This is a genomic window from Lacticaseibacillus suihuaensis, assembly GCF_054785075.1.
In genome coordinates this window covers 1-114,256 of the sequence record NZ_BAAGBJ010000008.1, presented here as the reverse complement: position 1 = coordinate 114,256, position 114,256 = coordinate 1, and the positions used below count along the sequence as shown (strand labels likewise).

Sequence of the window (114,256 nt, the reverse complement as noted above, 5' to 3'; positions counted from 1 at the left end):
ACAGCGTCACGCCGCGCATCAGCTCGTGAACCGTGCCGTACGTGATGGCGCCGGCCGCACCGTCGCGGGTCAGGGTCAACCCGGGCTCACCCGCCTGGACGACGACCTTGGCGTCAACGGCATTGTCGTGGTGCTGGCCGGCGATCAGCGCGACCGCGTCTTGGTACTTGCTTGGAACTCCTTGCCATTCAGTCATGATTTCCTCCTCGTAGACACTACGAAAACCCCAGGCGACAACGCCTGCGGTTCTCGTGGCAATCGGTTACTTGAACAGGTAGGTCCGAATTTCGGCCGGGCGCAGCGCCGCGTCAGCGGCACCGGCCAGCGGCTTGTCGACCAAATCCAGCAGCCCGGCTGCGGTCTGCCCGTTGTGGGTGACCGTCAGCGGCTTGGCCGCCTGGGTCATGTTGAAGCCGCGAACGATCAGGCCGGCCGCGCCTTGCTTGGTGGCGGTGACGGCAAAGGCCGGATCGCTGACGCTCAGGTAGGTGGCCGCCGCCGGCTTGCTGCCAGCGTGAGCGGCGGTTTGCTTGGTGATCACCGGAATCTGATCGGCCCGTGCCGCCTGGTAGGCGGCCAGTTGCGCCGACTCGCTGCCATCGGTGAAGGCCAGTGAGAACTGGGCGGTGAAGTCGCCCTGGCACTGAGCCGCCGGGGTGGCGAAGTAGCCCCAGTCGCCCATTTCACCGATGCAGCGTAGCAGCGTCACGGCGATTTGGTCGCCGGTCGGGCTGACCTCGTACTCGTTGAGGCCGAAGTTGCCGACCACGACCCCGCGCTTGCCGTCATGCACCGTGGCGAAGGCCTGCTGGTGCTGCGGGTTGGTTGGGTTTTGCCAGTTCGGCCCCACCTGGTTGTTGCGGGTGACCACTTCAAAAATCGACTCCGCCTGGTGGGTCGTGGTGGTCAGCCCGGTGGCTACAACGGCCCGAAGCCGGTGGTCCTTGACGGTGTTGTTGCCCGTCACCGTCACGCTGACGCGGTTGTCTTGATCCAGCCGCAGCGTGATGGCCAGCGGCAAGTCGACGTAGTGGTCACCGCGCTTGCTGGTGCGGTTGGTGATGTCGATCACCGCCTGGCGCTCGTAGTCGAGGCTGGCCGCCGCCTGATCCGGCACGGTCAAGGTCAGCGTGAAGTCAAGCTCCTGACCCACGGCCGTCGCCTTGGTGACCACGTCGGACACCTTACCGTCCTTGGACGTGAAGGTCAGCTTATCAGCCGACTGCCGGTAGATGTACTCGTTGCCCATGTCGCCGGTGTCTTCGATCAACAAGGCGTCTTGGTAGCGGTGGCCGGTGGCCAAGTCATCGATGGTGATGCTGTTGTCGGCCTCCAAGACCACGCGCAGCTTGCCGTTTTCAATCGCGTTGGCCGCTTTTGGCTTGGCGATTGCGGCCGCCTCACCTGGCACCACGGCCAGCGTCTGCCAGCCAAAGGCCGGCAGGTCGGCTGCGACCTGGACGTCGACGTACAGGGCCATGAATGGCACCCGGAACGTGCGGTCCGGCAGCTCGTAGTTGAAGCGAACGTGTGGGTTTTGGATCAGGGCCGGCACCGCATCGCCGTTTTGGTCGACCACGGTCAAGGCCGGCAGGTTCTGAGCCAAGGCGTTCAGCTTGTCGTACTGCGCCTTTGGGGCCCCGTCCTTGAACAAGGCGCGTTCCAGCTCGACTTCCACCGTCACCGGCTGGCGCTTGGCGGCGCCGGCGGTGTTCAGCAAAACGAACGGGTGAGCGTCGGCGGCAAAGCTTGCGGTGTCCAGCTGCTGGGCAAAGCGGGTCAGGGCCTGCTCGCTGAGGCTTTCACCGACCTGCTGCGCGGCGTGGAAGCGGGTCATCATGCGTTCGTGAACCGGATCGACGGAGCAGCCGCAGATGCTGTCGTGCGGGTGGTTTTGAAGCAGGAAGTGCCAGGCGTAATCCAGGCGGTCCTGATTCTCGGCGGTGGCGCTGTCGCTCAGGGCCAACAAAGGCTCCACCTGGTCCTCCAAGAGGCGTTCGGTCTTGGTATTGTTTTGCTTCAGGTAAACGCGCGAGCTCGAGGTGTTGGCCAGCGTGTACCAGCCGTCGGTGGCCTGAGACGTCAGCTCGCCGTGAATCGTCGAGAGGTCCTTAGGCAGGTCCTGACGCAGGGCCTCGATGTAGGCCGGGAAGTTGCTGTGAACGAATTCGTAATCCGGGTACAGCTCGTTGGCCACGCGGATGGCCTCGCTGAGATCCAGCTGCACCGGCTGGTGGTCGACCCCGTTCATGAACAGGAGATCTGGCGTCGAGGCGAAGCGCTCGGCGTCTGCCAGGTGCTTGTCCCAGTATGCCTTGGCCTCTGCCCGATCGGTGGGAATCTCGTTGCCGTTAGAGTACCAGTTGGCAAAGAGGATGCCCAAGACCTTGCTGGCGTCTGGGCCTTCCCACCACATTTCGGAGTAGGTGGAGTCAAAGTCACCCGAGCCTCCGACCTGGTTGTTCAGCCCGGTCGGCGTCACGCCGCGGCCGAACGCCACGGTGTCGAGCCCGGCGAGCTTCATCATCTGCGCCGTCTGGCCCATGTTGCCGAAGGTGTCCGGGAAGTAGCCCAACGGCACCGGGGCGTGGCCCCACTTCTGGGAGGCGGCCAGCCCGTACTGGGTGTTGCGAACGTTGGCCTCGGGGCTGATCAGGAAGTCGTCTTGCAGGATGTAAAACGGCCCGATGCGCAGCTTGCCCTTTTGAATCCACTTTTCAAGCTCGGCGCGTTTTTCCGGCCGGACCTTCAGGTAGTCATCCAAGATGATGGTCTGCCCATCCAGGTGGAAGGAGTCGAAGTCCGGATCGGTCTCAAAAAGGTGGAACAGGTCGTCGATCAGGCTGATCAGGCGCATGTGGTGCTTCTCGTACCCCATGTACCACTCGCGATCCCAGTGACTGTGTGAAACGATGAAAACTTTTTTCTTAGCCATACGATTCCTTTCCGACTCTCGTCAGTCTTGTGTGTCGTTAACGTTCTCGCCGAAGTAGTCCATGACCAGCTCGCAAAACATCATGTTGGCCCAAGAGAACCACTCGCGGGTGTACTGCGTCGGGTCCTCGACGTTGTAGCCTTCGTGCATCATCTTGGTGCCGGCGGTGGTGGCCACCAGCGAGTCCAGGATGGCGGCCTTTTCGGCGCGGTCGCCGGAGGTCAGCCCCTCGACGGCCTTGGCGATCGGCCAGATGTACTCGGCCGGCGTGTGCGGTGAGCCCAGCCCCTGGCCGTAGGTGCCGGCGTAGTAGCAAGGGTTCTCCGGCGACAAAATGGTCTTGCGGGTGGCGACGTAGGTCGGATCATCCGCGGCCACGGCGCCCAGGTACGGCAGCGCCAGGAGGTTCGGCACGTTGGCGTCGTCCATCACCAGCTGATTGCCCAGACCGTCGACTTCAAAGGCGTAAATCGACTCACCGGCCTTGTTAGTCGTGGTACCGTAACGCGCGACGCCGGCCTCGATGGCGTTGGCCAAGTAGGTGAAGCGTTCCGCCGGCTGGTGCAGCACTTCCGTGTAGATCTCAGCCAAATGGCGCAGAATCTCGACGGCAAAGAGGTTGCTTGGAATCAGGTAGCCGTAGACGCAGGCGTCGTCGCTTGGGCGGAAGCCGTTCCAGCTCATGCCGGTTTTGGCCACCGGCCGGCCGACGCCATCGATCAGGGTGTCTTCCGGGCGGTCTTCGGTGCGTTCAAAGGCGTAAGGCGAGTGGGCGTGATCCTGCTCGGTGGCGATCACCTGCACCAGCTTTTCGATGGCGACTTCGAAGCCGGCGTTGAAGTGGCTGGTGCGGCCGGTGTTCTTCCAGAACAGGTAAGCCAGCTGCACCGGGTAGCACAAGGAGTCCAGCTCGTACTTGCGCTCCCAGATCCACGGGTTCATCGTGGTTTTGTCGGTTTGGTGACCGGCGTTGTTGGCGGTTTGGTTGAAGGCGTTGGCGTAAGGGTCCATCGCCATGTTGAAGAACTGGCGGTTGATCACCTTTTCGATGGTATCGGCCAGCTCGGGGTCGGTGCGGGCCGGAACCAAGTATGGCCGCATCTGCGCCGTGGAGTCGCGCTGCCACATGGCCGGAATGTCACCGGTCAGAACAAAAATGCGCGACGTGCCGTCTTCGACAAGCGCGTGTTTCAGCGTGTCGGCGAAGGTCAGGGCGAAGGTCTCGGCCCATTCCGGGTGTTCGTTGCCACACAAGGCGACAATCTTATCAATGTAGGCGCTGGCGCCTTTGGTCAAGTAGTCTGTCATTTTTGTGCTCCTTGGTATGTTTTTACACTTGCAATATATCATGTTAGATGAGATTATGGGTGCAAGCGTTCACAAAAATTGAAAAAGTCGGACTATCACGTTATACCAACTGGAGGGCGTCATGACCAAATATCAAGAGCTATTCGATCAGCTTCGCACCGCGATTTTGCGCGGCGAATACGCGCCCGATGCCCTGCTACCAAGCGAGAACGCGCTGGCCATTCGCTACCACGTCAGCCGCATCACCACCAAGCGTGCCTTGAACGAACTGGTCAAGGCAGACCTGATCTACCGCGTACAGGGCAAGGGCAGCTTTGTCAAACCCCATGCGGCCAACCGCTCCCGGACCTTGCTTCTGGTGCTGCCGTTCGCCAACCCCAAAATGGGCGACTACGCAAGCGGCATCACGCAGATGCTGGCCGGCACCACTTGGCGGCTGGAAACCATCACCACGCGCCAGTTCAAGCGGCTGGCGCTAGACACGTTCACCGAGCATTACGCCGGCATGTTCTTTTACCCGCAGGAGCTGGCGGCCGACATGCCAACCCTGATCACTTTGTCTCAACTTCACATCCCCACCGTCGTGTTCGACGAGCCGCCGAGCACCCTGGCCCTGCCCAGCGTCTGCTCGGACAACACGGCCGGCGGCGCCTTGGCCGCCAAGCACCTGCAGTCGCTTGGCCACAAGCGCATCGCCTTTTGCAGCCGGGTACCTTTTTGGCAGGATTGGACTGGCACCGTCGCCGATCGCTTCTTCGGCTACGTGAACGCCTACCAGCCCACCGACCTGATGCCAACCCAGCAGCTGCTGTGGGCCGAGGCGCTGAGCACCTTCGCTTCCGTCGCCGAAACCGCGGCCTACCTCAAGCACGAACACATCACGGCCTTGATCATGGGCAACGACGTCGAGGCGATTAAGGTCGCGCGGGAGCTTCAGGGTCGCGGCTGGCAGCTGCCCTTAGACCTGTCGATTGTCGGCTTCGATGACATCGAGCTGGCGGCGACCAACTCGCCGTCTTTGACCACCCTGACCCAAGACTTCACGGAAATGGGTCGCCAGGCGGTCGACCTGATGCTGTCTCAGATCAACGACCCGCAAAAAGGCCTGGCCAAGCGCGTCACCGTGCCGGTCAAGCTGGTTGCCCGCGACTCGACGGCCGCCCCGGCCACGCCGCGTTGACCCAAGCTGTCGCAACTTGTCCCGTCACTCACTATTTTGGAGGTTTCCGAAATGAATCCCGAATCCATTGACACCCGCATCGGCACCCAAAGCACCTACACCTTCTCGCACGGCAACACCCTCCCCTTAACCGGCGTGCCGTTTGGCATGAACTACCTGGCGGTTCAGACCACCTTAGACGACACCAGCTGGTGGTTCGACCCGACCGCCAAAAGCTTCGCCGGCGTTCGCTTGACCCACCAGCCAAGCCCCTGGGTCGGCGATTACAGCAGCCTGTTGTTCACCCCGCTGGCCACGCCTGACGCCGACTACTTGGGTACCTACGACCCCACGACTGCGACCTTTGCGCCGCACGAGCTGGCCGTGTTCGCCCAGGAGGCCCAAGTGGCGCTTCGCGCAACGGCCACCCGCTACGGCGGTGCCTTGCAGCTGAGCGGCCCAACGCCCCTGCTTCAAATCAGCGCCAAGGGCCTGCGGGTGCTGGCACATGATGGCGACCGGCTGGACCTTGCCGTGACCAATTTCGCCGCCAGCGAGGATCCAAACTTCACCATGTTCGTCAGCCTGCAGCTGCCGGCTGGCACGACGGTCACGCCGCTGGCAACGGCGGCCGGCAAGGGGGCCCTGGTGCTTGCACTGCCCGAGGCGGGGACCGTCACCTTCGCCACCTCGTTCATCGACGCCGCCCAGGCCACCGTCAACCTGGCGCCGCTGGCCGCGACCGACTACAACGCGCTGGTCGCGCAGGTCAAGGCCGCCTGGGCCAAGAAGTTGGCGCAAGTAGAAGTGACGGATCACGACCCGGCTCACGTCGCCTTGTTCTACCACAATTTGTACCGGGCCTCGCTGTTTCCCATGACGTTTTACGAGCTGAGCGCAAGCGGCGACGAGATTCACTACGACACCACCGCCAAAACGGTGCGGCCGGGCAAGCTGTACACCAACAACGGCTTTTGGGACACCTACAAGACCCTCTTTCCGCTGCTGTCCCTGCTGGACCCGCAGCTTTACGCCGACATGCTCGAGGGCTTTTACAACGCGTATCTGGAAACCGGCTTCCTGCCGCGCTGGCTGTCCCCTGACGAACGCGGCATGATGCCCGGCACGATGGTCGATGCGGTGATCGCAGACGCCGCGGTCAAGGGCATCGCCAAGCCGCTGATGCCTAAGCTCCTGGCGGCGATGCAACAAGGCGCCACCACCGTCTCCAAGGACGTCAAGTACGGCCGCGAAGGGCTGGCCGAGTACCTGAAGCTGGGCTACGTGCCGGCCGACATCGGCGAATCCGTCAACAAGACGCTGGATTACGCCTACTCCGACTGGCTGATCTCGGTGGTCGCCGGAACGCTTGGTGAAACCACCCTGCAGGCCGAGTACCAAAAGAAGAGCCAAAACTGGCGCAACGTGTTTGACCCAAGCGTCAAGCTGATGCGGGCCAAGGACCGCAGCGGCCAGTTCGTCAAGGACTTCACCCCGATTGCCTGGGGCAACGGCTACACGGAAGGCTCCGCTTGGCAAAACAGCTTCGCCGTCTACCAAGACATTCCGGGGCTGATTGAGGCGACCGGCGGCAAGGACGCCTTCGTCGCTCACCTGCACCACATGGTCAACCAGCCGGCCAACTTCCTGACTGGCAGCTACGGCCAGACCATCCACGAAATGCGGGAGCTGGCCGCGCAACCGTTCGGGCAGATTGCCATCTCCAACCAGCCGAGCTTCCATCTGCCGTACCTGTTCACACTGGCCGGCGATTCCGCCTCGACCGAGGTGCTGGTTCGCACCATGCTGACCACCGCCTTTTCGGCCAAGCCCGACGGCTACCCCGGTGACGAGGACAATGGTTCGATGAGCAGCTGGGTGTTGTTCTCCGCGCTGGGCTTTTACCCAGTCACCCCGGGCTCCGGTCAGTACGTGCTGGGGGCGCCGCTGTTGGACGACGTCGTGTTGCACCTGCCAGAAGGCGACCTGCACGTGACGGCGGCTAACAACCGCCCGGGCTTCAACTTCGTCGGCAACCGCACCTTCAACGGTAAGCCGCTGGGCAATCAGATCGACCACGCAACGCTTGCTTTGGGCGGGACCCTTGCAAGCGAGCTGCAGCTGTTGCCACACGACCGCCAGTAACCCGACCACGTCAAAAACGGCCACCGGAAAATTCCGGTGGTCGTTTTTGATATGCTCACATGTTCTGCGAGATACCGCAGGCCGAGATGATCTGGATGTAGCGACCGCGACCGGTCGGGCCGCTGGTGTACTTGTCCATCTCAAGCACCGGTGCCTGCAGCTCCTCGAGGTCATCCTCGCCGCGGCCCCAGGCCGCCAGCCGCCAAAGCGTGGTGTCGACGCGCCCAATCAGCCCGTTGAGGCGCAGGTCCATGATTTCAAAGCCCTGGCCGCGCCGCTCGGCATGCCACAGCTCACGAAACTCGGCCACGGTGACCGTCAGTGCCGCCTTTAGGGTATTCAAGGTGGCGGTGACCCGCGGCAGTGCGGCCGCGCCTCGCTCAAGCAGCGTCTGCAGCTCGCTCAAGGCGGTGGCCTTGACGCTCAGCAGGTGGGCCAGATGCGCGTAGTAGGTGAACATCGGGGCATCGGCGGCGGTCACGGTCGCCGCAGCAAGCGCCGTGGCCAGCCGGGCGTAATAGCTCGCGTAGTCGAAGCCGGCGAGGTTTTGGCGGTAGCGCTGCAGCAGCAGGTCCTCGTAAAGCAGAATCTTGCCCGGGTCATCGATGGTCATGTTGGCGCCTTCCGCCAGCTGGTTTTCAAACTGGTCTAGCAACATGTAGGCCGCCTCATCTCGACCTTGCATCAGGGCGAACTGACTGGCCGCCCAGGCGTCTGAGACGACGTCGTGGTACTGGTACTCCGCGAAGGTCTGAAGGCCCAGCCACGCGGCTCTGAGCGGCACCTCGGAGCCGTCGTCGCCCCACATCGTGGTCACGACATCTTGAATTCCGGCCTTGGCCGCGGCGGCCATGCCGGCGCGAAGCGTCACCTGCATGGTTTTCATGGTCGGGGCCAGGCCGTTCCAGGTCCAGATGCCGCTGGCAAAAATCACCCGCTGGTGCAGCTTGGCATGAAGCTCAAACATCCGGTCGTAAGGCGCCTCTTGATTGTGGTAGTAATCCCAGTAAACCTGCGCCACCGGCGGAATCGAGGCCACCAGTTCCTTGGAGAACCCGGTGTCCGGGTCGTACAGCCGGTGCTGTCGGCTGGCCATCTTGAACCACATGTCGCTCCACATCGCCGGGTGCAACCCAAGCTCGTCGCACAGCCCCACCACGGTTTTGAGGTGGGCCACCATCAGGTCTTCTTGCGGAATCAGGCCGCGGTCGCGCAGCAGCTGCCCCCGCCCGAGGTTGTAGGCCTCGTCCATGCCGATGTGAATCTTCTTGGTCAAAAACGGGGCGCTGGCCGCCCGCAGCAGGTTGCGCAAGAAGGCGGTGGTCTCCGGCTTTTGCACGTACAGGCAGTCCGGCGCGTCCATCACGTCATCAAAGGCCCGCCACTTGAACAAGTTGCGCAGATGCGCCAGCGTCTGAATCGCCGGCACCAGGGTCAGCCCCACCGCATCGGCGAAAAGCGCCAGCTCGTGCAGGTCGGCCTGACTGTAACGGCCGCGCTGGTGGCCAAAGTACGGCTCCTCCGGAATCTCAAAACAATCCTCCATGTACAGCCAAACCTCGGTGTAGCCCAGGCTGGCCAGCCGCACGAAGGTGTCCTTGAGCGTCTGCACCTTCGGCACCGCGTTACGCGCGACGTCGATCATCACCCCGACCGTCTGGTAATGGGCCCGCTCGGTCAGCGTGAAGGCGTCTTGCCTCCGCGCGTGGCCCAGCCACAGCGTCACCGCCCGCATCAAGTCGCTTGGGCTGTCGTAGGTGATCATGCCGTCTGCCCCGTCGCGTTCGACGGTCAACCCCGGTGTCGCCTGCTTGGCCACCTTGACCGTGGCCACCAGCTCAACGTCTGGCTGCTGCGACGCGACCCGGGCGAGGCCGGCCCGGTATTTTTCAGGAACTCCCTGCCATGTGATACTCATGTTTGTCCTCCCGTCCTCACCCAAGCCGCAACACGCACAGCGCATTGTAGGCATTGAGCACAATCACTAACCCGATGGCGCCGCGGTACAGCACGGTCACGCGCGACGCGTTGAAGCGCTTACTTAATTGAGCGCCCAAAAGGCCGCCCAAGGCAGCGGTGGGCACAATCACCCACAGCGCCGCGAGGTCGAACTGCCAAAGCTGCCCCCAGACGATCACCTGCAGCAGCTTGGCCAGCTGCGAAAACAAAATGGTCTGAAGCGACCAGCCGGCGGCCTGCTTGATGCCGACGCCGGCCACCGCCATGAACAAGGCGACGTTAATCGGACCACCGCCGATGCCCATCAAGGTCGCAAGCGCCCCAGAAAGCACTGCGACTCCGGCCACGGCCCAAGGCCCGGCCGCATTCCCCGAGTGCTTGGGCGAAAGCGAGTAGGCCAAGGCCAGCACCAGCGACAGAATCGTCAGCCCGGCTTGCAGCTGAAGCACCGCGTGGCTGGGCCATGCGGCCAACAGCGCGTTGAGGCCCCAGTCCCCGATCAGGCCGCCGACCACGGCGCCGAGCCCCAGCGGCACGGCGACGCCGGCGCCGGTGCTTGCCCGCCTTCGCCAGGTCGCCACGGCGGCCATGGTCAACACCGCCACGCTCGAGAAGAAATTGATTTGAACCAGCGGATGGGCCCCGATGGCATCAAGCAGCGGCTTGATTAACACGCCGCCGCCCATCCCCACCACGGCGCCCAAGACGTTGGCGGCGAGGATGATGACGGCGTAAAGCAGGTAGATGACAGGCATTGGCGGCTCCTTTCGAACTGGGAAGGGGGCAACTCGTCTGCGGCGTGGCGCCACCAGAAGCGGTCGGTCAGGCCTGGTTCGGCTTGGCCGGGCCCAGGGTCAGCCGGGCGAAGACCATGGCGAGGCTCACCGCCAGGCCCAGCGGCAAAATCGCCGAGTAATCCAAGTGGCTGACCTCAATCAGCATAAACATCGCCATGAACGGCGCCTGCTGGGAGGCCGCCAGAAGCGCCGCGGCCCCGATCACCGCCAGCTGCCACACCAGGCCCAGCGACCCGCCGAAGCTCAGCGCGATCACCGCCCCCAACGTCGCCCCGATGGCAATCGACGGCGTCAAGGTGCCGCCGGCCGCCCCGGCTCGCAGCGTGGCCACGGTGACCAGGCCCTTCAGCACGGCCCCGAGCAGCAGCAGCGGAATCAGCCGGGCGGCGTCGGCCTGCATCACGGTTTGGGCCAAGGCGCGGCCGTTGCCCATGATCTGCGGAAAACCGATGGCGATGGCGCCGGTCAAAGCCGCCACCAGCGGCAGCTGCCACAGAATGTGGCGGCCGCGGGTCGCATGGGCCCCGGCCCACTTGAACGCGCGGCGGAACCACCCGCCGATGGCGCCGCAGATCGGCGCGATGATCAAAACCGCCAGCACCGTTTTGGGGGCGAACGGCGCTGGGCCGACCAGGTAGTACGGACGAAACCCCTTCAGAAGCGACCCCACCAGCATCGCGATCACGGACATGGTGAAGCTGACCACCACAGTCCGCTTGCTAACCTTGTGCAGCAGGATCTCGACGGCAAACATCGTGCCGGTCAACGGCGCGATGTAGACACCGGCAAAGCCGGCGCCGGCCGCGGCGGCGACCAAGAGCTTGCGATCGGCTTCTGAAAAGCGCAGGCCGTGTCGCGCCAAGAAGCGCTGCCAGGCCTGGGCCAGCATCGCGGCCAGCTCGCGCGGCGCCAGCTCACGGCCGACCGAGCCGCCGGCCCCGACGTACAGAATTTGGGTGAAGTCATGCACCAAGGTGGTCCACACCGGCATCCGCTGCCCGGCGATGCCGGCCGAAATCGCGACGGTCGGGCGCATGAAGCGGTGCAGCCCGTACCAGATGATGGCCGCGGCAATCCCGCCGCCAAGCACCGCCCCCACCTGCTGCAGCGGGGTCAGCCCGGTGGCGAAGGGATGGGCCGCCGACTCCTGGAAGTGCAGGAACAGCTGCTCGATCACATCGAGAAAAACGCTGAGGATCACCGCCCCCAGGCCGGCCACCACTCCCAAAACCAGCGTCGAGGCCGCCAACACAATATTTTCACGTCGTTTTTCCAATGTAATGCCTTCCTATCTACGGTCCGTGCCCGTTCATTAATTCTGCGCAGAACCGCGCATGATGCTTTCATTGTCTCATGGATTGCGCCGCAGCACTACCCCACTCAGACCTGCGCCGGCACCGCTGGCTGGGCCGTGGCGGCCAGGCCCATGATGGCCTGGGCGTCGGGCAGCACGGTTTCAAGCACCGTACGGTAGCCGCAGTAGCGGTTGGACTTGGCGACGTACATCGCGTCTTTCATGCGCTTGCAGCCACCGCAGCACATTTTCTTGAACGGACAAGTGTCGCAGTAGGTCGGCAGCTCGCGCTTGTTTTGCAGCCAGTCAAAGGCCAGGGGCTGCTCGAACAGCTCGCGCAGCGTCTGCTTTTGGATGTAGCCCAGCCGGTACTTGTCCAAGGCGTAAAAGTCGCAGGGGTATACCGACCCGTCGGCCTCGATCACGTACTGGATCTGGCACTGGCCGGCCAGACCACACGCCGTGACCTGCCCCTTGACGAACAGGTTCAACACGTCGTCGAACAGCTTGATGCTGCGGTACTTGCCGGCCTTGAGCTCCTGCAGCCACAGGGGAAACAGCTGCTGGTAGAAGCTGCCGAACCGCTCGGGGGTCAAGGCGAAGTCGCTTTTTTCGGTTGCGTCCAGGTCGTCCAAGCACGGAATGAACTGGACAAACTCGATGTTTTGATCTTGGAAGAACTTGTAGACCTTCTGCGGGTGCTTGGCCAGCTCGTTGGTCAACACGCAGAGAATGTTGTACTGAATCCCGTATTCGTCGAACAGCTCCTTGGTCTTCAACACGCGCCAAAACGTGCCGCGGCCGTGGGTGTCGACCCGGTTGAGGTCGTGATAAATCGGGCCGCCGTCGATCGACAGCCCGACCAGGAAGTGGTTGTCGCGCAACAGCGGCATCCACAGCTTGGAGATGATGGTGCCGTTGGTCTGAATCGCGTAATGCACCGTCACCTGCTTGGGCTGCTGGTTGATGACGGCGATGAAGTGCTCGAAGTAGCCGAGTCCGGCCAAGGTCGGCTCGCCGCCTTGAAAGGCGATCGACAGCTCGTCGCCGTCGTTCAGGTCCCGGTAGATGTTGGGAATCATCTCATCGACCACCGCCTGCTTCATCTTGCCGTAGGAACGCACCTCACGAATGCTTGAGATGTTGGCGTAAAAGCAGTACTTGCAGCGCAGGTTGCACAGCGCCGAGGCGGGTTTAATCAGTATGTTGACCGTTTTTTTCATGAGTCGATTCCTTTCTTTGCCCTCACCACGAAGGCCAACGCCAAAGCAGGCGGCAGCATGCGCCAACTGCCACACACAGCCGCCTGCTTACGGCGTCGTTAGAACTCGCGACCACTGTACCGTTCGTTCAGGGGGAGGCGCAGGTGGTTGAATTCATAAATCAGATTGTCGTGATGCGCAATCATCCAATCACGCATCGCGATGCGCAGCGTGTGCAACAGGTTCTGGTAGCCGACGTTGTCGATCTGGTTGACCTCCTCGTGCGGATCGGTACTCAGATCGTACAGCTCGTCGATGTCGCCGCAGTTGAAGATGTATTTGTACTGTCCTTGGCGCAGCATGCGCTGGGAGAACAGCACCGAGCCGATGCCGGAGCACTCGGTCACCACGTTTTGCGGCCAGTCAACCGGCTTGTGTTCAAGCAGCGGCCGGAAGGATTGGCCGTCGCGCTCACGCGCCGCCTTCCCCACCCCGGCGTAATCCAGGATGGTGGAGTACATGTCGGCGTTGCTCAACAGCGCCGGCTCATGCGCGGATGCGGTCTGCTGCGGCAGCTTGACCATCAACGGCACCGTCACGGTTTCCTCGTACATGAAAATCGCCTTGTCGAACAGGCCACCGTGGATGCCCAAGGACTCGCCGTGGTCGGCGGAGAAAATGATCAGCGTGTTGTCGTACAGGTTGTTTTGCTTCAACCACGCAATCAGGCGACCGATTTGGTAGTCGATGTGGGTGATCTCGGCGTAGTAGTGCTTGACGATTGGCTCAAGCTCCTCCCAAGTGGCGACGTTGCCGCGCTTGAGGTCGTGAATCTTGGGCTTGGGCGAATCGGCCGGGTCCTTCCAGTTCGGCCAAGGCGGCAGCTTCACGTCGTCGTACTTGTGCAAGAACTCGCTTGGCACAAAGTACGGCTCGTGCGGCCCCCAGAAGTTGAGCTGGAAGTACCAAGGCTTGTTGGCCTTGGCGAACTCACCGAGGTAGTGCTCGGCGCGGTCGATCAGGTACTGATCCACCGAGGTGTCGACGCCGCTGGTGATCTGCCCGGCCTGGTGCCCCTCGTAAAAGCCGTTGATACGGTGTTCGATGGTCACTTCCTTGCCCTGACTCTGTAGCCACTGGCGATACTCCGGGTAGCCGAAGCCGCCGAAGCCGTGGCCCGGAAAGTCGTCGCCGGTGTAGCCGATGTGCGTCGGCACGGAGTCAAAGCCCTTGTCGTACTCGGCGAACTGCACGTCGCCCATGTAGTGTTGCAAGTACTCGTCGTGCTGGACGTTGTAGATACCAGACCCCAGGTGCCACTTGCCGGTGTAGCCGGTTTGGTAGCCGGCGGTGTTGAGCTGACGCGACAAGAGCTTCGGCGAATCCGGCAGCTCCTGGACCATATTGCCGACGTTGTACGAGTTGGTCAGCATCCCGTGGTGCATCGGGTACAGCCCCGTTTGCAGCGTCGCCCGGGCCGGGGTGCAGATCGGACAGGTGGTGTAGCAGTTGTCAAAAACGGTCGCGTGCTTGGCCAGCTCGTCGAGGTTCGGCGTTTGGCACAGCGCGTCTAAGGCGTAGGCCTTCAGCGTGTCCTTGCGCTGCTGGTCGGTCAGAATGAACAAGATGTTCGGCTTGTCAGTCATGGTTTTCCTCCCTGAAATTCAATTCGACGGTCACGGGAAAATGATCCGACGCGTACTTGCCCGGCGCCGACACCGTGGTGTCCACGGCGTAGCTTGCAACGGCCAAGTCCCGGACGAAGACGTAATCCAGCCGCTGCATCACCGGGTTGGCGTGTGGCACGTACGACAGGTCGTCCATCCAGGTGCCGCCCAGCGGGTCAACGACTTGTGCGGCCACCTTCAGGCTGTCTTCAAAGCTTGCGGGCATCGCCGCGTAGGCCGGATCATCGGGTTCCATGTTGAAGTCCCCGCAGACGAACACCGGCAGGCCGGGCTGCTGGGCGGTCAAGAAGGCGCCGATCTGGCGAACACCGGCGACCCGCGCGTCGGCGGAGCCGTCGTCCAGATGCGCGGTCACCGCCACGAATTCGCGGCCGGACGCCGCTTCTTTGAGCCTCGCCCACTGAAACACGCGGCGGTTGCCCGTGCCGGGGTAAAACGACGGCACCGTCGGGGTAGCCGACAGCCACTGGTGCCCGGCGTCTTCAAGGGTGAACTTGGCTGGGTCGTAGTAAATCGCGGCCGCCTCCCCCTGGCCGTCACCGTCTCGGGGAATGCCGACATGGGCGAAGCCGGCCAGCGCGTTCAAGTCGGCGTACTGGTGCGGTAGCGCCTCTTCGACGCAAAACAGGTCCGGCGCCAGCCGCCGCAGGTTCTCAATCACATAGGGCCGCCGCGCCGCCCAGGCCCAGTCGCCGTCAACCGGCGTGTCGTAGCGAATGTTGTACGTGGTTAGCCGCATCATTTTTCCTCCCGCGCCCAAAAGCGCTGGCCCTGGCTGAAGCTCAGGTCGCCTTGGGCTGCCGCCAGTTCACGCAGTCGCTTGCGCATCGCGGCGATCACCGGCTGCGCCTTGGCTGTGTGCGATAGATCAACTTCTTCGTCCGGATCCAGGTGGCGATCGAACAGCTGGGTGTGGGAACCGTCCTTGGTGCGGTACTCGATCAGCTTGTAATCCTTAGTCACCAGGCCGCGAATCTTGTCGGTGAACTGCAGGTAAACCTCGTCGCGACCGCCTGCCTTGCCCTGAATCTGCGGCAACAGGCTGTGGCCGAACACACCGTCTGGAATCGGCAGGCCGGCGTAATCCAGAATCGTCGGCATCATGTCGAGCAAAAGGGCCTTGCCGGCGACGCGCTGGTCTTGGGGGATGTTCGGCCCGGCGAGAATCATCGGGATGCGAATCGAGTTGTCGTAGAGGTTTTGCTTGCCCATCAAGCCGTGCTGGCCTAACGAGATACCGTGGTCGGCGACGTAGACGATCAGGGTGTTGGCGAGTTGTCCGGTTTCCTCAAGTGCTTTCACGATGTCGCCGACGCGGTCGTCGATGTGCGTGATCATCGCGTAGTAATCCGCCAGGTGGCGCCGCACCTCGCTGATTGGCCGCGGGTAGTCGACCAGCTGCTCGTCGCGCTCGCCGCGAATGTCGAACTCGAAGGGGTGCTGCGGCAGGTAATTGTCCGGCAGCGTCAAGCGCTCCGGATCGTACATGGCCGAGTACTTGTCCGGCATCGTTCGCGGGTCGTGCGGCGCCATGAACGCGCCGTACATGAAGAACGGCTGCGTTGAATCCTTGCGGTCCTTGATCGCCTGAATCAGGGTGTCGGCGAACAGGTCCGTCGAGTGCTTGCCGACGTTGATGCGGTCGGCCGGCAGGTGCCAGACGGTGTTGGTCGAGAACGGATCGTAGGTGAAGTTTTTGACGTGGTCGTAGCGGCCCGTGGGGTCAAAATCGCTGACCGGCACGTTCCAGTGGTCCCACATGCCGCCGAAATACACGTTGGCCGCGTCACCGAAGCTGCGAGCAAAACTGTTGGTGCCGTTGTGCCACTTGCCGGTGCCAAACGTCGCGTAGCCGCCTTCTTGCAGCTGCTCACCCAAAAGGGGCTGTGCGGCCGGCAAGTTATCGCCGGCGTCCTCCCAGCTGGTCACGTAGCGGCCGGTGTGAAGCATCGCGCGGCTGGGCATGCAGACCGCCCCGCTTGAGCCGCCGGGGATGAACGCCTCGGTGAAGCTGGTGCCGCGGTGAACCAACTGGTCGAAGTGCGGGGTGATGATCTCCGAATTGCCCAGCGCGTGAATCGTGTTGAAGCGCTGGTCGTCTGCGATCATCAGCAAAATGTTGGGTTTCATGAAACCTCCTACCGCTCGTCGCGGGACCAGAATTCCTCACCTTGCGAGAAGTCCAGGTCGCCTTGGGCCGCCGCCAGCTGGCGCAGCCGCTTGCGCATCTGGGCAATCACCGGCTGGGCCGCCGCGGTGTGCGACAGGTCGTACTCCTCGTCCGGGTCCACGTGGCGATCGAACAGCTGGGTGTGCGACCCCTGCACGGTGCGGTACTCGATCAGCTTGTAATCCTTGGTCACCAAGCCCCGAATCTTGTCGGTGAACTGCAGGTACACCTCGTCGCGGCCGTCTGCCTTGCCCTGAATCTGCGGCAGCAGGCTGTGGCCGAACACGCCGTCTGGAATCGGCAGGCCGACGTAATCCAGAATCGTCGGCATCATGTCAAGCAGCAGGGCCTTGCCGGCGACGCGCTTGTCTTGGGGGATATTCGGGCCGGCGAGAATCATCGGGATGCGAATCGAGTTATCGTAGAGGTTCTGCTTGCCGATCAAGCCGTGCTGGCCCAGGGAAATCCCGTGGTCGGCGACGTAGACGATCAAGGTGTTGTCGAGCTGCCCGGTTTCCTCAAGTGCTTTCACGATGTCACCGACGCGGTCGTCGATGTGCGTGATCATGCCGTAGTAATCGGCGATGTGTTGCTTGACCGCGCTGATTTTTCTCGGGTAGGCCTCAAGCGATTCGTCGCGTTGGGCCCGCATGTCGAACTCGAACGGGTGCTGTGGCAAGTAGTTGTCCGGCAGCTCGATCGTGGCCGGATCGTACATGGCCGAATACTTGTCCGGCATGGTCCGCGGATCGTGCGGCGCCATGAACGCGCCGTACATGAAGAACGGCTGGGTTGAATCCTGGTGGTCCTTGATCGCCTGTATCATGGTGTCGGCGAACAGGTCCGTCGAGTGCTTGCCGATGTTGATGCGGTCGGCCGGCAGCTGGATGGTGCGGTGCGTCGAGAACGGATCTTGGGTGAAGGTCTTCAGGTGGTTGTACTGGCCGGTCGGGTCAAAGTCGTTGACCGGCACGTTCCAGTGGTCCCACATGCCGCCGAAGAAAATGTTGCCGCCTTCGTTGAAGCTGCGGGCGAAACTCCGGGTGCCGTTGTGCCACTTGCCGGTGCCAAAGGCGGTGTAGCCGCCCTTTTGCAGCTCCTCGCCCAGCAGCGCCTGGTCGTCCGGAATCGTCTCACCGTCGTCTTCCCAAGACGTCACGTAGCGGCCGGTCGCAAGCATCGCGCGGCTGGGCATGCAAACCGCGCCGCTTGAGCCGCCGGGGATGAACGCCTCGGTGAAGCTGGTGCCGCGGTGGACCAACTGGTCGAAGTTCGGGGTAATGATCTGGTCGTTACCCAGCGCGTGGATGGTGTTGAAGCGCTGATCATCGGCAATCATCAAAAGCACATTAGGTTTCAATTCCGATCTCTCCTTTGGTGGTGGCCGGGCTGCCCCGGCCTTCTACTTTCAGTATGCAGGCACGACAGGAAAGCGCAATCAATCCGGCCCTAAAGTTGGTATCCGGCCGTATATCATGAACGTCCCTGCACCGTCGACGGCGGCTCACCGTAGTGCTGCTTGAACAGGCGGCTGAAGTAGAACGGATCCTGGTAGCCGACCGAGGTTGCGACCTGGTTGATCGGCAGGTCGGTTTCCTTGAGAATCTGCGTCGCCTTTTTCATGCGCAAGGCCGTCAGGTAGCTCATCGGGCTCTCCCCTCGCACCGCCTTGAAGGTTCGCGACAGGTGGGCCGCCGAGACGTGCAGGTCCGAGGCGAGGTCGGCCAGGGTCACCGCCTCTTGGTAATGCGCCTCCAAGTAGTAGGTCGCGCTGGCCACCAGCGCCTGCTGATCGACGCTGGGCTCGGCTTGGGTAGTGGTGACCGCGCGGTCGGCCGCCACCCGGTTGTCCGGCAGGGCCCGCATCAGCAGGCACAACAGCTCGACCACCTCGGCTTGGACCAGCAGCTGGTGGCCGAACGCGCCATTGTTGGTGCTTTCGGCCGCAATCCGCCGGGCGCAGGCGAAAAAGGCCTGGGCCTGATCGCCCAGCGCCACCACCGAGTCGGCGAAGGGCAGGGTGTCCGGCTTGACGCCGGGCAGCGCGATCTGGCGAAAGCCGATGTGCAACTGGGTGCTTTCGGTCCCGGGCCGCTGGGTCTCCTGGTGGTGAACACCGGGGTTGAACAGCAGCACCTGGCCGGGCGTGATGCGGGTGGTCGCACCTTCGATGGTGTAATCCGACGTCCCGCTGAGCATGATCGACATCTCCAAGAACGCATGGGCGTGGTAGGGATAGGTGCCGGGCCGCGCGTTGTGGTAAGTGAAGGCGTATAAAATATCGGGAGCAAACGTTTTGAGTTCGAACATATCGGGGTCCTTTGTTTTTACCATTGCGCGACCGACTGTTCTCTGCCACACTAAGGCATGTCTTGGGTGCGGTTTCAGCCGCGCTCGGTTTGGAGGAAAAAAATGAAGTCTCAAGTCTCTACCCGCGAGGCGGCAGGCGACCTGCTGTTCGTGATTCTCGGCAACGGCATCTCCGCCTTCGCCTACTCTTGGGTGCTGGTTCGCCTGAACATCATCAGCGGCGGTGTCACCGCCACCAGCATGATTGCCGGACGGCTGACCCCGCTTTCGGTGACCTTTTGGACCAACGCGATCACGCTGGTTTGCCTCGGGGCCTCGCTGCTGTTTTTGGGGCGGCGCAACTTCTTGAACTCGATTGTCTCAAGCCTCAGCTACATGGGCTGGTTCTCGCTGGCCCAGGCGGTGCCGGTTCACCTGCCGCTGCCAGTGTGGGTCAGCCTGCCGCTGGCCGGCGTCTGCGTGGGCATCGGCTACTTCCTGTGCATCGCCCACCACGCCTCGACCGCCGGCCTGGATGTGTTCGCCCTGGTGATTCACGCCAAGTGGGACCGCTTCCCGGTTGCCGCCTCGCTGCGGGTCATCAACCTCTTGATTCTCAGCATCGGGGCCTGGCAGTTCGGGCTGCACTCGTTCCTGCTCGGGCTGGTGTTCATCATCATCTACACGCAAACCCTCAGCCTGCTTGAGAAGCGCTTCGGCGTCGCCTTGTAACCGGACGCAACACCTGCCTCAATTATACCGGACCCAGCCTGCAATGCGGGTGATTAAACTAAAGGTCTCGACAAAATTTGGCAACTCCCGCCGGCGCCTGTGACGCCGGCTTTTTGGTGGCCAGCGGAAAGGCCGGCGTTACCCGACCAGTCTGGCACCCAATCGCTTGCGGCCGGCCAAAAAAGGACGCACCAAATCCGCCGGCGGGAAGTACCCCGCCAGCGGATTTGGGCGTTGTGTTCCAGGGGAGTCTACAAGGCGTTGGGTGGCCAGGCTTCTGTCCCAGCACGACGCTGCATCGCCGCGCCGGGGCCAAAACCAGGTCCCGCACCTGTCCGGCCCCGGGCTGGCAGACCTAGATCTGCCGCGCGGTGCCGCCGTCGCTCGCCGCGTCAGTACATGGAGCGGGGCGAGCGGTCGTACCCGCCTGACTCAGGACTGCGCCGTGCGGTGACATCCACACGCCTGAGCAGGCGGTCGTGCTTTGAATCTCAAAACAGGTTACGCCGCCTGAGCCAGCACGCCTTCCGGGCCGCCGGAATGGTTTGTCGTACTGGCCGGTACGCGTCCCGGCCGCCTCGCCCGCCCGCAGCTACCTCCGTACTTGGAGTTGGACGTTTGATAACACTGCAACCGGTTATCCACTACGCTTAATGATTCCCGCCCACTCTAATGCGACGGGTTCCACTGATATCATCGATGACGGGGCCGGGCTGGGGCCTGGTCTGCGTGAGGAAGCGTGGCGCTTGCCACTGGATCGCCGCCGAAGAAGGGTTTGTCACGGTGGCCGGCCACCGACCCCTATCCTAGTGATCACTTGAGTTTAGCTTAGCAGGTAAGCGGTTACCTGGCAAATTTTAAGCTCGCTAATGGCCGATATAATTTTGCGAGTCGCTTGGCAGCAGAATAATTGTTTCAACTCACCTTGGCCAACCGCGGTGCGACGCGGTTATTAAGGGCAATCAAAAAACTTCATGCAAACCGACAAAAAAGTCCATTCATGTTCTGGCTGGTTCAGGTAGACTCATCCCACGTAAGTCATTACTGACTGGTCTTATTGGTTTGTTATGGAAGGAGTTTCCCACATGAATCCGTACACCTGGGTCTGGCAATACGTCAGACGCAACCACGCCAAAATGGTTGTTGCGGTCATCTTGATTCTGCTCAATGCCCTGGCCATCGTGGTCGCCCCGCTGCTCGGCGGGATGATCGTCGACCAAGTCATCGAGCAGGGCCACACCGACCGCCTAATTCCCATGCTGGCGATTATGATCGGCGTCACCTTGTTTCGCACGATCATTCGCTACATCTACTGCATCATCTTCGAGCAGATCGGCCAAAACGCGCTGTTCGATATTCGCCACGACCTGTTTGCTAAGCTGCAGTCACTGGACTTCAACTTCTTCAACACGGTTCGCACCGGCGACATCATGGCCCGAATGACCGGTGATACCGACGCCATTCGCCACATGATCTGCTGGGTGTCATACAACGCCATCGAATGCGTCCTTTGGTTCCTGGCCGCGGTGATCGTGATGAGCGTCATCAACGTGCCGCTGATGATCGCGCTGGTCGTGTTGACCCCGATCATCGCGATTTTGACCTACAAAATGAGCTCGCAGGCGCTGCCGATCTTCTTTGAGATTCGCCAAAGCTTCGCGCGGCTCAACGCGATGGTCGAAGAGAACATCTCCGGTAACCGCGTGGTCAAGGCCTTCGCCCGTGAGCCTTACGAAATCGACAAGTTCGAAAAGCTCAATCTGGAGTACAAGGCGCGGAACATGGACTCCGCCGCCATTTCGCGGCGCTACCTGCCGCCTTTGGACTTCATCGCCTCGCTGCTGTCCGTCATCGTCTTGCTGTTGGGCGGCGGCCTGGTCATCGCCGGCAAGATGTCCTTGGGCGACCTGGTCACCTTCAATGGGTTCTTGTGGATGCTCAACCAGCCGATGCGCATGAGCGGCTGGCTGATCAACGACATGCAGCGCTTCTCCGCCGCCACCATCAAGATTCGCTCGATGCTTGCGGCCAAGCCGGCAATCACCGGCAAGCCGGCGGCGGTGCCGGCCAAGGTTCGCGGCGAGGTCACCTTCGACCACGTCGACTTCGCCTATCCGGATGCGCCGGAGACCCCGGTGCTTGAAGACATCAACTTCGATGTGTTGCCCGGGCAGACCATGGGGATTTTGGGCGAAACCGGCTCCGGGAAGTCCACTTTGATGGACCTGATCGCCCGCTTCTACGACCCAACCGGCGGCCAGGTGCTGATCGACGGCAAGGACGCCCGGGACTGGCCAGTTCGCACCCTGCGCGATCAGATTACCGTGGTCATGCAAGATCTGTTTCTGTTTTCCGACAGCATCGAAGACAACATCAGCTACGGCAACCACCAGGCCGACGCGCCGTTCATCAAGCAGATGGCGACGGTCGCCTCGGCCGATGAGTTCATCGAAGAGATGCCGGAAGGCTACCACACCGTCGTCGGTGAACGCGGTGTTGGCCTGTCCGGTGGTCAAAAGCAGCGCATCAGCCTGACCCGCGCCTTGGTCAAGGATCCGCGCATCCTAATTCTGGACGACACCACCTCGGCTTTGGACATGGAAACCGAAGCGGAGATTCAAGACCACCTGAAGTCGGCCGCCGCCGACAAGACGGTGTTCATCATCGCCAGCCGGATCAGCTCGCTTCGTGCGGCCGATCAGATCATCGTGCTGCGCCATGGTCGCATTGTCGAGCGGGGGACCCACGAGACCCTGCTGGCACAAAACGGCTACTACGCCGAAACTTACAAGAAGCAGCTCGGCGCCACCGACGGAGGTGATGACAATGGCCAAGCGTAACACCTTTGATGAAGACGAGGAGTACACCGAGAAGTTCAACCTCCACGACTACGCGCGGTTGGGCCACTACCTGCGGCCTTACAAGAAAAAGCTGGCGCTGGCCTTGGGCTCGATTCTGATCGGGAACATCGCCTTGATCCTCGGCCCTTACCTGACCAAGGTCGCCATCGATGAGTACATCCCCAACCACAACATGGCGGCGCTGGGCATTTTGTCCGCGGTGTTCCTGGTCACGTTGATCATCGCCTTTGCCTGCTACCGCTACCGGATCTGGACCATCACTGAAATCGGCCAGGACCTGCTGCGGGACATGCGAACGGACATCTTCACCCACTTGCAGACGCTGCCCTTCTCGTACTTTGACTCCCGGCCGCACGGCAAGATTTTGATCCGCGTGGTCAACTACATCAACACCTTATCCGACCTGCTGTCCAACGGGCTGATTAACCTGATTTCGGATCTGATCAACCTGCTGGTGACCCTGGTCTTCATGTTCGCCATCAACTGGCGGCTGACGCTCTACAGCATGGTGCTGATTCCGGTGCTGGCGGTTTGGACCTGGGTGATTCAACACTACCAGCACAAGGCCTTCCAGGAGCTGTCCAACAAGCAGTCCAACCTGAACGCCTACATCCACGAAGGCATCGCCGGCATCAAGGTCACCCAGGGCTTCGCCCAAGAGGCCAACGCGATTGAGACCTTCGACGGCGTCGCCGAGGAGAACCGCCAGACCTACATGACCGCCGTGAAATGGCAGTACGCCCTGTGGCCCGGGGTCCAAAACATCTCGACGTTGACCACCGCCTTGATCTACTTCATCGGCATCCAGCAGGTCGGCGTCGTGGTTTCCACCGGGACCCTGATTGCCTTTCTCGGGTACGTCAACAACTTCTGGAACCCGGTCATCAACATCGGGAACTTCTATAACTCCCTGATCACCGCCAGCGCCTACCTGGAACGCATCTTCGAAACCTTGGACGAAAAGCCCGAGGTCACCGACCAGCCAGGGGCCTTCGCCCTGCCGCCGATTCACGGCGACGTGCGGTTCGACGACGTCTCCTTCCGCTACGAGCCGGATGAACCCGAGATCTTGCACCACGTCGACTTCCACGCCGCCCCGGGCGAAACCATCGCCTTGGTCGGCCCGACCGGTGCCGGCAAGTCCACCATCATCAACCTGCTGTCGCGCTTTTACAACGTCTCCGACGGCCGGGTCTTGATCGACGGCGTCGACATCTCCCGCGTCACCATTCAGTCGCTGCGGGCCCAGATGGGCGTGATGCTGCAAGACACGTTCATCTTCTCCGGCACGATCATGGAGAACATCCGCTACGGCAAGCTCGACGCCACGGAAGAAGAAATCATCGAGGCCTCAAAGATTGCCCGGGCCGACGACTTCATCCGCGACCTCAAGGACGGCTACAACACCATCGTGCAGGAACGCGGCGTGTCGCTGTCGGCCGGCCAGCGCCAGCTGATTGCCTTCGCCCGGACCCTGTTAGCCGACCCGAAGATCCTGATTCTCGACGAGGCCACCGCGGCGATTGACACCCACACCGAGCAGTTGTTGCAGGCCGGCCTGCAGGAGCTGCTGCGCGGCCGCACCAGCTTCATCGTCGCCCACCGCCTGTCGACCATCCAACGCGCCGACAAGATTCTGGTGATCAACCACGGCGAAATCGTCGAGGCCGGCAACCATGCGGAACTGATGGCCAAGCACGGCGAGTACTTCGACCTGTACGACGCCCAGCTGCGCATGCTCAAGGCGCTGTAACCCAACGCGTCACAACGGCGACTGCCCATTCGGGTGGCCGCCGTTTTTGGGCCGACGCGCACATCTGCAAAACGCGTTGACACCGCGCCGGCCGCCATGCTATAACCGGCGACAGGCAGGAGGCTATTATGAAAAAAGTTGTAATGGGTGTGTTGATCAGTGCGGCGCTGCTCGGGTTGGGGGCTTGCAGCGCGACGCCAAAGGGACCGGCTACGGTCGGCAACCAGGCGGCCAGCCGCAAAGCGCCGGCCAAGGCCGAACAGCAGGCCGCGCGGCAAAAGGCGGCAAAGGCAGCAAAGGCGGCACAGGCAACGAAGGCGAGCGAGAAGGCCGCCAGCACCAGCCGCAAGCTGGCGGCCAAGACGCCTTGGGACCGGCGCAAGGCCGCCAAGCTCGCGGCCTTCATGAAGCGCTGGGCCCCGACCATGGGGCAGCGCTACGTCGCCTATGACGGCACCCACCCCCTGAAGGTGGCGACGGGCATGGTGTACCCGCAAGACCTCGACCAGGAGCTGGTCGACGAGGCCCAGACCAAAATCGCCTGGGCCCCGACCGGCAAGGGCAACGCGACCTACAACGTCGTGGCGATTTACAATTACGACGGCACCGAGCCGCCCTTGCCCAACCGCATCACCTACTTCTTCGCCTTTCGCGACGGTCAGCCGGTCGCCTTGGTCGACCAAAGCCGAGACGGCCAGCCAAGCGCCGCCCCGACCAAAAACACCACGGTTCAATCAAGCTTTGCCACCATCGCCACCGGCGGCACCGGCCAAGCCAAGGCAACGCTTGATCCGGCGACCGCCGCTGACCACGCCACCAAAAAGGTCGGCCTAATGCTTTACGCCTTGGCGTTTGGCAAGGGCAACGACATCACCGCGCTGTGGCAGGAGCCGGGGCTGGCCGTTTATACCTACCAGACTCGCCTGCGCATCGACGCCGGCCACGCCGTCACGTCGCTGGGGTTTGAAATCAGCGGCGACGCCGTGCATTACTGGCGCAAGGACGCAAGCTCCGGCAAGCCAACGGCCGAGCAGCCGGAAGTCGAGCACACCATCAGCCTGAAGGCGCTGACCGCGCGGTTCGGCGCCACTACGCATCAAAAGCAGGCGCTGAAGCAAGCGATCGCGGCGATGCCGGCGATCACCCACCAGTACTGACGCGCCGGGCCCCGGTGGCCGCCATCACGTAGGCGCGGCGCGGGAGGGCCGACACGCGAAGTATCGCAACCGCGCCACCGCTGCGCCCAAACCCGGTGTCACCCGGCTTCACCAACGCAAACAGGCCTGTCGCACTCAATTTGTGCGGCAGGCCCGTTTGTATCCAACGCTCACACGATGCCGACCAGTCCCATCACGATGGCCAGCAGCAACACACCGAGCAAAATCCAGTTGACGTTAACCTTCTTGCTCAACAGCCAGTAACAACCAAGCGTCACCGCCAGCGGCACCAGCCCCTTCCACAGCTGATCCAGGTAGGTCTGAATCGCAATCGGCTTGCCTCCTTGAATCGGAATGGCCAGCTTGCTCTTGAAGGTGACCATCGTGGCGGTCATGCTGCCGATCATCATCAACCCCAAGGTCGCCGCGGCCTTGCTCAACAGCTTCATGCTACCGTTCTCGTACATCCGCTGAATGAAGGTGTCACCCAGCGTGAAGCCGGCGTAGGTCAGGTAGTAGCGCGTCAGAATCGATGGCACGTTGTAGATGATCAAAAACAGGATGGGGCCAAGCACCGAGCCTTGGCTGGCCAGGCTGATGCCGATGCCGGCGGCAATCACGCGCAACACGCCCCAGAAAATCGAGTCGCCGATGCCAGACAGCGGCCCCATCAACGAGGTCTTCAAGGCGACGATTGCCTCGGGGTCAAAATCCTTGGTCTCGGCGTTTTTCTTCTCCATCGCCGCGACCAGCCCCATCACGAAGGTCCCGACGTTTTGGGTGATGTTGTACCACGTGGTGTGGCGCTGCATCGCCTCGCGGTGGCCGGTCGGGTCGTCTTTGTAGTAGCGGTCCAAGGCCGGCATCACCGAGTACATGAAGCCGGGCGCGTGGGCCTTGGTGGCCCCGGCGCGGCTGGCGAACACGGTGAAGGAGCGCCAGAAAATCCGGTTGAGCATTTTGCGGTCGGCCTTGGACACATTTTGCGTCAGCTTCATTCGAAAAACGCCTCCTCTTCCTTGGCTTGTTCATCCCCGGCAGCCGGCGCCGCACCGCGACTTTGGGACAGCGTCAGCAGCTGCTTATCCAGAAGCCACTGCAAACACACGATGATGATGCCCATCGCCGCCACCGCGACCGAGGGCAGCGCCATGTAGGCCGACAGCACGAAGCCCAGGAAGTAATACGGCGACAGCTGGCGGCTCCACAGCATCCGCATCAGAATGGCAAAGCCGACCGCCGGCAGCAGGCCACCGGTGGCCGACAGCCCCGCCATCAGGTTTTGCGGAATCGCGGTGACCAGGTGCTGCACGGGCTTGGCCCCGGCCAGCACGGAGAAGAAGGTCACCAAGGAGAACACGAAGTAATTCAGAAACCACATGCCAAAGTGCAGCCAGGTCAAGGCCTTCGGGTCGTTGTTGGCCGCGACGCGGTCAACCGCCGGGGCGAACACGTTCATCACCACGTTTTTCAAAAACATCGAGATGAAGGCGGCGAACACGCCGATCGGCACCGCCAGGGCCAAGGCGGCCTTGGTGTTGACATCCAGTGTGATCGCAAAGGTGGTGGCGAGCACGGTCGCGGTGACCGGCTCGGCCGACAGGGCCCCGCCGATGTCGACGGCCCCCATGAAGATGGCCTCAAGCGCCGCCCCCATCAAGATGCCGGTGCGAACATCACCGAACATCAGCCCGGCGATCAGGCCGACCACCAACGGCCGCTCGATCATAGTCTGGCCCCACAGCCAGTTGCCGCCGAAGCAGACGAACACGCACAAGGCGGCCAACGTTGCGGTTGGTAACATAATGTAACCTCCTTTGGTCACGTGCTGCGGCCAAGCCGAAGCACGTGTGAGCTACTTGGCGTTTTTCAGTAATGCCTGAACCGATTGCTTGGCGTTGCTCGGCAGCACCTGGCTGAAGGTCGGCACCCCGCTCTCGGCGAGCTGGCGCAGGGCCTTGACCTCCGGTGGCGTCAGCATCACCGTTGAACTCAGCGCCTGGGCGTCTTGGGCGTCTTGGGTGAAGCGGCCGACGTTGGCGACGTTGACAGCCTGCACCCCCGGCACCGCCGCCACGATGGTCGCGGCGTCCTGCACGGCGTTCACCAGCACGAACAGCCGCATGTCCTTGCCGCGCGGATCCAAAAAGACCCGAATGGCGTCTTGCACCGAGCGAATCAGCAGCTTCTTGCCGGTCGGCGTCGCCATCTGCAGCGTCATCTGCACCGCCTTGGTCTTGGCCGCGTTGTCGTTGGCCACCACGATGCCCGGGGTGTTCAGCTCCTTGGTCCAGACCAAGGCGACCTGGCCGTGAATCAGACGGTCATCCACGCGAATCTGTACAATCATGCGTTCCTCCCTTCGAGGCGCTTGGCCTCAGTCGAAAAAGTCGGCAGTGCTGCCACCGTCCCCGCTGGCGGCAAGCGTCACGCGCTTCACCTGGCTTTGGGCGATCAAGGCGTCCAGCCGCGCCGCGTCCAGCGGCTCGCTGTCCAACAGCACCGCCAGCACCACGGCCAGGTTCACCTGGCTGACCACGAACACGTCCGGCGTGTCGCCGACCGCGCGAACCACGTCTTGGTTGACCGACCCGCCGTACAGATCGGTGAAAATCACCGCTGGTCGGCTCGCCTGCGCCACGAACGCGGCAATCTGCGGCCGGTCGTCGCTTTGGTCGACATAGGCATCGAGCACCGTCACCCGCTTGCCCAGCCCGGTCAAAAGCTGCAACGCGCTTTGCATCCCAGAGGCCAGGTGGCCGTGGCTGGCAATCATCAGACTCGTCATTGCCTCCCCTCCTTTCTCCTCAATCCTATTCCCCTCGCGTCGGGCCCGTCCATTATGAGGCTCGCCGGATGATGATAAGTCGCGGTTGGCCCGTAAATATAAACGGAATATTCTTAAATATTAATCGTTTTGCTATTAAATGCGTTATTTTGTAGCACGGCGTCACGCGTGTTATTTTCAGCGGCTGACCATTGACAAACCACGGCAATCGCCCGATGATAAGCCTAGCTGTCGCCACAATTTCTGAAAGGATCTGCTCGCCATCAACCACAAAACTGCCAGTCCAATGCTCGTTGTGAGCGTCGTCGCCTTGATGTCGTTCATGGGGGTCTTGACCGAAACCTCAATGAACGTCACCTTCCCCACCCTGATGCACCAGTTCGGGGTCTCCTTGGGCACGGTGCAGTGGGTGACCGCCGGCTACCTGCTGACCGCCGCCTTGGTCATGCTGACCTCGGCCTACATGAAGCGGCGCTTCACCAACCGCCAGCTGTTCGCCACCGGCGCAATTCTGTTCGCGCTGGGCGATGTGATCTGCGGCGCGGCGCCGGCCTTTTGGGTGCTGCTTGCCGGCCGGCTGGTTCAGGCCGGCTGCGTCGGGCTGTGTACCCCGCTGATGGTCAACATCATCTTGGACGTGGTACCTCGCGCCAAGCTTGGCACCTACATCGGCATGGCCAACCTGATCATCCTGATCGCGCCGGCGCTTGGTCCAACCTTCGGCGGCGCGGTCGCGGCCTTTGCCGACTGGCGCATGATTTTCTGGTCGACGCTGCCGCTGGCCTTGATCCTGCTGGTGGTCGGCCTGAAGGTGATTCGCCAGTACACCAACACCGAGCGTTACGCCTTTGACTGGGGTCGCTTTGCGGTGCTGGCCTTGGCTTTGGTCGCCTTGATTGTCGGCCTCAACGCCGCCGGCAGCGGCGGCTGGGTGACGCTGGCCGGCCTGCTTGTGGTCAGCGCCGGGCTGTTCGCCTGGTTCTACCGGCTGTCGCGCCACCCGCGTCGCGCCTTGTTTTCGCTTGACGTGTTCAAGCAGCCGGCCTTCTTGTACAGCTTCCTACCGTACATCCTGCTGCAGTTCGCCAACGTCGGCATCAACTTCCTGTTGCCTAACTATGTGCAAGACGTGTTCGCCGCCTCAGCCCTGATCGGTGGGCTGATTCTGCTGCCGGGCAGCCTGTTCAACGGGTTCGGCCAGCCGGTTTACGGCTGGATGCTGGACCGCTTCGGCGGCCCCTTGCCGCTGTACCTGGGCGACGGGCTGTTCACCGTCGCGCTGATCGCCTTTGCCGTGGCCGGCCAGCGCCTCGGGGTGTTGGGCGTGACCATCGCCTACCTGGTCTTTGCCATCGGCCGCTCGATGGCCTTCGGCAACGCGGTCGCCTTTGGTCTCAAGCACCTGGAAAAAGGCCTGCAAAACGACGCCAACGCGCTGTACAACACCGGCCAGCAGGTGGCCGGCGCCGTCGGGACCACGGTGCTGGCGCTGTTGATGGGGGCGGTGTCGCGGCCCGGTTACACCCACGCCCAAAACGTTGCGGCCGGCTCGACCATCGCCTTTGGCCTGCTGGTGGTCATCGGCCTGCTCAACGCGCTTTTGTTCTCAAGGCTGTTCGCCAAAACCCAGGATTAGTCGCCAAAAACGCCACCCATCGCATTTGATGAGTGGCGTTTCGTGTGTCTGGGTCAGCGACCGCCGGCGACGTCTGCGACCGTGGTGTCGCGGCCGCCGTGCTTGGCCGAATAAAGATTCGAGTCGGCGCGACCAATCACGTTATCGGCGTGTTGATCCGCCTTGAAAATACTGGTCAGCCCGGCCGACACGGTCAGGTGCAGCAGCTGGTTGCCGGCTTGAACAGGCGTGTTGCGGCAGCTAGCCACCAGCCCCTCCACCAGCGCAGTGGCGCCGGCATCGTCGGCCCCGCCGGCGATGATCAGCGAGAACTCCTCGCCCCCGGTGCGGTACAAGGCGCAGGGGTAATCGGCCGCCTCGATGAACGCCTGGCAGCGCTTGGTGAACTGGCGCAGTACCGCATCGCCGGCCAGGTGACCGTAGACGTCGTTGATGCGCTTGAAGTGGTCGAGGTCGAGCATCGCCAGGTGGACCGGCGGAATCTTGCCGGCCACCCGCAGCCGGCGCCACCGCGCGATGTCCGAGGCGAACTTGGTGCGAGACAACGCGCCGGTCAGGTCGTCGTGCTGCGTGTCGTACATCAGGCTGCGCATCTGCTGCTTGCGAAAGATCAGCATCCGGTCGTAGAAGTACCCGATCGCCATCACGGCCCAAAAGCAGCCGATGATCAGCAGCGTGTCGGCCAGGCGGTAGTGGTAGGCGTAGGCGTCAAACAGCCAGTACACCACCCCGGCGGCCCCCACCGCGGCAAACAGCGCCGCCGGCCGCGCCAGCAGCCAGTTGCGGTAGTGATTCAGCGGCACTAGCAAGGCGAGCGTTGCCGCAAATCCCGCCACGGCCCAAGGGTTCCAGTCCCAAAACGGCCAAAACGACAGGAAGGTCGCCCCCAGAAACACCCCAAGCGCCTTGGGCTTGCGGATCTTGCTGACCACCAGCAGCATCGTCGCGTTGCGCAAGGTGTTGGCGGTCCATGAGTACGTGGTGCCAAGCACCCGCAATAATCGCACCAGCCACAAAATCATCAGCGCGTAGCCGACAATCAGCCAGGCGCTTTCGACGCTGACGTGTAGCCAGCGCTGCAGCAGCTGCGGCCCGACGTCATCGATCAGCTCAAGCGTCGCCACCAGCCCGATGATGAAGAAGAAGGACCAAAAAAAAGTATTCCCGAACAATTCCATGGGTACCCCCAAATACGCATGTGTTGCTCTAAGACTACCGCATTTTTGCGCAAAAAACGAGCATTTTATCCATAAAATTTGCGCATGCAAAAGGCCGCCGAGAACGCGCCTCGGCGGCCGGCTTTCGCATGCTCAGCAGCTCACCCCGGCCACGGTCAACCCGCGGTGAAAGGCCGCCAGCACCTCTTGGCCGTCGGCGATGCGCAGCCCGTCGTCGAAGTCATGGGCGTTGTCCTTCAGCCGAATCTGATGGGCGACAAAATCCAGGGTCAGGCCCTTTTCCAAGAAGAGCAGGTCGTAATCGGAGCTCCACAGGTGAAGGCCGAAGTCATTGTCCAGCCCGACCGGATAATCCGGATCCGGCGCAGCCACCACGATCAGCGTGAACTTGGAGCCGATGGTGCAGGCGCCGCCTTGCAGCGAGTACTTGCCGCCGCCGTCGTCGGCGATCAGAATCAGTGTCTTGTCCAGCAGGCGTTTTTGCGCCATCAGGGCCACGAAGCTTTGCGTCAGTGTAATCTTGGTCATGTGTTAACCCCCTTTGGTTGTCAGTATGCCGAACCCGGCCGCGACCGGCAAGCCCAGCGCCTATCCAGTTTCTTGACCGCGACTGTCTTTGCGGCTAAGCAGCCGCGCCACCGCCTGAAACAGCCGCAGCCGGCGCCGCGCCGCCATCACGGCTTTGTAGCGGCGCGGCTGCTTGCGGTAAAAATCTTGATGCCAGGCCGCGGCCGACCAAAACGTACCGGCCGGCCGCAACGCGACGGCAAGCGGCCGCCCCAGCTTGGCGCCAAGCGCCGCAAGCTGTTGTTGGGCCACCGCCTGCTGGGCCGCATCGCGGTAGAAAATCACCGGCGCGTACTGGCTGCCGCGGTCGAGGTACTGCCCGTTGCCATCCAGCGGGTCGATCAGCTGCAAGAACGTCGCGACCAGCTCGCCGTACGTCATCAAGCTGGGGTCGAAGCGAATCTCGACGGCCTCGACGTGACCCGTGGTGCCGCTTGCCACGAGGTCTTGCGTCGGCCGCGGCACGGTGCCGCCGGTGTAGCCGGACACGACCGCCACAACGCCGGGCCGGCGGTCGAAGGGCTGGACCAGACACCAAAAGCAACCCCCGGCAAACACCGAGGTCTCGTCGCGCAAGGTAACCAGCCGTTGCGGCGGCCGCTTCGGCGCTACGGCCGCCTTGGGATCGACCAAGCGCTGGTACAGCTCCGCTACGCCGGGCGTCAGGTTGTCGCGCAACGCCAGCGGTCGCAGCGCCGCCTCCAGTCGCGAAAGCACCGCGCGTTCCCGCTGGCCGGCCTCCAAACCGCGCTTGGCGTCTTGCAAAAGCCCGCGTTCGAAGTCGCGGGTGTTGGGATCCAGCAGCGCGTTGATGATTGCAGCGAGCATCGGCCTCACCTCCGCTCCCATTATCCCACGGTAATCGGTTGCACACAACCGGTTATGCCTGTACCTTTTGCGCAAAAGGCGTTGACATCCGCCGCGAACGTGATAGGATATTCCCAACATCTAAACACATTGGCATCAGGGAGACGAGTAGGTTGCGGCGTCCGTACAGTGAGCCGGGGGTAGTGGAAACCCGGTTGGTAAGCCGCCTTCGAATAACACTCCCTTCGCCTCGGGCTGAACTTGCAGTAAGCCTCGACGTCACCGGCACGTTACCATCCGGACGCGCATGTTAGTGCGTGATTGAGGTGGCCTGCTTGCAGGCAACTTGGGTGGTACCGCGAAAACAGTCCTTTTTCGTCCCTTGTCTGAGGCAGGGGACTTTTTGTTTGCCGAAGAACAAATCTAGATTACGGAGGCATTCTCATGACCACAATTTTTCCCCAAGATTACGACCCCAAGCTCACCGTTCGCCAGACCCAAGAGGCGATTCGCTACATCCGCGAAACCTTCCAAGACGAGTTCGGCAAGCAGCTCAACTTGTCGCGCGTCTCCGCGCCGATGATGGTCGACGCCGCCACCGGGCTCAACGACAACCTGAATGGCACCGAATCCCCGGTGTCCTTCACGATGGCCGGGATGCCCGGCGCTACGATGGAAATCGTGCATTCGCTGGCCAAGTGGAAACGCGCCGCCCTCGGCCGCTTCGGCTTTCAGCCGGGCGAAGGGCTGTACACCAACATGAACGCGATTCGCAAAGACGAGGAGCTAGACAACTTCCACTCCATCTACGTCGACCAGTGGGACTGGGAGAAAGTGATCACCCGAGACCAGCGAACCGACGCCGTGCTTGAGGCCACGGTGCGGCAGATCTTCAAGGTGATCAAACACATGGAACACGAGGTCTGGTACAAGTACCCGCAGGCGGTCCACAAGCTGCCCGCTGCCGTGCATTTCGTCACCACCCAGGAACTTGAGGACCGCTGGCCGGACCTCGATTCGATGGAACGCGAAAACCGTATCGCCCATGAACTCGGCTGCGTCTTCGTCAAGCGCATCGGCGGCCTGCTGAAGTCGGGCAAGCGCCACGACGGCCGGGCCCCGGACTACGACGATTGGACCCTGAACGGCGACCTGATTTTCTGGTACGAACCGCTTCAACGCAAGCTGGAAATCTCCAGCATGGGCATCCGCGTCGATGAGGCCGCGATGAAGCGCCAGCTGACCGCCGCCGACGCCCTGGACCGGCTCGAGCTGCCCTTCCACCAGGCCATCATGAAAGGCGAGCTGCCTTACAGCATCGGCGGCGGCATCGGCCAGTCGCGCCTGTGCATGCTGCTATTGGGCAAGGCTCACGTCGGCGAGGTCCAGGCCAGCGTGTGGCCCCAGGCGACGATTGACGCCTGCGCCGCGCATGACATTCACCTGCTGTAACCACACATTCAAACAGGGGCTGCCCGGCTGGGTAGCCCCTGTTGGTGTCGCTTCAATCCAGGTTGCGCGTCAGGCGCGTTGAATCTTTCCCAAGTCACGGCCCTTGGCCAGCTCATCGACCACCTTGTCCATCTCGCGGATGCGGCGCATCAAGGGGTCTTCGACCTGCTCCACCCGCACCCCGCAGATGACACCGGTGACTTGGTCGGCACCGGCCGGCCGCGTCGCCTCGGCGAAAAAGTCAGCCAGCGTCTGCTCGCTTTGGTGCAGCTGGGCCGGGGCGTAGCCGGTCAGCCAGCCCAGCACCGCGTCCAGCTCGGCCTGGGTGCGGCCCTTTTTGGAAATTTTACTCAGGTATAGCGGATAAATGGCGGCAAAGGACATCGCCTCAACAGGTTTGCGCATGGTCTCACTCCTTTTGGCCTATTTTACCACACCTTGACCCGCCGGCGGAAAGCGGTTACCATCGAAGGTAACGACGCGTTACGGGAGGAAAATGACAATGGTTAAACGATTACTGAGCACCGATTCAAGCGAAATTCTGGCGATGAACGGCGCCGAGCTGAAGCAAAGCATCAAGGCCAGCGAGGGCCGCACCGTGCTGTCCGAAAACGTGGTGGAAGAGGCGGCCGGCGACGGCCTGACCACCAGCGAAATCGCCGCCGCGTTCGGTGCCGATCTAATTTTGCTCAACGGCCTGGACGTCTTGAAGCCGGCGATTTTTGGCCTGTACCCCGACGAAGGCGCGGTGGTTCACCAAGACGGCGAAAGCATTCACCGCCTGCAGCACCTGGTCGGCCGCCCGATCGGCGTCAACCTCGAGCCCGTCGACCCCAACGCCGACATGGCCGAGACGCGCCTGGAGATTCCAGAAGGGCGCATGGCCAGCGAAAAGACGCTGCAGGAGGCCGAAAAGCTCGGCTTCAACTTCGTCTGCTTCACCGGCAACCCCGGCACCGGCGTCACCAACGCCCACATCGCCGGGGCCATCAAGGTGGCCAAGCGGGTCTTCTCCGGCCTGATCATCGCCGGCAAAATGCACGGCGCCGGCGTCAACGAGCCGGTGGTGTCGCTTGAGGCGACCCAGGCCTTCCTGGACGCCGGCGCCGACGTGATTTTGGTGCCGGCGGTCGGCACCGTACCGGGCCTGGACGCCGACGACATCAAGCCGATTGTCAAGCTGGCGCATCAGGCCGGCGCCTTGGTGATGTCAACCATCGGCACCAGCCAGGAAAGCTCCGGGGCCCGCTACATCGAATCCGTCGCCATCCAAAACAAGATGCTGGGCGTCGACATTCAGCACGTCGGCGACGCCGGCTGGGGCGTGATGTCGCCGATCGAGAACATCTACGCCATGAGCAAGGCGATCCGCGGCGAACGCCACGCGATTTCGCGCATGGCCCGGTCGATCAACCGCTAACTGAGATTGCAAAGCGCCGACTCACCCCATCGTGAGCCGGCGCTTTTTGGCATTCAGCGCTTCACGAACACCTGCCAGTAAGCCCAGTAGGCCAAGGCGGCAAAGACCACCGCCCCCCCGATCAGCCAGGCCAACGCGACCGGCAGCGTCTGCGGCGCGGTGCCGGCCGCAAGCAGCCCCCGGGCGGCGTTGACAATCGGCGTCATCGGCTGGTGCGTGGCAAAGGCGCGAACCGGCCCCGCCATGCCGCGCGTCGGCATCAAAGCCGAGCTGACGAACAGCAGCATCAGCAGCACGTACGAGAAGCCGCCGGCCGACGCGTAGTTGCTGGCCTTCAGCGAAAAGGGAATGGCCAACAGCGTGATGGTCAAGGCAAACAGCACGGCGAGGCCGGCAAAGGCCAGCCAGCCGCCGAGCCCGGCAACGCTTCGGTAGCCCATCAGGCAGCCGACCAGCAGGACCGCAGCCGCGGCCGCGACCATGAAGACCACCGATGCCAGAACGTGAGCCCCCAGAATCACCCAACGGGGAATCGGCAGCGCGTGAAGCCGGCTCAAGAAACCGCTGGTCTGATCGTTGTTGATGCGCAAGGCGGTGTAGGCCGACCCCATCGCCATGGTCAAGAGCACGAAGCCCGGCAGCGCGTAATTCAGGTACTGGGTGGCCCCGGCCGCCCCGCCGGCAGTGACGATGCTGCCGCCCAGGACGTAGACGAAAAACAGCAGCATGAACACCGGCATCGCGATCACGGTGACCAGGGTGTCCCCGTTGGTGAAGTTTTGACGAATGATGCGACCGGTCAGGGCCGCCAGTTGCTTAAGCGTGAGCATACTTTGCCTCCTTAGTCACTGCGAGATAGACGGATTCCAGGGTGACGGCGTTTTGAACGTAGCCGGTCACTTCGACCTGCGACGCCAAGGTCGCCAAGGCCTGCGGCGCAACGGCCGCCGCCAGCGTGAAGATGTCACCGGCGAGCTGGTAAGGCAGCTGGGCCGCGGCCAGCGCGGCCTTGGCCGCCTCGACCTGCCCGGCGGCGACGGTCAAGGCCAAGGTCGGCACCGCCGCCTGCTTGATCTGCGCCGGCGTCCCGACCTTGACGATGCGGCCCTCACGCATGAACGCGATGCGATCGGCCAGGGCGTCGGCCTCGTCGAGGTACTGCGTGGTCAAAAAGACCGTGGTGCCGCCGTCGCGCAGCTCGCGAATCAGGTCCCACAGCGCCAGGCGGTTCTGCGGGTCGACCCCGGTGGTCGGCTCGTCCAAAAACAGCACGGCGGGGTTGCCCAAAAGCGACATCGCCAGGTCCAGGCGCCGCCGCATGCCACCGGAATAAGTCGCCACCCGCCGGTCGAGGAACGCGTCAAGGTCCAGCCGCTTGGCGACCGCGGCGATTGCCTGCTTGGGGTCGGCCAGACCCAGCAGCGTGACGATCAGGCGCAGGTTCACCCGGCCGGACACCGTTTCGTCCAGCATCTCCGCCTGGGCGTTCAGGCCAATCGCTCGCCGCACCCGGCTGCCCTGGGTGACCGGGTCAAACCCCTGCACCCGAATGGTCCCGCCGTCGGGCTGCGCCAGCGTCGTGAGCAACTTGATCAGCGTGCTTTTGCCGGCGCCGTTGGCCCCCAGCAACGTGAAAATCTCGCCCGGGGCAACCTCAAGCGTCACGTCTCGCAGCACGGTCAGCTTGCCGTAGCGCTTCTGAACCCCGTTGACGGCGATCGCGGCCATTTCATCTGTCATCATTTCGTCTCTCCTTTGCCTTGTTACATTAGGTAGTTGATCCGCACCGATGCGACCGACGACCGTGAATTACTCGTACTCGTTGTCGCTAGGTACTGGTACATAATAACAGCGAGTAGCGGGGCTGTCAACCGCGCCGCCCAAAAAAGTCGGCACCGCCGCTTTCACTTGAACCGCTTGACATGCGCCGCGATGATTCGCGTCACCGTCGCCCGGGACAGCCCGAAGTGCGTGGCCGTCGCCTGCTGCGTGTGGGTGGTCGCGTAGTCGAGCACCGCCAGTCGCTGACCGGGCCCAAGCTTCGGTGGTCGGCCCCGGCGAGCCGGCCGCGGGGCGAGCTGGACCTCGACGGCCAGCATTCGCGCCTGGGCCGCCGCCACGCTGTGCAGCACCGCCAAAAGCGCCCGACTAGCCGGCGTCGGCCGGCCGGTTGCGTCGACCGTCAGCCGCCCGGTGGCCAAGACGTCGACGCTGACGCCGCGAGTCATCAGCTCCGCCAGCTTGTTCAAGGCCCCGACCAAAGACGGCGCAAGCGCCGCAGGTCAACCACCACGAGCTCGTCGCCGGCCGCCAGCCGCACCCCCAGCGCCGAGAACTGCCGGCGATACTGATCCGCGTCGTGAAACACCCGCTCGGCGGCCAGGGCCTGCAGTGCCTGCGGCCGCGGCCCGTCCGGCCCCCACCAGTAACCGTAGCGCATCGCGCCACCTCCTTGTCTCATTAATCCGCCTTTATGATACAATTTGCGTTTCCACCTGCGCAAGCCGCGCCGCCCGTGCCTTATAATGGGCTTCGTGGCCACTTTCGGCCAGGAGGCATATTTTTTTGGAAGACTTATTCGAACGCACCTCAATCCCCAAGGCGTACTTCACCCTCGCCCTGCCGGTGGTGGCCGGCATGGTCGCCAGCATGATCTACAACCTGGCCGACACCTACTTCATCGCCCAGACCCACAGCCCGGCGCTGGTGTCCGGCGTCGCGCTGTGTACCCCGCTGTTCTCGTTCCTGTTGGCCTTGGGTGACATCTTCGGGCTGGGCGGCAGCTCCGTGATTTCGCGGCTACTCGGCGCGAGTGACCGCACCACCACCCGCCGGGTCTCGAGCTTTTGCTTGGTGGCCGCGGCGCTTTGCGGCGTGGTTTGCGCCGCCTTGCTCTTGGTCTTTGAGCGGCCGGTGCTCGGGCTGCTCGGGGCCACTGCGGCCACCTACGCCCCGGCCGCCGCCTTTTACCGCATCATGGCGATCGGGGCCCCGATCATCATCGTCTCGCTGGTGCCCAGCAACCTGATGCGAGCCGAGGGCCAGGCCACCGCGTCGATGGTCGGCACGGTGATCGGCACCCTGGTCACCATCGTGCTGGATCCCCTCTTCATCCTCGGTCTGCACCTCGGCGCCGCCGGGGCGGCGCTGGCCACGGTGATCGGCTACGGGCTGACCGACGTGTTGCTGCTGGTGCTGACCGCCAAGCGCTGCGTCGCCATCACCGTCGATCCCAGGCTGTGGCGGCTGCCGGCCGCGACGGTTCGCGCCGTGGTCGCCATCGGCATTCCCGCGGCAATCACCAACCTGATGCAGGCCTTTGGCACCGCGGTGCTCAACCGCCACGTGGTCGCTTATGGCACCACTCAGATGGCCGCGCTTGGCATCACGCTGAAAATCTACATGGTGGTGATGCTGGTGATGGTCGGCTTCGCCTTTGGCGCCCAGCCGCTTTTGGGCTACAACTACGGGGCCCACAACCACCGGCGGCTGCGTGAGCTGATCCGCTTTGACCTGGTTGTGCTGGTCGGTTACGCCGTCGTCTTGGCCGCCGTGCTGGCCGCGGTGGCGCCGCACCTGATCGCGCTGTTCATGCCCCAACCTGCCGTGGTCAAGGCCGGCGCCTTGATGCTGCGCCTGCTGTTGCTCTCCACCCCGGCGGTCGGGATCGTGCTGGTGATGACCACCCTGTTTCAGACGATCGGGGCGGCGCCGGCGGCCTTCGCCCTGGCGGTGGCCAGGCAAGGTGTGGTCTTTTGGCCGGCGATCGTCGTGCTGCACCTGGTGGCCGGCTACCTCGGGGTGTTGTGGGCACAGCCGGTGGCCGACATCCTGACGGCGATCCTTGCGGTGTGGCTGTTCGCCCGGCACCGCAAGCAGTTGTTCGGACCTGAACCAGAGCATTAACCGCATAACCAAAAGGCGCGGCCGCCACCCCCAACGGGAAGTGACGGCCGCGCCTTTGGCGACTCAGCGGAACGGATTGAAAAAGCGTCCCCCGTTGACCGCAAACAGCGAAAGGCCGATGGCGATGATCACGCCGGTGCCGGCGATCACCGCCCAGTCGGCGGCGCCAAACGGCCGGTCCATGTACCACGAGCGGCGCTTGTCGCGCCCGAAGCGCCGCAACTCCATCGCCTGGCTGATGGTTTCGATGCGATCCAGCGAGCTGAAGATCAGAGGCATCAGCACCTGCGCCGCACCGCGCAGCCGGTGCAACGGACCGGCCTTTTTGGACAGCTCGTAACCTCGCGCCTGCTGCGACTGGCTGATCTGGTGGTAGACGTGCTGAATGTCTGGAATGTAGCGCAAAGACAGCGCCACCGCGTAGCTAATCTTGTAGGACAGGTGCAGCTTGTTCAGGCTCGCGGCGAACTCGCTGGGGTTGGTCGTGATCAAAAACAAGAGCGCCAAGGGTACCGTCACGACGTACTTCAGGGCCAAGTTGAGCTCGTAAAAGAGCTGCTCTTGCGTCAGCGTGAAGTAGCCGCTGCCGGCCAGCAGGTGGCGGGTGCCGTACAGGCTGACCCCGTACTCCGGGGAGAACAGGTAGACCGTCAGCAGGTTCAACAGCGAGAACACCAAAATCAGCTTGACCACCAAGCGAATCTGGCGCCAGTGGATGTGGGCCATCTTGAACAAGACCAATGACATCACCACGATGGCCGCGGTGAAGCGCGTGTCGTAGCTTGCCATGGCGATCAGCGAAATGCCGATGAAGGCCAGCAGCTTGGTCGCGCCGCTCAGCCGGTGCAGCCAGGTGTCACCGGCCGCAAAGCCAAAGAGCGTGTTATTCATCCCCGGTCACCCGCCTTTCATGGGCAATCACCTGGCTGGTGAAGCGGTCCGGTTCCAAGTCGAAGCGCTTGGCCAGCTGGTACAGACTGGTTTCGGCCAGGCTTGCGGCCTGAATCACCGCGGTGTCCGACAAGACCGTAGCCGGCTGGGCATCCAGCAGAATGCCGCGGTCGCCCAGGACCACCGTGCGGCTGGCGTACTCCAGCATCAGGTGCATATCGTGGGTGATCAGCATGATGGTCATGCCGTGCTCGCGGTTGAGCCGCTCCAAAAAACGCATCATCTGCGTGTAGTGACGCCAGTCCTGCCCGGCGGTCGGCTCATCGAGAATCAGCATCGCCGGGCGCAGCACCAAGATGGCGGCGATGGTCACGCGCTTTTTTTGGCCGAAGCTCAGCGCCGAAATCGGCCAGTGGCGAAATTCGTACAGGCCGCAGATGCGCAGCGCCTCGTCGACGCGGGCATCGCGCTCGGGCGCGGCCACCCCACGCAGGTCCAGGCCCAGGCCGACCTCGTCTCGAATCAAGTTCTTGGAGATCATCTGGTTGGGGTCTTGCATGATGTAGCCAATGCGATCGGCGCGTTCCTTAATCGACAAGGCGGCCAGGTCGGTGCCGGCGAAGGTCATGGTGCCGGCCTGCGGCTTTTCGAAGCCGACCAGAAGCTGACTCAGCGTGGTTTTGCCCACCCCGTTGCGCCCGACCAAGGCGACCATGTCGCCGCGGTTGATGGTCAGATCCAGGCCGTCGAAGATCTGCGTCTGCTTGTCGTAGCCGAAGCGCAACCCCTGAACGCGCAGCAGCGGCTCGCCGGCGACCGGTTTGGTTGGCCGCGGCTGCTCGGCCGACCAGTCGGCCAGCCGAGCGGCCAGGTTCGGCGCCGCCACGGTGGCCACCGATTCGATGCCGGTCACCTGGGCCAAGTCGACTCCGGCGGCGGTCAGCGCCTGCAGGTACAAGGGGCTACGCACCCCAATCTGGGGCAAAAGCGTCCCGTGGAGCAGCTCGGCCGGGGTGACATCGGCGATCAGGCGGCCGTTGTCGACCACCAGCACCCGGTCGACCGGCTGGGTCAAGACGTCCTCCAGCCGGTGTTCGATAATCACCACCGTCACGCCCAGCCGGCGGTGCAGGTCCTCGATCAGCTTGATGGACGACTTGCCCGTCGCCGGGTCCAGCGCCGCCAGCGGCTCGTCGAATAGCAGGACCTGACCGTTGTCGATCAAGACGCCGGCCATCGCGGTGCGTTGCTTTTGGCCGCCGGACAGGTCCTGGGGCGACTGGGCGAGCTGGCCCTTGATGCCAAGCGTGGCGGCCACCGCCGCGACCCGCTCGTGCATCGCGGCGACGGCGGTGCCGTCGTTCTCCAGGGCAAAGGCGATGTCCTCGGCGGTGGTCAGGCCGACGAACTGGCTGTCCGGGTCCTGCAGCACCGTGCCGACGTGCTGGGAGAGGTCGAAGACGGAGCTTGCCGCGACGTCTTGGCCGCACACGGTCACCTTGCCGGTCAGCTTGCCTGGAATCGCGTGGGGAATCAGCCCGTTGATCAGGTTGCCCAGGGTCGACTTGCCCGATCCCGAAGGCCCGACGATCAAGACCTTCTCACCGCGCGTGATGGTCAGACTGACGTCTTGAAGCGTGGGTTCCGCCTGGCTGTCGTACTGGAACGTCACGTGGTCGAATTGGATGATCGGTTCTGCCACCGTGGCACAGTCCTTTCTTACGAGTTGTGTGACTACTCCTTCTTCAGGCTGCCCTTCTTGGTGCGGGTCGCGGCGTAGGCCACCAGCAGAATCGTGCCGATGACGCCGGCCGAGACGCTGTTGGAAATCGCGGAGACGATGCCTTGCAGGTAGACCTTGTTGGCCGGTTCGGAGTACACCAGCACGTCAAGCGTCGGGGCGACCACGGCCCAGCCGCCGAAGTTGGTCAGGATCTGGACGCTGTTGTAGGCGAGGATCTTCTTGACGCCAAAGTCCCCTTGGGTCACATCAAGCCGCTTCCAAAACAGCCCGATGATGCCGCCGACCAGGCCGGTGGTGAACACCCAGGTCCACCAAGGCGAACCGTAAGCGGTGAAGTCGGTCAGGGCGTGGCCGAGGAAGCCGGAGACGAAGCCGGCGATGGGGCCAAACAGGATGGAGAAGAAGCCCAAGAAGCCGTAAGACGTGTCGATGTTGGTGTTGGGAATACCACTTGGGATGGAGACCCAGCGCTTGAGAATGAAAATGATGGCGGTGCCGATGCCGATGGCGACGACCGTTTTGACGCTCAGTGTGTTTCGCTTGTTGTTCATGATGAAATCCCCCTAATGATTAATTGATCTTCTTGAATGCAATTTGCCAGTCGACGCCGGTGCCGATGTGGTAAAGCTTGGAAAACGAGTCCTGGTTGATTGCCACGCCCAGGTTCAACAGCGAGTTGACGTACACCAGCGGCTCGCCTTCGGACACCGCCGCGAAGGTACGGGTGAACGGAATCTGGTTTTGGTAGCGCAGCTTGCCGTTGTTGCGAATGGTGACCTGAACCTGGTCGCCGGCCGCGATGCCGGCCGCCCGGGCCGCCTTGGACGAGATGTTGGTCCAAAGCGACCCGAAGCGAATGTCCAAGATGTCGATGGTGCCGCTGATGGTGTCGGCCGTGGTGGTGACATTGCCCAGCGGCAGCCGCACCAGCTCGCCGGTGGCCAACGGCGTCCCCAGATCGTCCAGACTGACCTGACCGCTAGCCAGCCGGGCGCCGTTGTAGGCGTAGACGTCGCGGCCGTGGAAGGTGTGGCTTTCCTGGCTGCCGGGCAAGGCGCTTTTGACCTCATCGATCTGCACCACGCGGCGGATGCCGACGTAGCGCTCCAGGTGCGTCAGCGTCCCGTTGTCCGGGGTGATGACGAAGTGGCCATCGGTGGTTTCGGCCGCGATACTGCGCCGGTCCGACCCGACGCCGGGGTCGACCACCGACACGAACACCGTGCCGACCGGCCAGTACTTAGTGGTTTGATAGAGGCGATAAGACGCCGCGAAAATGTCGTAAGGCGGAATCTCGTGCGTCAGGTCGTGGACGGCCAAGTTCGCATCCACGCCGTAAGCAACGCCGTACATGGCGGCCACGGCCCCATCGACTAGCCCAAAATCTGTTTGCAGTACCAACTTGTTACTCACGTTAACGCATCCTTTCTTCTCCTGCCCATAGCGACTGCGGAAAAACCAAAAGGCCGCCCCGAGATGTGCTCAACATCTCAGGACGACCCTATCGTCGCGGTACCACCTGAATTGCCTCGAAAGGCCACTCTAGGCTTAAGGCGCCACCACCCGGAACTTCCGCCCCTTGTAGGATTCATTCGTTTGAGCTGCGAGTTGACTTTTCAGCTACCATCAATCTCTTTGCACGCAGGTGATCAACTTACTATTTCCTAGCCGGGTTAAAATATACACGCATTGTAGCACAGCTTTTCCGAAAAGACAAAAAACTTGGGCAATTTCGCCAGTTTCGCGTCACAATCCGCCTCAGGCCGCATTCAATCCGCACGGCGAGCCGGTATACTGAGGGCATCAGGCGGTTCATCCCGCCAATTATGCCAGCTAGGAGATTGCTAACATGACCAACCCAACACCCGCGTTACTTGCGGCCGTCGCCACCGCCGCCTTACTTTTGACCGGCTGCGCCGGCCAGCCCGCGGCAGACGCACCGAGCAGCCCAGCGACCAGCCCAAGCAGCAGCCAGCCGGCCACCACGGCTTCGGCCTCGCTCAAAGGCGTGACCGCCCGAGGCCTGACCGCCGCTCACCCCACCACAATCGATGTGACCACGCTGCCCGAAGGCGTGGCGGCCACCACCGGCGTCAGCTTCCAAAGTGACGCCGGCGTGACGCTCACCTTGCTGACCTTTAAGGATGGCGCGGCCACCCAGGCGGCGCGGCGCCACTACGCCCAGGCCAATCAGCGCGTCTACGCCACCGGCACCCGGCTTTTGACCGCCGAGCGCGGGCTTTCCCGCGGCTGGTTTGAGAAGTACCAACGCGCCATTTTCAGGCAGTAACCACGGCGGCCGCCGACCCGGCCGCCTTTTTGGTGACCAAAAACGCCCGGCGAGTGACTCGCCAGGCGCGGTGTGTGAAATCACAAAGCAATAATGGGCATGCGGTTAGGCTTGAATCAGGCAATCACGATTATTCACAGTGGCGTCACAACGGCATGCCCAGGGTCTCACTGCAGCTTGAGGTTGTTGATGTCTTCGTAGTACTCGGCGATGGCGGAGTGGTCCTCGGTTTCGTGGCCGTGAGCCTTGAGCGACTGGAGAATCTCCATCGCCTCAGCGGTGAACGGCGTGGCGACGTTGATGTCGTGGGCCGTGTCCAGCGCGTTTTGCAGGTCCTTGATGTGCAGCGCGACGCGGAAGCCCGGCTTGAAGTCGCCGGCAAAAATCTTGTTGGACTTTTGATCCATCACGACGGAGCCAGCCAGCCCGGTGTGAATCGCCTGGTAAACGGAGGCCGGATCGACGCCGGCCTTTTTGGCCAGGCTGTAGGCCTCGGAAATGGCGGCGATGTTGATCGCCACGATCATCTGGTTGGCCAACTTGGTGATGTTGCCGGCACCGTAAACCGTGTCGACCAAGGTGACGGCACCACCCATGGTTTCAAGCAGCGGCTTGTATTCGTCGAAGGTCTTTTGGGGACCGCCGACCATGATGGCAATCGAGCCGTCGATTGCCTTGGGCTCGCCGCCGGACACCGGCGCGTCGAGGAATTCGACGCCCAGTTCGCCCAGGCGCTTGGCGAAGGACTGTGAGGCCTTCGGGGCGATCGAGGACATGTCGATCACGGCCTTGCCGGCACTCAGGCCGGCGGCGATGCCGTTGTCGGCGAACAGCGCGGCCTCAACGTTCGGGGAGTTGGGCAGCATCGTGATCACGACCTGCGTCTTTTCGGCAACGTCCTTGCCGGAGTCACCACGCTCGGCCCCGGCGGCGACCACGTCGTCGACCGCCGCTTGGTTGAAGTCGAAGGCCACGACGCCGTAGCCGGCCTTCAACACGTTCTTGGCCATGGGCTTGCCCATGATGCCCAACCCAACAAAACCTACTTTGTATGTCATATTCAGTCACCTTTCTTGTTCAACAAAAACGCACGCATCACGGTTTCACCGGCGCAGGTCAGGTTCTCCTGAACATGCGCGATGGCCTCTTGCAACGACTCAGGACCAAGCCCCACAGCCCACACCGCATCGATACCGGCGGCGTAAACCGCCGCCAGATCGGCGCTGCGAGCCCCGACCAAGGCGACCACCGGCACGCCGTAGCGCTTGGCCGCCCGGGCAATGCCGATCGGCGCCTTGCCGTTGAGCGACTGGGCGTCCATCTTGCCCTCGCCGGTGATCACCAGGTCGGCATCGACCAGCAGCCGGTCGAGCCCGACCAGCCGGCGGATCGCGTCGATGCCAGGAAAGACTTCGGCGTTGGTGAAGGCCATCAGCCCGGCACCCAGTCCCCCGGCGGCGCCAGCCCCCGGGCGGTGGGCGATGTCTCGACCGACCACCTGACTCAGCAGTTCGGCGTAGTGGGCCAGCCCCTTTTCCACCGTTGGGATTTGGTGCTTGGTCAGGCCCTTTTGCGGCCCGTAAATGGCCGCCGCGCCTTTTTTACCATACAGCGGGTTCGTGACGTCCGACAATAGTCTCACGGACACGTTTTGAAGCCTGGAATCGAGCTGGCGAACATCGATTGAGGCCAACTCGGCCAGGCCCTGGGCCCCGCAGGGAATCGGCTGATCCGCGGCGTTGTGGAACGACACACCCAGCGCCTTGGCCATGCCCACGCCGCCATCGGTGGTGGCGCTGCCGCCCAGCCCGACGTAGATCACCTTGGCGCCTTCGTCAAGCGCCGCCTCAATCAGCTCGCCGACGCCGTAAGTCGAGGCGCGTAAGGCGTCGGTGCTTTCCTGCGAGGTCAGGTTCAGGCCGCTGGCCTGCGCCATTTCCACCACGGCGGTTTCCGCGTCCAGCATTCCGAACGTCGCCTCGACCCGCTGGCCCTCAAGCGGCCCGGTCACGGTTTTTTGAATCAGGCGGCCGTTCAGCGCCGTGGTCAGCGCGACCACCGTACCCTCGCCGCCATCGGCAATTGGGACCGGCGACACCGCCGCGTCTGGTTGGACCCGGTGAATGCCCGCGGCCACCCAGGTTGCGGCCTGCAGGCTGGTGGCACTGCCTTTGAAGGAATCGATTGCCACCACAATGTGCAATGGCGCCATGGCCATCACCTCCTTGACTGGTTGACTAACGCACCATGCTCGGCCGCTTGGCCTCGAACTGCCAGCCGGGAATCAGGTACTGCATGCCGATGCTGTCGTCGCGACCGCCCAGGGCGTGTTCGACGTACAGCTGATGCGCCGCTTCGAGCTTCTCGTGGTCAAGCGTCACCCCAAGGCCCGGCACGTCGCGCGGCACCGCCATCTCGCCGCCTTGAATGTGCGGGTGCGTGGTGCCCAGCTCCTGGCCGTCCTGCCAGATCCAGTGCGTGTCGATGCCATTCAGCCGCCCCGGCGCCGCCGCCGCGGTTTGGGCCACCATCGCCAGGGAAATATCAAAGTGGTTGTTGGAGTGAACGCCCCAGGTCAGGTCAAAATCGTTGCAGAGTTGCGCAACCCGCACGGCGCCGGTCATGGTCCAAAAATGCGGATCGGCCAGCGGAATCGACACGGAATCCAGGCGAATCGCGGCCTTGAGCTCGCGCCAGTCGGTCGCAATCATGTTGGTGGCCACCGGCAGGTCGGTCAGCCGGTGAAACTCCGCCAGCACCTCGCGACCGGAGAAGCGACCCTCGGCACCGCAGGGATCCTCGATGTAGCTCAGGGTCCCCTTCAGCTCGCGTCCCACCTTGAGGGCGGTGTCAAGCGACCAGTCCCCGTTGGGATCCAGATCGACGCGGGCGTTGGGGAAGGCCGCCTTGATCGCCTTGACGGCCTTGACCTCTTCTTCGGGGGCGAAGACGCCGCCCTTGAGCTTAAAGTCCTCAAAACCGTAGCGGTCATGCGCCGCCTTAGCCAGGGCCACGATGGCCGCCGGCGTGGTGGCCGGCTGCCGGCGCAGGCGGCCCCAGTCGTCCGAGTCGTCGTCGCCGGCCAGGTACGGCAGGTGGGTCTTAGTGCGGTCGGCGATGTAAAACAGGTAGCCGAGAAACTTCACGGAATCTCGCACCTGCCCGTCACCCAAAAGCGCCGCCACCGGCACCTCCAGGTACTGGCCCAGCAGGTCGAGCATCGGCGCCTCGACGCCGGTCATCACGTGAACCGTGGTGCGAAGGTCGAAGGTCTGGGCCCCGCGGCCGCCGGCGTCCAGCCCGGCGTATTGCGCCTGGATGCGCTGCAGCACGGCCTTGTACTGGCTCAGCGGTTGGCCGATCACCAGCGGCTTGACCGCCTCAAGCGTCTGGCGGATTTGCTCACCGCCTGGCACCTCGCCTAACCCTTCGTGACCCAGCGAATCCGTCAGAATCACGATGTTGCGGGTGAAGTAGGGCCCGTGAGCGCCGCTGAGGTTCAGCAGCATGCTGTCGTAGCCGGCCACCGGCACGACCTGCATGGTGGTAATGGTTGGTGTTGTCATCAGTTGTCCTCCAATTCAAGGCCTTGCGGGCGGTTGACCGGCCAGCTCGGCCGCTCGCCGCGCAGCACCCGATCGATTTCCTGGGCGGCCTGAAGCGCCATGCGGTCCATGGTTTCCGTCGTGTTGGACGCGATGTGCGGCGTCAAAATCACGTTGGCCATGCGCTGTAGCGGGTTGTCCAGCGGCAGCGGCTCTTGCGAGTACACATCAAGCGCTGCCCCGGCGATCACGCCGCGCTGCAACGCGTCAATCAGCGCCGGCTCATCGACGATGCTGCCGCGCGACAGGTTCAGCAGGTAGGCGCTCGGCTTCATCTTGGCCAGGCTGGCCGCGTCGAAGCTGCCGATGGTGCTCGGCAGGGCCGGCAGGTGCAGCGTGACGAAATCGGCTTGCGCCAGCAGCTGGTCGCGCGACACCACCTTCCCGGCCTCCGCCGCGGTGACGAACGGGTCGGCGATCAGAATCTGCATGCCGAACCCGGCGAGCTTGGCCGCCACCGCCCGGCCGATTTTGCCGTAACCGATAATGCCCAGCGTCTTGCCCTCAAGGTCGAGTCCGTGGTGGCTGTACTTGTAGGCGAAGTCGCCGCTCGCCTGGTGTTCGATGTCGTTTTTCAGGTCCTTGGCGATCGCCAGCAGCAGCGCGATGGTGGTTTCGGCCACCGAGCTAGCGTTGGCCCAAGGGGTGTTAGTCACCCACTTGCCGGCCGCGCTGGCCGCGGCCAGGTCGATGTTGTCGACGCCGACCCCGTGCCGCGCGATGATCTTCACGTCGGGAAGCCCCGCAATCAGTGCCGCGTCGCAAGGGGCCGTTCGCAACAGCACCGCCTGGGCCCCGCGGCCTTCCTCAAGCAGCGTCTCGCGGTCGCTTGCGCTGGCCACCACCACCCGGTAGCCGCGCTCGGTCAAAAAGTCCTTGCCGGCCGCCGCCACGTCCTGGGGTAACAAAACTGTTTGTGCCATTTTTGCCTCCGCACGGCCATGTCTCAGTGGTGAGCAAGATTTGCGTCACTCGCGGTTCGGCCGTTGTCCATGCTTTCAGTATAGCCACTAACCTTCGCGAATTGATTAGGCGTTTGCACAATGTTTTGACGGTTTTTTGGGGTAAATGACCCAAATAGTTGGTTAATTCGCTAGGCGCCGCTGTCGTGACGTGGTAGACTGAGCGCGAGCACTGATTAATTCACCAATTCACAAGGAGCCTTGCAGATGAAACTCGAACCCCAGCTCGCCCAGGCGATTGTCCACAAAATCATGGGCCAGCTCCCTTACAACATCAACATGATGGACGAAACCGGCAAGATCATCGCCTCGGGTGACCCCAGCCGCCTGAACACCCAGCACGTCGGCGCCGTCGACGCAATTCGCCAACACAGGCCGCTGGTGATGGCCCAATCCCACGGCGTGAACGGCCAGCCCGGCGTCAACATGCCGATCCTGTTTGAAGGCGCGGTGATTGGCGTGATCGGCATCACCGGCGACCCCGCGGTGGTCGAGCCCTTCGCGGCGCTTTTGAGCACCGCCACGCAGCTTTTGATCGCCCAGGAGCGAGACAATCGAGTCCAAAAGGCGCAAGAGGACCGGCTCAAACGCTTCTTGTACCAATGGGCCCAGCTCAAAGACGGCGCCTTTCCCACCAGCCTGCGCCTGGAGGCCAAGGAGCTGAACATCGACCTGACCAAGCCGCGCTGGGCGGTCGCCTTGCGCGGTCCGGCGGCCAACAGCCTGCCGATGGATGCTGCGGATTACGCGCTGGACCTGGTCGCCGATGTGGCGCTAGTGGTCACCGCCCTGCCGGCCACCCTGCAGCGCTGCCTGCGCTTCGGCGAGGCCCACCACCTGGCCGTGGGGATCGGCCAACCGACCACCAAGCTGGGAACCGCGATCGACCAGGCGCTTGAGACCCTGGAGATTGCGGCGTTAATGCCCCCGATGCACTACCACTACTTCGACCAAATCGAATTCCTCCACGCGCTGCTTGAGGCCGACCTGCCGCTGGCGCCGCTTCTGGCCACCTTCCAGGAACTGGCCGCGACCCCGCGCGGTGAGGAGCTGATTCAGACACTTTTGGCCTACGTTCAAAGCAACCAAAACGTCAACCAAGCCGCCGCCGCCTTGCACATCCACCGCAACACGCTGAACTACCGCCTGGGGCGGCTCAAGGCGACCACCGGCATGGACCCCCACCAGCTGCTGGACCTGATGCGGCTGTACGTCGGCTACCTGCGCTTCGCCGATCGCCAGGCGGGGCAGCGCTGAGCCGCCTGGCGCAAGGCCGGCGAATCACGCCGCTCAACCCGGCGAACGCCGCCAGTTGCCCGGATTGCAGGCCGCAGAGCCAGCCAAAAAACACCCTGCCTGCTCGGCAAGGTGTCGCAATCACGGATTTTACTTGGCGGCTTCGACGCGCTTCTCGTAGGTGCGGACGATGTCGAAGTTGCTGTCCTTGGACTTGACGTAGCCCTCGTGGCCGTAGACTTCGGAGATAATCGCGTGGCCGGCCTTGGACTTGGCAATCTTCATGAAGGCCTTCGCCAGCTTCTCGCGGAAGGCCGGCTTGAGGGACTTGGCAACCGAAATCGTGTCGTTGGGAATCGGCTGCGTAAAGTAGATTGGCGTGAGCTTTTGCATCACATCCGGCACGTCTTTTTGGACCACGGTTCGCGCGTCCTCCCAGACGAAGGCCGCATCGGCGTCGCCGTTGAGCACGGCCATCACCCCTTGGTCGTGCCCCTTGACGGTGACCAACTTGGCCTGCGTCGCCACGTCGATGCCCTTGGCCTTGAGCTCGGCGGCCGGCCAGATGTAGCCTGACGAGCTGGTCGCCTCTTGAACCGCGATCTTCTTCCCTTTCAGGTCTTGGATCGACTTAATCGGGCCGTTGGTCTTGACCAAAATCTCGCTGCGGTAAGAATCGGTCAGCTTGTCGGATGTCTTGCCGCCGGGTTGCACCACGGCGAAGCGCTGGGCCTGCAGCAAGACGTCTGCGGCCTTTTGGCGATGCGCCTGCACGTAGCCGTCGGGCGGCAGGAAGCCGACCTGGACCTGGTTGGAAGCCATCGCCTCGACGATCGAGTTGTAATCGGTCGACACGGAGACCTTCACCGGAATCCCGAGTTCCTTTTGCAGTAACTTGGCCAGCGGCTTGGCCTTGGCCTCCAGCGTGTTGGCCTGCTGCGACGGGACGAACTGCACGTTCAGCTGCTTGGGCTCATCTTGGGCCGACGCCTTCTTGGACTGACCACAGGCGGCCAGACTCATCACGGCGGCGAGGCTCAACCCGGCCATTACGATCCGTTTGAAATTCATTTTGCACCCTCCAAAAAGTAGTTGTGTTCGTGAATTCTTGAACGGACCCATCATAGCACCGGTGTCGTGACATGTCAAGACATGGTGTCAACGGAATGAGAAAACCACGTGAAAACGCCTGGCCGCTGCCGCGACCAGGCGTCTTCTTGTGTCCTGACGGGGATTTCAATTAGAACTACGCCTTACGCCATACCAGGCCGCCAAAGAGCAGCAGCGCCAACCCGAGCCCAACCAGGCCGAAGTTGGCCGCATCGCCGGTTTGCGGCAGGTTGCGGTTGGCCGCCTGCTTGCCAGCGGCCTGGCTTGCGGGCTGCTGACTCGACTTGGTCGCATGGGTCGCGGCCTTGGCGGCGTGCTTGGCGTCCTTAGCCTCCTGCTTGGTCGCCTGCTTGGCGTCCTTAGCTGCCTGCTTGGCGCGGCGCTCGGCCTCTTTTTGGGCCTTGGTCGCGGCTTTTTCGGCGATGGCATGCGCCTTGGCGCCTTCGCGGTAGCCCACCGCGTAGCCGGCCTGGTACTGCGCCGGCCGGTTCGTCAGCTGCTTGGCCTGCGATGCCTTACCGGCCAGGCCATCCGCCTTGCCGGCCGCCTTGCCCGCCGCGTAATCCGCCTTGGCCTGGGCCGCCAGCGCGGCCTCTGCGGCCTTGATCGCCGTCGTCAGCGCCTGCGTTGCACTGTCTGTGGCCGCCTGGGTTGCCCAGGCGTCGGCCACAACGGTCTTGCCGGCGGCAATCGCCGCGGTCAGGGCCGCTTGGTCTTTGACCTTTGGCAGCACAGCCTCAGCCTTGGTGATGGCCGCGGTCAGAGCCGTCTTGTCGGCCAGCGGGTTTTCAAGCTCCAGCACCGCGTCGAAGCGCGGGTCAAGCGACGCCTGGTAGTCGTCTGACATGAACGCGCTGTAGACGTCAAAAATCGTCTGCGCATCGTTGATCGCCGCGGTGGTTTTGGCCACCGTCGCGTCGTCCCACTTGAGATCGGCGGCCACGCGCTGCACGTGTTGCAGCCCGGCCTGCTGAACCTGCGCCAAGGTGTAGCCCTTGGTTTCGGCAATCGCGGTCTTGGTCCAGCGGTAGGTCGTCGGGGTCACGTGATTCAGATCGGTCTCCGAGTACGTGCGGCCGTCGCGGTCAACCGCGTACATGAACATCCCGCCCAGGTCGCTTTTGGCGATGAAGTCCGCCTCTTGGTGCGTGTGACTGCCCAGAAAATCGCTTGGATCCGTGTCGTACCAACGGTTGTTGTCGCCTTCTTCGGGGAAGGTCAACCCGGCCAGGAAGTGGCGGGTGTCAAAGCCCACCGCCTTGTAGTCGGCGGCGGCCGCCTCGGTGCGGGTGGTGGTGCTGCCGTACTGCTGGTAGCCGACGTAGCTGAAGTTCTTCACGACGTTTTGGAACGGCGCCATGTAGGAGCCGTTGGAATCGTAGATGAACAGCGTCCCGTTGTTGGCGCGGGGGCCGATGTACTTGCCCAGGGCGTTGATCAAAATATCGGTGAGCCCGGTTGTGGCCGCCGTCGGGTACTGCTCCATGTCGATGTCAAGCCCATCCAGCCCGTACTGGCCGGACAGCGTCTCGATCTCCTGCTTCGCCCAGGCGTCGACGGCCGCCATTGCCTCGTCGTCGTTGAACTGGCTGCTGCCGTCAAGGGCGGCGTAGTACTTCTGGAAGTCGGACACCATGCCCATGTAGCCAAGGGCGCGAACCAGCTTCACCCCGCGCTGGTGCAAGGCCGGCGCGTAGGTCGTCTTGAGCGCCTCGAAGTAAGGCGCCGCCGCTTCCTCCTGGCCGCCCGGCACGTAGCTGAACACGTTGACGATGTCGATGCCCCGCGGCAAGTCGAGCATGGTCTGCGTGTTGGCGTCCGGAATGTCCGTGTTGACGCCCTTCATGGTCTTGTCGCGCCAGGCGCGGTAGTAAACCATGAACGTTTTGCCGTTCGGTGACGCGGCCGCCTTGACGTGGTGCGGCGTTCCCAGCGCCAGCCCCACCAACAGTGCCAGGCCCAGCCCCATCAGGACCAGCAGCCGTGTGATGCGATACGCTTTTCGTTTCATTATTCTCCATCCTCCACTTTCCGCGTGTTACGCCTCAGTTACCCATCGAACTGGAAAATAAAGCTCAAATAATATCCTCATGCCAAATATAACGCGACGCACCGGTCTCATCGCATCTTAATTAACGCTTAATCTCTCCCCGCTCCTCTCAGCGGACATATTGTAACCGGTTTCTTTAGCGAGCGCAAGCGTGAGCAACCGGCCGCGATGACTTCTTGGTATATCGGCCAATGCCAAGCTTTTGGCGGTGACGTCGCCGGCAAAATCGCGCAGCGGTGCCGCTAACAGGGCCTGCGGTAGGCGCTGCTCGCCGCACCGACACGCTCGCGGCGTAAGTTCGGTCGCTGTCATTAAATAATTTTTTGATTTTGCGTATTCAAAAAACAGACCACGCAAAAATCCGGCGCATCGCTGCGCCGGACGCGCCAAAGCCACCGCAGGGAAGAACGCTGCGGCGGCCTCGGTTATTTTGCTGGTTGGTTGCGTGCTTGTGCTGTCGTCCCCCGGTCAGCGCATCGCTGCGCGGTACCTTGGGACAAGCCCCCTGTCAGTTCGGTGCCGCAGCTACCTCGCAAGCGAGTAGGCACCGGACTGTGCGGCAGGAAGATGGTGGTCCACACCCTGGTGGTCGGCCCCAATCGGAGGAGGCCGTTGCACGAAAACGTCGACGTTGTTGCCTGGTTCGGCATGGCATGGGTGGGGGTACTGGGAATGCTTATGTCCCGGACCTTCCCCCTAAGCAGTAGAGTTGCAAGCGCTGCGGCCGCAGCGTTTTCGCCTGCCCGTTGACAATCATCTGAGGCCAGTGTAAGCCCTGCCAGTTTGGTCGTCAAATTTTAAGCTCACACAGATTTCGTTTTTTTAGCGACGGTCCTGAATCAGGCCTGGGTGACGCCCTCGTCGCGCGACGCGAGCAAGAACCCCTGCTGGTGCAGCGCCGCCAAGAGCTCACCGCGTTTGGCCGGCGTCGTCGTCGCGGCCTGGGTCAGCAGGTGCGTGAAGGTCTCCTCACGCGCGTTGGTGCTGCGGTTGGCATAGTAATCGCGAATCACCGCGTCGTAATCGGCGATGCCGGCCACTGCGGCGGCCGTGTCGTAGCCGTTGGCAAAATGCATCATCGCCCGGGGCAGCCGCGGCTTGGGCTGCGTCGCCTGATCCGGATAGCCGACCAACAGCCCGACCACCGGAAAGGTGTAGCGCGGCAGCTTCAGCAGGTCAATCAGGCGCAGCGGATCGTTGAGGACGCTGCCCAGAAAAACGGTGCCAAGGCCCAGGCTCTCTGCCGCAACCGCCGTGTTTTCGGCGGCCAAAAGCGCATCGCTTTGCGCCTGCAACAGCTTGTCGGCCGAACCCAGCACCTGGGCGTCTGCCGTTTGCGCCAGCGCCGCGGCCCGGTACTGGTCGGCGACGAAGACGAACAGGTGCCCGTTGCCATTCACATAGGCCTGCCGGCTGATGCCGGCAATCTCGGCGCGAAGCGTGGCGTCCGTCACGCTGATGACGCTGAAGGCCTGCATGTAGTGCGACGTGGCGGTGTGTTGCGCCACCGTCATCAGCTGCGCGACCGTGGCGGCCGTCACCGCTTGCGGGGTGAAGCGCCGAACCGAACGGTGATTCAGTTGCCGCTGGATTGTGTCATTCATGATTATGCTCCCTTTTCCGGCGCAAAACGCGCCAATTCCTGCCGCCGGCTAATCCGTCACACCGGTTGGCGTGGCGGCCTTGAAGCGCCGAATCAGCTCCCCGATCAGCGCCTCGCGGTTGCCACCGCGCAGCGTCACCGCGTAGTTTTGCGTGGCCATCGTCAGCCCGTGCGGCAGCCGCAGCGTGACCAGCTCGCCGGCAGCCAGCGCCGGTTGGGCCAGCGGGGCCGGCAGCACCGTGGCCCCGAGCCCCGCCACCGCCGCGGCCTGCAAAACGCCGGTGTTGGTGCTTTCAAGCAGCGGCACGACGTCTTGGCCCAGCCGATGCACCCGCTCGTCGAACACATCACGCAGGGTGCTGCCGGGCTCGCGCAGCAAAAACGGCATCGCCGCCAGGTCGCGAACGCTCAGCCGCCCTGGCGCCTGCAGTCCAGGCGCCGCCACCAGCAGCAGCGCGGTGGTCGACAGTTTCGTGGCCACATAGGCGCTGCTGCTGACGCTGCCTTCGATGAAGGCGACGTCGATGTCGCCGACCATCAGGCGCCGCTTGATGGCCGCGACGTTTTCGGCGTACAAGCGCAGCTCAAGTGCCGGATGCGCTTGGCGAAAGGCCGCGATCACCCCCGGCAGCGTCACCTGGCCCAAAGTCAAACTGGTGCCAATTCTCAGCGGCAGCTGCGGCACCAGCGTTTGACCGAACGCCGCCAGCGCCGCGTGGTCCTTTAACAGCTGCGTGGCCTTGGCGCGAAAGGCCACGCCGACCGGGTTCAGCCGCAGCCGGTTGTCGACGCGGTCGAACAGCTGCAACCCAAGGCTCGACTCGAGGTCGCGGATGGCGTTGGACACCGCCGGCTGCGAAATGTACAGGCGAGCGGCGGCCCGGGTCATCGAGCGGCTGTCGGCCACGGCGACGAAGATTTCAAGCTGGCGAATGTTCACGGTGGCCTCCTGTTCCCCATCATTTTTCCGTGATGGTCCCAACACCTAATTCATAGTTTGAATGATACCACATTCCCCGTATGCTGAAGCAGGAGGGATCACATGACAACCAATTGGCTTTTGTTTCGCATCTATTTCATGGCCAGCGGCTTCACCTTCTCCGGCGGCATGGCGATGCTGCCGGTGATTGAACGCGAGCTGTGCGACAAGCGTCAACTGATCACCAAGGCCGCCTTGTACGAGTACACCACCCTGTCGCAATCGCTGCCTGGGGTAATCGCCGTCACCAACGCCTGCTTCGTCGGCCGCAAAATCAACGGCCGCGCCGGCATGCTGGCCGCCGGCATCGGCGCGGTGCTGCCGGCCTTCACCTTGATGCTTGCCGCCACCGCGGCGTATCAGCAGATTCCGCGAGCCGGCGTGTGGCTGGCGGTCATGCAGGCGATTCGCGCCGCCAGCGCCGCGTTCCTGTTCACCGCGGCGTATCGCCTGGCGCGATACAACCTGACGGATCCGGTCGCCATCGGCTTGGCGGCCTTTTGCCTGCTGGCGACCGTGCTGGGCCTGTTGACCACGCCGCTTTTGATCGCGCTGGCCGGCGCCATCGGCCTGATCGCTTACCGGCCGCGAAAGGAGGCCAAACGATGATCTGGTCCATGATCTGGGCGTACCTCAAAATCGGCTTTCTAGGCTTCGGGGGTGGCTACGCGATGCTGTCTTTGATCTACGCCGAATCCACCAAGCTGGGGCTGACCGCGGCGCAGTTCGCCGACCTCAACGCCCTGGACGGCCTGATTCCCGGCCCGGTCGCGATCAACTCGGCGACCTACATCGGCCAGCTCGCCGGCGGCTTTTGGGTCGCCTTGGCCGTCACGCTGACCGTCTGCATCCCCTCTTTGGTGTTCGTGCCGCTGTACATGCGCAACGAACAGCGCATTCAGGAAAATTGGGCCCTGAACGCGCTGCTGCGCGGCATCAAGCCGGCCAGCGCCGGGCTGATCGTCGCCGTGGCGGTGCAGCTGGCGCTGACCACCATCGGCGGCATCGATTCGGTGTTCGCGCTGGCGGCCGCTCATGTCGACTGGGTCAGCCTCGCGGTCCTCGGCGTCGTGCTGGTACTGGATCTGAAGTGGCGGGTCAACCCGGTGGTGCTGATTGCGCTGGCCGGGGTGATCGGGGCTGTGGGGTATTGGTGTGGGGGGTAGACTGGCCCCACGTCAGCCCTACTAATTCGCACTTCCACGTTAGATAACATGTTTGAAAAGGGAAAACGCCAAATTGTGCTGTCCAAACTGATTTGTCTTCTAATTTTATGAGGCAAACCGGGCATAATCATCACCCAATTCTGCCATGAATTGCGCTAAAAGAGCTGGTTCCTGCTCAGCCACCGTAAGCTGCAGCATATTAATTCCAGCCCCATAAGTTTCATGGCGCCCCTTTGTGAGCGGCCAGTACTTTGAGATAAGATCGGCGAGGCCCTTGTCCGTCTTGTGGGCCGTCGCATAAGCATCCAGAAACCGGCGCATTTTTGCCGTGGCAACGTCGAAGGCGTAACGTGCCTTTGCATCTTCGGCCAGTCCTACCCAGAAATCCCTGATGTGCTGGGCTCGCTCGGTTGCCTCGACGCCCTCGAATGTGACTTCCCACAACAGCCAAGCAAAGCCAATCCAAAAATCTGGCCCCTCGACTTCAATCGTCATGCCCGCCAGCTCTTGATATGACAAAAGCCCGACCCCAACGTAGTCCTCGTCATCACCTGCAATGCGGAGAACAGGTGTCCAAGTGTGCCGAGTCATATCAGACGCGTTTTCAACGCTGTGGCGAACAATCAGCCGGCGCTTTGGATCAGGGCTTGATAAAGGGGCAAAGCTAGCGAACTCATTCAGCACATTCGCAATCAAGTGGCAGCGACCGGCGGCTGTTGCACCAGCGATTGCATCTCCCAAGGCCTCCACAATTGCAACGTGGTTGACCGGCCGCCGGGCGGCCTGGATGAGGTCTATCAACGGATAGGCCTTCGGTGCCATCGCCAGCACGGTCATTGTTCGCTCCGTTTCGGCAAAATGTTGTGCGACATTGTTTTCCAAATCGGTCGAGCGAATGTCCCAGTTCACCCAGTAGCGCTGCGTTGCGCCTTCTTGGGTGACCACAATGGCGCTGATGTCGCCACACGCCCGAATCCGTGCCGAGCCATCATGCTCAGAGTACCCCTGTGCATTTAAGTGAGACGAAAAAATCGCCGCTGGTGCCAGGGAATACTTAATCCAAAAACCGTCGCAAATGATAATGCCGGCCTGTTCCGCCTCCCCTAGTCGCGGTTGCCAAATTTGCAAGCGCTCAACAGTGTCAGGACGAAGGCTAAGAGACTCGCCGTTCTCAAAAACAAGTGTCAACGCAGACGCGCGAGCCAAGTCCACAATTTCGCCGTTGGCTATCATGTTTGACAGATACATCTCGGCCGCTCCGATTGTGATGCGATTATTCACTGTAATCATGGATATCCTCCTTGACCGCCAGAAAGTCTGACAAGGGACTCTCGCCTGAAGTCCTGCTCTCGGTCCATGTTCAAACATCGACTGCTATACAAACACCCCGGTCTATCAACGTCTGGAAGCTACTTTCAGTTTTCGGTTTGCCGTCGCGTGACACCGACCGGTTATCTGTAATATTACGCAGCCTTGCCATTTTCCCCCTGCCTCACGTTTTTTTCTTGGCCTCGGCCAATCAGCGGGCCATCAACACATCTTGCAAGATTAAAGGCTCAATCGGCAGCTAGGCATAACACATTCGTACCGCCATTCGTGCCTGACACTAGTTGCTTGCCCTTCTTTCTCACTTGGGTTAGATTAAGGCCAACAAAGCGCAAGACAAGAGGTCCCCCATGCCCGCAACTCGCTACTACAAAGCCATCAAGGCCATCATCAACGCCACCGCCATCCACCAGGTCCCGCTCGCGCTCACCTGGTACGACTACAGCAACCTCCCGGCCACCGTCCAAGCCTACCTGCTGGCCAAGCAGCAGACGACCGCGCTGGCCCCACTCGAGCGGCAGTTTCTGGCCAGCGCCGGCGCGTGGCTGGACCCGGAAGAATCAGACTTCGCGCTTCAAAACGCCTCGGTTACCGCCGAGCTACCGGAGCTCGCACAGCTCCAAGCAATCGTCGCGCTGCACCAGCAACTGGACGCCACCATCGCCGACGAGCTGCTAAACCCGGAAGACGGGAACTGGGAAGCGCGCTTTAACGTCCGAAGCGAGATCAGAGCGCAACTCGATGCGACGCTCCGGGACCTCGGCAGCGCTATGAGCCCAGCGGATCTCAGCAGCCTCAGCTACCCGCCCCAGGCTGGTCAGTGGGTGATGCCAACCACGCACCTCCAGGACTTGCTGGCCGGCTACGCGCAGGCACATCCCCTCACCGCGGCCGACCTGACCGCAATTTTGGGCCGACGCCTCGTGTCAGCCTACTGGCCCGTCAGCGTCCAGACCCATCCCCAATGGGCGCTGGCCTCATTTTTCGAATACCTGAACACGGAAGGTACCTGGTTGCTGGACCTGATTGAACTGCTGCAGACCACCCGCGACCCCAACATCGCCTACCTGACGCTGTTGTGGCTGCGGTGGTTCAAGCACGGCAAAACCTTCGACGGCTGGGAGATTGAGGCGACTGCCCGACACACGATTCGCCACGTCAAGCGCCTCATCGCGCTGCTGGCTCAAGGCCAAGTCGACGCAGCGGCACCGCTGCTGATTGCCCATGTGGCTGAACTTGGGGACTAAGATGTACGAACCAAATAGCGCGACCGCTTCGACGATCAGAATCGTCATGAAGGGGCCGCGCTATTGGTGATGTCGCGAATTGTAGTGAAGCTTGTCACTGATACAGCTGGCGACTGAGTGCGTCGTTTTTCCCCTCGTAGGCCGGCCAGCCGCCAACCAGGTCAATCGAGTCGAGCACCAGCTCGCCAGGCACCATCAGCGTCTCCAGCGCTCGGGCCAAATCTGTGGCGAACACCGGCGCGTCGGCCATCACTTCGGCTGGCAGTAGCGGCGCATCTCTGCCGAAAACTTCGCGATGGGCCGCCACGACAGGCGCAATCACACGCTTCATCTGGCGGATGAACGGGCGTCGCAGCTGCACGTCACCGTCGATGGTTTCGGACCAGTGCGGCGGCTTGGCGACAATGCGCACCAGAAAAATTGGATCCAGCGTGACGCCGCGGTCGTACGGCGCAATTGCGCCATCGTAAGCATCGATGGTCAATGGAATCATCTGAACGGTCATTGGGCAGTCACTCCTTACTTGAGAGTCGCGTCGCAGGTCATTAGTCGTAGGTCTTCGTCGGCTCGGCAACCGCCATGTCGCCAAACGCCTGCGCATGACGCAGAGCTTGACGCAGCGCAGGATCCACCGCGTAGATGTACAGACCGTGAACCCCGCGGGTCATCAGCACGTTAACCTCATTTTGAATAAGCTCCTTGGCTACGCTCAGCTTCTGCCCGTTCAGCGTTCGCTTCATGGTCGCATTGCGGTTGGCACTGTGTTCCGGGCGAATCACCACCCGACCATTTTCAAAACCGACGGACGGGCCCAGAATGACCCCGACGTAATTCAGATCCAGGCCCTGAACTGTGAAAGTCGAGCCGATTTCATCGATGGTCTGCGGCTGCTCAGCCCAGGCTAGTCGCTTGTTGCGGCGAGCCTGACGCCGGTCCGTAACTGGAATCTGCAGATTCCACGGCATCGACCAGGTGCCGACGCGGACGCGCCACATCTGGTTGGGGTCGTCGTCCGGTCGCTTCTTGTCGATGAAGGGCCAATCAAAGGTGGCAACCATGCGTGACAGCCCTTTGTCCAGATTGGCCGCCTGGTGGCGAATCGCCGCGGCCAGCTCTCCAGGCGTCTCGAAAATTCGCAACTCGTACCCTTTGGTGTCATCGCTTGGAATGGGCTTCACCACGCGTCCAAACACGAAGCTGCGAATCCAGTCCAGCGTGGTTGCATCCGCCCCCATGCGCAGCTGATTCGTCAGCGTCACCAAATTGCCCTGCGTTGCCGCCTCATCCGCCATCTGTTGAAAGGCCTCGCGGGTTCGATAGCCGTTAGTCGCAAGCACCTGGTGCGGGTCCAGGATTGCCACGACCACCCGCGACCGCTGCAAGAGATCGTCAAGCTGATTCTCGCCGCGATACGCCTGTTTTCCCTGGGTGTAAAGCAGATGGGCCTCATCCACCAGCGCCACATCAATAGGCGAATCATCCGGTGAAATCAGATTAATGTAATGGGTCGGTTTGTTGACCTCATCCCCTGCCGGCGTGAAAAGCCCAAGTCGCGTCATCACCTGCTCGTAGACTTTCACCTGCTGATCGTGATTGACCATCAGCTTGGCGACGAGGCGCTCCGCAACCGGCACTCGGTCTTGCAACTCACCTTCACGGTCTAAGGTGGTCTGAATTTGGTAAAACAGGCTGCTCAACAGCACGGTTTTGCCCGATCCGGCCTCACCTTGAACGATAATCAGCTGGCCGCGGTCGCCATGCGCCAGCGCAGCCTGAATTCGCGCAATCACAGTGTCTCTTGCGCTTTGCTGTTCGCCGGTCAGCTCATGAAACGGCGAGGCCTTGAACAGTGCAGAGTCCATAATGGCGCGTTCCACCGGAAACAAGTCCGGTTCGAGGCGGTGAAGCTTCGCCCAAATCTGACTGAAGATCTGATTCTTCTCACCCTTGGGATAGTAGCCGCCTTGCGGATTGGTGCGACCATTAATTAGCGCAAAGGCCTGCTCGTCACCCGAAAGGTACAGCATCAGCTTGTTTTCAATGTCCAACGTCAGCGATTTGTTGAAATGTTCGTGACCGATGACCAGCATTCGCCCGGCCTGGCCCTGATTGAACTTGCGCCACTCCGCGCTTTTCATCGGGTCAACCTCTAAATGCTGCCGAGTTCGTCTCACAATGTCGTTGGTCTCTCCGACGTACAGCATCACCTGCCTGCGCCGATTGCGGCTGCCGATTACGTAGACCGTTGGATACCGCAGCAGAAACTCGCGCTGGGCCGATTCCGTTAGATTGGCGAGCTCGACCACACCAGTCTCGTCATAATCAACGCTGTAAAAAACGGGATGCAGGTCTGTCATCGCTACGCCTCGAACTTCCAGTGTCGCTTCTGGTTCACGTTGAGTTTAGCCTCAACAATCTCATCTGGGTCGACATTTAGTCGGTCGCACAGGTAATAGGCGTAGGTCAACACGTCGGCCACTTCCATTTTCAGTGCCTGACGATCCTCATCCGTGAGGTCGCCGTCGCTAGCCTTCCACTGAAAAACCTTCTCCACCTCCGAGGCCTCAATGCTGAGGGCCCGGGCCAGGCTAATCATCGTGTGAAACTTACCCCAGTCGCGGCTGTCGCGAAAGGCCACCAAGTCCTGCATCACTTTGCTTGTCTCCATCCACTTTTCCCCCTGTTCATATCAGGTTCATTATAGCAAAGCCGATCCGGAGGAAAGACGATTTTTTGCTTTCATCGGCGGCCAGAGATTGTACGAAATCTGCGCTGGCGGCCAGACCCCCAACACACTGCGAGACGCCACCAAAAAACAGCCCCACAACCCGGCCCATTCGCCTGGTCACAGAACTGTTCCAATCCCTATCCACAAACGCTCGAGCTCCCGCGGTGCTTGGCTGCGCTTTGCGGCTGCGCTCACACTCGCGGCGGCTCGTCGAAGCCTTCGGCGTCCCACTCGGCCAGCCGGGCCTCCAGGCGATCGATATTCGCCTGGGTCTCTTCAATCGCCGCCAACACCTCATCAAGCGTCTCGCCGGCCGCACTGTAGCCCTTGTAGGCGGCGGTGGGGTAATCGATGTCCGTCAACTGCTGCAGGCGTTGGTTGGCGCGGCCGAGCGCGGCCACCAGCTGGTCGAACTGACGGTCACTGGCCATGGCGCCGCCCCCAGGCCAGGGCCTCCGGGGCCGGCGGCTGCACGGCCTTGCCGGCGCGGGCCAGCACCCACTGGTCGTAGTTCCACTCCTCGGTAGCGCGGCGGTTGTGCCAGTAATCCCACATCGACTCGCGCTCGAATTCGACCACTTCCCCGCCGGCGCCGACCGACACCCAATTGTAGCTGCCGTTGTCGTGGGCGAACTTCACCCAGCGAATAGGAATGGTGACCGTGGCGCCGGCGGCATCGCGGAACTCGCGGTGTAGCGCGTCGGTGCGGATGTACTCAAGGCCCTCGGCGTAACCGGGATCAAGTTCCTTGAACACGCGCCGCGCGATGGCCTCCGCCTCCGCCACGCTAGGTAATGCGGCACTCGCTGGTGCGATGAAGCGGTTGAAGCTCAGCAGGCGGCCGTCGTTGCCGTAGACCAAGGTGACATGCGCCTGGTACGGCACGGGCGGCGCCTGTTTTTGGTAGCGCTCGACGCGCACTTTTTCCATATTCCGTGAGCGGTTCTCCGTTGCCACTAGGACGTACGACTGTGGCAGTTGCAAGCTCGGCTGACTGATGCCCAACACTTGGATTGCTGTCATGGTTTAACCTCCAATTCTCACTGGTAAACTTGGGTGAGCAGCGCGGCCAGCTGTGCCTGCTCGCCTTCGCTCAGGTTAGCGAACACTTGCCGGTTGGTGGCCTCAAGCGCCGCGTTAAGCGCCGGCACGATGGCCAGCCCCTTGCCCGTCAGCGCCAACAGCCAGGTTCGCCGGTCGGCCGCCGCGCGTTTTTTGGTCACAAAACCGGCCGCGATTAGCTGCGCCAGGCGCCGCGTCACGTTGCTGGGGCTCAGGTGAATCAGGCGAAACAGCTGCTCTTGGGTCATCGCCCCGCGGTTGGCCATTTTCAGAATAAAATAATAGTTACTGGCCGTCAGCCCCAACGGCCGCAGGTTGACGTCAAGCTGCTCCGTCACGACCTTGGCCGCGATGTTCAACGTCGCGATTAAGTGGTCCGCGCCCATGCTTGTCCCTCTTTCTTTTCATCAGTAACCCCAGCGCCACAACCAAAAGCCCCGCGGCCAGCACGTAGGCGCCGCGCTCGGCCGCCACCAGCGCTGAAGCTGGCTGGTGCAGCGCCGACGCGACCTGCCGACCGGTGACGCGGCTCAACGCACCGTAAAACACCACACTTGAAACCGCGACGCCGATCATCATGCCAAGCTCTCGGGCCAGCGCGCTCACCGCGCCAACCGCGCCGCGATGCGCGGGGTCGCTACTGGTCATGATGCGGGTGTTGGCGGCGGTAGTGAAAACGGCCGTGCCGACCGCCGTCACAGCGGCCACGGCGACCAGCCACCAAGCCGACCCGCCACCGGGGCGGACGACAAGCGCCAGCTGCACCACCACCAGCACTACCATCCCAAGGCGCATCAGCCGCGGCGCCGGCCAGCGGTCGGTGACCACCCCGGCGACCGGATTGGCCACCAAGGCGACCACGGGCCCAGCCATCAGCACCAGCCCGGTCGCCCGTGCGTCGAGGTGGCCGACCAGCTCGAGGTCAATCGGTGCCAGCAGCACGAAGGCGTAGGCAGCGATGAAGCTGAGCAGGCTGGCGGCCAGCGGCACCGCCAGCGGTGGCGACCGCAGCAGCTGCAGGTCCAGCAGCGGAGCGGCTTGGCGCCGCTCCCAGGCCAGCCACAGCCCACCGCCGAGCGCGACGCCGATGAGCTTGCCCAGCGCCACCAGCGGTCTGGGCCCCGCCGCCACCGTCGCGGCGTAAAACAGCAGCGCCAGTACAATCACGCCGCCCGTGCCGACCCAGTCGTAAGGCGCTTCGCGCGGCCGCGGCGCGTTACCCGGCAGCGCCCACCAGGCCATAACCAGGCACAGGCCGCCGAGCGGCACGTTGACCCAAAAAATCTCGCGCCACCCCCACTGAGCCAGGATCAGACCGCCGAGTCCCGGCCCGGCAAGCGCCCCAAGCGAGATGAAAATGCTCTCGACGCCAAACGCCCGCCCCAGCTGTCCCGGGGGAAATAGATCCGTCACCACCGCGTAGCTCGTTGCCATCGTCATACTCGCCCCAATGGCCTGAACCACCCGGCCGGCCAGCACCCAGGCGAACGCCGGCGCCGCCCCGGCCAAGCCGGACCCAAGCAAGAACGCAGCGGTGCCGATTCGAAACAACCGCGGCCGCCCGATGCGATCGCCGAGCTGACCGAACGGCAACAGCAACGCGCTGATGGTGATCAGGTACACCGCGATTACCAGATTGACCTGGGCGGTGCCGACCCCGAGCGCGGCCGCCATCGCCGGCACCGCGATCGTCACGATGCTGCCATCCACCACCACCATGAAGAAGAACATCCCCAGCACCACGACGCCGAGCCACCGGCGGAAACTGCGCATGCCGCCACCTCCCACTGTCAGGTTGAAGTCAGTATAGCGCGGGTTGTTTGCGCAAGCAAATATTTTGACTCGCGTTTTCTTATAATTTTTTTCGGTTATGTTCATCTTGGCTCACAATTATTTTTTGCAAGGGCAGACGGCGAGACATCGATTAGCAGGGCGTTACGTTGCAACAGATTAGTCCCGATGCCACGTTCAGATCAATCCAATCAAAAACGCCTTGGCCGCTGTATGGCGCGGCCCAAGGCGTTCCTATTCAGCGACGGTGGCGCGATACCACCACGGCAGGTGACGATTTCGTCCGGCCAACCGGACGATGAACGTCAACCTGATTACATCATGTACCCCATCAACCCCTCGGGGCCGACAAGCTCAGTTTGCGCCCAGCCACGCTGCAATCAACCGCTCATACACGGCCAACAACTGTTCCTGCTCCACAAACTGGCCCTGAAACACGATGCTATTCATCTCCAGTGCCAGCTCCGAATCGCGAATCGCCTGCACCTGCGTTCGGCGCCGATCTTCCTTACCATACCGACTCAGCCAGGCCATCACGCGTCTGGGGGTTTGAATCGCCAAAAATGCAGGGCAAGCTGGCAACGCCTGACGTAAGGTATCCGCCATTCGAATCCCGGCAGCGTCCAGGTCTCCCAGATAGGTCACGACGAGGCCGCGGTTGATCAGCGTCGCCAATAAGTTCAGATAAGCGGGTTGAAAATCATTTCCCCCTTGATCAATCAACGGCCAGCCGGGGTGCAGATGATGCAGCCAGATGAACACCCCATTGTTTTCGATAATCACCGCCCGGTTGGTCGCCAACGGCCAGTTTGCCATCGCGTCAGCTTGCCAAGGATTCAGTGTCAAAGGTTGCGGTAGGTCGGTCCTGAAGACACCAGTTGAGACCAAGGCCATCCCAATCAACTGCGCAGACATTTCGCGAATGATAATTCCTTGGCTTCGCAGGTAGTCGATTGCCCAAGTGTAATAGTGGTAGTGGCGTGGGTCGACCTTGGAATCGGACAGGGCATGCGCGACCAGTCCGGCTTCAACGGCCTGCACCGAACGCGGCGGAAGCAGCTCACCGGCCTTTGCCCGCTCTAACCACCGCGTCAGCGCCGCCGCACGGGCTGGCAACGACCGGCCGGTGGCCGCCACATAAGCCGATTCAATCTCATTCATTCGCCTGCTCCGTCACGCCAGCCGCGTGCCACTGCATCACTTCATGCACCTGATTGGCGTGAAATTTACCATCCGCGCGGTCGGGCGCCAGCACTTCGTAAGCCCGGTTGGCCACACCATCAGCCAATAGTTTGGTTTGCGCGCCGGAGGGCATGGTTGCGATGAAGTTGAAGCCAAAACGCGCGATAGTTTGGGCAAAGGCGCGTGCGGTTTCGGGATCTAGCTTATCGGCGAACTCATCAAACATGACCAAGTGTGGCGCATCCCCCTTGGTCGCCTGACGCAGCCGCATTTTGGGCACCAACAATAGCGGCAAAACCATCGCCTGTGCCTTCTCCGCGCCAGAGCCTCCGGATTGGACAAAGGCATCGTTGACCAGTTCCCGTTCGTCGGAATGCCGCCGATAAATGTATATCTTGAACTCGGACCACAGGCGGGTGTCGAGCAAGTCGGCAGCGGCATCCATGAAGGCTTCCGCATCGGTCGCTAGATCTGGGTCGTTGACCAGGCGATCAATCCGGTTTTGAACCAACGCAGTCAAGGCCGGTCGCGCGGTCAATTGCAAGTCTCGGGCCTCGGCCACTGCGGCCTCAGTGCTTCCCGGTAGCGGCTCGAGCGCCACAGTCAAGCGAATACCCCGCGGATCGGTGCCCTCCGTGAGCATCCGATTGTACTCGGGAATCAGCTGATACTGTTGGGAAATGTGGATCGCCGCGGCGTTGAGGTACGTCTGCATCGCCAAAAGCTGGCCGCTCTCCCGCTCGGCCACGGCTTGCTTCAAATCCTCCAGACCGCTGGCAAACAGCGCAATGGCCGTCGTCAAGTCGAAAGGCACGACGAGTAAATCGCCAACCTCCACCGTGCGATTGCCACGCAACTGCGCCGCCAAATCATGCGCCTCGCGCCGATCGAACAAGACATCAAGTGGCTGTTCGTGCTCACGTCCCAACAAGGTGTTGCGCAGCTCCGATCCCAGTTGGCTGAAGGGATGTGCGCCAATCTGTGCCCCGTTGCTGTGACTGAACGCGAGCGTCGCCAGGATGTCACTAAGCGCCGCATCATCCGGTGCATAGTGACGCAGCTGCTTCAGATCAGCATTCAACCGGTCGTCGATGCCGGCCAATTCCTGCGTCGCCTGCTCAACCAAGCCCTGATTGGCCTTGACAGTGCCTTCTGCCTCCCCACGTTGGCGAATCAACTTGTTAATTGACGCATCGAGGTCCTTAATCACCTGTTTTTGATTGGCCACCTGATCGGCCAGCGTCGAATCCAGCTGCAGCGCATTGCGTTCATCCGTCAACACACCGATTTGCGTCTCGGCGACCGCTGGATCGAAGTCAGGATCAATCTCCGCCAGTAGCTTGTCCAGCTGATTCTGAGCGGCCGTCAGCGTGACCTGCGCGACGTCTTGATGATGGCGGTTAGTGTCAAGCGCAGCCATGGCCGTCGCGAATTCGGCCTGCAAATCCTGCAGTTTTGCGAGCAAGTTCGGGGCTTCAATGAAGACCTTGAGATCCGACGCGCCTGCAAGCAGCGTCTGTTGTTTGACTTGCAACTTGGCGACTTGACCGTTCATGGTCGCAGCCCCGGTTTCGTGAATGCGCTGGTTGTCGCCTTGCAACCCAGCATTCACGCCTGCGTTGCGCCGCCCGGTCAAACGCGTGTCGATGGCCACACCCATCTGCTCTTGCATGCCCACAACGAGTGCGGCATCCGCGCTGGTCTGGGCGATTGTTGCGGCCAAGTGCTGATAGTCTCTGATCTGATGCTGCTTGGCGGTCAGGTAATTAGTCAGACTGGCCAACATTCGCGTATCATCGGTTTGCGCCAACGCCTGGGTCAGTTCCGTGTGGTTGGCCGACAAGCCGTGCAGTTGCGCGACAACGGGGTCTCGTTGTTCCTTTCGCAGTGCAGTCGCTGCTTCAATCAGGGCCGACATTGCCTCATGGTGCTCGGCCACCAAAGCCTCATCGGCAGCCTTCTCCTCAAGCTGACGCTTGTTTAACGCGAATTGACTACGCCAGTCAGCAATCTGTGCATCCAGGTAATCGCGGTGCCGAATGAGACCCGCCTGATCTGCGAGCCGTTCTTGCAACCTGGCGAGCGTCTCATCCGCCTGGTCGTACAGGTCGCGATAACCGTCCTCCTGTTCGGCCAGCTTGGCGATTGTGGCAACGGCCGTGGTCACCGTCGTCTGTGCGTGATCGCGCTGGCTGGCCAACGCAACGTGGCGCGGCAAAAGGCCATCTGGCGCGTTCAGGTGATTCAAGTTTCCCCAAAATTGAAGCCGCTTGATATGCGCAAGGCGGTCCAGGCCGTTTTGTAATTCGCGTTGCAGCGCCAACGTTTGATTCAGGCTGCGCTGAGAGGCGGCCAAGGGTTCAATAATGCCAACGCGGTCAATTGGCTCTTGGGCCATGCGCAGGGCGTTGGGGATTGGCGCAAACCGGGCGTTCCCGCCGGTTAAGATTGGCGAGGCTAACAGTCGGTAGGCGTTGGCTAACTTACCCAACGCCTCCCCGCTGTCAAAGCCGTAGACATCACGCGCCACGGCGCCGCGATAAGCCTGCCAAGAATCATAGACCTGCAGTTCTTCGCCAAAGCCGGCATTCGCATCGATGAAGCCTTGCTTATCCAAGGTCACCCCGTCTGTATCTAGGCAGGTCAGGTCGGCCACCGACTGTGACTCCAACACGAACCACCAGGTGGCCGCCTTTTTCCCATCTGTCTGGCGATGCGCCCCGATACCCAACACAACCTGGCGTTTGGGCCCGGCGAATACCATGTAGGTGTACCCCGTCCGCACCTGATACTGTGTCGGGCCCCAGCCCAGAAGCATCGAGTTGAAGGTTCGCTTATCACGTGTGGTGTTGCGCGGGTCGGCCCCGCCGCTCACCGCCTCGCTGGACCGCGCAGGGTTGAAGTTAGGCGTGGCAATCGAGCCGTCGATCAAAACGGGGTAAAAAGCATTAGCCAGCGTTGTTTTTCCCACCGCATTGGCGCCGAGCAACGTGAGGTTACCCTCGGTGGCGGCCAATAGATCCAGACGCGAGTACTGGCCAAAATTGCGCAGATGGTAACTCACGGGGTGCAAATAGTCATTCTCCATAGCCTTCATCCTCCAATGTAATCGCGAACCGCTGGACCAACGGCGTCGCAAGCCAGCTGCCGTGCTCGAGCCTCGCCAGTCCGTTCAGCCGCAGCTCATCTTTGACCAGACTCGGATTGACACTGGCCTGCGGGTACAGCTGCTGGGCCAGCTGCTTGATGCGGGTTCCGAGTAACTCATCCGCCAACCCCGAAGCTAACGTTCGCGCCACCGCCAACGCGACAAAATACTGACGTGACGTGAGCTCTCGCCGACTCGCATCCAACAAGGCCGCATAGTCATCTCCGACCTCTAAGTAAAAGCGCTGCAGCGGTTGCCACGACGCGGAGATCTGCGCCTTCAGCTGCTGCAACGTGGTCCACAGCGGTCCGGCGCTGCTGTCCATGTAACGATGCGTCAGCAAGTAGGCGTTAACTTGTTGCTGCGCGGTCACGTTACCCGCCGGTTTCAGGCTTGCTTTCATCGCTTGCACCAACAGTTGCGCGATTGCGACGAAATCGACCGAAACGTCCCAATATTCATCAACGACTTGACTGGCTGCCGTGTTTTCAGCGTTCACCGGGTTGTCCGGCTTCAGCAGCTGGAACCGCTGAACGAACAGCTCATCAATCAACTTACCCACCGCCCTGTCCGATAACCCGGTCGTTGCCGTCTGGACGCTTGCAATCACTGGCCGCGCTTCGATTACGCGATCCGCCTCCACGCCTTGCGCGGCAGGCGTGTTGATGACCGCCTTGAATGTCGCCAGCAAAACCGTGATTTCCCGATTCGACAGGCGTCCTGGCCCCATCAACCACACCCAATTATCCTGAAACGACAGCGGTGTTCGACCGAACACCTGATTGAACCAGCCGTTGATCCGCCGCTGCCCCTCGGGTTTTTGATACGCGTCACGCGCCGCAATGGCACTGGCCTTCATCTCGGCCGTCTTCGTCCCGGTGAAAACACCATGCGTGATCAGCTGATCAATCACCGCGCGTTCAGCCTTCGTGAGTTTCGCCATCTTGGCGCCCTCCTTGCCCAAAGGTCACCGCAAACGCGTGCGGTAACACCACCACATAATCTTCCCCAGCCAGATGCACCCGAATCGGTTGCGCTCCCGTCACCCTTGCTTCGGTCACTGACCGACCAAAGGCCGCAAACGCCTCTGGATGTGCGTATTGGGTGGCCGGGTACAAGCTGACAATGGCATCGCGTGCCACAACGTTCCGGCACTCAAGATCATGATCGACGCGAGCCGAATCGGCGGTAACCATCACCAAGTCGACGAATTCGGCTAAGGCCTGCTGCTCCGCGCCGGCTAAGTCAACATCCACTGCCACTTCCGGATTGTCCGCCATGGTCACCACGCGAGTTTCCGCGGCGGCCACGGCACGGGTCACAGGCTCCATGCTTCCGGCCTCCAACATGTCGTTGCGCACCATGGTGGTCAGGTCTGCCATCCGATCGGCCCGTTCGTCTTTGGGTAGCGCCGACACCTCGGCCATTTCCGTCTTGCCCAACCGATCCATCGGCAGATGCGCTGGCCACTGCGCCGGCAAAGCGATGCGGGGGACCTGGGTCAGCAACTGATCGATGTCGGCCGTCAGGGCTTGCAGGTCGATTGAATGTCCGCGAACATGCTCGTATTCACGCGCCAACAGGTCCGTCGCCGACACCAGTGTGGTGAACAACAAATAGATTGAGTCGAAGCTGGTCTGGATTACAGACGTCGCCGGGTCAAAACTCTGCACCATGCTTTCCAACCGCCGCGTCACAAAGTCTTCGGTCTGCCGCCGTTCGATTTCCAAGGCCACCTGATCGCCGAGGGCGACCGAGACGTCAAGGTTGCCGGCAGCCTGGCGCGACTCGGCCACCATCTGGGCAAATTGCGGTTGGCCTTTGAGCCACTGGAGCTGAGTTGCCGATGCCATCATCTGGCTGTAAGCCTGAATCGCCTCATCGTGAAGCATGCCCCGCAGGTGATCGGCGGCGTCCCCCACCCGGTCAAACGCGAGATCCGTGCTAATGTCGTGCAAGTCCACATCGAGCTTGCGCAACCCGTTCATCACGGCATCATACGCCGTCAGCAGTCGGTTGAAATCCTCATACAACGCCATGGTGTCGGTGGCTAGGCCCTCGTACTGCTGGAACTTATCAATCAGCGCCACGTATTCACCGATCCGCTTGGTCGACGCCACCACCGTGTTTTCCGCATCGATCACGCGCTGCATCGCCTTCAGGTACTCGATGCCGGCCGCGTTGATGCGGTAGATAGCCGATTGAATGATGTGAAACTTGCCCGAATCCATTCGCTCACGAACCCGGCGCGTCGAACTGGTCACCAAGTGGGCCTGCTCAACCAGCACCTTCATCACGCCAAGCAGCGTTTCTTCCGCCACCCGGTTTTCGCCGGGTTCTAAGTAGTCGCCGTTGTATCGGGCAACCAAATAATTCATGGTCATCGGCTCACTGGCCGTGCTGCCATCGCGATACAGCATGGACAGCAGCGTCCAACCTGCCATCGGATGACCCTGGCTTCTCCCTAGGTTCATCGCCATCAACAGCGAGCGTAATGGTTGCGATAGTCCTTGCGCCATGATTGTCCTCCCGAAAAATCTACTATCGTCATTATACCGGATTCTTACCGAGCACGGTGACAAGCGTAGCTAAGCTCGGCCGAGGAAGGCTTTGATCTGTAGCCTTGAGCACTTCACACCAAAAAGGCCGAACGTTTCACTGTTCGTGCCAAACATTCGGTCAGTTCAATTCCGAGGGATGCGACCAATGGTCAACTAAGCGCGGCCATCACCCCTCGGCTTAGCTTACCGCACCGCCTACTGCCGGTCGCTGTCCCCATCGGCGAGCCCGTCCCAGTCGTCACCATAGGCCAGCCGCTCGTCTTCAAGCCAGTCGTCGGAATCCTCGTTCTCGCCCGGAAAGTCCGCCGCGTCGTCGCGGTCGTCGGCCAAGTTCGCGTCATCCCCGTCGCGGGTACCCTCGAAGTCCGTCACCGGCGCCAAGTCCACCGCGTCGTCCCGACCGGCCGCCGCGTTCTCGAGCGCCTGCTGCACCAGCTGCTCAGCCATCGCGTTGAGCTGGGGCTGAAAATCGACCAGGGCGCGAGCGACCACCCGCTTGGCCTCGTCCACGTTAATCGTCCTAGGCCGCCGCGCCTCGCGCCGCCTCATCGCGTTCTTGCGCTTGCGTTTTGCTCGACTCATCATTCGCCCTCCGTTCGCGACAGCCCCATCATCGTTAGCCTCCACTCTACCGCCAACGCCCGCGCTTCGCAACGCCCGTCACGCCAATAACCAGAAGGCGGCTAGTGCCTATTATCAAATAGGCGCAAGCAGTCGCCCCAACCCGCGCCGCGACTGCATCGGCACCGACGGACTGGATATGACCAAGTGTGAGCCATATTCGGCCAGGTGCCGAAAAACCGCGCAGATACAAGGTTTTCACCACACCTCTGCGCATAGTTTGTCATATGCACTACGCGAAGTCGGGAGAATCGGGCCGGTCTGCCTCGGCGAGCGGTGCCGCCGCGCAAAGGACGCGCCGGCGGCCGAAGATGCCGATCGCCGACGCGCCCTTTTTCAATCCGCCGCCCTACGCCTTGAGCAGCGCCTCGAGCTGATCCAACCGCATTTCCAACAGTGCGAACGCCACCTTCAGGTACTCCGGCTTGGTGACATTGACGCCGGCGCGCTTCAGCAGGTTCACCGGCGTGTCCGAGTTGCCGGCCTTCAGGAAGTCCTTGTACGCGGCCACCGCCGGCGCGCCCTCGGTCCAGATGCGCCGGGCCAGGGTCGTCGCGACCGCCTTGGACGTCGCGTACTGGTACATGTAGTAGTTGTAGAAGAAGTGCGGGATTCTGGCCCACTGCGCATGGGGCCAGCCCGTCGGCGTGACGCTCGGCCCGTAGTAGGCGGCCTCGAGCTCGTCCCACTTGGCGGTCAGCGCCTCCGCCGTCAGCGGCTGGCCGCCGTCCTCGAGCTCATACATGAACTGCTCGAACTCGGCGAACCGCACTTGAGCGTAAAACGTGCCCATGAAGTACTCAACCTCGCTGCTCAGCAGGTAGATGGCCTTATCCCGGTCGAACTGGGACTGGTCCAGCAGGTAGGCGGTGAGCAGGCTCTCGTTGGTGGTCGACGCGACCTCGGCGGTGAAGATCGGGTACTGCGCGTCCCAGTACGGCTGGTTGGCATCCGAGAGTACGCTTTGCATCGCGTGCCCCGACTCGTGCGCCAGCGTACTCATGGCGTCGAAGCTGTCGGTCCAGTTGAGCAAAATGTACGGGTGTACGCCGTACGCCGCGTCCTCGAAGCCACCGGAGGTCTTGCCCCGTGTCTCCAGCACGTCGACCCAGCGGTGGGCGAACTCGTCTTCCAGGTGGGCCTGGTAGTCGCGGCCGAGCGGCGCCAGCGCGGCCAGCGTCGTGGCCTTCGCCTCATCATAGCTTGGCGCAAACGGCGGCTTGCCGCCGGTCAGCGGCACCGACAGGTCGTACGCGTACATCACATCTAGGCCCAGCGCCTTTTTCCGCAGCGCGTAGTAGCGGTGCGCCAGATCCAGGTGCGCGTGGGTCTCTTCCACCAGCGTGTCGTAGACCGCCTCCGGAATCCGGTTCTGCCCCAGGTCCATCGCTCGCGCCGAGTCGTACTGCCGCAGCCGCGCCAGCGTGTTCTGGGCGTGCATGTGCGCCTGCAGGCTCTGCGCGAAGGTGAAGCGGTGCTGGTAGTACGCCTCGCCGAACTGCTTGGACGCCTGCCGCCGCTCGTCGCGCGTGCCGTTCTCGGCGATCAGGTACTGCAGCCCCTTGGTCAGCGGCTGCGTCTTGCCGGCGAAAACGATGCTGCCAAAGGTCAGGTCGGCGTCGTCGAGCGTGGACCGGATCGCCTCGGGTGCGGCAACCGTGGTATCCAGCGCGGCGAGCAGCCGCTCCTCCCCCGGCGCCAGCACGTGGCCGACCTGCGTGCGGATGGCGGCCAGCGCGTGGCGGTACTGCTTCAGCGCCGGCTCGGCCGCCTCGAACTTCGCAAGCTTCGACTTAGACAGCGCCACGATTGCCGGCTCCAGCCAGGCCACCGCCTGCGCGAACGCGGTCGCAACCTGATCCGCGGTCGCCTCCAGCTGCTGGGCCTGCGGGTCGGTGGTGTCCTGGGCCACCGCCAGCATGGCGTAAATGTTGATGCGGTCCACGAGCTCGCTGGCCGCGTAGTACGCCGCCAGGGTGTCGGCGAAGTGCTCGGCGTCGGCGGTGAAGGTTGGTGCCTGGGCGGCCAGCGCTGAGGTCTTGGCCAGGGCTTCGTTCACCGCTGACGTGAATGCCGCCTCGTTCGGGAATAGTGCGGCCAGATCCCAGGTCAAGGACTCTGGGGCCTCGCTGCGGTTGAGTTGTTCTGTCATTTGATTGCTCCTCTCAAACACTTGTCGTAGGGTTATACGCTTACTGTAGCATTGTAAACGTTGAAACAAAAGCACCCCAGAATAAGGCCCCTATCAATTTGAAAAGGAACTCTACGAAAACCAGGTGTTAGATCATCGACGCCCGGTCAGTGGGTAAGATTGCCCCTTGTGTCCAGCTGCATGAAAAAAGTCCCGAGTCTCCGAAGCACACGGAGACTTAGGACTTCTTGAAATCCACGAGTATCGCAATCGACCGGCAAGCTCTTGCTCTACTTCACATAGCTCCCCAGTGGCGCGGACCGGTACCGCAACCCGAGCAGCTGATCCACGGTCACGACCCCTGGCGCGGCATTGATCACGTCCGGAATTCGGTTGACGATAGTGGCGCAGGTGTGGGCCACGGTGTCCGGCTTGGCCACGGCGAAGTCGACGTTCGGCGTACCCTTCAGGTGCCACTCACACAGGTCGCCCTCACCCGGCTGGTAGACCTTGCCGATGGTCTGGAGCACCAGGGTTGGGCCCTGGTAGGTCTCGATGGTGCAGACCGCGGACATGCCGATGGCGTGGCCGGCCGGGATGTCCTCACCGGTGGTGTCGGAGTGTACGGTCTTGTCAGCCGTCACCGGGACGCGTTTTTCACTGATGCTGCGGACCGTCCAGCCCAGGCGGCTGACCAGCTCCTCACCGGAGTTCCACATGTAGGACGGGAAGCTTTCGACCTCGGTGATCTGGTGCTTGAAGTCGTCCGGCGACAGGCCGACGCCGTGCGCCTGGGCGAGGGCCAGGCCGTAATCTTCGACGTTGTAGCTGACGGCGCCCTCGATGCGGTCGATCTGGTGCGCGCCGGCCATCACGGTCAGCGGTAGCTGGCTCCAGAAGATGTCCTGCATGCCGGAGCCGGTGATGGAGACGCCGTGGTCCTTGGCGATGCGGTTGAGTTCGTTGGTTTTTTGCGCCGAGGTGTTCCAGCTGTAGAACATCTCCTCGCTGGTGGTCACCACGTTGACGCCGTGCTCCAGCACGCGCTTGAAGTGCGCGAAGTTATCGTCGACAAAACTGAACAGCGTGACCACGGCGATATCGGCGCTGACGGTGTCCAGCACCTGGTCGGCGTCGTCGGAGATGGTGATGCCCAGCTTGTGGTCGAGGCCGGCGAACTCGCCGACGTCCATCCCCACGATTGCCGGGTTGGTGTCGATGGCGCCGACGATCTCCGCGCCCTTCTCAAGCAGGTACGGCACGATCACCTTGGCCATGTTCCCGCAGCCGTACTGGATCACACGCACTTTTTGATTCGTCATTGTAGACCCTCCTATGAATTGATTGCTCACTTTTGAACATAATTAAGTATAATGTCTATGGCAGGTAGAGAGTCAAGGAGATGCACTCGTGAACTTACTCAAAATTGGCGCGATGGCCAAGCTCAACCACATTTCGATTCAGACGCTGCGGCTGTACGACCAGGAGGGCCTGTTCTCGCCCCGGGAGCGGGACGCGGACACCGGCTACCGCTACTACACGCTGGCCCAGTGCCCGCAGCTGGACATGATCCAGTTCCTGCGCGGGCTCAGCTTCAGCCTGGCCGAGATTCGCACCCTGATGACCGCCCCGGACGCCAACCTGGCGCTGGCAACGGCGCTGGACGCCAAGCAGGCCAAGCTCGACGCGCTGACCGTGCGCATCCAGGAGCAGCGCCGGATTCTCAACGACTACCGGGCCAGCGAGGCCGCGCTGATCCAGGGCCTGCTGGACGCGACACCGCACCTCGAGCAGCGCCCCGAGCGCCGGCTTTTGACCCACACGATTCAGGGCAACATCTACCAGATGGACGCGACCACCTACGAGCTGGCGCTGCGCGAGATGAAGGGCTACCTGGCGGAAAACGGCGTGGACGCGTTCTACTACCAGCGCGTCGGCTCGGTGCTGGACGGGCGCTACTTCACGGACGCCGCGCCGCTGGTGGCGGACACCATGTTCGTGATGGCGGCCGGCCACCGCGGGCTGCCGACCAAGGTGATGCCGGCTGGTCCCTACCTGACGACGTACTGCGACCGGTTCGAGGACGAGGTCGCGGCGATTGCCCGGCTCAAGCGGGCGGTGCAGGACCAGCACTACCAGGTCTGCGGCGATTACCTGTGCGAGGTGCTGACGGAGGCACCGAACCTGGCCGGCGACTCGCGGCACATGTTCCTGAGGCTGCAGCTGCCGGTGCAGGAGGCGTGAGACGCGACCTCAACAAAACAGAGCACGGCCCCGCGCAACGGGGCGTGCTCTGTTTTTGTCGTTGCCTCAGTCGGCCTTGACGATTCCGAGGTCGATCATGGACTGCGCGGTGGCCACAATCGCCTCGCGCGCCGGCCGCGGCTGCCAACCCAGCAGCCGCCGGGCCTTGGCGTTGGAGGTCTCGGCGTAGGTGCCGGCAACGGTCGCCACCATTTTTAGCATCGGGTTAGCGACCGCGGCGAGCTTCAGCAGCGGGGTCGGAATCTCGCGCTTGGGCAGCCGAGGCGCGAACTGCGGGAAGGCTTCGCGCAGGATGTTGGCGACCTGCAGCATCGACAGGGTCTCGCCGGTGGTGGCCAAGAAGCGCTGGCCGGCGGCTTCCGGCCGGGTCATCGCCAAGAGGTGCAGGCTGGCGACGTCGCGAACGTCGACGTAACCCGAGTCGACCTTCGGCACCAGCGGCGTCTTGCCCGTCAGCAGGTCCTTGATTTGGATGTTGGAGTGCGAGTAGTCGTCCGCCAGCACCGGCCCCATCACCGCCACCGGGTTGACGGTGGCCAGCTCCAGGCCCGAGTCGTCTTGGGCGATGAAGTCCCACGCCGCGCGCTCGGACAGCGTCTTGGACTTCTGGTAAGGGTGGACCCCCGGCTGCGTCAGGTCCGACCAGTCGGCCTCGGTGAACGGCGTCTTCCGGTCGCGATGGCCGGCGAAAATCGCGCCGTAAGCCGACGTCAGCACCACGCGCTTGACGCGGTGGGCGGCCGCCGCACGCAGGACGTACAAGACGCCGTTGACCGCGGGAGCAATCATCTCGGCCTCGTCCTTAAAGTTCAGCGTCGGGGTCGGCGACGCCGGATGGATCACGTAATCCGCGCCGGCGATGGCCGCGTCCCAGTGGTCCGGCGCGGTCAGGTCGGCCTGGACGAAGCTCAGCGCGCTCAGGTCGGCGACGCCGGCCTGGCGCATCATCGCCTCAACCAGCGGCCGCTTCCTCTCGACGTCGCGAACGGTGGTGCGCACCGCGTAGCCGGCCTGTAACAGCTGAGCGATGATGTGGCTGGCGATGAAGCCCGAGCCACCGGTGACAACGACTAGTTTTTGTGACATAATCCGCTCCTTTATTTGCGATACACTTGTAACATCAGTGTCACTAGCGTACACTGCAGGGCAGCACGTCACAAGGCCCGACCCGGCATCTGTGACAGAACGGAGGAATTGTGATGGCAGCAACCCAACACGCCACTCAGATCAAAAACGATTCGCAGCAGTACCTGACAGAGGCGCTGTTCCAGCTGCTGGCGACCAAGCCCCTCAACGCGATCACCGTCACCGCGCTGGTCGCCCGCGCCGGCGTCAGCCGCATGGCGTTTTACCGCAACTACGCCACGCTCGAGGACATTCTGCGCGCCTACTTCGCGCCGCGACTGCAGCAGCTGTTCGATAACGTGATTTTGCGGCGGCCGGCCCCAAAGAAGCTCGCGGACATGCGGGCCTTTTTCACCGAGTTCGGCCAGCAGCTGCGCCTGGCCGACAAGCGGCACTACGAGTACCTCATCCGCGACCTGTTCACGTCGCAGATGTCGGCTTACTACGCGCAGTGGCCGGACGCCGATCCCTACTGGGCGGTGTTCATGACCAACGGCGTGTACGGCATCTGGCGCGAGTGGCTGCTGTCGGGACAGCAAGCGCCCTTAGCCGAGCTGCACGCGCTAATCAAGACGCTGCAGGAGACGACCCAGGCCGCCATGGTGAAGCCGACGGCAGACTGACTGCCCGCGTGGCTTCCAGTAAATGGACGCCGAAACGTCAAATCGCCAGCGAGGAGTCTCTCCCTGCTGGCGATTTTTGCGTTAGTCATGGTGAATTGAAGAAACAACAGGAGGATTGCAAGCCGGGGATTCGTCCCCGCAATTGTTGTGAGTCGCGGTTAATGCCGCTTCCAATCAGAGCCTGCTCGACTGCGGTGATGTGAGCAGTCGAATGTTTCAGCCTGATATGGTCACACCCTTACGCGTTCTTGGAAACGATGAGCATGTCATTGTCGTCAAACTCCCACGACGGACCGTAAGCGACCTCCCAATAATATCCGTCGAGGTCCTGGAAGTAGCCCGAATAGCCGTCCCAGTCGAGGGCCTGCTGGGCGGGTTTGACAATCTTCGCACCGAGCTGGCTGGCCCTGGCCAGCACCCCGTCGACCTCGGCCTTGTTCTTGCCGTTGATCGCCAAGGTAAACCCGGGAAAACCGCCCGCACTCAGCGGCACGCCGACCCCTGGCGCGATGTCGTTCGCGAGATTGGTCAACGGAAACAGCTCGAACTTCGTGCCCTGCGTGTCGAAGAACACCACCGGCGGGTTGGTGCCCTTCTCATCGGTTTTGAACCCCAGACCCTTGTAAAATGACAGAGCCTTGGCCATGTCGCGGACGCCCAAGCAGATCAGGTTGATTCGATTCATTGTGTCGCCTCCTATGGTTAATGCGCCCATTATACCATGGTGTGAAAGCGAAACCATGTCATCTTTCGACTATTCAAGGGGGCCGTTGGCGGAAAGCCAATCGAGAGCAAAACCGCGCGCATCGTCGCCTGCAGGCAGACGCGATGCGCACGGCGGCTTCTCGTGAGCCTTTCGCTGCGGTTCAGGGCTAGCCGTGCAGATGCCGCTTTTGGACCGCCAACCAGATTGTCGTCGTCCGGTTCTCGGCCGACTGGGTGTAGTCGATGTGGCTGATCTGCGGGGCCGCGACCAGCTCGAACCCGCTGTCCGGCAGCCACTGACTGGCGGTCGCAGCCCAGGTCGCCTGCATCGTCTCGGGGAACGGCCCGCGGCTGGTGAAAGTCGCCCAGGTCAGGGCCGGCACCGCAACCACGGTCAGCCCTTGAGCCGTAACGTCGCTGGTCGACCGCACCCCAATCATGTGGGTCAGCTGACTACCTTCGCTGGTGTAATCCTCGGCGTCGAAGTCAGCATTGATCACCGCGTGCGGTGCGAGGTCGGCCAACGTGTGCATCACCTCGCGCTGCTCTAGCGTGATGCGCTGAACCAGCGCGGCGATGGCTGGATTTTCACCCTCGAACTGCAGCGGGACGCGGGCCGTGACGCCGATCAGGCTGAACGCCGGTAAGTCTTTGATCTGATATTCCATGCTCATTCCTCCGTTGATGGTGAGTTCAAAGCGAAACGAAGCGGCGGTCTTCACCGCATTGTGCTCAGCAACCGCGGATGGCAACAAGCCATGCCACTCTTGGTACGCCCGCGAGAAGCCTTCCGCCGACTGGTAGCCAGCATCCAGTGCAACCGCCAGCACACTGCCGCCGGCCCGCAGCTGCGCATTGGCCCGCGCCAGGCGGTGCTGCCGCAAGTACGCGGTCAGGCTGGTTCCGGCCAGGTACCCGAACATGTGCCGGAAGTGATAGGCGCTGGTACCGGTCATGCGGCCGATTGCCGGATCGACCGGTTCGTCCAGGTGCTGCTCCAAGTATTCTAGTAGCGTGTTAAAGTGCTGCATGACCGCCCCTCCATTTCGCCATCAATCGTAAGCCCCCGGCCGCGTCCCCGCCTGATGATTCATAGACGAGAAATGTCTGTGCTCTATTTCGCCTAATGTATCATACTTGTGGTGACCTCTCGATGAGTACTGCAAATTAAGAAATTGCACTTGATGTGACAAATCATCATTCTGGTTGCGTTGCAGTGCTTTGGCCGCGGACTTTACGAATGAACAGGTAAGGCAGGTAGCCGAGGACAAAGGCCAAGATTGCAATCTTAGTGAGCACTCTGCCAATCTGAAACATGATGAAAACTGCGAGCGCCGCAACCGCCAGTATGAGGACTACTCGCATCATCGAATAGAAGAACCACAAAAACAATGGTAATGCGAAATATGCCAACGCACATACCGGGAAGGTCACGGCGATCATCACCCAACCTTGCATGAAGAACGGGGATAGAATGTGCCACCATAGCGCAGTAATTGCGTCACTGACGCCAGTAATCAGCACCATAAACAATCCGCCAACGACATGGGCAATAAAATTAATGCAGGTATAAGCCCAGAATTCACCGATGAAACCAACGACCCAATCATCAGCCACTACCTCCCCCGTATCATATTGGAGTTTGAGGATACCAGATGCAGATAGTGGATTGCAAATAGGATTAATTGAATAGATGCACAATCCCAATCTGTTGTTAATTCTTTGTGTCCAGTTCAGTAGTTGCCCGTTTTTGAGAAGAATCCACAACCACAACAATCAGCGTTACCAAAGCTAGCAAACCAAAGATTGCTGTGTTCACCCAAAACATGGTGCGTAGTTTTGTAAAACCGCCTACCTGTTGGATCAGTAATGCCGAATAAGGCGACAAGGCGCCGGCCAAGTTGTAAGCAATTAGAATCAGTGCGGTTCCCTTGGCACTGCCGCTGCCATCAGCATTGACACTATTCAAGATCCATGGGAAGAATTGGCGCACACCGACACCGGTGATGAAGCCACCAAATACTGTCAACCATGTATGATTTGAGATTGCGATCAAACCCATAGCCACAACCATCATTAACATTGACACTGGCAAAATGAAATTTTTCAGCGTAGCAAATACACGACCAAAAATCACGCCACCCAGCATCGCACCAAGACTTAACCCCAAGATGACGTAACTCGCATCAGTGGCAGTACCATACCCAGCTGACACCATCAGGGTCGGCACTTTAATTCCCATAATCATGTACGTCGTGATCACAACGAAAGTCAACACGAGTAATGCGCTGATTTTACCTTTGCCACCTTTAGAAGTTGCTGTTGTTTTGGATTTTTCTGTGATCTGTTCCGGTTGAATCTTAGGTACGAACAGGACAAACAAGATCAACGCCGGAACGGTAATGATATAGGCCAAGAATGACATATGCCAGTTTATCTGAACGAGTTGTCCCGCAATAAAGGTAACTAAGACACCACCTAAACCTTCAAACGTACTCTGAAATCCCAATGTCTGTGAGCGTTCTTGGCCTTGGAAAAAATGACTGATAATCACAACCAGCAGGGAGTTAAACAGACCAACACCGAAACCGAATGCAGCTCGCGACAACATTAACAACCAAAAATTATCGATGATCAGTGGTGATAAACCAGCGATTGCGGTAAGACTCACCCCTAAAATCACAGTTTGTTTGATGCCAATTTTCTTTGCGATAGAATTGCTGACCAGCAGTGCCAACATTAAGAAAAAGCTAGGCACAGTCGTCAACATCTCGACTTGCGTTAATGGTACATTGGGGAATGCTTGTGCCAATACCGGAATGTTGGCGTTGATTGCCGGCGCAGAAGCTGTAATCACCGACACGAGTAAAATTGATAACTTCACCATCGACTTTTTTTTGTTTGCATGTGCTTCTCCTTCGTAATTCGCTTGATTTTCCATAAATGACTAGCAGTCATATTTAGCTTAAAAGTGACGCCGCTGAAGACAGCGGCCTACTCACGATCTAGATAAGGCGCCAATAATAGCGGCAGCCGAGATTGACAATATTTCTGCGTCACGACAATCGGATCTACGTCCATCGGCGCGATACACCAGCTCAGAATAATCCCGTACAGTTGGGTGATCAGTTCCTTGGCAAGCGTGTGAGATGGCGTACTACGATTCAAACAACCAGATCTCATTAAGCGCACCAATAAGTTGTTCAATGATTCAACGTCTAAGCGCCACTTTTCCGCATTGGCCTCACTGGCTGACACATACCGGACCCACTGCCTAGTCAGTCCGATGCCTGAATTCGCAATCACAGTCATAAAGTCAACGAGATAACGACTGATCGACTCAACAGCATCACTTTGAGTGGTCACATCCAGGTTGGTCACGTGCGCAAAGCGCTGCTTACTAAGGGCGAAAATTAAATCTTCTTTGGCTTTGAAGTAGTTGTAGAATGTCCCTTTAGCAATTCCAGACGCTTTGACGATACTATCAACCGAAACACCTTCATAACCGCCTTCTCCAATCAAACGATCGGCCGTTGCTAAAAGTTTGGCGCGGGTGGCTTTAGCATTATCAGCACGTTTACCCATAATTTCACCTCTACGAAAGTATACGACGCAGCTACTTGATAAAAAATGACCGTTAGTCACATATTCTCGAAAAGAATTGCGACCCAATTTAGGTCGCTATCTTCAAATTGCTTAGTACACCGGACGACGCTCACCTTGTGTCGCCGGATCGGCAATGCCAATACTGTCATTTGCGGCAAAGGTTGAATCGGCAACAATTTTCAAAACCACATCTGCGATACTTTGACGGGAACCAGAAACACCGACGTATTCATCATTGCGGTGCGTAATTTCGTACTTCACTTCATCACGATCATTTAACCATGGTAAGCGCAAAGTCGTGTATGTGATACCTGATGCTGCCAGCAACTGATCAGCATCGATTGCCGCTTGCAAACCACTAGCAACCATTTCATGGTTCCAACGTCCAAATTCGCCAGGCACTTCATTGTATAAACCAAGCAGACTGGTGGAGATGATGCGCGCAGTCCCGTGCTGCTTGACTGCCGCAATCACATTTTTTGTCATAGCATTACCTTTGCCATGATCGACCACCGCGATAAACACCATGTCTTGGCCGGCCATCGCGCGCTGGATGTCGTCAGCACTGGTCAGGTCTGCTTCAACCAAGGTCACCCGCGGATTTTCAGCTGCGAGAGCCGCTAAGCGAGCAGTGTTACGCAAACCTAAGGTCAGGTTCACATCCGCAAATGCGGCTTCCTTCAAGATTCGGTCTTCAACAATTCGGGCAATCTGTCCGTTTGCGGCTAAAATTAATAGATTCATGATTAGTTCTCCTTAACCTCGCCACCATTTTCGTAGGCGAGTTTTTCCTTTTCGTAATTCAACGTGTGATCTTCGTAATGATCAATCTTATACGTCAAGTAATCAATTGTCTTTTGCATTTCGTCGCGTTGGTCGATCAGATCCTGTTGTTGATCAACTAAAAGTTGCTTACGCGCTTCAGCGGTTTGGTCGCCTTGACGATATAGCTTTACGAATTTGATTAGTTCTTCAACGGTCATACCGGCCTTGCGTAAGACTTGAATGTAGAACACCCAGTTCATGTCCCGTTCACCATAGTCCCGATAGCCGCTGGCGTTACGGTGAATTTCTGGCAATAATCCGAGCCGTTCCCAGTAACGCAGGGCATCTTTTGTGACGCCGAATTTCTTGGACACTTCATTGATGTTCATGACAGAGATTCCCCCATTATTTATTTGACGTCGCGGGCCAAGTTAAGTATCCGTTCAACCGCAGCGGGATCGCGGTGGTCGAAGAATTGGCTCTCCTTCTTGTCCAACTTCGTAATCAGCTGCATTTCTTCTGCCGTCAGCTCAAAGTCAAAAACATCGAGGTTCTCAACCATGCGTTCTTTGTGCGTGGACTTCGGGATCACGACGATGCCGCGTTGCAATAACCACCGCAAAATGACTTGGCCGTTGGACTTGCCATAATTACTGCCGATCTTCGCAATTTCCGGATTTTTGAAAATTTCGTGCTTGCCTTCTGCGAATGGTGCCCAAGCTTCTGGCTGCACGCCATGGGCCCGTGCGAACTCAACGGCATCGGCTTGCTGGTTCCACGGATTGATCTCAATTTGGTTGACGGCAGGCGTGATTTGGTTGTTTATGGATAAGTCAATCAAACGGTCCGTATCAAAGTTCGATACTCCGATTGCACGTAACTTGCCCTCCTTGTTAAGATCTTCCATTGCGCGCCAAGAACCATAAACGTCACCATAAGGCTGATGGATCAAGTACAAATCGAGATAATCCAGGCCCAGTTTGCGTAAGGACGTCTCAACGGCTTTCTTGGTCGCGTCGTGGCCGGCGTCTGACACCCAAAGCTTTGTGGTGATAAAGAGGTCTTCACGCGCCACGCCTGAGCGCGCGATGCCGCGCCCAACGGCTTCTTCGTTGCCATATGATGCGGCAGTGTCGATCAGACGATAGCCGGATTGGATTGCATCAACGACGGCTTGTTCCGCGATGGCGGGATCGGCGATTTGAAACACGCCAAAGCCGATTTGGGGCATCTCGATGCCGTTGTTCAGTTTCACTTTAGTTTGCATGATTTACTTCCTCCGATTATTTGATGTAGCTGTATTGGGATAAATAGTTGCGAATTGCGTTGGTGGAGTTGGCGGTGAGCCCAGCTTGTAAAGCGTTGCCCGCTAAGCCTTTCATGAAGGGCATCGCTTCGGCAATGTCCGAGCTCATACTGGTTACAAACGGCACAATCTTCTTGCCGGAAAAGTCGAAGGTCGAAAACAGGCTCGCAATGATCATCGGCGCTTGGTGATACCACATCGGAAAGCCTACAAAAACCGTATCGTCTTTTGCAAAATCAACCTTCATTGGCGCCAGTTCCGGTTCGATATCATCATCAATTTCTCGCTTGGATACGATGGTCAGCGTTTGGTAATCAGCCGGGTAAGCCTTGGCCGGTTTCAATTCGACAAGCTCGGCCCCAGTCAACTTCGCTATGGTTTGGGCAGCGGCACGAGTAGTTCCGGTTTGAGAAAAGTATACGATTTTCATGGTTTTCCTCCGTTCGGACTTGTTTCAACTGAATGACTTTAGTCTAAACCTTGGTGTTCACACTAAGGCAAGACTTTTTTGAAAATACTCAAATAGATTTTTGATTGAGCAGTTGGTCGCACGAGCAACTCAAAAACGTCTTGGTCGGCTAGCAAATCCATGCCGCTTAGATGCGTTCACCCATTCGGTGCAAATTGCTTTTGGGATTAGAGGCGCGTGCTTAAGAACTCAAGCAACTTCGCAACCTCTTGCTTCACATATTCTGGCTTCCAGTAAGTCTCAATGTGTTGCACGCCATCCATCAAGAACAATTCCTTGTCTTGAGTGCCGGTAGCGTTGGCGTAGCACTTCTCAGTCAAGTAGAAGGTGTCGGCATCTTTGCCGGCCATCATGAGCAATGGCACGTTGATCAAGTCCATGTTCACGGACGCGTCGAAGGTGAATAGGGAAAGAAAGGATGCTTGGGTGTAGATGAAGCTTGAATTTGGATGCGCGTGGGTCTGTGCATAGTACGTATAGCCATCACGATACAAGGCGTACGGGAGCTTAACCGCATCTTGTGGTGCTATTTCCTTCAGGTCTGGGGTGTATTCAGTTTCTTCACCACGAACCATCTTCTCGCGTGCTTCAGAAGCCTTTTGCAAGCGAGCCTGGATCGTGTTAGCTTCAGAATCCATGAAGCCGTTGCGACGAACAAGCCCGGAGTTAAAAGCAGAAAGGGTTGCGACCACCTTGAAGCGCTTGTCGGTTTGGCCGGCGCGCAAGGTGTACCCACCACCACCACAGATACCGAACGCACCCATGCGATCGTAGTCAACGCCTGGAAACATAGACAAGGCGTCGGCCATACCGTGAATGTCTTCAACTCGGTATTCAGGCTTATCAGTCATACGCGGGAGGCCTTCAGAAGCACCTTGATAACTTGCATCAGCCGCGATGGCAATGTAGCCGTTCTCGGCTAGCTTTTGAGCGAATAAGCCGGCAACTTGCTCCTTGCAACCGCCGTTAGGGTGGGCAACAGTCAAGGCGGGATAGGAACCCTTAGGATCGTAACCAGCAGGTGTGTACACGTTGGCAGCGATTTTCAAGCCGTTGAGTTCGTAGCTGATTGGGTGAATATTCACTTCACCCTCAACGTTTTCAGTGATCGGATCTGCGTAAACCAGCCCCCATTGGTTATCGTTACCAGGCACCCTGGTGATTGTGGAAACATCGACATCGTTTAGTACCATCTTTGACATGTCGCTCTCTCCCTTAAATTTTGACTTTGCTTCTCAACAATGACTACGATAAACCTTGGTGTTCAGACCAAGGCAAGTAAAAATTTGAAACTCATGGAAAAATCATTCCGACTAAAAATTCAAGTCGGCCTCTGAATCGTTTTCAATTTTTTTAGGTTGTCGTGGGGTACGCACCACAGTTTATGATGAAGTATGTGGGAGCCGGAGCTATTTGCGGCACTTAATCCAGCCGCAATCCGTTAACTGAATCCCAGAAATTTTGAAATAATTGCCCAAGCATTGTGGATAACGCCACTTCGGCGTACGACCACGTGCTTAAGCCATCGACTGATACCGGTGGTTTTTATTTTTGTATCAAATTGAAGTGTTAACCGCAACTAAAAAATCCCCGCCAGCTCAGCCCTTCAAATCGGCCCAAACTTGGCGGGGATTCTGGCGGGGAGCGTAACAATTTCCCCTACAATCGGATCCTTTGTATCTTCCTAAAATGCCGCTAAATCAGCATTTTAGTGTTCGATTTTAATGCACTTTCTATTCCCATTCAATTATTTACTCGCTAATCCAAGTCCCCATCATACAGCAGCGGCTTGCCCTCTGCGTCGACCAGCACCGTCAGACCACCGCCTGAACCGATCGACACACTGAGATACTGGACGCGTGTCTGGCAATCGACCAAAACATCGGTCATGTGTGCGCCTACCATTGCCGGTTTCTCGACGACAACAAATCGCTTCTCACTCTTGGTCAGAACGCGCCTCCTTATCAGATACGGTGTATTGTCCTAGCTTCGTCGACTAAACGCAAGCCTTATCTTACAGTAGGCTACCCAACCACGCACCGATGGTCAAGGTGACGATCCCGGCTCCCGTCGTGCCAAAATAATACCAAGCAAACGCACGGTAACGCCGGTTGCGCAATAAGATAAACGCGTCAGTCATGAATGTTGAAAAAGTCGTGTACCCACCACACACACCGGTCAAAAGTAGCAGTGACCACGCTTGCGGCAGTGCGCACATCGCCAAAAATCCCGCTAAGAAGGCACCACTAGCATTGATCACAAGCGTCGCCAGCGGCACCCCAGGCCACCAGTTCTTGCCTAGCTGCGTCAGCACGTATCGCATCACGGCGCCGACCCCCGCGCCCAAGGCCACTAACATCACCATGTCTGTCGCCGCCTTCCCCACGCTTCGGCGCATAAATACCCGCCAAACGCCGCGCCTAAACCAACAAACAGCTCAAGCAAGAAAATCCCGATCGCATACACCGGCGATTGGCCGATGTGTTTGTAGAGGTTCAGCACCATCGTCGAAAACGTCGTGAACGCGCCGACAAAACCAGTCCCTAACGCCAGGATCAGCCAGCTCGGCAAGTCGATGTACACCGCTAGGCCATAAGTGACAAACGCCAGCACGATGCTGCCCACCAGATTCACCGCCGTGGTGCCGAGCATCGTATCGGTATCATTGAGCCACAAGCCGATTCCCCAACGGGCGACCCCACCGAAGCAGCCGCCGATGAATACCGCTAAAATATCTTGGTATCGCAATCGCTGCATTGAACTTCCCCCTAAAACGCGGCTGCCAAGATTCAGGCAGCCGCGCGGTTACACTCATTAAAATTTAATATAACGCCTAGCATTATAGCAAAACGTACAGCTGTAAGACAAGTCCGCCTTTTGCACGAAAATTTGTCGGCTGGCTTGCGCAAAATTTCGTAAGGGAGTATGCTTTGGGTGTTAAAAGTTAATCGGCGATGACGTTCGCCACTAAAACTAATTGGTAAATCAATTTGATGACGTCTACTGCACAGATTTTGCGTGCAGTAGACGCCATCTTTTTTTACCGGAAGGAGCACAATTATGTCAGTAGTGATTGAAACTGTGAAGGCGCGCGAGATCTTCGACTCCCGCGGCAACCCAACTGTTGAGGCCGATGTTATCCTGTCGGACGGGACGCTCGGCCGCGCGGAGGTGCCATCTGGTGCATCGACCGGCGAAAAAGAAGCCGTCGAGTTGCGCGACGGCGGCGACCGGCTCCAAGGCAAAGGCGTCTCAAAGGCCGTGGCCAACGTCAATACCGAGATCGACAAGGCTTTGCACGGTGCCGACCCCTTCAACCAAGCCCACATCGACCAGCTGATGATCGACTTAGACGGCACACCTAACAAGGCACGCCTAGGGGCTAACGCAATCTTAGGGGTGTCGATGGCCACTGCCCGTGCAGCAGCCAACGCCTCCCACACACCGCTGTATCGCTACCTCGGCGGCACCGACTTGGAGCTGCCCCAAACGTTCCACAACGTGATCAACGGTGGTGAGCACGCCGACAACGGCATCGATATTCAGGAATTCATGATCACCCCAGTCGATCGTTCCAGCTTCCGTGATGGCTTCGAGAAAATCGCCAACACTTACCACACCTTGAAGAAGGTGATCGAAGAAGCCGGCTACACCACGGGCCTCGGCGATGAAGGGGGCTTTGCGCCCGACCTCAAGAACTCCGAAGACGCCTTGCAGATGCTGCACGACGCCATCATCAAGGCAGGCTACACGCCTGGCAAGGAAATCGCCATCGCCTTTGACGCGGCGGCATCATACTTCTACAACCGCGACACCAAGAACTACGACTATGAAGGCAAAACCTACACGCCTGCCGAATTAGGCGAATACTACATTCACCTGCTGGACAAGTTCCCAGAGATCATCTCCATCGAAGATCCTTATGGGGAAGAGGACTGGGGCCACTTCGCTGACTTCACCAAGAGGTACGGCGACCGCGTGCAACTGGTCGCAGACGATCCGGTCTGCACCAACCCTGCCTTGATCAAAGACGCCATCAAACAAGGCATGGCCAACAGTATCTTGATCAAGCTTAACCAGATTGGCACGGTCACCGAAACGCTGGAAGCGATTCGCTTAGCACGCAAGAACGGCTACACCACCATGATGTCTCACCGTTCTGGTGAAACCGGCGACACCTTTGTCGCTGACTTTACCGTCGCCACGAACGCTGCGCAGCTCAAGTCCGGCGCCCCGGCCCGTTCCGAGCGGGTGGAGAAATACAACCAACTGTTGCGGATCGAAGAAGAACTCGGCGCTGACGGCACGCGCTTAGCCCACTTCCCTGATTCAGTCGACTTCGACTGATCAGCATTGACCAAACGTCCGAGCACGAATCTGGGCGCGGCCGTTTGGTATCTTGCAGAAAGCTGGTGTCTACTATGACCGAAAAAAACAATCTAAACGGCCTCGCCCAAGCCGAAGCTGACCGGCGACTGGCCCGTGATGGCTTCAACGAAGTGGCCGAACCCCCCTTCAACTTAGCCACAGCCATTATCACTCGCCTGTGGGAGCCTAGCGCGTGGATACTCGAAGCGGCGCTGATCATTGAAATTGTGTTAGGCAAAAGCATCCAAGCCGGGTTCATCGTGCTAATGTTGCTCTTTGCCGCGGTCAATGGCGCGATTCAATCTCGCCGCGCCAACACGGTCTTACGCAGCCTATCACATGACTTATCGCCGACCACCGCGGTCAGTCGCGATGGCAAGTGGAAACAGGTGTCAGCCAAGCACTTAGTCGTTGATGACCTCATCAGCCTACGCCAAGGAGACATTATCCCCGCCGACGTGCGTCTGCTGACGGACTCGCTGGAAATCAACGAAAGCAGTATCACGGGCGAAGCCAAGGCCGTCAACCGCACCCCTGGCGATACGGCCTATGCCGGCACCGAAGTCCTCTCCGGCAATGCCTTAGCGATCGTCACCGCCACCGGTGCTAATAGCCGCAGCGGCAAAACGATCAGCCTGATCAACCAAAGCTCGGCGCCGGGCCATTTGCAGAAGCTCTTGGGCCAAATCATCGGCTATCTAGCAGCACTCGATGCGGTGTTGGCCGTGGTATTGATCATCGTGGCCGTTGTCCGCCATGAAGATTTGGTCGCCATGCTACCGTTTCTGGCAATGCTGTTCATCGCAACGATCCCAATCGCCATGCCATCGAGTTTTGCCGTTGCCAACTCGGTCGAAGCCAAGGTCTTGAGCACCAAGCACGTCTTAGTTTCCGACCTCACCGGGATTCAGGAAGCCGCCAATATGAATGTGCTACTCGTGGATAAAACCGGCACGATCACTACCAACAAACCCGCTGTGGTCGCCTTCTACAACTGGTCAACGCTCCCAGACGCCGATGTGACCCAACTCGCAATCAGTGCAGCGGATGCGCGCAATGCCAGCGTGATCGACGCGGCGCTATTCAACTATGCTCAAGCACACAACATTAAGGCCTGGCCTCGGCATGAATTCACGCCGTTCACCTCCGGTATCGGCTACTCCCAAGCCACTGTGGTCACCGACAGCGCCACAGTCAACGTGAAACTCGGGGCACTGAAAAAATTGGCGACGCTGGCCACCAACCACCCAGACCTAACGGCGGTCAACTTCGCCGAAGGCCGTACGGCAGCCGTGGTCGTTGATTCACAACTAATCGGCTTGTTCGTCCTTCAAGACCAACCTCGGGCAGATTCCGCAACTGCCATCAAGGCCCTGCAGGCACGCGGCGTCAAAGTGATCATGCTGACTGGCGATAACCAAAAAACTGCCGCCGCGATTGCCCAAGCAGTTGGGCTAAACGGTGAGGTGCGCTCGTACACCGAGGTTAATGTCGGGACCAAAATTGCAGACCTCGCAGGCATCGCCGACGTGACCCCAGAAGACAAATTGGCGATGGCCAAGCGTCTACAAGGTGAAGGCTATGTGGTCGGTATGACCGGCGACGGGGTCAACGACGCACCAGCCTTGAAACAAGCCGACGTTGGTATCGCCGTTGACAGTGCCGTTGACCTCGCCAAGCGCTCGGCGCGCATGGTTTTGCTAGCAGACGGCCTGACCCCGATCATCGAGATCCTAGATGCCGGCCACCGCGTCTATCAACGCATGATGACCTGGACGATCACCAAGCTTTCACGCACAGCGGAGCTGACACTCCTGCTGACATTAGGTTATCTGATTCTCCACTTCATTCCGCTGACCTTAAACGCAATGATCCTGGTCGCGATCCTGAATGATTGTGTGACCCTTGTGCTCGGCACTGACCGCACGACAATCACCCACCAGCCAGAAAGCTGGAACCTGGCCAAACTTAGCAAGATTGCTGGCATCTTGGCCATAGGCTGGTCAGCGGTCGGCTACGGTTGGCTGACTTGGTTGCAACGGCTTGGTCTAACGTCTGGACAAGTCAGCACCGGCCTTTACGTCTATCTGATTTTTAGCGCGATGCTGACGATCCTGATGACCCGCACCCAAAAGCCGTTCTGGGCTAGCAGACCCAGTCGCGCCGTGGCAGTAGCGATCGGTGGCAACTGTATATTGACCCTAGTTCTAGCACTGACCGGCTGGGGGATCGCCGCAATCAGCCCGGCCTTGATCGGCTTAGCAATCGTAATCACCTTATTAACGGGCATTGTGCTGACAGCGATTCGATTTGCGGCACACATCTAGCGAACCTGCACCAGATCCACACCGCTTTTGAACCCATTGGCCAATGTGTATTGGCTGATGGTTTTTTTGCTTTCCTACGATTTTGGTTACCTAATTTCACGTTTTGGTTTCACCGCCACGCTCAAATTCGGTCTGTATAAGTGTAACTACTTTTCTGCAAATCTAGGGAGGCTGTCTTCATGAGTAGTGAGCGTGAAGTGTCAAAAATGTTTGTCCGATATATGCAACGTGTACTTCGCAACGAGCGAAGCAACATTTACCGAAAGCACCTCAGAGATGCAACGAGCTTACAATGTAAGTGCAACAGATTAGTCAAATAGAAAAGACTCATCGCCTGAGTCCTTGTAAAATGGAATCACCACAACACCAGATACAAGGAGAACTCGGCTATGAGCCCGTACACACATCTTAACCTAAAAGAACGCGAAGCGATACTACTTGGCCTCAATAATGGTCTCACTCAGGCCGCAATTGCCAAGTCGCTTGGCCGTTCTAAGAGCTCCGTGAGCCGAGAAATTTCCCGCAATGGTGGCTGGCGGCACTACTCCGTCTCGGATGCCCAGAATCGCTACCAGGCCGCTCGCGAGAAGTCCCGTCGTCATCGCATTCTTGAGGATGACGACGTTTGCGGGCTCGTAATTGACGGCATCACCAATCGTCATTGGTCTCCCGAACAAATTTCCGGCCGCTTGCGCCATGAACATAGCGCGATGCAGATCAGCTACGCGACCATCTACCGCGGGATTTATCGCGATAACCTGGGTGTTCCACGCAAGAGCCACGGCCCTCGTGGACTGCCTCGTCAACTGCGACACCGCGGTAAGACGCGCAAGGTCAAGTAGACAATCAATGAACGGCGCGGTCGCTGAGCGCCCCATTTCAGCCGAAAACCGTAGCCGGTTCGGCCATTGGGAAGGTGATACGGTTCGTGGTAAGACCGCGCGATCGGTCTTGGTCAGGCTGGTGGACCGAAAGTCACGCTTCCTGCTTTCAATGCGCGTGTGGAAGGTTACCGCAGACAACGTCAAAGATGCAATGGTCCGGCTCTTAGGATGCCAACCCGGCAAACGTGTCCTCACCGTCACGCCAGACCGGGGAAGTGAATTCGCTCGGTATCCCGAACTGGCCGAAGCGCTAGGCACTAAGGTATTCTTCCCGGATCCCCACGCGCCACATCAGCGAGGCACCAACGAGAATACAAACGGGCTGATTCGGGAGTATTTCCTCAAGAGTACCGACTTGGATCTCCAAACCGACATGACATAGCAGCGTTCGTCGAACAACTGAATAACCGACCACGCAAGGTCTTAGGATGGAAGACGCCCTCTGAGGTCTACCAAAGCAAAAAGTTGCACTTGATTTGACAAATCGTCCTCTAATATTTGCCCCCCTATTAGAGACCGGGGGCTTGTGGCGGCCGGCTAACGCCGACCGCCGCTCGCGCTAGCGGCTTTCGCGCTGCACGCCGCGCACGGCGGCGATGCATTGCAAGACCCTTCCGGAAGGTCTGTGAGAACTTTCGCTCTCACCATATACAGACGATTTGTAGGACGTATTTTGAAACTGAAAGTTGAACTGTAACAAGTTCTTAATGTTGTCCAAGTTCAATGCTCACACCAACCAATATGTAAAAGTTCACCATAAAGAATCTTAACAAAAAGTGCCAATAGATTCATTTAGCCATGGTGCGCAGTCCATAATTCTTACATTCAAGACAAGTGTTGCCTGAGTGACCTATGAAAGACATTCAAAAATCAAGGGAGTATAATTGATTGCGTGAGTCCTTGGAAACGCCGAAAAACATACATATGAGAAGGTGCAGACTTGATGTCAAAATTTTTAAAGGTTTTACTCATCCTCGTCTCCGTCATCTGGACGTTCTGGAGCATTGCAAATGCTTTTTTAAATTCTGGAGTTATGAACTTGTTGCCCTTAGCGAGTTTGATTCCAGTTTTTGCTGCGCTTTATAGTGAGGTTGACTGGATTTATATTCTGGCCAACAAAATACGATCATACTTTTCGGCAAAAACGGTGTCCTTCACTCCAAAATTTCAATACGCCGTTGAAAATACAGTTTTAGCAGAACATGTTAAAAATGATTTAGACGAATCGTTGAAATTTCTCCGACAACGAGTAAACACCAAAAGGCAGCAAAAATACTCTGAGGAGCTTATCCAATACAATGTCATCACAGAAACCGGATTATCGTATGAACTCGATTTGTCTGTACAAAATCAGGAAGAATTAACAGTTCTCATTTTGAAAGTTCACTATCAGGTTTCGTACAGAGATGTTAAAAAAACATGGAAAGAATTCTGCCAACTACAAGAATCTTTATTCGATAACTTTGCCAGATCTTCCAAGTCAAAGCCACGATACGATGTGACAATTAAGACCAACACAAAAAACTTCAACCCATTCTATCGCCTAACAGTCAGACGACTTGGAAAAGCTGAAGTTCAAAATTTTACCCTTAAGTTCACAGATGGTCCGCTCACGGTAACTACGTCACAACATAAGATATATGCGTCTTCTGGACAGCGGCAAGACATCGACAAATTGATCAAAAACTATGTGCCACTCTCAAAAATTCTCTAAACAGTGAGAACGCCAATCTCTTGAAGTACCTCAAGAGAAAACTCTAGCATTGGATACTCTCTATCATCCATGTCAACCAATGATGTAAATGACACTAATGTACCGGCCTGTGATATCATGACTGTTCTGCCACGGCCACCAATGTCTAGCGTTCCTATTATCTGAATCGCTGTATCATTTTGTAACGCATCAACGGCCTCTTCGTTCACGTCAACCTCATCCCCGGAAAAGTTTTTACGTGTCACGCCCTCATCAACAGTTGAAAAACGAATTCCCTTCGTCTGCGGCATTCTGCCGGATATACTTTCCATGTCTAGATGGATAGTCTGATAATCCAACTCAACATTATCTTCCGCAGCTAACTGTTTGAGAAATTTTTTAGTTATTGGCGTTGTCGCATCCGAAAACAGTATTTGCTGTTGACCGGAATAAAAGATATTAAAATCAAACGATTTCTTGTATTGGTCGTACTCAACATAGTCTTCAATATTTGTATCATAGACTGTAATCTCATCAACAATATCCTTGGTATACTGGCACCTATACTTTTGAAAGACTACACGTCCTACCGTTAGTGTATGCGTATCTCGCCTTACTGACCCGAGAGGTACATTTGCTTTAGTTATTTGCACCAATCCCTCGGGAATTACAAACTGTGTTACCCGACGAAATGAAATAGAAGTTGCTGGCATTTTATTTTCCTCCAATGTGTTCTATGGTAGTTCTAGGCACTAGTAATTTTCGTTCGTTATCACACAACTAGCTACCCGTAGAATCGTTAGTTGCTATAAACTAGTTTCGTTGAACGCCATCTTCTCAGCCTGCTCCACAACAATCTCCACCGCAGACTTTGTAAAATCAGGTGGATACCCATATTTGCGCAACAATCTCTTAACAGCAATTCGCATGCTTGCTCGAGCAGACTCGCGCTGTACCCAGTCGGTCCGCTGCGCAGAATCGCGCACTTCTTTAACTAGAGCCTTGGCAATCTCTTGTAGCTTATCAGCACCGAGTTCCTCAGCCGCACGTTTTTCATCGGCCAGTGCGTCATAGAACGCTTTTTCTTCAATGGACAGCCCAAGATCTTGTCCATTAGTCTCTGCTGCTTGCATGGTCTTGGCAAGTTCAATGAGCTTGCGAATCACTAATTCGGTAGTCACGCCACGCTGGTTGTACGCGTCTAATGACGCCTCCAACATATCGCCGAACTTACGCGACTGAACTAAGTTTACCTTGGTCATCGCTTTGATTTTACCTTTGAGTAACCGTTCAAGCAGCTTCATCGCTAAACTCTTCTCGGGCATCTGCCCAACGCTATCCAGAAAATCTTCAGATAGTAAACTTAGCTCTGGTCGCTCTAATCCTAGCTCTTCGTACAAATCAATAGGCTTCTCTGCCAAAACAGACTGATTGACCAGTTGATCGAGCTTCAGGTTTAACTGACTGTTGCCAATCTTGCGCCGCGAATCACTAGCGGTTTGCATCAGCTTAATCAACGCGTTCTTAACCGCAACAAAGAATCCTACCTCACCGGCAATGGCAACTGCTTGATTCATCGTAACGACCAACGCGTGTGCTTTCTGAAGTTGAACAACGGTATCGGCAAACTTGCGCTGCTGATCAGGTTGCAACATTGCGACAGCGTTTAGCGCCGTGCGGAACGCCTTTTGGCTCTTCTTACGATCATCACTGGTGAAGTCACTGTAATCAACATGATACAAGTAGTCGTTCGTGATGATGTCGTATTTTTCCTTCATCAACATGACGGCCTTGTCCACGTTGATTCCAGTCTGCTCTTGGTCAGAATCAGAGTATTGTTGCAACGCTGCTTTTAGACTGTCAGCAATCCCGATGTAATCAACGATTAAACCACCATCTTTATCTTTGAAGACCCGGTTGACACGGGCGATAGCCTGCATCAGGTTGTGACCGTGCATTGGCTTGTCGATGTACATTGTATTGACTGCTGGCGCATCAAATCCGGTCAGCCACATGTCTACCACAATGACTACTTGAAGTTCATCTTGATCGTCCTTCATTCGCTGTTGCAATTTACGACGATCCGCAGCATTCGTATGATGTTTAGCAAGCTCCGGCCCATCGGAGGCAACATCGGAGGTCATGATGACCTTGATTTTCCCTTTCATCAAATCATCAGAATGCCAATCTGGACGCAACTTGATAATCTCATCGTAGAGTTTCACAGCGTTTCGACGTGACATTTCAACGATAATTGACTTACCAAATTCTTGCGCTTGACGCGCTTCAAAATGCTTTACAAAGTGCTTCGCCAGAACTTCTAAGCGTCCTTTCGTACCAGCCAGTCGCTCCAGCTTGGTAAACTCAGCGCGGCGCTTCTGTTCTTCGGTCTGCTCGCCGGCATTGTAGACCCCCGCTTCTTCCATCACCATTTCGTACTTATGCTGTACCTGTGGATCGAGATCAAGCGGGATGATGTGGTTCTCGTAGTAAATACGTACTGTTGCGTGGTCACGCACCGCGGCAGACATATCGTATACGTCGATGTAGTCACCAAATACACCACGCGTCGACTTATCACTGAAGTCAATCGGCGTACCAGTAAAACCGATGAAGGAAGCGTTAGGTAATGCTTCTCGCATGTACTGCGCATAACCATACTTCACCCCATTCTTGGTGAATTTCGCCTTCAACCCATACTGCGAACGGTGCGCTTCGTCAGAGATCACAATGATGTCAGACCGTGTATTGAGAACCGGCATTCTATCTTCGTTTTCTTCAGGTGCGAACTTCTGAATAGTGGAAAAGACAATGCCACCACCCTTACGCTCCAATAAGTCTCGGACTTCTGTACGCGATTTTGCCTGAGTTGGCGTCTGCCGCAGATAATCATGCGCCGCAGCGAAAGTCTGCCCTAATTGGTCATCAAGATCATTGCGGTCATTCACAACCAGAATCGTCGGATTGCCCAGCTTACGACTGACAATACCTGAGAAGAATACCATTGAAAGGGACTTGCCAGAGCCTTGTGTGTGCCAAACAACACCGATACGATTGCTATCGGGATTTTTAAGGGTTTTAGCCGCAGCTTCGACAGCCTTGTTGACCATGTAGTACTGATGGTAAGCGGCGAGAATCTTGAAGGCCTTCGCCCCATCAGTCTCAAAGATGATGAAGTTTTGAATCAAATCTAATACAACATCACGCTTCATCATGTTATTGATTAGTGTCTCCATTGCATAGACATCCAACTGTTTGTCATCACGCTGTTCAGGTGAACGCCATTGCATGAAGCGGTCAAAACCCGCGGACAGGGAACCAGTTTGCGCATTCACCCCGTCGCTAATGACAAGAATTTCGTTGTAGGCCATGTAGTCAGAAATATCTTGCTTGTAGGTCTGTAACTGGTTAAACGCGTCTTCAATTCCTACATTAGCATTGGCCTGGTTCTTCAGTTCAAACGTCACAAGTGGCAAGCCATTGATAAATATCGTAATGTCCGGCCGCCGCATACGCTCGCCTTGCTCCATCGTAAACTGGTTAGTCACTACAAAATCGTTGGCATCCACATTATCGAAATCGATTGGTTTAAGCACATAGGTGTGGTCTTGCCCATCTTCAGAAACATTAACCTTCGCACCCTCAATAATTAGCTTGTGTAGTTGATGGTTATTAGCCATCAAGTCAGGGCCATCCGTCACCAAATAAAACTGGCGGACTGCCTCCTTATAGATAGCATCCTTCAGTCCTGGTGTATTGTGTTCCAACGCGTCACGTAAACGCTGGTGCAAAATCACCTGTTTATGGTCATTGTCACGCTCGACGTCAATGACATCATTGGGGTCTTTATAGCTTTCACTGCGATAATCCTGATACCCCAAGGATACCAATGAATCAATGGCTTCCTGCTCAACATCTTGCTCATTTGTAAATGATTGGGTATTAGGCATTATTCATCACCGTTTCGATGTTTGATAGATCGATGTCACCAGAAAGTAATTTAGGTAATAAAAGATCACGAAGTTGCATCAAATATTTAGACTCAATTCCGTTATTTATTATTTGCTGAATAATCGGGCTAAGTATAGTGTCCAATTGCATAAATTCCTCGTGACTTGGAATTATCACTTTTGCATCCGTCAAATCTTTACGCTTAATATGCCCCATTGTAGTTTTTTTATCAGCCGCGATATGTTGAAACTCTCGAAGATGTCGTAGCGTCCAAAGATAATAAAACCATTTTGGGTACCTTGTTGAAGTGACCTTAAACAGATGTTGATTTAAGGCAGCATCACCGCCCGTCCAGAGTTTGGCTAAGAGGGTTCCGGACCACGAAAAAATTAAATCACCATCATAGACTTTTACATTTTCCTTCACCCCACTAGTTACTAGATCAGAATTGCTATCAACACAATCTTGGTTCAACTCTCGAATCTTGAGTACTGGTAAGACGGCGCTATCATCTGCTGGTGGAAATTTTTGCATTGCGATACCATTCTGATAGGTAGCAATCTTATCTAATGAGGTTATTGTTTCAGATTTTGTGTTTTCAACCCAATTGTCAAAAATCATAGTTTCCACTTTCAACAAGTTCTTATTGATCTGCTGATTAAAATATTGCTTATTAAATATGTCAAAGTATAATGAGCCGATTTTCCGCTGATAGTTTTTGTCTACAATAATTTTAATTTTCAGATTAGAAAAATCGCTTTTTTTAAAGTGCGGAATAAGCGTTCCAACCTGCATATCATCAATGCGTTTGCGTATCTTAGAACTCTTAAGTAATGCAAATACATATTTTGTATCGTACTCAGGCTTTATTCTCAATCCGACCATGTCTTGAGCCGCAACAAAGTTGACAGGCTCTGGCACCATGGCTACCTTGCCCGGAGTACCCTTGTTTACGAATAAAATATCACCAGGCTGTAGATGTGATCGGAACCATGTATCATACGTATCTTTATCAACTGACCTTGTCTTAAGCAACTGAGGATAGAGATGATCATCTGTAATACAGTTGGTGGCAATCAGCGGTAAGTATTCTTTAGATTTATCTACAGTAGGAACAGTCTTACCTCTATTATCAATGTAAAAATCAACCAGATCATCTAGCGTGACCGTTTTAGTCTCCATATCCAATTCCTCTCAGTGCACCAAGAATGCGACGCTGAAGATTATCACTTTGTGCAAACTGAGTTGATAACTCATTACGTAATTTGCTCATTTCAGCATTAAAGTCTTCATCGCTCATTTGCTCTTCTTCCGCCAAACCGACATATCGGCCGGGCGTTAAAATATAGTTATTAGACACAATTTCTTCTGCTTTTGCAGCCTTACAGAATCCCGGAACATCTTTATACTCATTATTAGAAGCTCCAGTATAAGCATGATAAGTGTCTGCAATCTTATCAATATCCGTTCGGCTGAACTCACGGTGGGTACGATCAGTCATCGTACCCATTTCTCGGGCATCAATAAAGAGCGTCTCGCCAGTTCGATCACGTTCATCTGCACTTGCTTGATTCATGTCAAAAATCCAAACCGCGACAGGAATTGAAACAGAATAGAACATCTTGTCTGGCATTGCCACAATTGCATCCACCTTGTTATCCTCAAGTAGAGCCTTGCGGATGGCGAGTTCATCTTTGCTTGAAGTAGATAGTGCGCCGTTAGCAAGGACAATTCCCGCTTTACCATCAGGTGCCAGCTTACTTAGAATATGCTCAATCCAGGCATAGTTGGCATTGCTATTTCCTGGCATTCCCCACTTCCAACGGGCATCGTCTGCAACCTTATCCGCACCCCAATTCTTAACGTTAAATGGTGGGTTTGCCAGTGCGTAATCAAACCGTTCGCCGCGATGCTGATCATCCAGCAGCGTGTTAGCATTACGTAGACCAAGATTATTGTCGATACCATGAATTGCCAAGTTCATTTTTGCCAAACGCCAAGTCGTTGGATTCCACTCTTGACCATAAACCGAAAGATCAAGGATATCGCCTTGATGTTCACTCACAAACTCTTCAGACTGAACAAACATCCCACCTGAACCGCAACACGGATCATAAATTTTCCCACTGAACGGCTGAATCATGTCTACCAGCGTTCGGACAATAGAGCGCGGTGTATAGAACTCACCATCACCATTGGTTGCAAACTTACGCAAGAAGAACTCGTAGACGCGCCCCAGCACGTCGTTCTTCCGCGATTCTTCATCCCCAACCTGCACATCAGTAAACAGATCAATTACTTCACCTAGTCGTTCCTTAGATAGATCGTCAGAAGCATAGTTCTTGGGCAACACCCCTTTGATGCTGTCATTCTCGTTTTCAATCGAGGTCATAGCCGCATCAATAATGGTTCCGACATCTGGCGTTTTGGCAGCCGCAGCAATGACAGACCAACGTGCATTCTCAGGCAACCAGAAGATATTTTCGGCATCGTAAAAATCACGATCTTCCGCATCCTCTGGATATTCAGTTGCCTCAAGTTCAGCGTGTCGTTCTTCGAATGTATCGGACACATATTTCAGAAAAATCAGTCCTAGTACAACATTCCGATAAGTGGACTGATCCATCGATCCCCGCAACTTGTCGCAGGCTTCCCAGAGTTTATCTTCAATCTTCAGTTCATTGCTTTTGGCTGGCATCAGCTTATCCTCCAAGTAGGTTCTTGTTAGTTTCATTTTACTCGATTTGATCAGTTAATATTCGTCTTTGCGTAATCTTTCTTTCAACAAATATTTAAGTGCTGCAACACTCTATGTCTTTACAAAACGTCTGACTTCCGACTTCTTGTCGAAGGATATTGCCAGCTCGCTGCTAATGACATTTCAACAAAAATCCCCGCCAGTTCAGCCCTCAATCGGCCCAAACTTGGCGGGGATTCTGGCGGGGAACGTAACAATTTCCCCGCCAATCGTGTCCTTTGTATCTACCGAAAATGCCGTTAAATCAATATTCCGGGTTCAATTTACATGTACCTTTTATTCCCACTCAAGGAAAGTTGGCCCTCATGAAACGTTGCTACATCAGTGTTTAGAGGCTTCCGCTTTCCATTTTGGCAGGGTTTTGGCAGGCTAGTATTTTATTGACTGATTACCATTAAAATCGACGCCTGATTCAGTCGCCGAATCAAATTTGATGTTGCCACTCATCTTCGCCGCAAGCTCCTCATCGCCACGGCTCCACAAGTGTGAATAATGCTTCAACGTGATCTCTGGTGATGAGTGGCCTAATCGCTTTGATACATGTAACACATTCGCGTTAAATTCGTTGATCAAGTAACTCACATGTGAGTGCCGTAGACCTTTAGCTTGAATATCCACAACATCTGCCAGCTTCGCATACCGCGTGATCACTTTCATCACAGTTGAGCGGTACGTCGGCTTGCCTGTCGCACTCATCACAAAATTTTTCACGCCATGTGCTTCTTGAACGGCCTGCCACTCTTTCAATACAGCGATCGTATCATCATCAAGCGAAATGGTACGCATACCCTCTACTGTCTTGGTATATGGTTTGCGCGTCCAATCATTTTGGTTTCTGATATCGAGCGTATGATGAACGCGCATCTTCTTACTAGCAAAGTCAATATCGCTCCACCAAAGCGCCAGCCCTTCGCTGACACGAATGCCGGTCATGTAATAAACCCACAACATGACGAAACACATATGCTCGTAGAAGTCCTCGCAATAGATTTTTGACAGGACTGCTTCAAACTCGTCCTTCGTCCAAAAAGCGACGACAGCTTTACCTTTAGGAATGGCCTTAGTTCGCTTTGAAATATTACTTGATAGAAAGTTGAGTGTCACCGCATAATCCAACGTTGTTCGCAGCATTGTGTACACCAGCGACGAGTACGCTTGCGATAGTCCTGAATCATTAAGCAACCAGATACGGAACCGCTCACAGTCGCCAACTTCGATGTCACGTAACTTCATTTTACCGAAACAATCAGTAAGAATCTTCATGGTTGATTGCCGAGAGTTCCACGTACTATCTTCAACAATCGAGCGATAATATGGCTTATAGGTCTGAGCCATGAACTCGTCATAGGTCAAATTATAGTTGATCAGCCCGTTTGAAAGTTGATACTCATGCTTGACGCGAATTAGCTCTTTGTGCGCGGCATAGGCGGTAGCAAATGGCTGGCCTAACTGATCTTTACGACTTTTACATTGAATGCGCTCGCCGGTTGCTTTATCTACCCCCAATTCAGTTTGATAGAAGAATTTTCCGTTGGCGTCCGAATAGACACCAGTATATTTTGTTTTAGGCATGGTCTTGCTCCTCGTTTCCGAGTGAACAGCCAATGATTTCTTCGACAACGCTAAGTGGTACATCACCTAGCCGACGATTACTGTAAAACGGGTAGCCTCTTTGCACCATGATGATCTTGGCTTGGCGGATGATCATCATCGCGGTATGTTCGCGGTAATGACCAAGCCGCATCAATTCGGCTTTATTGATTGTACTGCTTTTCATGGTTACCTCACTTGTAATGTTTTCCCTGCCTGTGAGATAATCAATCCAGATAGGACCCATATCTTATCTGTGTGAGGTGACTACTTGCTTTGGACGGCATAGTCACCTTTTTGATTACCCACGATTTCTTGACGTTCGAGCACTGCACCATTACATAACAATGGTCGCACGATTCTAGAGCTTGTCCTCATTCTTCAACACGTAATCAATTTTCTTGACGATATCATCCAATTTGTCTAACGGCAATCGGGTAATCTTGCCTGGGAACATCCGTACTTTGTTGTCATCGTCTAGAATTGGCATTGCATCGTCATCATAAAGTGGATGCGGGGCAAAGAAATTCATCACATGGTCAACTTGGTAGGCAATCTTGTCTAGATCAGAAGCTGAGTAATGATCCATCAACGTGCCAATCTGGAAAATAGTTCTGATTCTCTCATCATATGCGTCGATGCGATCTAGGATTACTGGCACATCATTCAAGGCCACTTCTTTTGGCGAACCAAACAGCTCAACCGGTGTTGCATTAAACACCTTGGCAAATTTCTCAAGCGTCTCAAACGTTGGATAGCGCACCCCGCGCTCAATATTTGAGATGCTTTGTTTTTTTACACCAATCTTGTTCGCCAAATCCTCCTGCGACATATCGTACTGCTTTCGTAGACGCGCAATGTTACGACCGAAATTTTCAATCATTCTAATCACCTCGTTATTATTCGGGAAGTCCCCGTATGCACATCATAAATGGAGTCGTTTGTAAAGTCAACACGTATAGCCCAGAAAGTTACCAAATAGTTCGTTTTGTTTTTAATTGACATCTAGTGTTAAATGAATTATTCTGTATTTACGAACTCAATAGTTTCCACATGAGTTCTAATTGAACTACTAGAAAACTAAAAAGGAAGGTGAACATGAATGCTAGATGTATTTCAAGAGTCGCTCTCAATATAACTCTGAGTAGTATGCCCCGGTCGGCACGGCCAGCGGCATAAGTGCCGGCCGAGGGCAAAACACAATTCAGGGTGCCTTTCTAATAGCACCCTGTAAGGAAACAAATAAATGCGCAAACCAGCCTGCGCATGAGCATCAATACCGTGTTGCATCAAGTTTCCACGGCAATGTTAAAATTTGCGACTAGCCGCAACTTTAAGGAGGTGAACAATATAGCTACATCGCAACCTACCACGCAAAACGTACTCGGCAAAGTCGACTGGTTACAAATCATCTTCGTAAATGTCCAATGGCAAACCGTCTTCTCTGACGTCTTATTGATCACACCTGACTGCGTGACCAGTGAAGCTGGTTCGTTAAAGCACGAAGAGTATGACATTGTTTATGCCTGCGGATCAATTCGCTACTACACCACCGAAGACCATGGCACTCGCGGCACTCTCGTCATGAGCGGCCAAGCCTGTACCATGTATGAATGGGGAATGTTAGCATCCGATACCCAACAAAACGTATTCCAAGAACTCGCCTTACGGATTATCGAACTGGCAACCAACCGCGCTGCCACGTTTGAAATCAGTCGCCTCGATCTGGCGCTAGATGATTATAATACCAAGCCATTCTTTGGCATTGATACCATCATCGGCAAGGTACGCCGCAAGCAGTTCTTATCCAAGGGTCGTTCTGTACAATTAGTTGATAGTGAGTTCGATAAGCGTACTCGGTCTAAGACCCAACAAATCGGGTCTCGCGGCTCCGACTGCATGTTCCGATTCTATGAGAAGGGTAAAGAACTGGCGCATAGTCTCTCCGGTGTTGATCGCGAACAAATGTTGGAAGAAGCGCCACAAATTCGACTGGAAGCAGAAACTCGTCACGACACTGCCAAAAGTCTGCTGATGGCAATCGCATACATGACCAAAGAGCAAAAGCTAAGTAATCTCATTCGCGGTTTTGTCAAAACCGAACTGAACTTCTACACATCAACTGACTACACAACCGTCGCCCGCTGGTGGACGAACTTTCTCAAGCCTTGTTTTGTGCCGACGATTCGGCGACAAAAACCGCAAACAGACTTCGATAAGTCGATGTATTGGTTTGAACACCAAGGCGGCTTTGCAATCACCCAAGCACTATACTTCTTGGTCAGCCACCAGATGGTTGTGCCGCCTACACTGCTAGCGGAGGATCCAGAATACCTGTGGAACTCAGAGCTTGCCAACAAGTTGATTGATTTTGTGATCATCAATGACCGGCCAGACTTGGTTCCATTGATCCAAAGACGCATCAAAAAACCGCTCACTCCTGAACAGTGAACGGCTTAGGCAAATACCCAATGACAAGTATACTCAACTTTGAAAGGAAATTACACTATGGCTAAAATGTTAAGCATGCGCGATTTCGACTACTCCAAGATCGGCAACATCTTTGAACTAGACGAAGTCACCCCTAAAATGGCAACTGAAGAACGCCTTGATGATTCTGGCAACAAAATCATGGGCAATGATGGTACACCGCGGAAATTCAACACGGATGAAATTGTCGGCTATAAGTATTCCGTCACGATTCTGGAAGGTGAACATCGTAAGAAGTCCACTCAGATCACCGTTGCTGGTCTCGACTGTCCAATCAACAACGCGGAAATCATGAAACGTGACAGCGTGAAATGCCGCTTTACCAGCTTGGAACCGAGCATGGTCGGCAACCCCATCTACTACAAGGCTGAAAAGATTGAATTAGTGGCCCCGCAGGCCAAATAGAAACACTCTGGGCTACCCAATCTAAACGGGTAGTCCTTTTTCTCGCAATTCTACTTGGTCAGTTGCCGATAACGTTCAAACAGCATGGCGACGGTATCACTCTCGGTGGTGCCTTTAATTGTCAGCCCATATGCCCGCATAACGGCTCGATCATTATCTTGGTGGGCTTTGCGCAGTTCAGGAACTGTCGCCAACGGATCATAGAGATCAGCTAAGCTACTATCCGGGTAAAGTTTACGGGCATCGAGAATCCCCTGGGCTGTTTGTTCAATCTGCGCCTTTTGCTTATCATCAACTTCTGGCCACGGGAAATTAGAGTACGTAGATGGGGTATAGCGATAGTCACTCTTCATCCGTCCAGTAACTGTCCGCATCCATGCCATATGCACATTTGATGTCATCACACCAAACATAAATAAATCCGCGTTCGGCACTAAATATACCGTATTACTGGCGATAATATCTGGCGTCATCCAGCCAATCGGCACGTAGCGTCGGTTCTCACTAGAGACTTCTGGTACGACCAGATAATTCGAATCCGGTTGTCTAATTTGGGTAAACAACGCCGGAGTCTCAGCCAATGTCTGTACAGATTTCGTTGGACTTTGTCGTCGCATCTCTGCCACCGCAGACAAACGAGCCATAATTGGCGGAACGGATCGGAACTGATTTGGCGCTACATCCTTCAGCCATAAGCAATACCGCTCCAAGTTGTTGATGAAGTCTCTGGAGCCAACATAACGACGAATATAGCTTTCTGTTTGCGGGTACTGCTTAATTAACGCCACTCGTTCCGCCGGTGAAAGAATCAGATTACCGCCATCCACCGGCTTACTACCTTGCGACATCACTGGAAACTGAGAACCAGACACGCTAATCTTTCGCCGAGGTTGTGGGTAAACGTTCGCTCCTGCGGTCAGATACGCGTTGATATGGCCAACTAACTTCATCTGGCCGCCTTCATACAAGCGCTTCTTCTCCTTGCGTGGGTAGCTGGTGAATCCAATGATAACCACATGGACTTGTGCCTTTTCCTTGGCCTCACTACTCCATCGAAATGTCCGGTACGCAAATTGAATCTCAATGCCTTTCTCAAACAGTTTTGGCCAAAGTGTTGGCGCTTGCTCACCTTGCGTGATCGAGTTAGTCGAAACAAAGGCGACCTCGGTCGTCTTACCTTGAATGAAGTCAGCTGCTTTGTTGTACCACGCCGCCACATAATCCAGCTTGCCGTACTTGCTAAAATCATGGAAGGCAATATCCATATCCGCAGCTTGCGCTCGTGTCCGCTTCTCGTGACCATAAAATGGTGGATTGCCAATGATATAAGTAATCCGTTCACCGCCAACTACCGTTTCCCAATCAAGTCGGATGGCATTTCCTTCTGTGATGTTGGTATACGTCTTTAATGGTAAGAAGTCCATATTGGCGTAGACAATCGCCGCCGTTTCTTCCATCATCTGCGATTCAGCAATCCACAGAGCGGTCTTGCCAACGGATACTGCAAAGTCATTGATTTCAATGCCATAGAATTGTTGAATGGACACCTTAATCAATTCGTCATCGACTGCCAACATACTTTCATTCCCATAAATCAAGCTGATAACCTGATTTTCAAGCTTCCGCAATGATAAATAGGTTTCAGTCAGAAAGTTACCTGAACCACACGCTGGATCAAAGAAATGCAAGTTACCAAGTCGGGATTGAAAATCTGTTGCCCGTTGAATCATGGTCTTACGTTGCTTAATCTGCTTGATCTCAGTCAGTTCATCCCGGAGACCATCTAGAAACATTGGGTCGATAACTTTATGAATATTGGCAATCGAGGTATAGTGCATGCCACCTTCACGCCGCGTATCGGGGTTCAAGGTACTTTCAAACACCGCACCAAAAATTGTTGGACTGATCTCTGACCAGTCGAACTCCTTACTGGCTTTATCTAGAATCAAAGCGCGCAACGAATCAGTGAATTGTGGAATCTCAACTTCCTCATTAGCAAACATTCCGCCATTAACATACGGAAACTCAGCCAACTTTTCTTCCAGGTATGGGTCACGTTTATCGATTGGTGTATCCAATACACGAAATAGATCAATCAACGCCGTGCGCAGATGCCGTGTCTCAAATTCATTGAGATAGTCGTGAAACATACCGTGACGGCCAAAAATACCGGCATCTTCGGCGTACAGGCAAAACACTAGCCGCACAGACAACTCGTTAATACTACGCTGACTGCTGGCATTAGTAGGATCACGATATTGCGTGAAAAGTTCATCGTAAATCTTGCCAACCAGCTCACCGGCTTGCATTGAAACTTCCATCTCTTTATCGAGATGTGGGTTCAACTGATCAGCGATAAAGTCCAGACGATAATACTCAGTCGGTAAGTCCTTAAGCTGGATCACTGCCGGCTCGCCATTAGGTTGCTCCATATCGTATACAAAAAACTGGGTGAAGTTGCTCGTGATGATCCAGCGCGGCCGCTTAGAGTAGGGTAGATTAGCGGAGTACCGTTTTGCTTGCTCAAACGGGGACAGCAAACTGCCGTCAGATTGCCGGATGCCGTCAAACAAGCTCTTATTGCGGCCTTTCTGTTCAATTAGAACCTTAGTTGTGTCAATGAAGCCGTCAATAAAGCTGGTATGATCCAGCATTACTCGGTCTTCAAAGCTGATGTACTCACCGGGATTGGGAATATCATAAACAGTCTCCAGCAAGTCCAGCCAGAAGGTCTGGCTATCCTGTCGTTCATTACCACGATCTTGCCAACGTTTAACAAAAGCCGTGGCGGCACGTTTTTGATCTGCTTCCTTCATGAAACAGCCTCGATTCGTCAGTATTATATTTCAAGTATCACGCATCAACCATATAAAGAAAAGCGCCAGTCTCGAAAGTTCCGAAAACTGACGCTCACAAACATTGGGACATCTCTATATTCTAAGTGAATTCAACTTTGAGCTTCTTTCCCAGCGCAAAGGCAATCTTACTCATGGTGTCAAAGCTAGTATTCTGGCCATGCTCAATGCGTGCAATCGTTGATTGTGGTACGTCTGCCCGCTCGGCTAGTTCTCGTTGGGTCAAACCAGCGCGTTCACGCTCGCTCATCAACGCCACTGCGCTCTCAAGTTTGGCAGATTCGGCATCAAAGCCTGCCTTGAATTCAGGGTCTTTAAGTTGTTCAGCGAGATAATCGTCAAAAAGAATATTCTTTGCCATGTTACTTACCTCCCAAATTATCGTAGTATTCTGTCCTGAGTTCTTTCGCGTGATTAAGTTCAGATACCGGCGTCTTCTGGGTCTTCTTCGTGAAGCCATGCGTAATCACATAACGCGGGCCTTCAACGTGGAAGTACAAACCCCGCTGGATATTAGATCCCGTTGTCCGAAGCTCAAAGATGCCATCTGAGATTTTTCTGATCCACATTTGGCGCGCCGCCACCTGCAAACCAAATTTCTGTGTCTTAGCAATGACGGTGACCAGCTTCTGCTTTTCCACCGGCTTCAAACTATCTAAGAATTCTTGGAATTCATTGTGTCCACTTGGACGCGTGTAAAACTCGAACTTAGGATTTTCCATGAGTTCAGTATACACCGAACGAGTCTGAATATCAATATATGCTATCATGGTAACCAAAGTATTCAGCAATCAAAACTTGAGATCGTTAATAACTGATTTCACGTTGTCACGCTGTTTATTCTTAAGTTCACGCTCCCGTTCTTGTCTTTGCTGTTCCTGAATCACCAACTTCTTATACTGCTTGTTTGTTTCTTGGATCACTAATTTCAATGTCTCCAAGTGGTAGTCGCGCACTTCCTCAATAGTGGTTCCATCGAGAATAATTCGATTTCCGCGAACGCTTGCAATATCTCCTCGATGCATAGTCGTGAACCTTGGAGGAAACCGCCAATTTTGCAGGAATATTTGTTGCCAAACTCGATTAGGTGAATGATTCAAGTGAAACGGTACAACATACAATGCAGATCCCGGCGTACCATCGTTACGTGGCTGAGTTACCTCGTCAGAATCAATACTTGTCAACATGATCTGCATATTCTCGTCATCATCAACACTAGTCATCACCACATCAGATTCATCAGCGACTTTGACAACCTTTGATGAAGAGGAATTTCGACTAGAACGGTTAATCGTAGAAAGCCCCAAAATCGTTCTTTTGAGTTTCTCAAATGACCGCTGAAATAGTTTGGTTTCTACATTATCGGATAAGTCCGAAGCAAGCTTTGACGCCAAAAACACTGGAACGATTTCATCCCGATAAGCTTCAAAAGTGACAGGAAGAAATTTCTTCACTGCTTCATTCTTTGACAGGCTCGCCGCCATAATTGATGCTTCGTAGCCAACTCCACCCTGCCTGTCATCTGCACGTTTCTTATATCCCGGAGTAAGAATCACAATAATGTAGTCCGATTCAACAAGATTCCTTTCCATAAATAGTGGTAAGTCATCTCCAATTTCCAGATCGCGTTCATCAATGACAACATGAATTCCGTTTTCTTCCAGTAACTGAATAAGATGGTCAAGTTTTTCACCATCAGCTTCTGAGTGCAGGTATGAGATAAAAACTGTTTTCATACAAGGTCTCACTTTCTATTATGGTATTATCCAAGCTTAGCTCTCTAAATTTTACCACGAGTAATAGCTATTCCGATGAGAAAAGCCAGCCCAGATTTCTCTGAACTGGCTCTAAAGTTTGGCAGGATTTTGGCAGGGAACCAAGTAAATTCTACCCATTTCAACCCGTTTCACTTCATCTGAAATGCCGTTAAATCAAGCTTTTCACTTCAAGTGATACCTGCATTTTATTCCCACTCGAGCGTATCTTCAGCGGCGCTATCCCGCGTCATCACTAGGTTTCTATGCCTCAGCCACTGTTTTGGCGGGGAGTTTGGCGGGGCTTAGTTGATCGTACTTTACCGCCTGATTCCCCACGAACCGCACCTGATTCTGACCCGCCGTCTTGATCGTGATGTTCCCCGCAATCTGTTCGGCGATATCTGCATCCAGTCCGCCCCATAAGTGCGAGTAGTGCTTCAGCGTGATCTCAGGTGACGAATGGCCTAAGCGCTTGGACAACACCAGTACGGAGACGTTGAACTCATTGATGAGATACGACGCATGACTGTGGCGCAGCCCTTTGCCTTCGACTGGGTGCACCTGCGCCAACTTGGCGTAGCGGTGGATAATCCTCGAGATCGTGGACTTGGTCATCGGCAAGCCATCGTAGGTCATGACGAAATCATCTACCCCACCCAGACCGAAACTCTGCTGCACCTCGCGCCAGCGCCGTAGAATTGCCACGGTGTCATCATCAAGCGTCAAGATGCGCTTGCCGCTGTCTGTCTTCGTGTAGTCGTGGCGCTCCCAGTCATGCCGGTTCTTCATCACCAGCATGTGGTCAACGTGTAGCTGCTTCTTGGCGAGATCAACATCTCGCCACCACAGCGCCGTGCCTTCGTTGACGCGCACGCCAGTCAGGAAGTACAGCCACAACATCACGAAGTTCAGGTGACCGTAAATGTCATCAATGCAGATTTGCGCGATGACTTGTTCAAACTCAGCTTTCGTCCAGAACGGCACGCTGCTTTTAGCCTTAGGAATCGCCTTGACCCGCTTCGACACATTGCTGGACAGGTACTGCATCTGCACCGCATGGTCAAGGGACTTGCGGAAGCAGCCGAACACCAAACCAGCATAGCCTTGCGAGTAGCCCGCACCGCCGTCTTTTTCATCCGTGAGCAGCCACGTGCGGAAGTTCTGCACGTCGGTGATATCGATATCGCGCAACAGCTGGTCGCCAAAGCGGGCGATACAGATATCAAAGCTGCGATTACGGACAGCGAAGGTGCTTTCCTCCACGTCGGTTTTGTACGCTGGGATATACGCGTCTTTCATGAACTGGCGGTAGGTCATGCGAAAGTTCGTAAACCCATGCGCCTCATGATATTCACGCTTCACCCGCGTAAGTTCCTTGTTCGCCGCAAACGCAGTGTTGAATGGCATTCCTTGACTGTCCTTCCGCCCTTTCTTGCGGACGCGCTTGCCACTCATCTTATCGGTGCCCAACTCGGTTTCATAGTAGAAGTTACCTTTGGCGTCTATGAATACGCCTGGATATTTGGTTTTACTCATTCTCAACAGCTCCATTCATCGGTGACCCGAGAATGGACTCAACGACAGAACGCGGCACGCGCCCTAAGTTTCGGTTGAGATACAAGGGATAACCCTTTTGTACCATCCTTTGCTTCGCTTGTCTAATAATATTGCGCGCGGTGTGCTGCTTAAAACCTAATGCCATCAGATCTTGATAGCAGACAAAACTCTTATCCAATTACGTCACTTCCTTCTCATTGATTGAAGTGAGATAATCAAACCAGATAGGACCCAAATCTTATCTGTGAAGGGTGACTACTTGCTTTGGTCGGCATAGTCGCTCTTTTTTGATGTCTCACTCGGTTCTGAATCCGTCAAAACGCCGTTGCGGTGATGCTGATAGTGGTGAATCAAGTCCCAGTGGCGTTGCGTCAACTTGCCGCCGTCAATAATCGCCTTCAGCTCAGTAGTGCCATTGTACTGATCAATCAGCTGCAACATCTTCAGCGACGGCGCGACCTGCTTCTTGAGCCAACGGGTAATGTGCGCGTAACTCAATGGTTCAGGATTGGTAGAAAGTCGCAGCTTGTTGCGATAATTGCCGATGAAAGCATCCCAACGCGGATCTGTCGCCCACTGACTTTTGGCTTTGTGGCTCGGCGTCAAGAATCGCAAATAACGGTTGATGATGCCGAACACAACTTTCTCTGGATCACGCTCTGCCAACAGGTTCTTAATTGCCGCAGCGGCGCGCTTGCGACGTAGCCGGACTTCAAAGCGCGTGCGTATCGGCTGGTCTTCAATCGCAATCTCAGGGTGCTTCTGGTGTTGCTCAAAGGCTTTGTCGTAAATACAGAAGTAAACTTCACTTTGCGGCGACCCCAGATACAAAGTTCTGCCGGATACCTCCCACTGCTTGGTGCGATTATCACGAAAACCATGAAAACGCGAGGTGAATTCATCGCGGTCACACTTCTCAATCAAGGTCGGCACATCGAGCAGACCATTACGATCATTGATAGCAAGGTCAACGCGGGTGAAGTGACCATCAAGCGCAATGCAGGTCTCCAAGAAGTCGTACCAGGTGCGATCCTGCTGGCGCAAATAAGATTCAACGTAGCGGCAACCCTGACCTTTCAGCTCAATCATCGTGCCGCTGTCTTCGCTTGGATCATAACCGTCTGCATTCACATCTTGATATGGCGACAGTAGCACGTCAATCTCACCGCATTTCAAGGTCGCCGCGTACCCGTATCGCGCTCCTTCCTTAAGGTTGAAGTGATTCGGGTTGATCTGGAACAATTCCGTCACCAGTTCCTCATAGTCGTGCGACTTGAATGTGACGCCCAAGTAATCAATACATACGTCAATGTTGTTCTGGCCGGTCAGTGACCGCAGCGCTAACGTCAACCGCAATCGTGCTTGCTTGTTAATCGGATTCCTCCCTGTCAGCAACTGGTTGAGATGTGATCGACTGTAATCGGCCATCTTCGCTAATTGGCCCTGAGTGATCTTGTGCGTGCGCATCTCATCATGAAACTGGTTTAGCCAGTCGGTATTCGTCATACCACCGACTAAGTTCAAATCTTTCAGCATGTTAGCTCCTTTCGAAGCGACCTGACAGCAAAGCCACCTATCCGCTGACGCAAAGTGGCTTGCCACCGGCGCTTTCGTCCTACTTACGTGTATTTTGTCTCTAATATTTGCCCCCCTATTAGAGACCGGGGGCTTGTGGCGGCCGGCTAACGCCGACCGCCGCCGCTCGCGCTAGCGGCTTTCGCGTTGCACGCCGCGCACGGCGGCGTACGTTGTAAGACCCTTCCGGAAGGTCTGTGAGAACTTTCGCTCTCAATATATACAGACAGTTTGTCGGACGCGATTTGAAACAAAAATTCGAACTGTAACGTGTTCTTAATATGGTTAGTTGCCTAACACGCTGACACCACACCGACAATGTCGGCCATATGAACAGTAATATTGATTCACTTTCTGCGCTGTTCCGAAAATAAAAACAAATCCCGCGTTTTACAATCAAGTTAGCCACTATCGTTAGTACTCAGACAAAATAAAAAACACCAAGTCGATACGACCTGTTATCATTAAAGTTCCTACACAATTAATGAAAGAGGTATCGTCTTGATGCAAGAACAGAATATCATGTCTCACACCAAAGGTCACCAT

Annotated in this window: 101 protein-coding genes, 1 pseudogene, 1 riboswitch and 1 other annotated feature (1 of these 104 cut by a window edge); of the genes and pseudogenes, 23 read left to right on the top strand and 79 right to left on the bottom strand. The window is 57.9% G+C overall.

Annotated elements, in window-relative coordinates:
- From ACYVRZ_RS08715 to ACYVRZ_RS08705, 3 genes are all read right to left on the bottom strand, one after another.
- On the bottom strand, positions 1-196 hold the 5' portion of the coding sequence (locus tag ACYVRZ_RS08715; RefSeq protein WP_461226230.1) for a family 20 glycosylhydrolase. 1,655 nt of this gene lie to the left of the window's left edge; only the first 196 of its 1,851 coding nucleotides appear in the window; it begins with the start codon at positions 194-196; its stop codon lies off the left edge, out of view.
- A gap of 66 nt (positions 197-262) precedes the next feature.
- Positions 263-2,935, bottom strand: a complete 2,673-nt coding sequence (locus tag ACYVRZ_RS08710) for an alpha-mannosidase (protein WP_461226229.1) — start codon at positions 2,933-2,935, stop codon at positions 263-265.
- A gap of 21 nt (positions 2,936-2,956) precedes the next feature.
- Entirely contained in the window at positions 2,957-4,243 is a 1,287-nt protein-coding gene (locus ACYVRZ_RS08705) for a glycoside hydrolase family 125 protein (RefSeq protein ID WP_461226228.1), read from the bottom strand.
- A 121-nt stretch (positions 4,244-4,364) separates the two neighbouring features.
- Here ACYVRZ_RS08705 and ACYVRZ_RS08700 point away from each other — a divergent pair, with 121 nt between their 5' ends.
- Entirely contained in the window at positions 4,365-5,423 is a 1,059-nt protein-coding gene (locus tag ACYVRZ_RS08700) for a GntR family transcriptional regulator (protein WP_461226227.1), read from the top strand.
- A 51-nt stretch (positions 5,424-5,474) separates the two neighbouring features.
- Positions 5,475-7,547, top strand: coding sequence for a GH92 family glycosyl hydrolase (locus ACYVRZ_RS08695; protein ID WP_461226226.1), 2,073 nt, complete (start codon positions 5,475-5,477; stop codon positions 7,545-7,547).
- A gap of 55 nt (positions 7,548-7,602) precedes the next feature.
- Here ACYVRZ_RS08695 and ACYVRZ_RS08690 read toward each other — a convergent pair whose 3' ends face one another.
- The 9 genes from ACYVRZ_RS08690 to ACYVRZ_RS08650 form a co-directional block, all read right to left on the bottom strand.
- Complete coding sequence (locus ACYVRZ_RS08690; protein ID WP_461226225.1) at positions 7,603-9,465, bottom strand: beta-N-acetylhexosaminidase; 1,863 nt, start codon at positions 9,463-9,465, stop codon at positions 7,603-7,605.
- Positions 9,466-9,481: 16 nt separating this feature from the next.
- Entirely contained in the window at positions 9,482-10,261 is a 780-nt protein-coding gene (locus tag ACYVRZ_RS08685; RefSeq protein ID WP_461226224.1) for a sulfite exporter TauE/SafE family protein, read from the bottom strand.
- 67 nt (positions 10,262-10,328) lie between these two features.
- Positions 10,329-11,579: a chloride channel protein gene (locus ACYVRZ_RS08680; RefSeq protein WP_461226223.1), complete on the bottom strand. Its 1,251-nt coding sequence runs from the start codon at positions 11,577-11,579 to the stop codon at positions 10,329-10,331.
- 104 nt (positions 11,580-11,683) lie between these two features.
- Positions 11,684-12,820 (bottom strand): SPASM domain-containing protein, encoded by a 1,137-nt coding sequence (locus tag ACYVRZ_RS08675; RefSeq protein ID WP_461226222.1) that lies wholly within the window; start codon positions 12,818-12,820, stop codon positions 11,684-11,686.
- Between the two features lie 98 nt (positions 12,821-12,918).
- Positions 12,919-14,445: a sulfatase-like hydrolase/transferase gene (locus tag ACYVRZ_RS08670; protein WP_461226221.1), complete on the bottom strand. Its 1,527-nt coding sequence runs from the start codon at positions 14,443-14,445 to the stop codon at positions 12,919-12,921.
- A complete protein-coding gene (locus ACYVRZ_RS08665; protein WP_461226220.1) occupies positions 14,438-15,229 on the bottom strand; it encodes an endonuclease/exonuclease/phosphatase family protein in 792 nt (263 codons plus the stop codon). Before ACYVRZ_RS08665 ends, ACYVRZ_RS08670 begins: the two co-directional genes overlap by 8 nt.
- Entirely contained in the window at positions 15,226-16,617 is a 1,392-nt protein-coding gene (locus ACYVRZ_RS08660) for a sulfatase-like hydrolase/transferase (protein ID WP_461226219.1), read from the bottom strand. Before ACYVRZ_RS08660 ends, ACYVRZ_RS08665 begins: the two co-directional genes overlap by 4 nt.
- An 8-nt stretch (positions 16,618-16,625) precedes the next feature.
- A complete protein-coding gene (locus ACYVRZ_RS08655; protein ID WP_461226218.1) occupies positions 16,626-18,017 on the bottom strand; it encodes a sulfatase-like hydrolase/transferase in 1,392 nt (463 codons plus the stop codon).
- A 113-nt stretch (positions 18,018-18,130) separates the two neighbouring features.
- Entirely contained in the window at positions 18,131-18,967 is an 837-nt protein-coding gene (locus tag ACYVRZ_RS08650; RefSeq protein ID WP_461226217.1) for a helix-turn-helix transcriptional regulator, read from the bottom strand.
- 102 nt (positions 18,968-19,069) lie between these two features.
- Between ACYVRZ_RS08650 and ACYVRZ_RS08645 the strand changes: the two genes are divergently transcribed.
- The 4 genes from ACYVRZ_RS08645 (at position 19,070) to ACYVRZ_RS08630 (ending at position 25,449) form a co-directional block, all read left to right on the top strand.
- Complete coding sequence (locus ACYVRZ_RS08645) at positions 19,070-19,678, top strand: YitT family protein (RefSeq protein WP_461226216.1); 609 nt, start codon at positions 19,070-19,072, stop codon at positions 19,676-19,678.
- Between the two features lie 1,085 nt (positions 19,679-20,763).
- Positions 20,764-22,518, top strand: coding sequence for an ABC transporter ATP-binding protein (locus tag ACYVRZ_RS08640; protein ID WP_461226215.1), 1,755 nt, complete (start codon positions 20,764-20,766; stop codon positions 22,516-22,518).
- Entirely contained in the window at positions 22,505-24,292 is a 1,788-nt protein-coding gene (locus ACYVRZ_RS08635; RefSeq protein ID WP_461226214.1) for an ABC transporter ATP-binding protein, read from the top strand. The genes ACYVRZ_RS08640 and ACYVRZ_RS08635 overlap by 14 nt, the downstream gene beginning before the upstream one ends.
- A gap of 128 nt (positions 24,293-24,420) precedes the next feature.
- Positions 24,421-25,449, top strand: coding sequence for a DUF4767 domain-containing protein (locus ACYVRZ_RS08630; RefSeq protein ID WP_461226213.1), 1,029 nt, complete (start codon positions 24,421-24,423; stop codon positions 25,447-25,449).
- 170 nt (positions 25,450-25,619) lie between these two features.
- Here ACYVRZ_RS08630 and ACYVRZ_RS08625 read toward each other — a convergent pair whose 3' ends face one another.
- The 4 genes from ACYVRZ_RS08625 to ACYVRZ_RS08610 are packed head-to-tail and all read right to left on the bottom strand — an operon-like array spanning position 25,620 to position 28,237.
- Complete coding sequence (locus ACYVRZ_RS08625; RefSeq protein WP_461226212.1) at positions 25,620-26,447, bottom strand: PTS system mannose/fructose/sorbose family transporter subunit IID; 828 nt, start codon at positions 26,445-26,447, stop codon at positions 25,620-25,622.
- Positions 26,444-27,253, bottom strand: coding sequence for a PTS mannose/fructose/sorbose/N-acetylgalactosamine transporter subunit IIC (locus tag ACYVRZ_RS08620; protein WP_461226211.1), 810 nt, complete (start codon positions 27,251-27,253; stop codon positions 26,444-26,446). Before ACYVRZ_RS08620 ends, ACYVRZ_RS08625 begins: the two co-directional genes overlap by 4 nt.
- Positions 27,254-27,304: 51 nt before the next feature.
- The gene (locus ACYVRZ_RS08615) at positions 27,305-27,799 is read right to left on the bottom strand and encodes a PTS sugar transporter subunit IIB (RefSeq protein WP_461226210.1); all 495 of its coding nucleotides are present in this window, start codon (positions 27,797-27,799) and stop codon (positions 27,305-27,307) included.
- 27 nt (positions 27,800-27,826) lie between these two features.
- Complete coding sequence (locus tag ACYVRZ_RS08610) at positions 27,827-28,237, bottom strand: PTS sugar transporter subunit IIA (protein WP_461226209.1); 411 nt, start codon at positions 28,235-28,237, stop codon at positions 27,827-27,829.
- Between the two features lie 286 nt (positions 28,238-28,523).
- Here ACYVRZ_RS08610 and ACYVRZ_RS08605 point away from each other — a divergent pair, with 286 nt between their 5' ends.
- Positions 28,524-29,873: an MFS transporter gene (locus ACYVRZ_RS08605; protein ID WP_461226208.1), complete on the top strand. Its 1,350-nt coding sequence runs from the start codon at positions 28,524-28,526 to the stop codon at positions 29,871-29,873.
- Between the two features lie 53 nt (positions 29,874-29,926).
- Here ACYVRZ_RS08605 and ACYVRZ_RS08600 read toward each other — a convergent pair whose 3' ends face one another.
- The 3 genes from ACYVRZ_RS08600 to msrA all read right to left on the bottom strand — a co-directional run bounded on the left by ACYVRZ_RS08600 (position 29,927) and on the right by msrA (position 32,446).
- Complete coding sequence (locus tag ACYVRZ_RS08600) at positions 29,927-31,051, bottom strand: GGDEF domain-containing protein (RefSeq protein ID WP_461226207.1); 1,125 nt, start codon at positions 31,049-31,051, stop codon at positions 29,927-29,929.
- 132 nt (positions 31,052-31,183) lie between these two features.
- The gene (locus tag ACYVRZ_RS08595; RefSeq protein ID WP_461226206.1) at positions 31,184-31,579 is read right to left on the bottom strand and encodes an iron-sulfur cluster biosynthesis family protein; all 396 of its coding nucleotides are present in this window, start codon (positions 31,577-31,579) and stop codon (positions 31,184-31,186) included.
- A gap of 60 nt (positions 31,580-31,639) precedes the next feature.
- Positions 31,640-32,446: a peptide-methionine (S)-S-oxide reductase MsrA gene (gene msrA / locus ACYVRZ_RS08590; RefSeq protein ID WP_461226205.1), complete on the bottom strand. Its 807-nt coding sequence runs from the start codon at positions 32,444-32,446 to the stop codon at positions 31,640-31,642.
- Between the two features lie 126 nt (positions 32,447-32,572).
- Positions 32,573-32,811 (top strand) — a binding site (T-box leader).
- A gap of 58 nt (positions 32,812-32,869) precedes the next feature.
- Between msrA and asnA the strand changes: the two genes are divergently transcribed.
- Positions 32,870-33,877: an aspartate--ammonia ligase gene (asnA, locus tag ACYVRZ_RS08585; RefSeq protein WP_461226204.1), complete on the top strand. Its 1,008-nt coding sequence runs from the start codon at positions 32,870-32,872 to the stop codon at positions 33,875-33,877.
- Positions 33,878-33,946: 69 nt separating this feature from the next.
- On the opposite strand, the gene ACYVRZ_RS08580 is transcribed toward asnA, so the two are convergent.
- Positions 33,947-34,282 (bottom strand): DUF2200 family protein, encoded by a 336-nt coding sequence (locus ACYVRZ_RS08580; RefSeq protein WP_461226203.1) that lies wholly within the window; start codon positions 34,280-34,282, stop codon positions 33,947-33,949.
- A 97-nt stretch (positions 34,283-34,379) separates the two neighbouring features.
- Here ACYVRZ_RS08580 and ACYVRZ_RS08575 point away from each other — a divergent pair, with 97 nt between their 5' ends.
- Positions 34,380-35,297, top strand: a complete 918-nt coding sequence (locus tag ACYVRZ_RS08575) for a DUF7916 family protein (RefSeq protein ID WP_461226202.1) — start codon at positions 34,380-34,382, stop codon at positions 35,295-35,297.
- Between the two features lie 53 nt (positions 35,298-35,350).
- Here ACYVRZ_RS08575 and ACYVRZ_RS08570 read toward each other — a convergent pair whose 3' ends face one another.
- The 4 genes from ACYVRZ_RS08570 to ACYVRZ_RS08555 all read right to left on the bottom strand — a co-directional run bounded on the left by ACYVRZ_RS08570 (position 35,351) and on the right by ACYVRZ_RS08555 (position 37,737).
- Positions 35,351-36,127, bottom strand: coding sequence for an ABC transporter permease (locus ACYVRZ_RS08570; RefSeq protein WP_461226201.1), 777 nt, complete (start codon positions 36,125-36,127; stop codon positions 35,351-35,353).
- Positions 36,114-37,040, bottom strand: coding sequence for an ABC transporter ATP-binding protein (locus ACYVRZ_RS08565; RefSeq protein ID WP_461226200.1), 927 nt, complete (start codon positions 37,038-37,040; stop codon positions 36,114-36,116). The genes ACYVRZ_RS08570 and ACYVRZ_RS08565 overlap by 14 nt, the downstream gene beginning before the upstream one ends.
- A 161-nt stretch (positions 37,041-37,201) precedes the next feature.
- The gene (locus ACYVRZ_RS08560) at positions 37,202-37,546 is read right to left on the bottom strand and encodes a hypothetical protein (protein WP_461226199.1); all 345 of its coding nucleotides are present in this window, start codon (positions 37,544-37,546) and stop codon (positions 37,202-37,204) included.
- Positions 37,543-37,737: a hypothetical protein gene (locus tag ACYVRZ_RS08555; protein ID WP_461226198.1), complete on the bottom strand. Its 195-nt coding sequence runs from the start codon at positions 37,735-37,737 to the stop codon at positions 37,543-37,545. Before ACYVRZ_RS08555 ends, ACYVRZ_RS08560 begins: the two co-directional genes overlap by 4 nt.
- A 125-nt stretch (positions 37,738-37,862) precedes the next feature.
- Between ACYVRZ_RS08555 and ACYVRZ_RS08550 the strand changes: the two genes are divergently transcribed.
- Entirely contained in the window at positions 37,863-39,203 is a 1,341-nt protein-coding gene (locus ACYVRZ_RS08550) for an MATE family efflux transporter (protein WP_461226197.1), read from the top strand.
- A gap of 63 nt (positions 39,204-39,266) precedes the next feature.
- Here the strand turns inward: ACYVRZ_RS08550 and ACYVRZ_RS08545 are convergent, their stop codons facing one another.
- From ACYVRZ_RS08545 to ACYVRZ_RS08530, 4 genes are read right to left on the bottom strand one after another with little or no spacing between them, the layout of a single operon-like run.
- Positions 39,267-40,094: an energy-coupling factor transporter transmembrane component T family protein gene (locus tag ACYVRZ_RS08545; RefSeq protein ID WP_461226196.1), complete on the bottom strand. Its 828-nt coding sequence runs from the start codon at positions 40,092-40,094 to the stop codon at positions 39,267-39,269.
- Positions 40,087-41,796, bottom strand: coding sequence for an energy-coupling factor transporter ATPase (locus ACYVRZ_RS08540; RefSeq protein WP_461226195.1), 1,710 nt, complete (start codon positions 41,794-41,796; stop codon positions 40,087-40,089). The genes ACYVRZ_RS08545 and ACYVRZ_RS08540 overlap by 8 nt, the downstream gene beginning before the upstream one ends.
- Before the next feature lie 32 nt (positions 41,797-41,828).
- On the bottom strand, positions 41,829-42,389 hold the full coding sequence (locus tag ACYVRZ_RS08535; protein WP_262316383.1) for an ECF-type riboflavin transporter substrate-binding protein: 561 nt from the start codon (positions 42,387-42,389) through the stop codon (positions 41,829-41,831).
- 19 nt (positions 42,390-42,408) lie between these two features.
- On the bottom strand, positions 42,409-43,191 hold the full coding sequence (locus ACYVRZ_RS08530) for an SAM hydrolase/SAM-dependent halogenase family protein (RefSeq protein ID WP_461226238.1): 783 nt from the start codon (positions 43,189-43,191) through the stop codon (positions 42,409-42,411).
- A gap of 496 nt (positions 43,192-43,687) precedes the next feature.
- Between ACYVRZ_RS08530 and ACYVRZ_RS08525 the strand changes: the two genes are divergently transcribed.
- Positions 43,688-44,128: a hypothetical protein gene (locus tag ACYVRZ_RS08525; RefSeq protein WP_461226194.1), complete on the top strand. Its 441-nt coding sequence runs from the start codon at positions 43,688-43,690 to the stop codon at positions 44,126-44,128.
- A 167-nt stretch (positions 44,129-44,295) separates the two neighbouring features.
- Here the strand turns inward: ACYVRZ_RS08525 and garR are convergent, their stop codons facing one another.
- Genes garR through ACYVRZ_RS08505 form a run of 4 tightly spaced genes read right to left on the bottom strand, consistent with a single transcriptional unit; the run spans position 44,296 to position 48,656 of the window.
- Entirely contained in the window at positions 44,296-45,186 is an 891-nt protein-coding gene (garR, locus tag ACYVRZ_RS08520) for a 2-hydroxy-3-oxopropionate reductase (RefSeq protein WP_461226193.1), read from the bottom strand.
- Between the two features lie 2 nt (positions 45,187-45,188).
- The gene (locus ACYVRZ_RS08515) at positions 45,189-46,340 is read right to left on the bottom strand and encodes a glycerate kinase (protein ID WP_461226192.1); all 1,152 of its coding nucleotides are present in this window, start codon (positions 46,338-46,340) and stop codon (positions 45,189-45,191) included.
- 25 nt (positions 46,341-46,365) lie between these two features.
- Positions 46,366-47,694 (bottom strand): enolase C-terminal domain-like protein, encoded by a 1,329-nt coding sequence (locus ACYVRZ_RS08510; RefSeq protein WP_461226191.1) that lies wholly within the window; start codon positions 47,692-47,694, stop codon positions 46,366-46,368.
- Entirely contained in the window at positions 47,694-48,656 is a 963-nt protein-coding gene (locus tag ACYVRZ_RS08505; protein ID WP_461226190.1) for a hydroxyacid dehydrogenase, read from the bottom strand. Before ACYVRZ_RS08505 ends, ACYVRZ_RS08510 begins: the two co-directional genes overlap by 1 nt.
- Before the next feature lie 246 nt (positions 48,657-48,902).
- Between ACYVRZ_RS08505 and ACYVRZ_RS08500 the strand changes: the two genes are divergently transcribed.
- The gene (locus tag ACYVRZ_RS08500) at positions 48,903-49,952 is read left to right on the top strand and encodes a CdaR family transcriptional regulator (RefSeq protein WP_461226189.1); all 1,050 of its coding nucleotides are present in this window, start codon (positions 48,903-48,905) and stop codon (positions 49,950-49,952) included.
- A 129-nt stretch (positions 49,953-50,081) separates the two neighbouring features.
- Here ACYVRZ_RS08500 and phnD read toward each other — a convergent pair whose 3' ends face one another.
- The 4 genes from phnD to ACYVRZ_RS08480 form a co-directional block, all read right to left on the bottom strand.
- On the bottom strand, positions 50,082-51,002 hold the full coding sequence (gene phnD, locus ACYVRZ_RS08495; protein ID WP_461226188.1) for a phosphate/phosphite/phosphonate ABC transporter substrate-binding protein: 921 nt from the start codon (positions 51,000-51,002) through the stop codon (positions 50,082-50,084).
- 175 nt (positions 51,003-51,177) lie between these two features.
- Positions 51,178-53,052, bottom strand: a complete 1,875-nt coding sequence (locus ACYVRZ_RS08490) for an EndoS/ChiA family endoglycosidase (protein WP_461226187.1) — start codon at positions 53,050-53,052, stop codon at positions 51,178-51,180.
- A gap of 878 nt (positions 53,053-53,930) precedes the next feature.
- A complete protein-coding gene (locus tag ACYVRZ_RS08485; protein WP_461226186.1) occupies positions 53,931-54,695 on the bottom strand; it encodes a nitroreductase family protein in 765 nt (254 codons plus the stop codon).
- Between the two features lie 48 nt (positions 54,696-54,743).
- Positions 54,744-55,634: a LysR family transcriptional regulator gene (locus ACYVRZ_RS08480; RefSeq protein ID WP_461226185.1), complete on the bottom strand. Its 891-nt coding sequence runs from the start codon at positions 55,632-55,634 to the stop codon at positions 54,744-54,746.
- Positions 55,635-55,736: 102 nt separating this feature from the next.
- Between ACYVRZ_RS08480 and ACYVRZ_RS08475 the strand changes: the two genes are divergently transcribed.
- Positions 55,737-56,282 carry a chromate transporter gene (locus ACYVRZ_RS08475; protein ID WP_461226184.1) on the top strand — a complete coding sequence of 182 codons (546 nt, stop codon included), beginning with the start codon at positions 55,737-55,739 and terminating at the stop codon, positions 56,280-56,282.
- Positions 56,279-56,839, top strand: a complete 561-nt coding sequence (locus ACYVRZ_RS08470) for a chromate transporter (RefSeq protein ID WP_461226183.1) — start codon at positions 56,279-56,281, stop codon at positions 56,837-56,839. Before ACYVRZ_RS08475 ends, ACYVRZ_RS08470 begins: the two co-directional genes overlap by 4 nt.
- 105 nt (positions 56,840-56,944) lie before the next feature.
- Here ACYVRZ_RS08470 and ACYVRZ_RS08465 read toward each other — a convergent pair whose 3' ends face one another.
- A complete protein-coding gene (locus ACYVRZ_RS08465) occupies positions 56,945-58,129 on the bottom strand; it encodes a hypothetical protein (RefSeq protein WP_461226182.1) in 1,185 nt (394 codons plus the stop codon).
- A 386-nt stretch (positions 58,130-58,515) separates the two neighbouring features.
- On the opposite strand from ACYVRZ_RS08465, the gene ACYVRZ_RS08460 reads away from it, so the two are divergent.
- Positions 58,516-59,412 (top strand): hypothetical protein, encoded by an 897-nt coding sequence (locus ACYVRZ_RS08460; protein ID WP_461226181.1) that lies wholly within the window; start codon positions 58,516-58,518, stop codon positions 59,410-59,412.
- A 94-nt stretch (positions 59,413-59,506) separates the two neighbouring features.
- Here ACYVRZ_RS08460 and ACYVRZ_RS08455 read toward each other — a convergent pair whose 3' ends face one another.
- The 14 genes from ACYVRZ_RS08455 to ACYVRZ_RS08390 form a co-directional block, all read right to left on the bottom strand.
- Positions 59,507-59,917 (bottom strand): hypothetical protein, encoded by a 411-nt coding sequence (locus tag ACYVRZ_RS08455; RefSeq protein ID WP_461226180.1) that lies wholly within the window; start codon positions 59,915-59,917, stop codon positions 59,507-59,509.
- Positions 59,918-59,957: 40 nt separating this feature from the next.
- Complete coding sequence (locus ACYVRZ_RS08450; protein ID WP_461226179.1) at positions 59,958-61,769, bottom strand: DUF2075 domain-containing protein; 1,812 nt, start codon at positions 61,767-61,769, stop codon at positions 59,958-59,960.
- A gap of 2 nt (positions 61,770-61,771) precedes the next feature.
- Positions 61,772-62,080, bottom strand: coding sequence for a nucleotide pyrophosphohydrolase (locus ACYVRZ_RS08445; protein ID WP_461226178.1), 309 nt, complete (start codon positions 62,078-62,080; stop codon positions 61,772-61,774).
- 251 nt (positions 62,081-62,331) lie between these two features.
- The gene (locus ACYVRZ_RS08440; protein ID WP_461226177.1) at positions 62,332-62,571 is read right to left on the bottom strand and encodes a hypothetical protein; all 240 of its coding nucleotides are present in this window, start codon (positions 62,569-62,571) and stop codon (positions 62,332-62,334) included.
- Entirely contained in the window at positions 62,561-63,163 is a 603-nt protein-coding gene (locus ACYVRZ_RS08435; protein ID WP_461226176.1) for a hypothetical protein, read from the bottom strand. Before ACYVRZ_RS08435 ends, ACYVRZ_RS08440 begins: the two co-directional genes overlap by 11 nt.
- 17 nt (positions 63,164-63,180) lie before the next feature.
- Positions 63,181-63,588: a MarR family winged helix-turn-helix transcriptional regulator gene (locus ACYVRZ_RS08430; protein ID WP_461226175.1), complete on the bottom strand. Its 408-nt coding sequence runs from the start codon at positions 63,586-63,588 to the stop codon at positions 63,181-63,183.
- Complete coding sequence (locus tag ACYVRZ_RS08425) at positions 63,524-64,975, bottom strand: MFS transporter (RefSeq protein WP_461226174.1); 1,452 nt, start codon at positions 64,973-64,975, stop codon at positions 63,524-63,526. Before ACYVRZ_RS08425 ends, ACYVRZ_RS08430 begins: the two co-directional genes overlap by 65 nt.
- A gap of 372 nt (positions 64,976-65,347) precedes the next feature.
- Positions 65,348-66,154: a DUF2399 domain-containing protein gene (locus ACYVRZ_RS08420; RefSeq protein WP_461226173.1), complete on the bottom strand. Its 807-nt coding sequence runs from the start codon at positions 66,152-66,154 to the stop codon at positions 65,348-65,350.
- Entirely contained in the window at positions 66,147-69,263 is a 3,117-nt protein-coding gene (locus ACYVRZ_RS08415; protein ID WP_461226172.1) for an SbcC/MukB-like Walker B domain-containing protein, read from the bottom strand. The genes ACYVRZ_RS08420 and ACYVRZ_RS08415 overlap by 8 nt, the downstream gene beginning before the upstream one ends.
- Positions 69,253-70,266: a hypothetical protein gene (locus tag ACYVRZ_RS08410; protein ID WP_461226171.1), complete on the bottom strand. Its 1,014-nt coding sequence runs from the start codon at positions 70,264-70,266 to the stop codon at positions 69,253-69,255. The genes ACYVRZ_RS08415 and ACYVRZ_RS08410 overlap by 11 nt, the downstream gene beginning before the upstream one ends.
- Positions 70,244-71,842 carry a hypothetical protein gene (locus ACYVRZ_RS08405; RefSeq protein ID WP_461226170.1) on the bottom strand — a complete coding sequence of 533 codons (1,599 nt, stop codon included), beginning with the start codon at positions 71,840-71,842 and terminating at the stop codon, positions 70,244-70,246. The genes ACYVRZ_RS08410 and ACYVRZ_RS08405 overlap by 23 nt, the downstream gene beginning before the upstream one ends.
- A 237-nt stretch (positions 71,843-72,079) precedes the next feature.
- A complete protein-coding gene (locus ACYVRZ_RS08400) occupies positions 72,080-72,466 on the bottom strand; it encodes a hypothetical protein (RefSeq protein ID WP_461226169.1) in 387 nt (128 codons plus the stop codon).
- Positions 72,467-72,854: 388 nt separating this feature from the next.
- Positions 72,855-74,657 carry an oligoendopeptidase F gene (gene pepF / locus ACYVRZ_RS08395; protein ID WP_461226168.1) on the bottom strand — a complete coding sequence of 601 codons (1,803 nt, stop codon included), beginning with the start codon at positions 74,655-74,657 and terminating at the stop codon, positions 72,855-72,857.
- Between the two features lie 269 nt (positions 74,658-74,926).
- Positions 74,927-75,958: an NAD(P)H-dependent amine dehydrogenase family protein gene (locus ACYVRZ_RS08390; protein WP_461226167.1), complete on the bottom strand. Its 1,032-nt coding sequence runs from the start codon at positions 75,956-75,958 to the stop codon at positions 74,927-74,929.
- Positions 75,959-76,046: 88 nt separating this feature from the next.
- Here ACYVRZ_RS08390 and ACYVRZ_RS08385 point away from each other — a divergent pair, with 88 nt between their 5' ends.
- Positions 76,047-76,880: a MerR family transcriptional regulator gene (locus ACYVRZ_RS08385; RefSeq protein WP_461226166.1), complete on the top strand. Its 834-nt coding sequence runs from the start codon at positions 76,047-76,049 to the stop codon at positions 76,878-76,880.
- 66 nt (positions 76,881-76,946) lie between these two features.
- Here the strand turns inward: ACYVRZ_RS08385 and ACYVRZ_RS08380 are convergent, their stop codons facing one another.
- The gene (locus tag ACYVRZ_RS08380; RefSeq protein ID WP_461226165.1) at positions 76,947-77,987 is read right to left on the bottom strand and encodes an SDR family oxidoreductase; all 1,041 of its coding nucleotides are present in this window, start codon (positions 77,985-77,987) and stop codon (positions 76,947-76,949) included.
- A 113-nt stretch (positions 77,988-78,100) separates the two neighbouring features.
- Between ACYVRZ_RS08380 and ACYVRZ_RS08375 the strand changes: the two genes are divergently transcribed.
- Entirely contained in the window at positions 78,101-78,649 is a 549-nt protein-coding gene (locus tag ACYVRZ_RS08375; RefSeq protein WP_461226164.1) for a TetR/AcrR family transcriptional regulator, read from the top strand.
- Positions 78,650-78,887: 238 nt separating this feature from the next.
- Here ACYVRZ_RS08375 and ACYVRZ_RS08370 read toward each other — a convergent pair whose 3' ends face one another.
- From ACYVRZ_RS08370 to ACYVRZ_RS08310, 13 genes are all read right to left on the bottom strand, one after another.
- Positions 78,888-79,334, bottom strand: coding sequence for a VOC family protein (locus ACYVRZ_RS08370; RefSeq protein ID WP_461226163.1), 447 nt, complete (start codon positions 79,332-79,334; stop codon positions 78,888-78,890).
- Between the two features lie 187 nt (positions 79,335-79,521).
- Entirely contained in the window at positions 79,522-80,385 is an 864-nt protein-coding gene (locus ACYVRZ_RS08365) for a GyrI-like domain-containing protein (protein ID WP_461226162.1), read from the bottom strand.
- Positions 80,386-80,551: 166 nt separating this feature from the next.
- Positions 80,552-80,971, bottom strand: a complete 420-nt coding sequence (locus tag ACYVRZ_RS08360) for a hypothetical protein (protein WP_461226161.1) — start codon at positions 80,969-80,971, stop codon at positions 80,552-80,554.
- 97 nt (positions 80,972-81,068) lie between these two features.
- A complete protein-coding gene (locus tag ACYVRZ_RS08355; RefSeq protein ID WP_461226160.1) occupies positions 81,069-82,295 on the bottom strand; it encodes an MFS transporter in 1,227 nt (408 codons plus the stop codon).
- Positions 82,296-82,348: 53 nt separating this feature from the next.
- Positions 82,349-82,939: a TetR/AcrR family transcriptional regulator gene (locus tag ACYVRZ_RS08350; RefSeq protein WP_461226159.1), complete on the bottom strand. Its 591-nt coding sequence runs from the start codon at positions 82,937-82,939 to the stop codon at positions 82,349-82,351.
- Positions 82,940-83,050: 111 nt separating this feature from the next.
- The gene (locus tag ACYVRZ_RS08345; RefSeq protein WP_461226158.1) at positions 83,051-83,704 is read right to left on the bottom strand and encodes an NAD(P)H-binding protein; all 654 of its coding nucleotides are present in this window, start codon (positions 83,702-83,704) and stop codon (positions 83,051-83,053) included.
- Positions 83,705-83,706: 2 nt separating this feature from the next.
- Positions 83,707-84,114, bottom strand: a complete 408-nt coding sequence (locus tag ACYVRZ_RS08340) for a MerR family transcriptional regulator (protein ID WP_461226157.1) — start codon at positions 84,112-84,114, stop codon at positions 83,707-83,709.
- 20 nt (positions 84,115-84,134) lie between these two features.
- Positions 84,135-84,992, bottom strand: a complete 858-nt coding sequence (locus ACYVRZ_RS08335) for an aldo/keto reductase (protein WP_461226156.1) — start codon at positions 84,990-84,992, stop codon at positions 84,135-84,137.
- A 16-nt stretch (positions 84,993-85,008) separates the two neighbouring features.
- Entirely contained in the window at positions 85,009-85,461 is a 453-nt protein-coding gene (locus tag ACYVRZ_RS08330; protein WP_461226155.1) for a flavodoxin, read from the bottom strand.
- Positions 85,462-85,667: 206 nt separating this feature from the next.
- Positions 85,668-86,702, bottom strand: coding sequence for an alpha/beta hydrolase (locus tag ACYVRZ_RS08325; RefSeq protein ID WP_461226154.1), 1,035 nt, complete (start codon positions 86,700-86,702; stop codon positions 85,668-85,670).
- A 556-nt stretch (positions 86,703-87,258) separates the two neighbouring features.
- Positions 87,259-87,450: a DUF6440 family protein gene (locus ACYVRZ_RS08320; protein WP_461226237.1), complete on the bottom strand. Its 192-nt coding sequence runs from the start codon at positions 87,448-87,450 to the stop codon at positions 87,259-87,261.
- A 64-nt stretch (positions 87,451-87,514) separates the two neighbouring features.
- Positions 87,515-87,865 carry a fluoride efflux transporter FluC gene (locus ACYVRZ_RS08315; RefSeq protein WP_461226153.1) on the bottom strand — a complete coding sequence of 117 codons (351 nt, stop codon included), beginning with the start codon at positions 87,863-87,865 and terminating at the stop codon, positions 87,515-87,517.
- Entirely contained in the window at positions 87,859-88,257 is a 399-nt protein-coding gene (locus ACYVRZ_RS08310) for a fluoride efflux transporter FluC (protein WP_461226152.1), read from the bottom strand. Before ACYVRZ_RS08310 ends, ACYVRZ_RS08315 begins: the two co-directional genes overlap by 7 nt.
- A 184-nt stretch (positions 88,258-88,441) precedes the next feature.
- A riboswitch (Fluoride riboswitch) is annotated at positions 88,442-88,510 on the top strand.
- A 50-nt stretch (positions 88,511-88,560) separates the two neighbouring features.
- Between ACYVRZ_RS08310 and eno the strand changes: the two genes are divergently transcribed.
- From eno to ACYVRZ_RS08290, 4 genes and pseudogenes are all read left to right on the top strand, one after another.
- Positions 88,561-89,847: a phosphopyruvate hydratase gene (gene eno, locus ACYVRZ_RS08305; protein ID WP_461226151.1), complete on the top strand. Its 1,287-nt coding sequence runs from the start codon at positions 88,561-88,563 to the stop codon at positions 89,845-89,847.
- Positions 89,848-89,921: 74 nt separating this feature from the next.
- A complete protein-coding gene (locus tag ACYVRZ_RS08300) occupies positions 89,922-92,195 on the top strand; it encodes an HAD-IC family P-type ATPase (protein ID WP_461226150.1) in 2,274 nt (757 codons plus the stop codon).
- Positions 92,196-92,584: 389 nt separating this feature from the next.
- Positions 92,585-93,559 (top strand): annotated as a pseudogene (locus ACYVRZ_RS08295) (IS30 family transposase).
- A gap of 463 nt (positions 93,560-94,022) precedes the next feature.
- Positions 94,023-94,793 (top strand): hypothetical protein, encoded by a 771-nt coding sequence (locus ACYVRZ_RS08290; protein ID WP_461226149.1) that lies wholly within the window; start codon positions 94,023-94,025, stop codon positions 94,791-94,793.
- Here the strand turns inward: ACYVRZ_RS08290 and ACYVRZ_RS08285 are convergent.
- The 7 genes from ACYVRZ_RS08285 to ACYVRZ_RS08255 form a co-directional block, all read right to left on the bottom strand.
- Positions 94,790-95,485 carry a hypothetical protein gene (locus tag ACYVRZ_RS08285; RefSeq protein ID WP_461226148.1) on the bottom strand — a complete coding sequence of 232 codons (696 nt, stop codon included), beginning with the start codon at positions 95,483-95,485 and terminating at the stop codon, positions 94,790-94,792. The two genes, ACYVRZ_RS08290 and ACYVRZ_RS08285, sit on opposite strands and share 4 nt — an antisense overlap.
- Positions 95,486-95,578: 93 nt before the next feature.
- Positions 95,579-98,722 (bottom strand): type I restriction endonuclease subunit R, encoded by a 3,144-nt coding sequence (locus ACYVRZ_RS08280; protein ID WP_461226147.1) that lies wholly within the window; start codon positions 98,720-98,722, stop codon positions 95,579-95,581.
- On the bottom strand, positions 98,715-99,905 hold the full coding sequence (locus ACYVRZ_RS08275; protein ID WP_461226146.1) for a restriction endonuclease subunit S: 1,191 nt from the start codon (positions 99,903-99,905) through the stop codon (positions 98,715-98,717). The genes ACYVRZ_RS08280 and ACYVRZ_RS08275 overlap by 8 nt, the downstream gene beginning before the upstream one ends.
- On the bottom strand, positions 99,895-101,421 hold the full coding sequence (locus ACYVRZ_RS08270) for a type I restriction-modification system subunit M (RefSeq protein WP_461226145.1): 1,527 nt from the start codon (positions 101,419-101,421) through the stop codon (positions 99,895-99,897). Before ACYVRZ_RS08270 ends, ACYVRZ_RS08275 begins: the two co-directional genes overlap by 11 nt.
- A gap of 429 nt (positions 101,422-101,850) precedes the next feature.
- The gene (locus ACYVRZ_RS08265) at positions 101,851-103,053 is read right to left on the bottom strand and encodes a tyrosine-type recombinase/integrase (RefSeq protein WP_461226144.1); all 1,203 of its coding nucleotides are present in this window, start codon (positions 103,051-103,053) and stop codon (positions 101,851-101,853) included.
- Positions 103,046-103,258: a DUF3173 domain-containing protein gene (locus ACYVRZ_RS08260; RefSeq protein WP_125753897.1), complete on the bottom strand. Its 213-nt coding sequence runs from the start codon at positions 103,256-103,258 to the stop codon at positions 103,046-103,048. The genes ACYVRZ_RS08265 and ACYVRZ_RS08260 overlap by 8 nt, the downstream gene beginning before the upstream one ends.
- 174 nt (positions 103,259-103,432) lie before the next feature.
- Positions 103,433-103,954 carry a helix-turn-helix transcriptional regulator gene (locus ACYVRZ_RS08255; RefSeq protein WP_461226143.1) on the bottom strand — a complete coding sequence of 174 codons (522 nt, stop codon included), beginning with the start codon at positions 103,952-103,954 and terminating at the stop codon, positions 103,433-103,435.
- Positions 103,955-104,337: 383 nt separating this feature from the next.
- Between ACYVRZ_RS08255 and ACYVRZ_RS08250 the strand changes: the two genes are divergently transcribed.
- Together ACYVRZ_RS08250 and ACYVRZ_RS08245 are read left to right on the top strand one after the other, a co-directional pair.
- Positions 104,338-105,522, top strand: coding sequence for a replication initiation factor domain-containing protein (locus ACYVRZ_RS08250; protein WP_461226142.1), 1,185 nt, complete (start codon positions 104,338-104,340; stop codon positions 105,520-105,522).
- A 57-nt stretch (positions 105,523-105,579) separates the two neighbouring features.
- Positions 105,580-105,966, top strand: coding sequence for a hypothetical protein (locus tag ACYVRZ_RS08245; RefSeq protein WP_125753899.1), 387 nt, complete (start codon positions 105,580-105,582; stop codon positions 105,964-105,966).
- Between the two features lie 50 nt (positions 105,967-106,016).
- On the opposite strand, the gene ACYVRZ_RS08240 is transcribed toward ACYVRZ_RS08245, so the two are convergent.
- The 7 genes from ACYVRZ_RS08240 to ACYVRZ_RS08210 all read right to left on the bottom strand — a co-directional run bounded on the left by ACYVRZ_RS08240 (position 106,017) and on the right by ACYVRZ_RS08210 (position 113,671).
- Positions 106,017-108,782 (bottom strand): DNA methyltransferase, encoded by a 2,766-nt coding sequence (locus tag ACYVRZ_RS08240; protein WP_461226141.1) that lies wholly within the window; start codon positions 108,780-108,782, stop codon positions 106,017-106,019.
- Between the two features lie 121 nt (positions 108,783-108,903).
- Entirely contained in the window at positions 108,904-109,182 is a 279-nt protein-coding gene (locus ACYVRZ_RS08235) for a helix-turn-helix domain-containing protein (protein WP_125753901.1), read from the bottom strand.
- A 1-nt stretch (position 109,183) separates the two neighbouring features.
- Positions 109,184-109,543: a type II toxin-antitoxin system RelE/ParE family toxin gene (locus ACYVRZ_RS08230; protein WP_003589709.1), complete on the bottom strand. Its 360-nt coding sequence runs from the start codon at positions 109,541-109,543 to the stop codon at positions 109,184-109,186.
- Positions 109,544-109,612: 69 nt separating this feature from the next.
- Entirely contained in the window at positions 109,613-110,557 is a 945-nt protein-coding gene (locus ACYVRZ_RS08225) for a toll/interleukin-1 receptor domain-containing protein (protein WP_125753902.1), read from the bottom strand.
- A gap of 282 nt (positions 110,558-110,839) precedes the next feature.
- Positions 110,840-112,114, bottom strand: coding sequence for a tyrosine-type recombinase/integrase (locus ACYVRZ_RS08220; RefSeq protein ID WP_128492344.1), 1,275 nt, complete (start codon positions 112,112-112,114; stop codon positions 110,840-110,842).
- A complete protein-coding gene (locus ACYVRZ_RS08215) occupies positions 112,107-112,313 on the bottom strand; it encodes a DUF3173 domain-containing protein (RefSeq protein ID WP_033572650.1) in 207 nt (68 codons plus the stop codon). The genes ACYVRZ_RS08220 and ACYVRZ_RS08215 overlap by 8 nt, the downstream gene beginning before the upstream one ends.
- Before the next feature lie 77 nt (positions 112,314-112,390).
- On the bottom strand, positions 112,391-113,671 hold the full coding sequence (locus tag ACYVRZ_RS08210) for a replication initiation factor domain-containing protein (RefSeq protein WP_461226140.1): 1,281 nt from the start codon (positions 113,669-113,671) through the stop codon (positions 112,391-112,393).
- Positions 113,672-114,256: the final 585 nt, after the last annotated feature.

What these genes read in the sequence shown, in the direction of transcription:
- ACYVRZ_RS08710 (WP_461226229.1), bottom strand. Translation starts at nt 2,935, where the DNA reads ATGGCTAAGAAAAAAGTTTTCATCGTTTCACACAGTCACTGGGATCGC.
- ACYVRZ_RS08705 (WP_461226228.1), bottom strand. Translation starts at nt 4,243, where the DNA reads ATGACAGACTACTTGACCAAAGGCGCCAGCGCCTACATTGATAAGATT.
- ACYVRZ_RS08700 (WP_461226227.1), top strand. Translation starts at nt 4,365, where the DNA reads ATGACCAAATATCAAGAGCTATTCGATCAGCTTCGCACCGCGATTTTG.
- ACYVRZ_RS08695 (WP_461226226.1), top strand. Translation starts at nt 5,475, where the DNA reads ATGAATCCCGAATCCATTGACACCCGCATCGGCACCCAAAGCACCTAC.
- ACYVRZ_RS08690 (WP_461226225.1), bottom strand. Translation starts at nt 9,465, where the DNA reads ATGAGTATCACATGGCAGGGAGTTCCTGAAAAATACCGGGCCGGCCTC.
- ACYVRZ_RS08685 (WP_461226224.1), bottom strand. Translation starts at nt 10,261, where the DNA reads ATGCCTGTCATCTACCTGCTTTACGCCGTCATCATCCTCGCCGCCAAC.
- ACYVRZ_RS08675 (WP_461226222.1), bottom strand. Translation starts at nt 12,820, where the DNA reads ATGAAAAAAACGGTCAACATACTGATTAAACCCGCCTCGGCGCTGTGC.
- ACYVRZ_RS08670 (WP_461226221.1), bottom strand. Translation starts at nt 14,445, where the DNA reads ATGACTGACAAGCCGAACATCTTGTTCATTCTGACCGACCAGCAGCGC.
- ACYVRZ_RS08665 (WP_461226220.1), bottom strand. Translation starts at nt 15,229, where the DNA reads ATGATGCGGCTAACCACGTACAACATTCGCTACGACACGCCGGTTGAC.
- ACYVRZ_RS08660 (WP_461226219.1), bottom strand. Translation starts at nt 16,617, where the DNA reads ATGAAACCCAACATTTTGCTGATGATCGCAGACGACCAGCGCTTCAAC.
- ACYVRZ_RS08650 (WP_461226217.1), bottom strand. Translation starts at nt 18,967, where the DNA reads ATGTTCGAACTCAAAACGTTTGCTCCCGATATTTTATACGCCTTCACT.
- ACYVRZ_RS08645 (WP_461226216.1), top strand. Translation starts at nt 19,070, where the DNA reads ATGAAGTCTCAAGTCTCTACCCGCGAGGCGGCAGGCGACCTGCTGTTC.
- ACYVRZ_RS08640 (WP_461226215.1), top strand. Translation starts at nt 20,764, where the DNA reads ATGAATCCGTACACCTGGGTCTGGCAATACGTCAGACGCAACCACGCC.
- ACYVRZ_RS08635 (WP_461226214.1), top strand. Translation starts at nt 22,505, where the DNA reads ATGGCCAAGCGTAACACCTTTGATGAAGACGAGGAGTACACCGAGAAG.
- ACYVRZ_RS08630 (WP_461226213.1), top strand. Translation starts at nt 24,421, where the DNA reads ATGAAAAAAGTTGTAATGGGTGTGTTGATCAGTGCGGCGCTGCTCGGG.
- ACYVRZ_RS08625 (WP_461226212.1), bottom strand. Translation starts at nt 26,447, where the DNA reads ATGAAGCTGACGCAAAATGTGTCCAAGGCCGACCGCAAAATGCTCAAC.
- ACYVRZ_RS08620 (WP_461226211.1), bottom strand. Translation starts at nt 27,253, where the DNA reads ATGTTACCAACCGCAACGTTGGCCGCCTTGTGCGTGTTCGTCTGCTTC.
- ACYVRZ_RS08615 (WP_461226210.1), bottom strand. Translation starts at nt 27,799, where the DNA reads ATGATTGTACAGATTCGCGTGGATGACCGTCTGATTCACGGCCAGGTC.
- ACYVRZ_RS08610 (WP_461226209.1), bottom strand. Translation starts at nt 28,237, where the DNA reads ATGACGAGTCTGATGATTGCCAGCCACGGCCACCTGGCCTCTGGGATG.
- ACYVRZ_RS08605 (WP_461226208.1), top strand. Translation starts at nt 28,524, where the DNA reads ATGCTCGTTGTGAGCGTCGTCGCCTTGATGTCGTTCATGGGGGTCTTG.
- ACYVRZ_RS08600 (WP_461226207.1), bottom strand. Translation starts at nt 31,051, where the DNA reads ATGGAATTGTTCGGGAATACTTTTTTTTGGTCCTTCTTCTTCATCATC.
- ACYVRZ_RS08595 (WP_461226206.1), bottom strand. Translation starts at nt 31,579, where the DNA reads ATGACCAAGATTACACTGACGCAAAGCTTCGTGGCCCTGATGGCGCAA.
- msrA (WP_461226205.1), bottom strand. Translation starts at nt 32,446, where the DNA reads ATGCTCGCTGCAATCATCAACGCGCTGCTGGATCCCAACACCCGCGAC.
- asnA (WP_461226204.1), top strand. Translation starts at nt 32,870, where the DNA reads ATGACCACAATTTTTCCCCAAGATTACGACCCCAAGCTCACCGTTCGC.
- ACYVRZ_RS08580 (WP_461226203.1), bottom strand. Translation starts at nt 34,282, where the DNA reads ATGCGCAAACCTGTTGAGGCGATGTCCTTTGCCGCCATTTATCCGCTA.
- ACYVRZ_RS08575 (WP_461226202.1), top strand. Translation starts at nt 34,380, where the DNA reads ATGGTTAAACGATTACTGAGCACCGATTCAAGCGAAATTCTGGCGATG.
- ACYVRZ_RS08570 (WP_461226201.1), bottom strand. Translation starts at nt 36,127, where the DNA reads ATGCTCACGCTTAAGCAACTGGCGGCCCTGACCGGTCGCATCATTCGT.
- ACYVRZ_RS08565 (WP_461226200.1), bottom strand. Translation starts at nt 37,040, where the DNA reads ATGATGACAGATGAAATGGCCGCGATCGCCGTCAACGGGGTTCAGAAG.
- ACYVRZ_RS08555 (WP_461226198.1), bottom strand. Translation starts at nt 37,737, where the DNA reads ATGCGCTACGGTTACTGGTGGGGGCCGGACGGGCCGCGGCCGCAGGCA.
- ACYVRZ_RS08545 (WP_461226196.1), bottom strand. Translation starts at nt 40,094, where the DNA reads ATGAATAACACGCTCTTTGGCTTTGCGGCCGGTGACACCTGGCTGCAC.
- ACYVRZ_RS08535 (WP_262316383.1), bottom strand. Translation starts at nt 42,389, where the DNA reads ATGAACAACAAGCGAAACACACTGAGCGTCAAAACGGTCGTCGCCATC.
- ACYVRZ_RS08530 (WP_461226238.1), bottom strand. Translation starts at nt 43,191, where the DNA reads ATGTACGGCGTTGCTTACGGCGTGGATGCGAACTTGGCCGTCCACGAC.
- ACYVRZ_RS08525 (WP_461226194.1), top strand. Translation starts at nt 43,688, where the DNA reads ATGACCAACCCAACACCCGCGTTACTTGCGGCCGTCGCCACCGCCGCC.
- garR (WP_461226193.1), bottom strand. Translation starts at nt 45,186, where the DNA reads ATGACATACAAAGTAGGTTTTGTTGGGTTGGGCATCATGGGCAAGCCC.
- ACYVRZ_RS08515 (WP_461226192.1), bottom strand. Translation starts at nt 46,340, where the DNA reads ATGGCGCCATTGCACATTGTGGTGGCAATCGATTCCTTCAAAGGCAGT.
- ACYVRZ_RS08510 (WP_461226191.1), bottom strand. Translation starts at nt 47,694, where the DNA reads ATGACAACACCAACCATTACCACCATGCAGGTCGTGCCGGTGGCCGGC.
- ACYVRZ_RS08505 (WP_461226190.1), bottom strand. Translation starts at nt 48,656, where the DNA reads ATGGCACAAACAGTTTTGTTACCCCAGGACGTGGCGGCGGCCGGCAAG.
- ACYVRZ_RS08500 (WP_461226189.1), top strand. Translation starts at nt 48,903, where the DNA reads ATGAAACTCGAACCCCAGCTCGCCCAGGCGATTGTCCACAAAATCATG.
- phnD (WP_461226188.1), bottom strand. Translation starts at nt 51,002, where the DNA reads ATGAATTTCAAACGGATCGTAATGGCCGGGTTGAGCCTCGCCGCCGTG.
- ACYVRZ_RS08490 (WP_461226187.1), bottom strand. Translation starts at nt 53,052, where the DNA reads ATGAAACGAAAAGCGTATCGCATCACACGGCTGCTGGTCCTGATGGGG.
- ACYVRZ_RS08485 (WP_461226186.1), bottom strand. Translation starts at nt 54,695, where the DNA reads ATGAATGACACAATCCAGCGGCAACTGAATCACCGTTCGGTTCGGCGC.
- ACYVRZ_RS08475 (WP_461226184.1), top strand. Translation starts at nt 55,737, where the DNA reads ATGACAACCAATTGGCTTTTGTTTCGCATCTATTTCATGGCCAGCGGC.
- ACYVRZ_RS08470 (WP_461226183.1), top strand. Translation starts at nt 56,279, where the DNA reads ATGATCTGGTCCATGATCTGGGCGTACCTCAAAATCGGCTTTCTAGGC.
- ACYVRZ_RS08465 (WP_461226182.1), bottom strand. Translation starts at nt 58,129, where the DNA reads ATGATTACAGTGAATAATCGCATCACAATCGGAGCGGCCGAGATGTAT.
- ACYVRZ_RS08460 (WP_461226181.1), top strand. Translation starts at nt 58,516, where the DNA reads ATGCCCGCAACTCGCTACTACAAAGCCATCAAGGCCATCATCAACGCC.
- ACYVRZ_RS08455 (WP_461226180.1), bottom strand. Translation starts at nt 59,917, where the DNA reads ATGACCGTTCAGATGATTCCATTGACCATCGATGCTTACGATGGCGCA.
- ACYVRZ_RS08450 (WP_461226179.1), bottom strand. Translation starts at nt 61,769, where the DNA reads ATGACAGACCTGCATCCCGTTTTTTACAGCGTTGATTATGACGAGACT.
- ACYVRZ_RS08445 (WP_461226178.1), bottom strand. Translation starts at nt 62,080, where the DNA reads ATGGAGACAAGCAAAGTGATGCAGGACTTGGTGGCCTTTCGCGACAGC.
- ACYVRZ_RS08440 (WP_461226177.1), bottom strand. Translation starts at nt 62,571, where the DNA reads ATGGCCAGTGACCGTCAGTTCGACCAGCTGGTGGCCGCGCTCGGCCGC.
- ACYVRZ_RS08435 (WP_461226176.1), bottom strand. Translation starts at nt 63,163, where the DNA reads ATGACAGCAATCCAAGTGTTGGGCATCAGTCAGCCGAGCTTGCAACTG.
- ACYVRZ_RS08430 (WP_461226175.1), bottom strand. Translation starts at nt 63,588, where the DNA reads ATGGGCGCGGACCACTTAATCGCGACGTTGAACATCGCGGCCAAGGTC.
- ACYVRZ_RS08425 (WP_461226174.1), bottom strand. Translation starts at nt 64,975, where the DNA reads ATGCGCAGTTTCCGCCGGTGGCTCGGCGTCGTGGTGCTGGGGATGTTC.
- ACYVRZ_RS08420 (WP_461226173.1), bottom strand. Translation starts at nt 66,154, where the DNA reads ATGAATGAGATTGAATCGGCTTATGTGGCGGCCACCGGCCGGTCGTTG.
- ACYVRZ_RS08415 (WP_461226172.1), bottom strand. Translation starts at nt 69,263, where the DNA reads ATGGAGAATGACTATTTGCACCCCGTGAGTTACCATCTGCGCAATTTT.
- ACYVRZ_RS08410 (WP_461226171.1), bottom strand. Translation starts at nt 70,266, where the DNA reads ATGGCGAAACTCACGAAGGCTGAACGCGCGGTGATTGATCAGCTGATC.
- ACYVRZ_RS08405 (WP_461226170.1), bottom strand. Translation starts at nt 71,842, where the DNA reads ATGGCGCAAGGACTATCGCAACCATTACGCTCGCTGTTGATGGCGATG.
- ACYVRZ_RS08400 (WP_461226169.1), bottom strand. Translation starts at nt 72,466, where the DNA reads ATGAGTCGAGCAAAACGCAAGCGCAAGAACGCGATGAGGCGGCGCGAG.
- pepF (WP_461226168.1), bottom strand. Translation starts at nt 74,657, where the DNA reads ATGACAGAACAACTCAACCGCAGCGAGGCCCCAGAGTCCTTGACCTGG.
- ACYVRZ_RS08390 (WP_461226167.1), bottom strand. Translation starts at nt 75,958, where the DNA reads ATGACGAATCAAAAAGTGCGTGTGATCCAGTACGGCTGCGGGAACATG.
- ACYVRZ_RS08380 (WP_461226165.1), bottom strand. Translation starts at nt 77,987, where the DNA reads ATGTCACAAAAACTAGTCGTTGTCACCGGTGGCTCGGGCTTCATCGCC.
- ACYVRZ_RS08375 (WP_461226164.1), top strand. Translation starts at nt 78,101, where the DNA reads ATGGCAGCAACCCAACACGCCACTCAGATCAAAAACGATTCGCAGCAG.
- ACYVRZ_RS08370 (WP_461226163.1), bottom strand. Translation starts at nt 79,334, where the DNA reads ATGAATCGAATCAACCTGATCTGCTTGGGCGTCCGCGACATGGCCAAG.
- ACYVRZ_RS08365 (WP_461226162.1), bottom strand. Translation starts at nt 80,385, where the DNA reads ATGCAGCACTTTAACACGCTACTAGAATACTTGGAGCAGCACCTGGAC.
- ACYVRZ_RS08355 (WP_461226160.1), bottom strand. Translation starts at nt 82,295, where the DNA reads ATGGAAAATCAAGCGAATTACGAAGGAGAAGCACATGCAAACAAAAAA.
- ACYVRZ_RS08350 (WP_461226159.1), bottom strand. Translation starts at nt 82,939, where the DNA reads ATGGGTAAACGTGCTGATAATGCTAAAGCCACCCGCGCCAAACTTTTA.
- ACYVRZ_RS08345 (WP_461226158.1), bottom strand. Translation starts at nt 83,704, where the DNA reads ATGAATCTATTAATTTTAGCCGCAAACGGACAGATTGCCCGAATTGTT.
- ACYVRZ_RS08340 (WP_461226157.1), bottom strand. Translation starts at nt 84,114, where the DNA reads ATGAACATCAATGAAGTGTCCAAGAAATTCGGCGTCACAAAAGATGCC.
- ACYVRZ_RS08335 (WP_461226156.1), bottom strand. Translation starts at nt 84,992, where the DNA reads ATGCAAACTAAAGTGAAACTGAACAACGGCATCGAGATGCCCCAAATC.
- ACYVRZ_RS08330 (WP_461226155.1), bottom strand. Translation starts at nt 85,461, where the DNA reads ATGAAAATCGTATACTTTTCTCAAACCGGAACTACTCGTGCCGCTGCC.
- ACYVRZ_RS08325 (WP_461226154.1), bottom strand. Translation starts at nt 86,702, where the DNA reads ATGTCAAAGATGGTACTAAACGATGTCGATGTTTCCACAATCACCAGG.
- ACYVRZ_RS08315 (WP_461226153.1), bottom strand. Translation starts at nt 87,865, where the DNA reads ATGGTGATGTTAGTGGCCTTGGGCGCGGGGGTCGGCGCCGTGATGCGA.
- ACYVRZ_RS08310 (WP_461226152.1), bottom strand. Translation starts at nt 88,257, where the DNA reads ATGCAGCGATTGCGATACCAAGATATTTTAGCGGTATTCATCGGCGGC.
- eno (WP_461226151.1), top strand. Translation starts at nt 88,561, where the DNA reads ATGTCAGTAGTGATTGAAACTGTGAAGGCGCGCGAGATCTTCGACTCC.
- ACYVRZ_RS08300 (WP_461226150.1), top strand. Translation starts at nt 89,922, where the DNA reads ATGACCGAAAAAAACAATCTAAACGGCCTCGCCCAAGCCGAAGCTGAC.
- ACYVRZ_RS08290 (WP_461226149.1), top strand. Translation starts at nt 94,023, where the DNA reads ATGTCAAAATTTTTAAAGGTTTTACTCATCCTCGTCTCCGTCATCTGG.
- ACYVRZ_RS08285 (WP_461226148.1), bottom strand. Translation starts at nt 95,485, where the DNA reads ATGCCAGCAACTTCTATTTCATTTCGTCGGGTAACACAGTTTGTAATT.
- ACYVRZ_RS08280 (WP_461226147.1), bottom strand. Translation starts at nt 98,722, where the DNA reads ATGCCTAATACCCAATCATTTACAAATGAGCAAGATGTTGAGCAGGAA.
- ACYVRZ_RS08275 (WP_461226146.1), bottom strand. Translation starts at nt 99,905, where the DNA reads ATGGAGACTAAAACGGTCACGCTAGATGATCTGGTTGATTTTTACATT.
- ACYVRZ_RS08270 (WP_461226145.1), bottom strand. Translation starts at nt 101,421, where the DNA reads ATGCCAGCCAAAAGCAATGAACTGAAGATTGAAGATAAACTCTGGGAA.
- ACYVRZ_RS08265 (WP_461226144.1), bottom strand. Translation starts at nt 103,053, where the DNA reads ATGCCTAAAACAAAATATACTGGTGTCTATTCGGACGCCAACGGAAAA.
- ACYVRZ_RS08260 (WP_125753897.1), bottom strand. Translation starts at nt 103,258, where the DNA reads ATGAAAAGCAGTACAATCAATAAAGCCGAATTGATGCGGCTTGGTCAT.
- ACYVRZ_RS08255 (WP_461226143.1), bottom strand. Translation starts at nt 103,954, where the DNA reads ATGATTGAAAATTTCGGTCGTAACATTGCGCGTCTACGAAAGCAGTAC.
- ACYVRZ_RS08250 (WP_461226142.1), top strand. Translation starts at nt 104,338, where the DNA reads ATGAGCATCAATACCGTGTTGCATCAAGTTTCCACGGCAATGTTAAAA.
- ACYVRZ_RS08245 (WP_125753899.1), top strand. Translation starts at nt 105,580, where the DNA reads ATGGCTAAAATGTTAAGCATGCGCGATTTCGACTACTCCAAGATCGGC.
- ACYVRZ_RS08240 (WP_461226141.1), bottom strand. Translation starts at nt 108,782, where the DNA reads ATGAAGGAAGCAGATCAAAAACGTGCCGCCACGGCTTTTGTTAAACGT.
- ACYVRZ_RS08235 (WP_125753901.1), bottom strand. Translation starts at nt 109,182, where the DNA reads ATGGCAAAGAATATTCTTTTTGACGATTATCTCGCTGAACAACTTAAA.
- ACYVRZ_RS08230 (WP_003589709.1), bottom strand. Translation starts at nt 109,543, where the DNA reads ATGGAAAATCCTAAGTTCGAGTTTTACACGCGTCCAAGTGGACACAAT.
- ACYVRZ_RS08225 (WP_125753902.1), bottom strand. Translation starts at nt 110,557, where the DNA reads ATGAAAACAGTTTTTATCTCATACCTGCACTCAGAAGCTGATGGTGAA.
- ACYVRZ_RS08220 (WP_128492344.1), bottom strand. Translation starts at nt 112,114, where the DNA reads ATGAGTAAAACCAAATATCCAGGCGTATTCATAGACGCCAAAGGTAAC.
- ACYVRZ_RS08210 (WP_461226140.1), bottom strand. Translation starts at nt 113,671, where the DNA reads ATGCTGAAAGATTTGAACTTAGTCGGTGGTATGACGAATACCGACTGG.